We start from the raw sequence: 115343 nt of genomic DNA on the forward strand, positions 1-115343 counted from the left end.
TCAATTTAAAGTTTGTCGCTCGAAATAACTAGCAAATAAATTGTCAGTCACTCGTTTAACTAAGTATCTTTTGGATAGTCAGCGTCTTCAACGAGTGCCCACACAGATTGTCTGATTAATTTTTTAAAGAGCAGTGTCAGCGCCGTGGCGTTGACAGGGCGCGCATTATTTCGCATTTCCCTTTGGCTGTCAAGGTCTGTTTTTCACATCCCTTAAAAGCGTTTTATTCTTTACTGTTAGCATTCAGTGATTTGCATCACAGTTGCCGTGTCAGTGGGGTCGCATTATAGGGAGTTTTGGTTTTGGTGCAAGGGGAAATAACGAAATAAACGCCTAAAAACATAAAAAGATTCAAGTGACCTATTTACACCCAGATTATCAACAAGTAACTCACAATGAGGCTGCTTTTTCTGTGCATAAGTTGATATTCAGCCTATTCAGTATGCTAATGCTTTAGTTTTTCATCCCTCTATTAAGGTTCTAATTTTCTTTGTTAGTACGTGCTAGGCTCACGTTGCGTTGGGGTGTATATGAGATATTGGGTTACTTAGGTATATAGGTATATAGAAGAAGAGCTCTCTAGAAAAAGGCCTGTCTGAGCAAAAATATAAGACAGCGGGGATAACTCAGCCAATAGAAGCTGTGTAAAACAAGCTACATTGCGAGTAATGTTGTGTCTGATGTAAATGTGTGCGCAGTCTATGACTGTACGAAACGAGGGAAAATGAGAAGAGTGCTAAAGCGAGTGTGGATGTTGATGGTATCGACATAAATATAGAGGTATATATCTGTATGAGAAGTACTACAAAAGCGGAGGTTCGCAAAAAGAGATCTATCAATACAGAAAGGTGTTTTTATCCCTTTTATTGATCATGTGGGAAGTTGCTTAGGATAGGTATTCAGGAAATATACGTTCTATTATAAGATGCGGATTTATTATGCTTCAAAAATAAAAAACCTTCTTAAACATTGCTGCTTAAGAAGGTTTTTTGGTGCCAGTGGACGGACTCGAACCGTCACACCCGAAGGCGGTTGATTTTGAATCAACTGTGTCTACCGATTTCACCACACTGGCTTGTTGGTTGGCATTATACATAGTGATTTATGCTGTGCAATCATTTTATCTATTTTTGTGATTTAATCGATTGAAAAAAATACAATTCCTTTTGTGATACAGTAATTATCGCTACACTTTGGCTTTATTTGGTTATCTACAGGATGTTTATGGCGGTTATGTCTACTTCTGGCCATTCACGTGCAGGTTTTTTTCGGCGTGTAGGTGCATTTATCTATGATTTATTACTTTCTCTTGCTGTTGTAATGGTTGCTGGGGCAATTGCAGTTGGTTGTACTGCGCTGTTAGCTAAAATAGGTGCAATTCAGATCCCAGTGAATATGGATATAGCAGCATATTTAGATTCCCAACCGGTGTATTCATTCTATTTATTAGGTTGTTTTTGTTGGTTCTATGTGGGTTTTTGGCAACGCAGCGGTCAGACGTTGGGGATGCGCGCTTGGCGTTTACGAGTCCAACAATTAGATGGTCGTAACCTGACATTTACACAAGCTACTGTTCGCTTAGTAACCGCTACTGTTGGATTGGGAAATTTGGTGGTGTTGTTTGATCGCGGTAATTTACGCGCATTTCAAGATTATATGGCCGATTGTGAGGTTGTTGTGCTGGGTAAAGATGAGAATTTATCGTTGTTAGAAAAACGGAAGGCGCAATAATCGGATTGTTTTTTCTGGTAAGCATGACCGTAAGCCGGAATATGGCTTACGGTCATTTTATGATCTTTTAGCGGCGACGTGTTAATAGATACCAACTAAGTGCTAAGAACATAAGACTTGGGAATGCAGCACCGATGATCGCCGGAACATGGTATACCAAGCTTAATGGCCCAAAAATCTGGTCAGCAACATAAAAAACAAAGCCAAAACAGATACCGGTAAGAACTCGTGCTCCCATGGTTACGCTACGCAATGGCCCAAAGATAAATGAGAGTGCCAGTAACATCATAACGCCAACAATGACAGGTTGTAATATTTTTCGCCACAATGCAAGTTCATATCGCCCTGTTTCTTGCCCGGTTTGTTTTAAGTAGTGTAAATATTGCCAGAGCCCACTGATAGAGAGCGATTCTGGCTTGATGGTGACAACACTCAGTTTGTCGGGACTCAAGCTCGTTTTCCAATCAGTGGAGAATTGTTGAATACCTTTTACTGATTTTTCGCCAATGATTGATTTATCAATTTGATGTAGTACCCAATGTCCATTGCTATAATTAGCACTGTTTGCATACGTAACAGACTGTAATTGCTGTTGAGAGTTGAACTGATAAATATTGATTCCATTGAGCTCTTGTTGATTAACAATCCGCTCAATATAGATAAAATCATTGCCCTCTTTTGCCCATAATCCACCGGAGTTTGAGAGTAGTGATCCGCCATAAATGGCTTTTGCACGTAAATTACGGGCGAGCTGATCTCCCCATGGCGCTCCCCATTCTCCTAATGCCATAGTCAGTATCACAAGTGGGATTGCCGTTTTCATGACTGCCATTGCAATTTGTACACGGGTAAAGCCGGCAGCTTCCATAACAACTAATTCACTGCGACTAGCCAAAATACCCAATCCTAATAGTGCGCCAAGTAATGCGGCCATTGGAAAAAAGATATTGATATCAGAGGGAACTGTCAGCAATGTAAAAGTACCTGCGCTCCAAACGCTGTATGTACCCTCGCCCACTTTTTTTAATTGCTCAACAAATTTGATGATGCCAGATAACCCAACTAATGTGGCTAATGTCATCATAATGGTGCCAAAAATAGTACGGCCAATGTACCAATCAAAAATCCGCATCATGCTGATGCCCTCTGCCATTTAGCACGTAAACGTCGTATTGGTACGCTATCCCAAATATTCAATATAATGCCTAATGCGAAAAAACTTAAGTTAGTCAACCACATCCATGCGCTGGTATCAATTCGACCATTATCAAGTGCTGACTTTAGTGAGCTTTGCAATAGGAAATAAATTAAGTACAGCAATAACGCCGGAACAACATTGGCAAAACGCCCTTGTCGTGGGTTAACAGCGGAAAGAGGGATAACTAATAGTGCTAAAATAGGTACAGCAAGAATGAGCGTTAATCGCCAGTTCAGCTCTGACCGTGCTTTAATGTTGTCATTGTGCCACAGCTCTTGGGTTGACATCTGCTCCCAATCACTATTATCAACGGCGACATCTTGATGACCAATAACCGCATTATAAGTATCGAAATGTGTGATGCGAAAATCGCGTAAAAATGCAGTGCCTTCATAGCGGACACCGTTATCGAGTATCAGCATTTGATCGCCATTTTTTGCTTTTTCTACTTCGCCAGATTTAGAGACAATAATAGATGGTCTACTGCTCTCTCCACGCGGTCGAAGTTGTGCAACAAATACGTTATTGAGCTTGCTATTGTCAATATTGTTGACAAAGATAACTGAGCTGCCATCAGGTGAGCTTTGGAATTGGCCAGCCACTAGCGCCGCAAGCCCTGGATTGGCTTTTGCCTCTGAAATAACGTGCTCCTCTGTTTGTGCAGAGAGTGGGCTTAACCACAATACATTAGCTGCCGCCATAATAGAGGTAAAGAGTGCTAACCATGCTGCAGCACGGATCAGCATACGTTTGCCCATCCCGCAAGCAAACATCACTGAAATTTCACTTTCGGCGTAAAGTCGGCCATAGGTAAATAGCAAACCAACAAATAGGCTCAGTGGCAGCATCAGTTGCGCCATATAGGGTAAACCGAGGCCTAAGATAGACAGCACTAGATCTGCCGGTAGATCGCCTTCTACAGCAGAGGATAAAACTCGGACTAACTTCTGGCAGAAAAAGATCAGCATCAAGACGAACAAGATGGCGATCTGGCTCTTAAGCACTTCCCGTACCAGATATCTAATAATGATCACGCTATTTATGCCTGCGAAAACTTGTTTTTTTGAGTGAATATCTATAGTTTTTGGGTTAACTAGCCATTTTTCAATTCTTTGGCCTTCTAACAAACAAGAGAGTGTATCCCCTTATATTGTTCGTTAGATAGGTTAACGTATTAGTCTGGTGAATGCGATGAACTTAACCCGTTCGTCATTATCCCGAAAAGCACATCCTTTGTCTTTAGGAGACTGCATGGAGTTTAGTGTTAAAAGCGGCAGCCCAGAAAAGCAGCGTAGCGCCTGCATTGTTGTCGGTGTCTTTGAACCTCGCCGTCTATCACCGATTGCAGAGCAATTGGATAAGATCAGTGATGGTTATATTAGTTCATTATTGCGTCGTGGTGATCTTGAAGGTAAACCCGGACAAATGCTACTTTTGCATCAAGTTCCTAACACGCTTTCCGAGCGTGTATTACTGGTCGGCTGCGGTAAAGAGCGTGAACTTGATGAACGTCAGTATAAGCAAATTATCCAAAAAACCATTAATACGCTCAATGAAACAGGATCAATGGAAGCCGTTTGCTTTTTAACCGAGCTGCATGTACGTGGTCGCAATACCTATTGGAAAGTGCGCCAAGCTGTAGAGTCAGCAAAAGAAGCACTTTACACCTTTGATCAAATGAAGAGTATCAAAGTTGAACCGCGTCGCCCACTGCGAAAAATGGTCTTTAATGTGCCAACTCGTCGTGAGTTAACTGTCGGTGAAAAAGCCATTCAGCATGCACTCGCTGTAGCCTCTGGTCTTAAAATTGCCAAAGATTTAGGTAATATGCCACCTAATATCTGTAATCCAGCATATTTGGCCTCGCATGCTCGCCAATTGGCTGATGAGTTTGCCCCGGTAACCACCCGTGTAATTGGCGAACAGCAGATGAAAGAGTTAGGTATGAATGCCTATCTTGCTGTGGGTCAAGGCTCACAAAATGAGTCGTTAATGTCAATTATCGATTATAAAGGTGCAGCCAACCCTGAAGATAAGCCGATTGTGCTAATCGGCAAAGGGCTAACCTTTGATGCCGGTGGTATCTCAATCAAACCCGCTGAGGGGATGGATGAGATGAAATACGATATGTGCGGTGCGGCCACTGTGTTCGGTGTCATGCGCGCAATCGCCGAACTGCAACTGCCTCTAAATGTTGTTGGCATTTTGGCCGGTTGTGAAAATATGGCAGATGGTAAAGCGTATCGCCCAGGTGATATTCTTACCACGATGTCGGGCCAAACGGTTGAAGTGTTAAATACAGATGCCGAAGGCCGTTTGGTATTGTGTGATACACTTACCTATGCTGAACGATTTGAGCCAGAGTTGGTGATTGATGTTGCCACATTAACCGGCGCATGCGTGATCGCGTTGGGTCACCACATCAGCGGGTTGCTTTCCAACCATAATCCGCTGGCAAATGATCTGCTCAATGCCTCAGAACAGGCCGGTGACAAAGCGTGGCGTTTACCGCTGGGTGATGAGTATCACGAACAGCTAGAGTCTAACTTTGCGGATATGGCAAATATTGGTGGCCGCCCAGCAGGTGCAATTACTGCAGGTTGCTTCCTCTCTCGCTTTACCAAAAAGTACAACTGGGCACATCTTGATATTGCCGGTACAGCATGGCGATCAGGCAAGGCAAAAGGCGCAACCGGACGACCTGTTCCGATGTTAACGCAATTCTTGCTAAACCGCGCAGGCGTGAATATCGAAGAGTAATGCTGCGCAGTCATGCCATAATAGATGACATGTGTGGTGGCTGCTTCGGCTGTTTTCCACTGAATCTGAGTACTCTCGGGGGCGTTTGCCCCCGTTTATATTATGATAAAGCAAGCAACCTTCTACTTATTACATGCACCGGCTCCGGTAGATGCCCCATCTAACCTCGCAAGCCATGAGCTTCTTGCTTGTCAGTTGGCAGCAGATGCTTGGCGGAGTGGGTTGCGAGTACTGCTGGCCTGCGCCTCACAGCAAGATGCATTTCGCCTTGATGAAGCATTGTGGCAATTTGACCCACAGCAGTTTGTACCGCATAACCTTGCTGGAGAAGGGCCGCACTATGGTTCACCCGTAGAAATTGCATGGCCAGAAAAACGTAACGCATCACGGCGTGATTTACTGATATCCTTATTACCTCAAATTGCTGATTTTGCCTCTGCCTTTACTCAAGTGGTAGACTTCGTGCCATATGACGAAACGCTAAAGCAATTAGCGCGTGAGCGTTATAAAGCATACCGACAAGCCGGCTTCCAGCTTGCAACCCACGATTTTGGCGTAATGCCCTCAACGAACTAGCCTTAAGATGACCATGGAAAAGACCTATAACCCGAATGCCATCGAACAAGCCTTGTATCAAGCTTGGGAAGAGAATGGCTACTTTAAGCCACACGGTGATACCAGCAAAGACAGTTATTGCATCATGATCCCGCCGCCGAATGTCACCGGCAGCCTACACATGGGGCACGCTTTCCAGCAAACCATGATGGATGCTCTCACCCGCTATCAGCGGATGCAGGGTAAAAATACCTTATGGCAGGTGGGTACCGATCATGCAGGTATTGCAACCCAAATGGTCGTAGAGCGTAAAATTGCGGCGGAAGAGAATAAAACCCGCCAAGATTATGGCCGTGAAGCGTTTATCGACAAGATCTGGGAATGGAAAGCCGAGTCTGGCGGTACAATTTGCAAACAAATGCGCCGCCTAGGAGCATCCGTTGACTGGGAACGTGAGCGTTTCACCATGGATGACGGCTTGTCTAATGCCGTTAAAGAGGTCTTTGTTCGTCTGTATGAAGACGATCTGATCTACCGCGGTAAGCGTCTGGTGAACTGGGATCCAAAACTGCACACCGCGATCTCCGATCTGGAAGTGGAAAACAAAGAGAGCAAAGGCTCAATGTGGCATTTCCGCTATCCACTGGCCGATGGCGTGAAAACAGCAGACGGTAAAGACTACATCGTAGTCGCGACTACGCGTCCGGAAACCATGCTGGGTGATACCGGCGTAGCAGTAAACCCTGAAGATCCACGCTATAAAGACCTGATTGGCAAAGAGATCATTTTGCCAATTGTTGGCCGCCGCATTCCTATTTTGGGCGATGAACACGCCGATATAGAAAAAGGCACCGGTTGCGTGAAGATCACCCCGGCACACGATTTTAATGACTACGAAGTCGGTAAACGCCACAACCTGCCAATGATCAACATCTTGACCTTCAATGCGGATATCCGCGATGAAGCTGAAGTGTTCAATACCAATGGCGAACCAAGCACCGCTTACAGCACCGAGCTGCCAGCCAAGTATCGGGGCATGGAGCGTTTCGCTGCGCGTAAAGCCGTCGTTGCTGAATTTGACGCACTCGGCCTGCTCGAAGAGATCAAAGCACACGATCTGACCATTCCTTACGGGGATCGCGGTGGTGTGGTGATCGAGCCAATGCTGACAGATCAGTGGTATGTACGCGTCGCACCACTGGCCAAAACTGCCGTTGAAGCCGTTGAAAACGGGGATATCCAGTTCGTTCCAAAGCAATACGAAAACATGTATTTCTCTTGGATGCGCGATATTCAAGACTGGTGTATCTCACGCCAGCTCTGGTGGGGTCACCGCATTCCGGCTTGGTACGATAACAATGGCAACGTCTATGTTGGTCGTACCGAAGAAGAGGTGCGCGGCAAGTACAACTTAGACAACGTTATCGTACTGCGTCAAGATGATGATGTACTCGACACCTGGTTCTCCTCAGCACTATGGACTTTCTCCACCCTCGGCTGGCCAGAAAATACTGATGCGCTGAAAACCTTCCATCCGACCGATGTATTGATGACCGGTTTTGACATCATCTTCTTCTGGGTTGCCCGCATGATCATGATGACCATGCACTTCATCAAAGATGAAAACGGTAAACCGCAAGTTCCGTTTAAAACCGTGTATGTCACCGGCCTTATCCGTGATGAGCAGGGTCAGAAAATGTCAAAATCCAAGGGTAACGTTATTGACCCTCTGGATATGATTGACGGTATTTCACTGGAAAATCTGCTGGAAAAACGCACCGGTAACATGATGCAACCACAGCTGGCAGAGAAAATCGGCAAGAGTACACAAAAACAATTCCCAGAAGGCATTGAAGCACACGGCACTGATGCGCTGCGTTTCACACTGGCAGCACTTGCCTCTACCGGCCGAGATATCAACTGGGATATGAAACGTCTGGAAGGTTACCGTAATTTCTGTAATAAATTATGGAACGCCAGCCGCTTTGTACTCATGAATACCGAAGATCAAGATTGCGGCCAACACGGTGGCGAAATGGTACTGTCGCTGGCAGATCGCTGGATTTTAGGTGAATTCAACAACACCGTAAAAGCATTCCGTGAAGCACTCGACAACTACCGCTTTGATATTGCAGCCGGTATTTTGTATGAGTTCACGTGGAATCAGTTCTGTGACTGGTATCTGGAATTGACCAAACCGGTAATGAACAACGGTTCAGAGGCCGAACTGCGTGGCACACGTCATACCTTGATCCATGTGCTCGAAGGGCTGCTGCGTTTAGCTCACCCTATCATTCCATTTATTACCGAAGAAATTTGGCAGCGGGTTAAAGTACTGGCTAATGTTGATGCCGCAACCATCATGTTGCAACCATTCCCAGAATATCAGCCAGAAGCAACCGACGCCGCTGCAATGGAAGATCTGGAGTGGATCAAACAGCTGATCATTGCCGTACGTAATATCCGTGCAGAAATGAATATCGCACCAAGCAAACCGCTCGATATTCTGCTGCGTAACGCCAGTACCGAAGAACAGCGCCGCGTAAACGCCAACCAAACCTTCATTCAAAGTCTGGCTCGTTTAGAGAGCATCACATTGTTGGCTGAAGGGGAAAAAGGCCCGGTTTCCGTAACAAAACTGGTCGGAAACACCGAGGTACTGATCCCAATGGCAGGCCTTATCGATAAAGATGCAGAGCTCGCTCGTCTGCAAAAAGAGATCGAAAAGGTAAACGGTGAAGTTTCACGTATTGAAAACAAACTAGCCAACGAAGGTTTTGTTGCTCGCGCCCCAGAAGCTGTCATCGCCAAAGAGCGTGAAAAGCTCGTGGGTTACGCACAAGCAAAACAAAAACTTGAAGAGCAACACACAGTGATCGCCTCACTGTAACAGACTGATATTCCGTGCTGTATCACCGCGATACCGGTGGCAACTTACCGTTATCACGTTAAAAATCACACAGAAAATCACTGAACTCTTCTGATATACAAAGCCCTGTCATTTGATGGGGCTTTTTTTATACTTTACAGCGCATCTCCACTATAAAAAACAACGCATACGCTTAGGGATACACAGCCTCTTAAAAACAATTTTTTATTTGGGATATTTAGACATAGAGAAAAGAGAAAAGAGAAAAGAGAAAAAAATAAACGAGACAGAGGGAAGAAGACACAGCAAACAAAAAAATCCCATACAAAGGATAAAAAAATGCCGGTTTGCAATAAACAAACCGGCACTATGAATATGAATTATCGAGTATGCGTTGCCATTACCTATATCAATAACCTTGCACAGATAACAGCACTATCATGATGCGTAATATTCAACACACATCATGATCTTTTCGCTATTAATAATTACTCTTTTGGTGCTGCTGGACGCTCGCGACGCTCACCGTTGTGGCTACGCTCACCGCTACGACGTTCGCCGTTACCAAAACCACCACGACGCTCACCACCTTCACGACGAGGAGGACGATCACCACGTGGACGATCACCTTCGCGACGAGGAGGACGATCACCGCGCGGACGATCACCAGCCGGACGTGCAGTTGCTTCACCAACCAGTTGCATACGGATTGGTTTATTCAGAATGCGAGTACGGGTGAAATGATCCAGCAGATCAGTTGGCATACCACGTGGTAATTCAACCGTTGAATGCGAATCAAACAGCTTGATGTTACCGATATAACGGCTGCTCAAATCACCTTCGTTGGCAATTGCACCCACGATATGACGAACTTCAACACCATCTTCACGACCTACTTCGATGCGATAAATATCCATCGGGCCTGCATCACGACGCTCACGACGCTCTGGACGATCGCCATCACGAGCACCTTCACGACGAGGACGGTCATCACGGCGACCATCACGACGACCACGATCATCACGATCACGGAACTCGCGACGCGGACGGCGATCCATAGCAGGCTCAGGAGGCAGGATCAGTTTACGATCGCCTTGTGCCATCATCAGCAGAGCCGCTGACAAGTCAGCCATATCTTGATCTTCGCCCATCAAACCGGTCAACAGATCACGGTAAGCTGGCAAGTCATGATGCTCAAGCTGCAGAGCAATCTTCGCTTTAAACTGCTCAATACGGCGTTGAGCCAACAGAGCGTTAGTTGGAAGATCCACCTCTGGAATGCTGACATTCATTGTACGCTCAACGTTACGCAGCAGACGGCGCTCACGCGGTTCAACGAACAGCAGTGCACGACCGCTACGACCAGCACGACCAGTACGGCCGATACGGTGTACGTAAGACTCTGCATCCAATGGAATATCGTAGTTTACAACCAAGCTGATACGCTCAACGTCCAGACCACGTGCTGCAACATCAGTTGCAATCAGAATGTCTAAACGGCCATTACGCAAGCGATCAAGTGTCTGTTCACGCAGTGGCTGAGTCATATCTCCGTTCAGAGCAGCACAGCTGTAACCGTGGCGCTCAAGAACCTCAGCTACATCTAATGTTGCAGTTCGGGTACGCACAAAGATGATTGCTGCATCAAAATCTTCTGATTCCAAGAAGCGAACCAGTGCATCATTCTTACTCATGCCATACACAGTCCAGTAATTCTGGGCAATGTTTGGTGTAGTACGAACGGCCGCCTGAATCTTCACTTCTTGCGGGTTTTTCATGAAACGGCGCGTAATGCGACGGATCGGGTCTGGCATAGTTGCAGAGAACAGCGCCGTTTGGTGCTCTTCTGGCAGCTCCGCCATAATAGTTTCAACATCTTCGATGAAGCCCATACGCAGCATTTCATCGGCTTCATCTAGAACCAGCCCTTTCAAGCCAGATAAGTCGAGCGTTCCGCGCTTGATATGATCAAGCAAACGACCCGGTGTACCCACAACAACTTGCGGGCCTTGACGCAGCGCACGCAACTGAATGTCGTAACGCTGACCACCGTACAGGGCCAACACACGGACACCGCTCATGTTTTTGGAAAATTCACCAAAAGCCTCAGACACCTGTACAGCCAGCTCACGAGTCGGCGCAAGTACTAGTACCTGAGGACGAGCTACTTCAGGCTGAATACGGGATAATAACGGCAACGCAAACGCTGCTGTTTTACCACTACCGGTTTGAGCCATGCCCAGAACATCACGCCCTTCTAATAGGTGAGGAATACACGCCGCTTGAATCGGCGACGGCTTTTCATAGCCCATACTTCCAATGGCGGTCAGGATCGGGGTTGGCAAACCCAGTTCAGCAAAAGTAGTCTCTAATTCAGCCATGACGTAGTCTCAATATAAAAAACGGGCATCAGTCTACATGAATTGGCGAGAAAATGCGCAAAGCATTTCAAGCAAAACTGTGAACTGACGCAATCACAATGACAAGACGAGCGCAGTCATCACTGTAAAGTAATGACTGATACTCATAAAATTCAATTAATTGGCTTCTGACGTATCGCCCTGTCCTAATAACAAAGACAGTTCAAGCATGGCATAACGGTTCTCCACAAAATTGTGGACATTATTTGCCATTGTCAGTTTAAAAAGGGATACCGCACCATTGACATCCCCTTTGCTTAGATAGCGTTTGCCTAAGTAGAAGTAAGCTTCACTTAGGTGCTCTGCCAGAGACGTGTTATCGGTGGAGTTATCCTGTAATCGACGCATAAACTCAGCTTCGGAAATGTCACCTAAATACAGTGCCACAATATTCCAGCCAGAGTTATCTCGGTTTGCAGCATTATATCGTTGCCGCAATGCCTTCAACGCCTCATCCTTGCTCTGTTCTGATTCTACCAGATAAAGCCATAAAACCCTAAAGGGATCGTCAGGATCATCTTGATAAAAAGCAAGTAAGTCTTCTCGAGCAAGTTTGTAACGGCCACCGTAATACAACGCAATACCCCGATTGAGTAAAGCGTAACGGTACTCAGGATCCAATTCCAGTACAGAGTCAAATGCCTCATATGCTGCATCAAACTGGCCTGACTGGGTAAAATACACGCCTAAGTAGTTGAAAACCTCAGGCATATCTTGGCGTAATGCCAATGCCTGAGTAAAATCATTACGAGCTAACGCTTGTAATCCGAGACTGTCATACAACACGCCACGTTCATACAATAATTGTGCTCGCTCTCCATCACTCAATGCCCTGCTAGAGAGTATTTGCTCCATGCGAGCCAGCATGACTTCCTGTTGCAAGCTAGGTTGTAGTGGTATAGCGAGTACGGCACTTTGACGCCAGTCAAAGCCAGTGCTGCTACATCCAGTAAGCAACACTACCATTACACCGCATACCCAGCGCGAGAATGGGTTCATTTCCAACTCCTAACCGCAAAAATCGGGATGGCATCCCGCCTCCCGATATTTTTACGAGATTGGCTTATGCAATATTGGCCGTAACATGTAGTCAAACGGATTTATTCAGCCGTAGGTTGTTGCTCTTCTGTCTGCTCAGAAGCCATTGCTTCTTTAATGCTCAGACGAATACGACCTTGGCGATCAACTTCCAATACTTTAACGCGAACTTCCTGACCCATTTCTAGATAGTCAGAAACTTTTTCTACACGCTTATCGGTGATTTGAGAAATATGAACCAGGCCTTCTTTAGCGCCAACAACAGAAACAAAGGCACCAAAATCAACGATACGTGTCACTTTACCGGTATAAATGCGGTTAACTTCCACATCTGCAGTGATCTGCTCAATACGGGCAATAGCGCGCTTCGCTGCTTCGCCGTCAGCAGAAGCAATCTTCACGGTACCATCATCTTCAATTTCGATAGTTGTGCCGGTCTCTTCGGTCAGCGCACGGATTACCGCACCGCCTTTACCGATAACATCTTTGATCTTCTCAGGGCTGATCTTGATGGTATGGATGCGTGGTGCAAATTCAGAGATATCATTACGTGGAGTCAGAATGGCTTCTTCCATCACGTTCAGGATGTGCATACGAGCACCCTTAGCTTGATTCAATGCAATTTGCATGATCTCGCGGGTGATACCTTCAATTTTGATATCCATTTGCAGTGCAGTCACACCACCACGGGTACCGGCAACTTTAAAGTCCATGTCACCCAGATGATCTTCATCACCCAAAATGTCAGACAATACAACAAAACGCTCATCTTCTTTGACTAAGCCCATTGCAATACCTGCAACAGAGGCTTTAACTGGCACACCTGCATCCATCAGTGCTAAAGAAGCACCGCAAACTGATGCCATAGAAGAAGAACCGTTAGATTCAGTGATTTCAGACACAACACGCACGGTATACGGGAACTCAGCCGGTGACGGCATTACCGCAGCAACACCACGTTTTGCCAAACGGCCATGACCAATTTCACGACGCTTTGGTGAGCCCATCATGCCAGTTTCACCCACAGAGTACGGTGGGAAGTTATAGTGCAACATGAAACGATCGGTACGCTCACCGGTCAGCTCATCAATAGTTTGTGCATCACGCTCAGTACCCAGTGTTGCAGTCACCAGTGCCTGTGTTTCACCACGGGTAAACAAGGCTGAACCATGAGTACGTGGTAATACGCCAGTACGAACATCAAGTGCACGAACCATATCGGGTTCACGACCATCAATACGTGGTTCACCATTTAGAATGCTATCACGTACAACACGGTACTCAAGATCGCTCAATAATTCGCTGATTTCACCTGCATCACGTGTTTCATCTTCTGCAACCAGTACGGCGGTTACGTCAGCTTTAATTGCTGCAACGTGTTCATAACGAACTTGTTTTTCTTTGATGCGGTAAGCGTCATTGATACGGGCCGTTGCCAGCTCAGCAATACGTGCCTTCAGTGGTGCATTAACTGCCGGCGCATGCCATTCCCACGGTGTAACATTCGCTTCAGCAACAAATGCTTTAATGTTTTCAATCACAGTTTGCTGCTGGTCATGACCAAACACAACCGCGCCGAGCATTTGATCTTCGCTCAGAATATCGGCTTCTGATTCAACCATCAGTACTGCGTTATCTGTACCTGCAACAACCAGATCCAAACGGCTCACAGCCAGCTCATCCATTGTTGGGTTCAGTACATACTGATCATTGATATAACCTACGCGAGCTGCACCAATTGGGCCACTAAACGGAATACCTGACAGGGTCAGTGCAGCAGAAGCACCAATCATGGCAACGATATCTGGGCAGATTTGTGGGTTTACCGATACAACGGTTGCTACAACCTGAACTTCATTCAGGAAGCCTTCTGGGAACAGAGGGCGGATTGGGCGGTCAATCAGGCGAGAAGTTAATGTTTCGCCTTCTGATGGACGACCTTCACGCTTAAAGAAACCACCTGGAATACGGCCAGCTGCGTAAGTACGCTCTTGATAATTAACAGTCAGTGGGAAAAAACTTTGGCCTGATTTAGCCTCTTTTTTGCCAACAACTGTCACAAAAACACAAGTATCATCCATGCTGACCATCACGGCAGCCGTTGCTTGACGCGCCATAACACCGGTTTCAAGTGTAACGGTATGCTGGCCATACTTAAATTTGCGTACGATAGGATTCACGTGTTTTATCCTTAAATAGATGTCAACTCTCTAATGCGCTGTTCAGTATATCGAATATCTTCTGATCGCGCTTAGTCCTATCACCGCTATGGTCGAAAATAACTGCATTCTCGCGACTAACGGGAAGCGTTTTACTCCGTGTAAACGTTTCTCGTTAGCCGCGCGAACTCATGCAGAAGTCTTTCTTTTCGATTTCATTGCGGTGTATGAGTGTTCAACAACACTTTTATTGGTAATCGATACTCTTTGTTGTGTATTTAGCCATTGTTATGTAAATACGCACAGTATCGATTGTCTGTTGCAATATGCAGCGAGTTTAATAGAAGAAAGGGGCCGTAAGGCCCCTTTCCCGAATCTTTTCGCAATTAGCGACGCAGACCCAGACGTGCGATCAGCGCAGTGTAACGCTCAACGTCTTTACGCTTCAGGTAATCAAGCAATTTACGACGCTGAGAAACCATACGCAGCAAACCACGACGACCATGGTGATCTTTTTTGTGTGCTGCAAAGTGGCCTTGCAGGTGGTTAATCTGTGCAGTCAGCAGTGCAACTTGAACATCACTAGAACCGGTGTCTTTTTCATCACGACCAAATTCAGCAACAATTTTTGCAACAGCTTCAGTACTTAGAGACATTGTACGCTCCTAAAAGCTTAATAAAGTTTCAATCACATGGCGCCGATCTCTAATTCAGCACCACAATAAGACTCAATATTCTAGCCTGACCATTAAAACAACGCAAGCAACAAGCGTGTATAGCACGGTTAAATTATTATCACGTTAAGGCTTAACTTACGATTAAACGACGAGGCGCTACACGACCTTGATCGTCAATATCTGCCATACCAAAAAACAGGTGTTCATCACCTTCGGTCATCCGCACCAGACCCGATGTTGGTGCCCCAGCAACTTGTACCGGCTGCCCTTGTTTAGCATATGCTGCAACAATGGCTGGCATATTCACTTCAGGGAAGTCTTGCACTGCGGTATCCATCGGTAACAGTAGCGGATCAAGTGTGATGCTTGGTGATGTTTCGGTTTCTTGCGCTTGCAGCAGCAGAGCTTCAAGTTGCTCAAGTGTCACCATGCGATCTTGCGGATATTTAGAGACGGCAAGGCGGCGCAGATAAATCACATGCGCACCACAGCCTAGCATTTCACCTAAATCATCCACGATAGTACGGATATACGTGCCTTTTGAGCAGTGTACTTCCAGCTCAACCTCATCCCCCTCAAAACGCACTAATGTGCATTCATAGATAGTGATTGGGCGAGACTCTCGCGGAATATCAATGCCTTGGCGAGCATACTCGTACAGAGGCTTACCCTGATACTTGAGTGCCGAGAACATTGATGGCACTTGCTGGATCTCTCCATTAAAGTGCGTTAGTGCCTGTTGCAACTGAGTAAGCTCAACATTGACTGGGCGCTCACAAATCACTTCGCCATCAGCATCAGAGGTATTCGTGCGCTGTCCAAGCTTTGCTATCACACGGTATCGCTTATCGGAATCAAGCAGATACTGAGAGAATTTTGTCGCCTCACCAAAGCAAAGTGGCAACATCCCCGTCGCTAATGGATCGAGCGCACCGGTATGACCTGCTTTGTTAGCATTATAAAGACGTTTCACTTTCTGCAAGGCATCATTCGAGCTGATCCCTTGCGGCTTATCAAGCAACAAAATACCGTTAATATCGCGACCGCGACGACGTGGACGAGACATCAGATCTGCTCCCCATCCTGTGCTGCGGAGGCATCAGTATCACCGCTGGCTTCTGGCTCATCTTGACGACGACGGTTATCTTCTTTGATCACACTACTGACCAAATTTGACATCCGCATACCTTCAGTCAATGATTGATCGTACTCAAAACGCAGCTCTGGCACGATGCGCAGACGCATCGCTTTGCCCACTAAGGTACGAATATAGCCGGTTGAATCACGCAGTGATTTTAAACCACTCGCAATGGCTTCGTTATCATCAAACAAAAAAGTAACAAAAACTTTGGCATATGCCAGATCGCGTGAAACTTCAACGCTAGAGACAGTGACCATACCAATTTGCGGATTTTTAACTTCACGCTGCAAAATGATAGCCACTTCTTTTTGCAATTCTTGAGCAACACGCTTACTACGACCGAACTCTTTTGCCATGGTCTTTTCCCCAGACAGATTGGGGGGCGTAAGCCCCCCAATGGTATGTATCAATATAGCCTGTTAGTGGCTATACCGTGCAGAAGATCGTTGCAAAGTGCAACATCTACGCGGTGATTAATCGATAGTACGTTTTACTTCAATAGTTTCGTACACTTCGATCATATCGCCAACACGTACGTCATTATAGTTTTTAACGCCGATACCACACTCCATGCCATTACGCACTTCTGCTAAATCATCTTTAAAACGACGCAGAGATTCTAGCTCGCCTTCATAGATCACGACGTTATCGCGCAATACACGAATTGGATTATGACGTTTCACAATACCTTCAGTCACCATACAGCCAGCAATAGAGCCAATTTTCGGCGATTTAAAGACATCACGCACTTCTGCCAAGCCGATAATCTCTTGCTTGAACTCAGGTGCTAACATACCGCTCATGGCCTGCTTCACTTCATCAATCAGATGATAGATAACCGAGTAGTAACGCAGATCCAGATTTTCAACATCCACAACGCGGCGTGCAGTTGCATCAGCACGAACGTTAAAGCCAACTAGAATTGCGTTAGATGCCGCAGCCAAGGTCGCATCAGTTTCAGTGATACCACCCACGCCAGAACCGACAATCTTCACTTTAACTTCATCGGTAGACAGTTTAGTCAGTGAATCGCAGATAGCTTCCACAGAACCTTGTACGTCTGCTTTAAGTACGATATTCAGTTCAGAAACATCGCCTTCAGCCATGTTTGCAAACATGTTTTCCAGTTTTGCTTTTTGCTGACGAGCAAGTTTCACATCACGGAATTTACCTTGACGGTATAGGGCTACTTCACGGGCCTTTTTCTCGTCACGAACAACGGTAACTTCATCACCCGCGGCAGGAACACCTGACAAGCCTAAAATTTCAACCGGAATAGATGGGCCAGCTTCAACAGAGTCACGGCCTAGCTCATCACGCATAGCACGTACACGGCCATACTCAAAACCACACAGAACGATATCGCCTTTGTTCAGCGTACCCTCTTGCACCAGTACCGTTGCTACCGGGCCACGACCTTTATCCAGATAGGATTCGATCACCACACCACTTGCCATACCATCGCGTACCGCTTTCAGCTCAAGAACTTCAGATTGCAGCAAAATAGCTTCGAGCAATTCATCGATACCTTGACCACTTTTTGCGGAAACATGCACAAACTGGCAGTCGCCACCCCAATCTTCAGACATGACGTTGTATTGCGCCAACTCTTGCTTCACGCGATCTGGGTTTGCTGCATCTTTATCAATTTTGTTAACTGCAACAACAATCGGCACTCCAGCTGCTTTCGCATGCTGAATAGCTTCAATAGTTTGTGGCATCACGCCATCATCGGCTGCCACAACCAATACAACAATATCGGTAGCTTTTGCACCACGAGCACGCATAGACGTAAATGCGGCGTGACCTGGTGTATCTAAGAAGGTAATCATACCATTCTCAGTTTCCACGTGGTATGCACCGATGTGTTGGGTAATACCACCGGCTTCACCTGCAGCAACTTTTGCTGAGCGAATGTAGTCAAGCAGTGATGTTTTACCATGGTCAACGTGACCCATGATGGTTACAACTGGCGCACGTGGCATGCTAATAGCATCAGTATCACGATCACTCATGACTGACTCTTCCAGCTCGTTTTCACGACGCAGGATAACTTTATGGCCCATCTCTTCCGCAACCATTTGTGCGGTTTCTTGATCGATCACTTGGTTAATGGTTGCCATCGCACCCATTTTCATCATCGCTTTGATGACTTCAGAACCTTTAACGGCCATTTTTGCCGCTAACTCAGCCACAGTGATAGTTTCACCAATAATGACATCACGGTTGACAGGCTGTACAGGTTTGTTAAAGCCATGCTGTTGGAGTGTGCTCTTACGCTTTAGCTTACCGCCTTTACCACGGCGAGCCTCTTCACGTTCAGCTTTTGATTCGGAAACCTTTCCTTTTTTAGCTGTTTTTGCTTTACCGCTACGAGTACCACGACCACGTGACTCTTCACGGCGATCATCTTCGTCTTCTGCTTCACGAGCATAACGAGAGGTAGTGACATGATAATCAGTGCTGCTTTCATCTGTTGTTGATGAGTTAACAGGAGTCACTGTCGCTGTATTAATTTCTTCGTGTTGTTCTGCCATCTTACGAGCCTCTTCTGCCATACGCTTCGCGTTTTCTTCGGCTTTGCGTCGTGCAGCCTCTTCCGCTTTACATTTCAGTTCTGCGGTATCGGCTTCGCGCTTCGCCTTTTCTTCGGCAGCACGCTTAGCTTTCTCTTCCGCTTCACGTTGGGACGCAATCGTCGCCTCACGTTTCGCTTTTTCCTCTGCGTCTCGTTTAGCTTTTTCTTCCGCTTCGCGTTTAGCTTGTTCTTCCGCTGCACGTTTAGCTGCTTCTTCAGCTTCACGGCGAGCTAATTCTTCTGCCTCACGTTTAGCCAATTCCTCTTGTGCTAAACGGGCAGCCTCTTCGGCCGACATTGCTTCATCAGTATCAGTCTGAAGCACTGACGGATCGCGTTTTACATAAGTGCGCGTTTTACGTACTTCAACTTGTACTGACTTACTTTTCCCGCCAGTGCTTGGTACGCTAAGTGTACTTCGGGTTTTGCGTTGCAATGTCAGTTTGCTTGGCGTAGCACCACTACCACCGTGTTCACGGTTTAAATGGTTCAACAAGGTCTCTTTTTCCTGCTGACTTACGCTATCGGTGGCGCTTTTAGCGATACCCGCATTCGCAAACTGTTGCAGCAAACGATCAACCGGGGTCTGAATTTCTTCGGCCAGAGATTTTACGGTTACTTCAGTCATGCTGCTCCTTCCTGCTGCGGTTTAATTAGGCTTCGTTGCCAAACCAACAAATATTACGTGCGGCCATAATCAGCTCGCCCGCTTTGTTCCCATCAAGCCCTTCAATATCGGCTAAATCGTCAATACCTTGCTCGGCAAGATCCTCAAGATTAATGATCTTACGTGCCGCCAGCTTATAAGCAAGTTGGCGCTCTAATCCTGGTAGGTTTAACAAATCTTCAGCAGGCTCTGCGCCATCTAAAGATTCCTCTTTTGCCAATGCCAAAGTTGTCAGTGCTGCTTTTGCGCGCGAACGTAATGCATCAACGGTCTCTTCATCTAAACCATCAACACTTAATAGCTCATTAACAGGGACGTAAGCGAGCTGCTCTAGTGAAGAGAAACCTTCTTCAACTAATACTTGAGCAAAGTCTTCATCAATATCTAGGTGCTTAGTAAACAGATCAATAGCTTCTGATGCTTCAGCTTGATGTTTAGCCGTTAAATCAGCCACTGTCATGACATTCAGTGTCCAACCGGTCAGCTGAGAGGCTAAACGTACATTTTGACCGTTACGGCCGATAGCTTGTGCTAAATTTGAAGCTTCAACAGCGATATCCATACTGTGAGAATCTTCATCCATCACGATAGATGCAACATCAGCCGGTGCCATTGCATTGATAACAAACTGTGCCGGATTATCATCCCACAACACGATATCAACACGTTCGCCACCTAATTCCCCGGAAACCGCTTGTACACGTGCACCACGCATACCTACACATGCACCTACAGGGTCAATCCGCTTATCATTACTTTTTACCGCAATTTTAGCCCGTGAGCCAGGATCACGAGCAGCTGCTTTAATTTCAATCAGCTCTTCGCCAATTTCAGGCACTTCAATGCGGAACAGTTCAACGAGCATTTCAGATTTAGCACGTGTAACAAATAACTGAGCACCACGAGCTTCAGGACGCACAGCGTACAGTACACCACGAATGCGGTCACCTGGACGGAAGTTTTCACGTGGCAACATATCTTCACGAGCCAGCATTGCTTCAGCATTGTTACCTAAATCGAGAATAATGCTGTCACGGTTTACCTTTTTTGCAACACCGGTGATAATTTCACCTTCTTGCTCACGGAACTGGTCAACAACCATTGCGCGTTCAGCTTCACGTACTTTTTGTACGATCACTTGTTTGGCCGTTTGTGTTGTGATGCGGTCAAAGGTTACTGACTCAATATCATCTTCAACATAATCACCCAGTTGCAGATCGGGGTTCTCTTCGAGTAGACGAGAGGCTTCTAGTTCCATTTCGCGGGTTGGTTGCGTGACTTCCTCAACAACCATCCAACGGCGAAACGTATCAAAATCCCCTGTGCGGCGATCAATACTTACCCGAACTTCAACGTCATATTCATATTTTTTCTTGGTTGCTGTGGCAAGCGCAATTTCCAGTGCTTCGAAGATCTTCTCACGTGGAAGAGCTTTCTCGTTGGAAACGGCTTCAACTACCGCCAGAATCTCTTTGTTCATCTCAGATGCCTCATCCAGATTTTAAAACTTTGGTACCAGGTTCGCTTTCTGGATGTTGCTCAGTGCGAACACTTCATTTTTACCGTCAACCAAAATGGTGATCATTTCGCCTTCTGCGCCAACAATCGAGCCCTTCCAATTACGACGATTCTGCATTGCCATACGTAATGTTAACGTTACATTATGACCAATAAAACGTGCATAGTGTGCAGCAGTAAACAGTGGGCGATCTAATCCAGGAGAAGAAACCTCAAGGTTATACGCAACAGAGATAGGATCTTCAACATCCAGTACTGCACTAACCTGATGGCTCACTTCAGCGCAATTTTCAACATAGATACCATTTTCATGGTCAATATAGATACGAAGAGTGGAGTGTTGGCCAGCACGAATAAATTCGACACCGACTAACTCATAGCCTAGAGCTTGTACGGGTGCTTCTAGCATCTGGGTTAATTGCTGTTCTAACGTTGCCAAGATAACCCCCAAGAAATAAAAAAAGGGCCTAAAAGCCCAGTCACATCGTCTAAGACGCCGTATGCAGATAACAAAAAACCCCGAAAATCGGGGTTTTTAGCAACTGGACCCTGATTGTCGCAATTGCGACGTGAGAAGAAACAATATTCCTCTCTTCTCTGATTAAGTATAGGAGATAACTTAGTATCAGAGAATGGTTGCGGGGGCCGGACTTGAACCGACGACCTTCGGGTTATGAGCCCGACGAGCTACCAACTGCTCCACCCCGCGTCCGAAACGTGCAATATACTATCTTGCGACCATCTTTTTTTCAAGATTTATCAGGTCTACAAACTTGGTGCCGAGGGCGGGACTTGAACCCGCACACCACTAAATGGGCACTACCACCTCAAGGTAGCGTGTCTACCAATTCCACCACCACGGCAAATTCTTTACAGCTTTATATAGTTATTTTGTTGGGATATCGCTATTTTTATCCGCAACCTTAACTTCAGCAGCCTTTTGTTGTGCTGCTGGCTGACTCAAGTTTTCCCACTCACTACCTGGTTTAGTTTGATTATGTGTAATATTACCTAACACCAAACTGATCAGGAAAAATAGTGTAGCAAGAATTGCTGTTGTCCGAGTCATGAAGTTGCCTGAGCCACCTGATCCGAATACAGTGTTTGATGCACCTGCACCGAATGAAGCGCCCATGTCTGCGCCTTTGCCCTGCTGGATTAACACCAAGCCGATTAGCCCTAGCGCGACTAACAAATATACTACGAGTAAAATTTCGTACATGGCCTAATCCGTTTGTTAACACTTTGCAGTTTGCTTGATAGTAATACTCTCTTATTCCTATCAGCGCGACACGATGCTCTCAAATCTAGGAGCGAGACGAATACTAGCGAAAGTGCCTTATACACGCAAGGTAATTTTTTGTTTTCTCTATTAATTGCTGAAAAATACAGCACACTGCGAGTAAGGTTTACCATAAGCAAAAAAGCGGCATAAGAGCCGCTTGATTTTATAAAGCACATTATTCAGAACACTAACATCTCTTAGTTTTAAGAAATAAAAAGCGATACTGTATTGCTATTGATTGCACATTATTGCTGCGATGTTATCTAACCTTGCGCTTTAACTACTGCTGCAATATCAAGAGCATACTGGCGTACGTTATCAAGATTCTCACCTTCAACCATCACTCGGATTAAAGGTTCAGTACCTGATTTACGCAATAACACTCGTCCGCGCCCTTGCATTTTAGCTTCTACTGCAACAACGGCTGCCTTTACTGTATCAGCGTCTAACGGATTGCTCTCTCCTGCAAAACGCACATTTTCGAGAACTTGTGGGAACAGCGTCATACCACTACTCAAATCATTGAGACTCATTTTATTACCTACCATGGCAGCAAGAACCTGCAAACCCGCCACGATACCGTCACCTGTGGTTGTCATATCCAGAGCAATCACATGGCCTGAGTTTTCTGCACCTAAACGCCAGCCTTTTTCAAGCATCATTTCAAGCACGTAGCGATCACCGACCTTTGCCCGAGCAAACGGAATCCCTAATTGTTTCAGAGCAATTTCGAGCCCCATATTGCTCATCAGTGTGCCAACAGCCCCCCCTTTTAGCTTACCACTACGTAGTGCCTCACGGGCCATAATATAGAGAATTTGGTCACCATCAATCAGGTTTCCAAGGTGATCAATCATCATGATACGATCGCCATCACCGTCTAATGCAATTCCTACATCTGCCTTTTCAGCCAAAACCCGCTTTTTCAATGCCTGTGTGTCTGTTGCACCGCATTTTTCATTAATATTCATACCATCAGGCTCACAACCAATGGTAATAACCTCAGCGCCTAATTCACGCAATACATTTGGGGCGATGTGATACGTTGCACCATTAGCGCAATCGACCACAATTTTTAGATGGCTTAAGCTCAGTTCATTTGGGAAGCAGCTTTTACAAAATTCGATATAGCGGCCTGCAGCATCAGTAATACGGCTTGCACGCCCTAACTCTGCTGATGTTACGCAGGTCAGTGGTTTTTCCATTTCAGCTTCAATAGCTTCTTCAACATCATCGGGCAGTTTTGTGCCATCAATAGAGAAAAATTTAATACCGTTATCATCATACGGATTATGAGAAGCGGAGATCACAATACCGGCTTCAGCACGAAACGTGCGGGTGAGATAGGCTACTGCCGGGGTTGGCATTGGGCCGGTGAAAGCAGCAGAAAGGCCTGCTGCTGCTAGACCTGCCTCAAGTGCAGATTCAAGCATATAACCTGAGATTCGCGTATCTTTACCAATTAAGACCTTACGTGAACCATGACGCGCAAGAACTTTACCTGCTGCCCAGCCGAGTTTCAGTACAAAGTCGGGGGTGATCGGTGCTTGCCCTACAGTGCCGCGGATCCCGTCTGTGCCAAAATATTTACGCTTACTCATGGATACGATTCCTTAATTTGTCTTTAGTGCAGCTTGCATAACATGTAGCACATCGGCAGTTTCCTGCACGTCGTGTACACGAATGATCTGAGCGCCTTTTTGTGCCGCCAACAGGGCACACGCCAGACTTCCAGCCAAACGTTCTTCTAGTTTATTGTTGAGTAGTTTACCAATCATTGACTTCCTCGACATCCCCACAAGTAACGGATAGTGCAGTACATGCAGTTTTTCGAGCTGATTCAACAATTGATAGTTGTGTTCAAGCGTTTTTCCAAAGCCAAAACCAGGATCGAGCAAAATATTTTCACGCAAAATGCCCGCAGCAAGGCATGCTTCTGCGCGCTGCTGCAAAAAGGTACTGACTTCACTGATCACATCTTGGTACTGCGGCTGCTGCTGCATGGTATCGGGAGTGCCTTGCATGTGCATCAAGCAAACTGGCACTTGCTCTGCAGCGGCAACAGCTAGTGCACCTTCACTTTGTAGGGCGTTGATATCGTTTATCAGATGTGCACCTGCTCGGCAGGCTTCACGCATAACCACCGGTTTGTAGGTATCAATCGAGATCCAGACATCAAGCTCACGGCTTAACGCTTCAATAACCGGAATAACACGATCCAGCTCTTGTGCCTCACTGACGATATCTGCCCCCGGACGCGTTGACTCGCCCCCGATATCAATAATAGCAGCCCCCGCACGTTGCATAGCACGTGCATGGGCTATCGCATGAGTTTGCTGGTTAAATTGGCCACCGTCAGAGAATGAGTCGGGGGTGACATTAAGAATGCCCATGATTTGTGGCCGAGTCAGATCAAGGGTTCGGTTTTTACTGCGTAAAATCATCTGTGTTTGCACCTTTAAATAACCGCCACATTCATCCATCGGTTAAGTCTGTCGTGGCTATCACACCATCACGTAACGATATAGCGACATAAGATATAAATAGAAAAACCCCGAGCAAGCTCGGGGTTTTATTGATAATGCGCGTTAAACCGACGGTTTATCGTCTGATTTATTTTCGGGCTTATCGTTTTCTACAGCAGGTGCAACCTCAGCGGTTGGCTGCGTATGCGTTTCTGCTACCGGTACATCAGAAGATGTGACCGATGACACGCTTGGCTCTGCTACAACAGGTTCTGCTGCTGACGCTGTCTGTGGATGATCACTCCAGCCTGCTGGCGGGCGAACATCGGTCTTACGCTCCATCAGATCATTAATCTGCGGGGCATCAATGGTTTCATACTTCATCAGCGTGTCTTTCATGCTGTGTAGGATGTCCATATTTTCAGACAGAATCTTGCGCGTACGCTGATAGTTGCGGTCAATAATGGCACGCACTTCAACATCAATAGCACGGGCTGTTTCATCAGACATGTGCTTGGCTTTTGCCATTGAGCGGCCTAAGAACACTTCGCCATCTTCTTCTGCGTACAACAGCGGGCCGAGTTTCTCAGAGAAACCCCACTGGGTCACCATTTTACGGGCTATGTCGGTAGCGCGTTCAATATCATTAGACGCACCGGTAGACACTTTATCTGCACCGTAAATCAGCTCTTCAGCAACACGACCACCGTAAAGGCTAGAGATCATGCTTTCAAGATACTGACGGCTATGGCTCACCCGGTCCTGCTCAGGCAGGTACATAGTGACACCCAGTGCACGACCACGTGGAATGATGCTGACTTTATAGACAGGATCATGATCCGGCACGGTACGGCCAACAATGGCATGACCAGCTTCGTGGAAGGCAGTGGCTTCTTTCTGATCTTCAGTCATCACCATAGATCGGCGCTCTGCACCCATCATGATTTTGTCTTTCGCTTTTTCAAACTCGACCATCGAAACGACACGCTGATTACCACGTGCAGCAAACAGTGCTGCTTCGTTGACTAAATTAGCTAAGTCAGCACCGGAGAAGCCTGGTGTACCACGAGCAATCAGAGAGGCATTTACATCACTTCCCAAAGGAACACGACGCATATGAACTTTCAGAATTTGTTCACGGCCACGCACATCTGGCAAGCCAACCACAACCTGACGGTCGAAACGGCCCGGACGCAATAGTGCAGGGTCAAGAACATCAGGACGGTTAGTTGCTGCAATAACGATGATTCCTTCGTTACCTTCAAAACCATCCATTTCAACCAGCATTTGGTTCAGTGTTTGCTCACGCTCATCGTGGCCACCCCCTAAACCTGCACCACGCTGACGGCCTACTGCATCAATTTCATCGATAAAGATGATACATGGTGCCGCTTTTTTGGCTTGTTCAAACATGTCACGGACACGGGATGCACCCACACCGACAAACATTTCAACAAAGTCAGAACCAGAAATAGTAAAGAACGGAACTTTAGCTTCACCTGCAATGGCTTTTGCCAGCAAAGTTTTACCGGTACCCGGTGGGCCAACCATCAGCACACCTTTTGGGATCTTACCACCGAGTTTTTGGAAACGGCTTGGATCACGCAGGTACTCAACCAGTTCTGTTACTTCTTCTTTTGCTTCATCGCAACCGGCGACATCAGCAAACGTCGTTTTAACCTGATCTTCGGTCAGCATACGCGCACGGCTTTTACCAAAGGACATTGCACCTTTGCCGCCACCGCCTTGCATTTGGCGCATGAAGAAAATCCATACCCCGATCAGCAATAACATTGGGAACCACGAGATGAAGATAGAAGCCAGCAGGCTTGGCTCTTCAGGCGGCTCACCGTAAACTTTAATTTTTTTGTTAATCAGATCATCAAGCAGTTTAGGATCATTAAGTGGCATATATGTCACTGAACGAACACCATCGCTTTTGGTGAACTGAATTTCACGACCATCAATACGAACTTCGCGGATCTGGTTTTGGCCGACATCATTGACAAACGCGGTGTAATCCACCTGACGGTCATTGGATTTGCTCGGTCCAAAACTCTGAAACACCGACATAAGCACGACGGCAATGACGAGCCAAAGAATTAGATTTTTCGCCATATCACTCAAGGGATTAACCTCGCTTTACAACTGATTGTGAACTTTAGCTAGAGTACTACAGTTTGTACCCTGTAGCCACAATGTAAACTTCACGCGATCGTGCGCGCGAAGAGTCTGGCTTACGAATTTTTACAGTCGTAAACATTTTCCGTATTTCGTTGAGGTAATCGTCAAACCCATCTCCCTGAAAAACCTTGACCACAAAAGCACCTTTGGCAGCAAGTACCTGACGGCACATATCTAAAGCAAGCTCAACTAAATACATTGCTCGCGGCTGGTCGACTGACGAGTTACCACTCATGTTAGGTGCCATATCTGACATCACAACATCTACCATGTCATTCCCAACACGTTCAAGCAGTGCATTTAGTACGGCTTCTTCGCGAAAATCACCTTGCAAGAAATCAACCCCGACCATTGGATCCATCGGCAAAATATCGCAAGCAATAACGTGACCTTGATCACCTATTTTATCCACGACATATTGTGACCATCCACCAGGTGCTGCGCCAAGATCAACAATTGTCATGCCAGGCTTGAACAATTTGTCTGATTGCTGAATCTCTTCCAGTTTAAAATAAGCACGCGAACGTAGCCCCATTTTTTGAGCTTCTTGTACATACTTATCGTGAAAGTGTTCATCTAACCAGCGTGATGAACTGCCTGTGCGTTTTTTCTTAACCATATTTTATCCGATACGTAAACAAACTATGCGGAATTGTCTCTCATGCTTGGTGATAAACACTAGATGGCGGTAGAATGCCGCGTTTTCAACCTTTAGAGTGAAAAAAGCACCATGACTCTCTCCAACAAACAAAAGCAGCACCTAAAAGGTCTTGCTCACTCACTTAAGCCTGTGGTATTGCTTGGTAATAATGGCCTAACTGAGGGTGTGCTTGCTGAAATTGATAGTGCACTTAATCATCATGAACTGATTAAAGTGAAGGTTTCTGCTGAAGAGCGTGAAACCAAAGCACTGATCGTTGATGCTATTGTACGTGAAACTAACGCGCACAAAGTTCAGGTAATCGGTAACATTCTTGTGCTATATCGCCCAAGCGAAGATCGTAAAATCGCTCTGCCTCGCTAAGTATTAGCAAAAAATGAACGATTAACATCTATCAAAGGCCGCTTATGCGGCCTTTTTATTACAATATGTGTATTAATATCGTGTATTAAAGATATTTCACATCTAAGATTTCAAATTCAACTTCGCCACCTGGTGTACGAATGACGACAACATCATCTTGTTCTTTACCAATCAGGCCACGAGCAATCGGTGAGTTAACTGAAATCAGATTTTGTTTAAAATCAGCTTCATCATCCCCAACAATACGGTAATTTTGCTCTTCATCAGTTTCAATATTGAGTACCGTTACTGTTGCACCAAAAATCACACGGCCATTATTTGGCATTTTGGTAATATCAATAATTTGAGCATTTGACAGCTTTGCTTCAATTTCTTGAATCCGCCCTTCACAAAAACCTTGCTGTTCACGTGCAGCATGGTATTCAGCATTTTCTTTCAGATCACCGTGCTCACGCGCTTCTGCAATGGCATCAATGATCTCTGGGCGACGTACATTTTTTAGAAAATCAAGCTCTTCGCGTAGTTTCTCAGCACCGCGCACTGTCATTGGGATCTGGTTCATAAAGCGTATTACCCCTTGCAAACAAACTGTTCTTATCAAGCCAGTAAAAACAAAAAAGCAGCCTAGCTCATCCTATTGGATGAATCTAACGCTGATAAAGTCATATTTCTATTCTAACGTGGAGTTAAGCATGGGTCATCGTTTACTTTTTCCCTACTTTGCTCATAGTATGTGAATACATCCCCTTAATTTGTATTCTGTTATGCGTTTTTTTATCACTGCTGCGCTTACCGCGTGTATTTTTTCTGTGCCCACTTATGCCAGTGTTATACCGATTAATGATTACGAGCAAGCGTTACCCCCAGGTGCTCAAGCTACTGTATTGGTACAATCTACAACCAGTAATCAGCCTCTGTTGGCATATCAACCTGATAAAATGGTGTTACCTGCCAGCACCCAAAAAGTGTTTACTGCATTAGCCGCACTGTTAGAGCTTGGGCCTGATTTTCATTTTAATACAACAATTGGTACATCAGCGCCTGTTCAAGACGGTGTAGTAAAAGGCGACTTGATCGTTAAATTTACCGGCGATCCGCGTTTAACCCGTGATCAAGTTCGCAATTTAGCATTACAGCTATCAAAACAAAATATTCATTCTGTCAGCGGTAATTTAGTAGTAGATACTTCGGTATTTGGTAGCCATGATAAGGCACCTGGCTGGTCATGGAACGATTTAACGCAATGTTTTAATGCTCTTCCTGCTGCCGCATCTATCGATGGAAACTGTTTTTATGCCGCACTTAATAGTGCACCGACATTAGGTGATTTAGCTACAGTATCTGTTGCATCACGCTATCCGGTAACGGTTGAAAGTGAAGTAAGAACAGTTAGCCGCAAAATGCCTGAAGCCCGCTTTTGCGAGTTAGATGTTGAGCCTAAAGATAATAATCGTTATGTGTTAACTGGTTGCTTAGTGCAGCAAAAAGATCCCTTAGGTCTAAGTTTCTCTGTGCAAGATCCAGCAAATTATGCTGCAGGTATTGTGCGCCAAGAGTTAACTCGTGCAGGTGTTACTGTCAGTGGTCAAAATAAAATTAGCCGTATACCTGTAACAATGGACAATATTTTGGCTGAAAACACCTCAAAACCCGTATCTGCACTACTAAAAATAATGTTAAAAGAGTCTGATAATCAGATTGCTGATGTGATGTTTCGTACTATTGGGCAACATTACTATAATGTTCCTGGCACGTTTCGTTCTGGTTCAAGTGCTGTGCGTGCTATTTTGTCTAGCAAAGCGGGTGTACGTTTTGGTAATACCATGATGGCCGATGGCTCAGGTTTGTCTCGGCATAATCTAGTTTCAGCACAAACAATGATGGATGCACTCCAGTATATTGCTCGCCATGATGCAGAGTTAGGCATGATTGCAATGTTACCTATCTCAGGCACTGATGGTACATTGCGTTACCGTGCCAGTGTACGTGATGCACCACTTAAAGGTATTGTACACGCAAAAACAGGGGCACTACAGGGCGTGTATAATCTGGCAGGATTTATGCGTAATGCGCGTGGTGAGCAAATCGCCTTTGTGCAGTTTGTCTCAGGATATTCAGCAAAAGATCACCGCACTCGTCGCGTTGGTTTACACAAATTTGAATCACAACTCTATACCGCTATTTATAATAATTAATTCTATGCTATACAGATATACTGCTCTTTTGCTCATTTTACATACAAAATACAGAGCGTAAAATTGTAAATAAACATTGTTGTTAGTTTTTGTATATCACACAATCAGTCATAGCATTATGTATGCATAAAAAAAGCCGCATCAGATGATGCGGCTTTTATAAAAAACAAGGCATTAGCAACAGCTATATATTTAGTTGCCTATTTTTCGGTGCATCTCTTGAACCGAAATAACATTGGCAGCCGGATCAGCGGCCATTGCCATTGCGGTGGCAAATGCACCATTCAATGTAGTGTCGTAATGCACTTTATATTGCAGTGCACTGCGGCGCAGAAGTTTTGAATCTTCTATCGCCTGACGACCCTCAGCGGTGTTAATAATGTAGGTATATTCACCGTTTTTGATACGGTCTTGAATATGCGGACGACCTTCGTGCACTTTATTCACCAAGCGTGGGTTTATTCCTGCTTCGCCCAACACCACTGCTGTGCCGTGCGTCGCATCGAGCTCAAAACCGAGCTTGAGCAGTTTTGCTGCTAAATCAATCACCCGTTGTTTATCACCATGGCGCACAGAAAGCAGAGCTCGCCCTTGACGAGGTACTTTATAGTTTCCACCAAGCAACCCTTTTGAAAAGGCTTCGGCAAAGGTATTACCTACACCCATGACTTCGCCAGTAGAACGCATTTCTGGCCCTAACAGCGGGTCAACACCTGGGAATTTATTAAACGGTAAGACAACCTCTTTTACCGAGTAATACGGTGGAATAATCTCTTTCACTGCACCCTGCTGCGCCAATGTTTTCCCCACCATGACCCGAGCGGCGATTTTCGCCAGCGGCACGCCAATGGCTTTTGAGACAAACGGTACGGTTCGCGCGGCGCGTGGGTTCACTTCAATTAAATAAACATCGTTATCTTTAATTGCAAATTGTGCGTTCATCAGGCCACGCACACACAGCTCAAAGGCCAATTTTTCAATTTGCTGGCGAATCACATCTTGAATCTCTTGGCTCAAGGTGTAGGCTGGCAACGAGCATGCTGAGTCACCGGAGTGAACACCGGCCTGTTCGATATGCTCCATAATGCCGCCAATCAGTACACGCTCGCCATCACAGATAGCATCTACATCCACTTCGATAGCATTATCAAGGAAGCGATCGAGCAGTACCGGGGCATCGTTCGATACGCTGACGGCTGTTGTAAAGTAACGGCGTAAATCAATCTCATCCGACACAATTTCCATTGCGCGGCCGCCCAGCACATACGAAGGACGCACCACCAGCGGATAACCAATCTCTTTGGCTTTTTCGACGGCTTGCTCAAGGGTTGTGACGGTTGCGTTTTCTGGCTGCTTTAGACCCAAACGCTGCACCGCTTGCTGGAAACGTTCACGATCCTCTGCACGGTCAATCGCATCAGGGCTAGTACCAATGACAGGAACACCGGCCGCTTCAAGCGCACGTGCCAGTTTCAGTGGTGTCTGGCCACCGTACTGCACGATAACCCCTTTAGGCTGCTCAACACGGACAATTTCAAGTACATCTTCCAGTGTTACCGGCTCAAAGTAGAGGCGATCAGAGGTATCATAATCGGTCGATACCGTTTCAGGGTTACAGTTAACCATGATGGTTTCATAACCGTCTTCACGCAATGCCAGTGAAGCATGTACGCAGCAGTAATCAAATTCGATACCCTGACCGATTCGGTTTGGCCCGCCGCCCAGCACCATAATTTTGTCATTGCTGCTTGGGTTGGCCTCGCACTCTTCATCATAGGTAGAGAAAAGATACGCAGTATCAGTAGCAAACTCAGCCGCACAGGTATCAACACGCTTATAAACTGGGAAGATTTCAAAGCGGTAGCGTAACTTACGCAGTTCGGTTTCAGACACACCAATCAGTGTAGCCAAACGCGCATCAGAGAAACCTTTACGTTTTAGTTTTCTGAGTAAATCGGCATCTAAACCGGCAAAGCCAACTTCAGCCACATGCTCTTCTAAACGCACTAACTCTTCAATCTGGACCAAGAACCAGCGATCAATATTGGTCAGGTTGTGTACGCCATCAACCGATAAACCAGCACGGAAAGCATCAGCCAGATACCAGATGCGGTCAGAACCGGCCTCTTTAAGCTCATAGCGAATACGGGTCAGCGCATCAGGTGTATCCAGATCCACTTTCGGATCGAAACCGGTCGCGCCAACTTCCAGACCGCGCAACGCTTTTTGCAGTGACTCTTGCTGGTTACGGCCAATCGCCATCACCTCGCCCACTGACTTCATTTGAGTAGTCAGACGATCATTGGCACCGACAAATTTTTCGAAGTTAAAGCGAGGGATTTTAGTGACAACATAATCAATCGAAGGCTCAAAAGAGGCTGGTGTTCGGCCACCTGTGATGTCGTTCATCAGCTCATCGAGCGTGTAACCTACCGCCAATTTTGCGGCCACTTTTGCTATCGGGAAACCGGTCGCTTTTGATGCCAGCGCAGAAGAGCGCGACACACGCGGGTTCATTTCGATAACGATCATTCGGCCATCTTTCGGGTTTACCGAGAACTGTACGTTTGAACCGCCCGTCTCAACACCGATTTCACGCAGTACCGCCATCGAGGCGTTACGCATGATTTGGTACTCTTTATCAGTCAGTGTTTGTGCCGGTGCAACGGTAATCGAATCTCCGGTGTGAATACCCATCGGGTCAAGGTTTTCAATTGAGCAGACAATGATGCAGTTATCATTTTTATCGCGCACCACCTCCATCTCGTACTCTTTCCAGCCAATCAGAGACTCATCAATCAGCAGTTCATTGGTAGGAGAGAGATCCAGACCCCGAGTACAGATCTCATCGAACTCTTCACGGTTATAGGCAATACCCCCACCGGTTCCACCCATGGTAAATGAAGGGCGGATAATGCACGGAAAGCCCAACTCAGCTTGTACCGCGTATGCCTCTTCCATGGTATGTGCGATACCTGAACGTGCAGTATCTAAGCCTATTTTTTTCATTGCCTGATCAAAGCGGCGGCGATCTTCAGCTTTATCAATGGCATCAGCTGTTGCACCAATCATCTGTACGCCAAATTCAGCCAGTACGCCATGACGTTCTAGATCCAGCGCACAGTTCAGCGCGGTCTGGCCGCCCATGGTCGGTAAAACTGCATCCGGACGCTCTTTTTCAATAATTTTACGTACCACTTGCCACTGCACAGGCTCGATATAGGTCGCATCAGCCATTTCCGGATCAGTCATAATAGTGGCAGGGTTTGAGTTCACCAGAATAACGCGGTAACCCTCTTCGCGCAGAGCTTTACACGCTTGTGCACCAGAGTAGTCAAACTCACAGGCTTGGCCGATGACAATAGGGCCAGCACCCAGAATAAGAATACTTTGAATATCAGTACGTTTTGGCATTGTGTAGCAACTCCTGTCTGTTCTGGCTGCGTTATTTCAGGTTTAGCGTGCGGTTCTGGCGGTACACATTAATGAGATCAATAAAGTGATCAAATAACGGTGCGGCATCATGCGGGCCTGGGCTGGCCTCCGGATGACCTTGGAAACTAAATGCCGGTTTATCCGTGCGATGAATGCCTTGTAGTGAGCCATCAAACAGTGATTTATGGGTAGCACGCAAAGTGGCAGGCAGGCTACTCTCATCCACAGCAAAACCGTGGTTCTGTGCGGTAATCATCACCACATCACGGTCTAAATCTTTAACCGGATGATTACCCCCATGATGGCCAAATTTCATCTTTGTAGTTTTCGCACCCGATGCCAGTGCAAGCAGTTGATGACCTAGGCAGATCCCGAAAACAGGAATATCAGTGTGTAAAATTCGCTCAATCGCTTCAATAGCGTAATCGCACGGGGCAGGATCACCTGGGCCGTTGGAAAGAAACACGCCATCAGGGTTTAGTGCCAGCACATCAGCGGCAGGGGTTTTTGCTGGCACAACAGTCAGGTGGCAGCCGCGATCAACGAGCATGCGTAAAATATTGCGCTTTACACCATAATCGTACGCAACCACGTGCAACGGCAGTTCACCGTCTGATTTTGCTGCCGGTAGACCGCCTGTCAGCGTCCAACTGCTTTGTGTCCAACGGTAGGTTTCTGCAGTGGTGACCTCTTTGGCCAAATCCAGACCACTTAATCCGGCAAAAGCACGGGCTTTTTCTAGCGCAAACTGGGCATCAGGCTCTGCTCCGGCAATGATGCAGCCATTTTGAGCGCCTTTTTCACGCAGAATACGGGTCAGTTTACGGGTATCAATATCGGCGATGCCAACAACGTTGTGGTGTTTGAGATATTCAGAGAGGGTGGCGGTACTGCGGAAATTACTGGCAACTAACGGTAAATCTCGAATCACTAAGCCTTGAGCATGTACATTGGGTGACTCTTCATCTTCAGGGTTGGTGCCTACATTTCCAATATGGGGATAAGTGAGAGTAACAATTTGGCGGGAATAAGAGGGGTCAGTCAGTATTTCTTGATATCCGGTCATCGAGGTATTAAAAACAACTTCCCCAACGGCAGACCCTTCTGCGCCAATGGCGGTACCTGTGAAGACTGTACCGTCTTCGAGAACTAATAGTGCCGTCTTACTCAAAACAACCTCCATGAATATGTAATCTCTTTTGCCGCATCTCAATTCATTCACCACTACGGTTTTATCCTTCGTAGTAACTGTTATGGATTTTTGGCAAATTGCGCAAATTCTATAGATAGAGAGAAACCCTGTCTATAAAAATGATAAAAAAACACATAAAAATGAAGCGAAATAAGACAAAACACATCAGGATCAGCAAAATAATGACAAAAAATCAAAAAACAACCGTTTGCCAGTCAAGATAACATTTATGCCATGAAATAATAGTGCATTAAATATCGCACAAATTTAAATAGGTTTTAAAACATAAAAAATCCGCACAAAACCACAAAAAATAGGCGCTGCGCAGAGATATTTATTAAAAATGCTTATTTTATTAAGTATGCAATACGTAAAATACGCAATGAAGTGCTTAATATTGAGCGACACTCTACAGTGTATGAAGATCTAAAACATCTTTCATATCATACTGCGCAGGTGACTGATTATGCACCCACCGGGCGGCTTTTACTGCACCGTTAGCAAATGTCATGCGGCTAGAGGCTTTGTGGGAGATTTCAACCCGCTCACCAATATCAGCAAACATCACGGTATGATCACCGACAATATCACCAGCACGTACGGTCGAAAAACCGATAGTACCGGCTTCGCGCTCACCGGTAATCCCCTCACGGGCATACACGGCACACTGTTCAAGATCACGGCCCAATGTTTGTGCAATCACTTCGCCCATTGAGAGCGCAGTACCAGAAGGTGCATCTATTTTATGCCGATGATGAGCCTCAATAATCTCAATATCCGTATAATCGCCCATAATAGCAGCCGCTTTTTCTAGCAACTTGAAGACCACATTCACGCCTACACTGAAGTTCGAGGCAAACACAATACCAATTTGCTGGGTAGCATCGGCTATCTCCTGTTTACCTGCGGCATCAAATCCAGTCGTGCCAATAACCATTTTTTTCTGATGCACACGGCAAAAGGCCAAATGCGATAAGGTGGCAGCCGGTACAGTAAAATCAATTAACACATCAAAGTCACTGACAACTGTCGCCAATGAGTCGCTCACTTTCACATCTAATCGACCGATACCAGCCAATTCACCGGCATCTACACCGATCAAACTAGAACCCACACGTTCAATAGCTGCACCAAGTGTTACACCTTGTGCTGATTGTATCGCTTGAATCAGTTGGCGACCCATACGCCCCCCAGCCCCTGCTACAGCAATTTTGATCATGGTTATCCCTTTTAATATTGAGTGTGGCGATACCCATTTTTATGTTTTGGGTATGCAGTAAAACTACTATTACTGATTTGCAAAAAAAGAGGAAGTATTACACTTCCTCTTTTTTATATTTCAGTAGGATAAATACAGTTAATATTCAATCGATCTGCTGTATACGTAGCTCTTTAGGGACTTCAAAAATAATGTTCTCTTCGCGCCCTGGATTCTCGACTACGGCAAGGCCACCAAGTTGTTGCAAACGGTCAATCACCGCTTTAACTAAAATTTCAGGGGCTGAAGCGCCCGCAGTTAAACCCACCGTGTTCACGCCTTGCAACCACTGCTTGTTAATGTCTTCTGCACCATCAATCAAATAAGCTGCTTTGCCTGAACGATTAGCCAACTCAGCTAAACGGGTAGAGTTAGAGGAGTTTTTTGAACCTACCACTAGCACAATATCCGCGCGTGTTGCCAGATCGCGCACCGCTTCTTGACGATTAGTTGTGGCATAGCAGATATCATCTTTACGCGGCCCTTCAATCGTAGGAAAACGCTGGCGTAACGCATCAATGACTTCTGAAGTATCATCAATTGAGAGGGTTGTTTGTGTCATAAAACAGAGTTGCTGGGGATTTTTTACTACCAGCATTGCCACATCTGCAGGTGACTCCACCAGATACATACCGCCTTGAGCATTATTATACTGCCCCATCGTGCCTTCTACTTCGGGATGGCCAGCATGACCAATTAATATTGCTTCCACACCTTTGCGGCTGGCTCGTGCCACTTCCATATGCACTTTGGTAACCAGTGGACAGGTGGCATCAAATACCGTCAGTTCACGTGATTTTGCCTCAGCACGTACCGCTTGTGATACACCATGCGCTGAAAAAATCACAATACAGCCATCAGGAACTTCATGCAGCTCTTCCACAAATACCGCACCACGGTGACGTAGTTGTTCAACCACGTAACGGTTATGTACCACTTCATGCCGCACGTAAATGGGTGCACCGTATAGTTCAAGTGCACGATCAACAATACTGATAGCGCGGTCGACACCGGCACAAAAACCACGGGGGTTGGCTAATAGAATCTGCATGATGTTATCTCTTACTTATTTGCGGGATCTAATGCCATGATCTCAATATCAAAGGTCACAGCTTGCCCTGCCAGTGGGTGGTTAAAATCAATGGTGACTGAATCCCCTGTAATTGCCCGAATAATACCGGGGACCTCTTGGCCACTAGGTTGGGAAAACAGCATAATCATCCCTATTTTAAGTTCAGTCTCTGAAGTAAAGCGGCTACGTTCTACATACTGAATATTATTAGGGTTAGGTAAACCAAATGCTTGCTCTGGCATCAGCGTAAAGCGTTTTTTATCGCCAACCGATAAACCAAGTAATTCATTCTCAAGTGCAGGAGAGAGGCTTTGATCCCCAAAGCAAAATAGAGCAGGTTTATTTTCAACACGGGTTGAATCGGCAGCACTGCCATCACTGAGCAAAAGATCAAAGTGTACGAGAACACGGCTATTTGCCTGAATCTGCGAAGTCAGCATACATATCCTTTTTGTAAGCTTAAAAAACGGCAATCGTGATGTTTATTTAGTATTAACTCATACAAGAAAGGCGCAATAACACTATCAATATGACAGAAAAAATAGGCTGGTCACTGCCAGCCTATTGATTGTAACGCTGTTATGCTATGAATCTAATCTGACTTTTAAGATTTATGCACAGGTGTTTTTTCTGACGGTGCTAAAAAACCGTCTAACACCACCAGCCCAGCACCAAGACAGATAGCAATATCGGCAATGTTAAATGCTGGCCAATGTGATGTTCCGATATAAAAATCGAGGAAATCAATAACATAACCATGTACCAATCGGTCAAACAGATTTCCTAACGCACCACCAATAATCAATGCATACGAGAAATTAGGTAACCGATGAGTTACCGGTGTTTTGTACATCCACACCATTAGCGAAAGCGTAACTAATGAGGCGATCCCTGCAAAAAACCAACGTTGCCAACCACTGTGTTCTGCAAGAAAGCTAAACGCAGCGCCCGGATTATGCACATATGTTAAGTTGAAAAAAGGCAATATTTTAATGGATTCATACAGCGTAAAGCTGTTCATCACCCACAATTTAGTACCAATATCAACTGCAAAAATCAGGGCGGCCAGCCATAACCAGCGCAGCCCTGTAGACAATAGTGGTTTACTCATTAAGCAAACTTACGTGTTTCACCGTTTCCGGCGATATTGGTTACACAACGGCCACACAATGTCGGATGTTCAGCAACAGAACCAATATCAGCAGCATAGTGCCAACAACGTGGACATTTTGCATTTGCTGAACGGATCAATGTAATAGCCAACCCTTTGCTATCAGTTGCCACGGCATCAGCAGGTGCTGAAGTTAACGGTGCAACAACGGCGTTTGACGTTAAGAGAACAAAACGCAGCTCATCATTCAAAGCAAGCAGTTTAGTGCTCAGTGCATCATCGGCATACAGTGTAACTTCTGCTTCCAATGCACCACCAACTTTTTTGTCGTTACGTGCTTGCTCGATCACTTTATTCACGTCTCCGCGAACTTTCAGTAATTCAGCCCAGTAAGCATCGTTCATCTCTTCGCCTTCGGCTAGACCGAACAGCCCTTGATACCACTCTTCCGTGAACACAAATTCAGAACGCTCACCTGGTAAAAAGTTCCAGATCTCATCGGCTGTAAATGACATGATAGGTGCCATCCAGCGAACTAATGCTTCAGCAATGTGATACAGCGCAGTTTGACAGCTACGACGAGCGATACCATCCGTTTTAGCGGTATATTGACGATCTTTGATGATATCGAGATAGAACGAGCCCATCTCAACCGAGCAGAACTGCATGAGACGCTGAACCACCATGTGGAAATCATACGCTTCATACGCTTGCATAATCTCAGCTTGCGCCGCTTGTGCACGGCCAACTGCCCAACGGTCAAGTACGACCATCTCTTCTGGTTGCACGCTGTGCAGCTTAGGATCAAAGCCATTCAGGTTCGCCAGCAGGAAACGGGCTGTATTACGGATACGACGGTACGCATCCGCAGAACGCTTGAGGATCTCATCGGACACGGCCATTTCAGCGGTATAATCTGTAGAGGCTACCCACAGACGCAGAATATCACCACCGAGTTTGTTCATCACATCTTGTGGGCTAACCACGTTGCCGACGGATTTCGACATTTTGCGGCCCTGACCATCCACGGTAAAACCGTGGGTCAGCACTTCGCGGTATGGCGCTGTGCCTTTCATCGCAGTGGAGATCATCAATGATGACATGAACCAGCCACGGTGTTGATCCGATCCTTCCAGATACAGATCCGGTGTATGGCCGTTGAACTCAGGGCGAGCATCAACCACAGACGAGTGTGTTGAACCAGAGTCAAACCAGACATCAAGGGTATCTGGCACTTTGACGTAATCGGCAGCATCTGCACCCAGAATTTCACTTGGGTCAAGATCCCACCACGCCTGAATACCTTTCTCCGCGACGCGCTTGGCAACCTCTTCCATCAGCTCAACAGAGCGTGGATGCAGCACTTCGGTATCTTTGTGTACGAACAGTGCCAAAGGTACACCCCACGTACGCTGACGTGAAATACACCAATCTGGACGGTTGGCCACCATCGTTTCAATGCGCGCCTGACCCCAATCAGGGATCCACTTCACATCTTTAATTTCGCCCAGCGCCTTTTGACGCAGACCCGCTTGTTCCATGCTGATAAACCACTGTGGCGTTGCACGGAAAATGATCGGGGTTTTATGACGCCAGCAGTGTGGATAGCTGTGCAGAAACTTTTCAAAATGCAGTAATGCGCCACGCTCACGCAAAACATCAAGTACGGCATCATTAGCTTTAAAGACTGACTGACCGGCAAACAGCGGCGTTTCTGGCAGATAAGTACCATCAGGCGCAACCGGATTGGCCACTTCCAGATGGTATTTTTGCCCAACAACGAAGTCTTCCTGACCATGCCCAGGGGCAGTATGTACCGCACCAGTACCGGCATCAGTGGTAACGTGCTCACCGAGAATAATCGGCACATCAAAATCATAGAACGGGTGCTTAACGCGCAATAGCTCTAAATCTGCACCGACACAGGTTGCCAGAACAGTGAAGTCAGTGATACCTGCGCGCTGTAGAACACTTTCCGCCAATGCACTGGCCAAAATCAGCCGCTCATCACCCGCTTGAATCAGTTGATATTCAAGATCAGCATTGAGTGCAACAGCGCGGTTAGCGGGTAGTGTCCACGGGGTGGTTGTCCAGATAACCACAGAGATTTTACCGTTACCTGCCTGCGTGCCGAATTTTTCCAGTACCGCAGCCTCATCAACAGCATGAAAACGCACATCAATTGAGGGTGACGTTTTATCGTAATACTCAACTTCCGCTTCTGCCAGTGCCGAACGACACTCTGTACACCAGTGCACTGGCTTCGCACCTTTGTGCAGGTGGCCATTGCCGACAATTTTTGCCATTGAGCGGATGATATTCGCTTCAGTTGCAAAATCCATTGTCAGGTAAGGGTGATCCCAATCGCCCAATACACCTAAACGGATAAAGTCTTTTTTCTGGCCAGCCACTTGCTCAGCAGCATAATCACGGCATGCCTGACGAAACTCAGCGGCTGTCACCTTCTCACCTGGTTTACCAACAAGCTGCTCTACTTTTAGCTCGATGGGTAAGCCGTGGCAATCCCAACCGGGAATATACGGCGAGTCAAAACCTGACAGGCCTTTTGACTTAATTATAATGTCTTTGAGGATCTTGTTTACTGAGTGACCAATGTGAATGTTACCGTTCGCATATGGCGGGCCATCGTGCAGGATGAAGGTTTTCTTACCCTTCTTTGCCTGACGAATTGCGCCATACAGATTGTTGTCATACCAACGCTGTAACATACCAGGTTCGCGTTTAGCTAAATCGCCACGCATCGGAAACCCTGTATCCGGAAGGTTCAAAGGGTATTTATTGTCACTCATTGATTCTCGATTCCGTATTTTCGGCAAAAGAAAGTTAGATCCCGATCGGCAGATGGAAGTAGTGACGAGCTGTCTTTGCATCCTGTGCAATCTGCGTAGTCAATGCGTCAAATGAAGCAAAACGCATTTCAGGACGAATTTTATCTCGCAGCACAACTTCGAGCTGGCGACCGTAAAGGTTCAGATTAACATCAAATAGATGGACTTCAAGCTGTTGGCGCACGCCATCGACAGTTGGACGTGTGCCAATATTGGCTACTCCGGGCAAAGGTTTATCTCCTAGCCCAAGGACCTCAACGGCATAGACACCATTTACGGGTGCGACACGGCGTTTTAATGGAATATTTGCTGTAGGAAAACCAATGGTTCGCCCCAGTTTTTTTCCATGTGACACTCTGCCACTGATACTATAAGGTCGACCCAGTAAACGCTCTGCCTGTGCCAGATTATCATGATACAGTGCTTGGCGAATCGCAGTACTGCTGACTCGCTGCTCACCCACACAATAACTATGGCTATTAACTACTTCAAACCCATACTGGCTACCGGCTGCTTGTAGCATGGCATAATTCCCTTGACGCGCTGCACCAAAGTGAAAATCATCCCCTACGCCTAAAAAAGCCACACCCAATTTATCCACCAATAAATGCTGTATAAACATGTGGGCACTCATTTGAGCAAAGTGATGATTAAAGCTAACACAGAGCAATCTATCAACCCCGGCACGGGCAAGATACACATACTTATCACGTAAACGCATTAAGCGTGCAGGCGCAAGTTCGGGTGCAAATAGCTCTTGTGGCTGAGGCTCAAACACCATCACGGTTAAAGGTAACTGTAAGGCTTGTGCTTTCGCTTTCACTTGTTGCAAAACCGCTTGATGACCAAGATGTACGCCATCAAAGTTACCAATAGTTAACACACAGCCATAATGCTGAGGTTTAATATTCTGGATACCGCGTATCAGCTCCATGTATACATCACCTCGTCAGCGACAAGAGAGAAAATAGCTGCTGATTATACCGTATTCGAGACGTTTGTCTTAGCCAGCAATATCAGTATCGGCACGTAAATCGCGTGGACGCACACCAAGTAACAGTAACAACACTACGTAGACGACCGCGGCTAAACCTATCAGACCCGCTAACCACATCATGCGTAACATGTTGTGTTGAGTTTGCCAGACAGCAATATCGGGCATGATCCAAAATACAGTTGCAGCCATACCGAGCCCCGCAACGACGACTTTGGCTATCAGCAACCCACTTTGGCGGCTAAATTTATAGACATTGGCCGAAGATAAACCACGGTATAACAACCACGCATTCAACGTACCTGACATCGCTGATGCGATTGCTAACCCAACATAACTAAAAGGGATTGCCAGCAAATTAAAGCCCATATTACTGACCATCGAAATAATGCCGTAGCGCACCGGTGTTTTAGTATCTTGGCGGGCATAATAGCCTGGTGCTAACACTTTAATCAGCATGAAGCTAACTAAACCACAGTTAAATGCCAACAATGAAAGCGAGGCAGCATTAACATCAGCGAAGGTAAACTCGCCACGCATAAAGAGTACCATCATCATCGGTTTGGCCAATACTGCAATACCACACATAGCCGGCACGCCGAGCAAAAAGATCATGCGTACGCCCCAATCCATGGTTTTTGCAAAGTGCTCGCTTGAGCTTTCATTATGCCGACGCGACAACGCAGGCAAAATGACTGTCGCAATTGCAATACCAAAGAGCCCAAGCGGAAACTCAAGCAAACGATCTGAGTAGTAAAGATAACTGATAGAGCCTGTCATCAGGAAACTGGCAATAAAGGTATCGAGCAACAGATTAATTTGGCTCACGGATACACCAAACAGAGCGGGGATCATCAAGGTACGGATTTTTTTTACCCCCGGATCACTCCATGCCCACTTAGGCTTCACCAGCAAACCGGCCTTTTTCATATATGGGATTTGAAATAAGAACTGGAATAAACCGCCTAAAAAAATCCCTATCGCTAAACCAATTTCAGGGTATTGGGTATGCGGAGCAAGCCAAATTGCAGCACCAATCATGGCGATATTCAGTAACACAGGTGAAAAAGCCGCCACGCCGAACTGCCCAAGGGTGTTTAAAATTGCCCCTGAAAACGCAACAAGTGTAATAAACCAGAGGTAAGGAAAGGTTATTTTCAAAAGCAATGAGGCCAGTTCATATTTGCTGGCATCTGGCCCGTCGTGTAACCAATCAATAAACCAACCTGTACCAAATAAGGCTGCAACAATCGGTGAACCGACCATCGCCAGTACGGTGACTACGGTGATTAGCCCCCCCAGCGTACCAGAGACTTTAGCGACAAACTCTTGTGTTTTGGAAAGATCGCCCTCTTTTTGATACTCAGTGAGTACTGGAACAAACGCTTGCGAGAATGCCCCTTCAGCAAATAAACGGCGTAAAAAATTTGGAATACGGTTAGCAAACAGGAATACATCGGCAGCCGCACCGGCACCAATAAGGTTAGCAATAACCACATCGCGCACTAATCCTAACACGCGAGATAAGAGCGTCATTGAGCTGACAATCAGCCCGGATTTCAATAAACGTTTACTCAAGATGGATTCACTCGTTGAAATACGTCTCTGATGCTGTATTCCAGCATTAAAAGCTGTTAAAATTGCTCACCATAATAACCGTCATGCGCTGCTTGTACCAGCCTAGGGAAACCGGCGTTTATTTGCACAAATCCATTGACAAAAGAAGGTGAAAAAGGCATAGTCCTCGACCTTTGAAATGTCCAAAAAAAAGTTATATTTGGGAGTTGGACCTTGGCTAATATCAAGTCTGCTAAGAAGCGCGCTGTCCAAGCTGAGAAGCGTCGTCAGCATAACGCTAGCCGTCGCTCCATGATGCGTACTTTCGTTAAGAAAGTATACGCTGCGATCGCGACTGGCAACAAAGAAACTGCAATGACCGCATTTGCGACCATGCAACCTGTTCTGGACCGTATGGCAAGCAAAGGCCTGATCCACAAGAATAAGGCTGCTCGTCATAAAGCGAACCTGGTAGCTCAAATCAAAGCAATGTAATAATTGCCTAAATTAAGTTATCGAAAAAAAACCGGCATTTATGCCGGTTTTTTTTATTTTAATACGCAGAATGTTTTTCCTCTCTACGTACAGTTGCTATTTATTGATACTCATGCATACATAAACGTGCCATGCTCTAAGAGCGACAACGTTTTTTATAGACAACTTAGGCATCTATACATGCACTTGTCGTTCGCATATCTTCAGATTTTTCGATGCAATATAAACGGTACAATGTCCCGATAACCTCTTTTACTGCATGGCTACTGAGCGAATAAAATACTGTTTGTGCTTCTTTGCGTGTTTTCACTAATCCATCACGACGCAACCACGCTAAGTGTTGCGAAAGTGCCGATTGTGAAAGGTTTAAGCGTTCACTTAATACCCCAACAGATACCTCTTTATCTTGCAAGTGACAAAGAATAAAGAGCCTTTTTTCATTTGCCATGGCTTTTAACAGCATGACGGCTCTCTCTACGTTTTGTTCCATGCTCTCTATCTCTACTGTATTTTTCATCATTTTCTGATTTCTATTATTATGTTAGTTACATGTTATATGGATTGCTGCAAGCGCATATTATGCAACCTAGAGCATACAATTGACACGAGATGAAAACAAATTAGAAAAATCCTCACTACACACTTGTTGTACAGCCGGATGTTTAATCATACGATCTGCAAAAATAGCAAAGTACTCTTCTGATAATCCGGGAAGGCGGCCTAACTCAACCATGTTGTCATCACACACGAGCTCATTAACATATAAAGACGGTGCAACAAAAATGGCATTATGCGCATTACCGAATGCTTTCATCAGTGCTGCATCATCAAATTCACCTAAGATTTGTACATCTAAACCTTGTTGATCAATCCACGTCAGTATTTTTCTACCCAGAGCAGAACGACGGCCTGGCATAAGCAATTTACGCTCTTGTAAGCAAGCAGGGAATACGGTACTTGGAGCAGGTTTACTGCACACAAAACTGACGGCACACTCTCCAAGCTTGACAGAAAAGAGCCCCTCATTTTGTGATGAATCAACGGGACAATCAGATAAGATCATATCTAACTTATGCTGGCTTAATTGCTCTAATAGCAGCTCATGTGTTGATTCAAAACAGCGCAGGTGGATCTGCTCATTAGCCGGAATAGCAGCTTGTAATACACGGCTAACCAAACGTTTAGATAATGCATCAGCAACACCAACATCGAATAATATATTGGCCTCTTTGCGATAATTGACAATGTCGAGCATCTCTTGGCTTAGAGAGAACATTTTTTCAGCATAACGGAAAACCAACTGACCCAGTTCAGTTGGTTCTAATCCACGCCCATGGCGTTTAAATAATTTCCCGTTAAAACGCAGTTCAAGTGCCCGAATTTGGCCCGTTACTGTTTGAGGTGTAATAAACAGCGTTTCGGCCGCTTTCGCTACTGAGCCGTATTTACATACGGCCCAAAAATAATACAGATGATTAAAGTTTAAATGCGACATAGCCCCTCTCTATATTGGCTGATGCCGCATCAGTATGACGTTAGCTAACAGGAATGGCTACCTGCAAATAGCTGACATTTTCTGAGAATTTATTTTTTCACGGGTGGCAGAAATACCCGTAATAAAAGGTAACCAATCACCGCAGCAAGAGTTGAGCCAATTAAAATACCTAAGCGTGAATAAATACCGTATTCCATACCTGCTTGCTCAAATGCTAACGAGGCAATAAACATCGACATGGTAAAACCGATACCACACAATACTGATACTGCAAAAATCTGCCGAAAATTCACGCCATCAGGGAGTTTAGCCAACCCAAACTTCACCGATAAGACACTAAAGAGGAAAATACCCAACGGTTTCCCTAAAAACAGACCCGCAGCAATACCCAGTGGCAATGCAGAAGTGAGTGCATCAACCGATACGCCTTGTAACGAAACACCCGCATTAGCAAAAGCAAACAACGGCAATATCAGATAAGCCACCCATGGGTGTAAGCTGTGCTCAATATGTTCAAGCGGCCGCTTATTTTGAGCTTTCAAAGGAATACAAAAGCCCAACACTACGCCCGCTAATGTTGCATGTACGCCTGATTTTAAGAGACTAACCCACAGCACTAAGCCAACAATCATGTACCAGCTAATGTTAGCTACGCCACGCCGATTCATGACAATCAGTAGTACGGTTGAGGCAATAGCAACGGCCAATGCCGCCAGTGATAAGTTGCTCGTATAAAATAGCGCAATAATGACAATAACGCCCAGATCATCAATGATTGCTAACGCTAACAAGAAGATCTTCAAGCTGATAGGCACGCGTTTTCCCAGCAATGCCATGATCCCAAGTGCAAATGCAATATCTGTTGCCGCAGGAATAGCCCAGCCTGCACGTGCCACTTCATGATCACCATTAAACAGCAAATAAATCAGTGCAGGTGCAAGCATGCCCCCTAATGCTGCAATAGCAGGAAAAATGGCCTTCTCTTTACTGTTCAGTGCCCCAACGAGCATTTCACGTTTAACTTCCAAACCAACGAGTAGAAAGAAAATGGCCATGAGACCGTCGTTTATCCAGAGTAACAACGGTTTATTAATCAGTAAGCTGCCAAATTGTACCACGACAGGGATAGCCAAAAACTGCTCGTAGATCCCTTCCAGACGAGTGTTAGCCAGTACTAATGCTAACGCCGAGGCAATAATCAACAAGATGCCTCCGGCTGACTCCAGTCGTAAAAACTGACGAATCATATCGGTCATTGAGAACTCCAGAATTTCTCTTCTTATTACAGTTACACAGCATAAATTCGCTGATTGTCTTATTTTCAGTGTAAAACAGAATAGAAACTCGATAAAATCGTTTCTATTGATGATTTACATCGAAAAAACCGATGTTTTATTCTAAAAATTCCATAAGCTCATACATAACAGACAAAACGTTCGATAAAAGATTGGTTCTCTGTCACAAGTATGCGATTAATCTACTATTCACCCTGCTATTTTGAAGGTTTTTTCTGTTCTGAAATATATCTGTAATATTTCAACGTTAGGATTCTCTGTAATAAATATGACATCAGAGATTCATTCATGCGCAAGATGCCTACCGATCAACGCTCCACGACACCTTCGCCTCTGACGACACTATTGTCTTGGTCAGCCCTGTTTGTTGCTCTTTATTTCTTGCTACTTGCCGTCGCAATGGTAAGTGATGGTTTTAAATTAGCCGCAGGCGATCACGCTAAAGCTCTTTTTGAATTTGCAGAACACCCACTTGCTGCACTGATGGTTGGCTTGTTGGCTACAGCACTGATTCAATCTTCAAGTACGGTTACGTCTATTATCGTTGGACTCGTTGCCGGTGGTTTACCGATTACAACGGCTATTCCCATGATTATGGGAGCAAATATTGGAACAACATTAACCAATACCCTTGTCAGTTTAGGGCATTTACGTTGTAACAATGAGTTTCGCCGTGCTTTTGCCAGTGCCACTATTCACGATTTTTTCAACCTACTGGCCGTATTTATCTTCTTACCGCTTGAGATGGCCTTTGGTATTCTCGATAAGATCAGTGCTTGGTTAGTTGCACCGTTCTCTACAACCGGTAATTTAAATTTTGTTGGCTTTGATTTTATTAAGCCACTGACTAAACCGGTTGTTGCCGCAATCAAATCGATGCTGACCGATGTCTCGCCAACAGTGGCGGGTACGATTATGGCTTTACTGGGGATTGCTCTGATTTTCTGTGCTATCACTGGCATGGGAAAATTGCTCAAAGGGCTGATGGTTGGCCGAGCAAAAGATCTGTTAAAGCACGCAATTGGCCGTGGCCCACTGCACGGTATAGCCTCAGGAGCAACGGTCACAGTACTGGTACAATCTTCTTCAACCACCACTAGCCTCATGGTGCCATTTGTGGGTAATGGGTTGCTGACACTGCGTGAAGTGTATCCGTTTACCTTAGGTTCAAATATTGGAACCTGTATTACTGCGCTGTTAGCCGCAACGGCTGTATCAGGTAGCAATGCACTGTTTGCTCTGCAAATTGCACTGGTACACTTAACCTTTAATGTACTGGCTGTAAGCTTGATTTATGGTGTACCGTGGCTACGGAATTTACCGGTTAAAGCCGCTGAAGGGTTAGCAAATCTGGCTATCAAAAACCGTTTAGCCGTGCTTGGTTATCTTGGTGGTGTATTCTTTGTTTTACCTGGGATTTTGTTAGTCGCTACCCGTTAAGTTGCTCTACATATACTGAGAGACAACACAATACCCATTAAAAAGGCGCTCTAATGAGCGCCTTTTTTGATCTCTTTATTTTTAAATCTGTAATATTTAAATCGCGATAGGTGCTTTAATAGCTGGGTATGGGTCGTAACCGGTAATCTCAAAATCCTCAAATTGATAATCAAAAATAGAGGCCGGTTTTCGCTTTAGCTTCAGTGTCGGTAACGCTCGTGGCGTACGCGATAATTGCAACTGTGCTTGTTCAAGATGGTTTAGATAGAGATGTGTATCTCCCCCAGTCCAAATAAAGTCTCCAACCTCAAGATCGCACTGTTGTGCCAACATGTGCGTTAATAGCGCATAACTGGCAATATTAAACGGCAGACCTAAAAATACATCACAAGAGCGTTGATATAACTGGCACGAGAGTTTGCCATTTGCCACATAAAACTGGAACAGAGCATGACACGGCATCAAGGCCATTTGATCAAGCTCACCCACATTCCATGCAGACACAATAATCCGGCGTGAGTTAGGATCTTGCTTTAGCTGCTCAACCACTGTACTGAGTTGATCTAACGTTCGGCCATCAGCACTGCCCCATGCTCGCCACTGTTTTCCGTAAATCGGCCCTAAGTTGCCTTGCTCATCGGCCCACTCATCCCAAATTTTGACGTTATGTTCATGCAGATATGCCACGTTCGTATCCCCCTGCAAAAACCACAACAGTTCATGGATAATCGAGCGCAGATGGCAACGTTTTGTGGTTACTAATGGAAAACCTTTCGACAAATCAAAGCGCATCTGATGACCAAAAATGGATTGAGTTCCCGTTCCGGTACGATCGTCTTTTTCCGCCCCTTCAGTGAGCACTTGACGCATTAAATCGTGATACTGTTGCATATTATCCCCGCACACCTTGAACTGGATTACGACGGTAAGCCCAAATAATTAATCCTATACCGGCCAATACCATCGGTACCGACAACAGTTGCCCCATTGTTAACCAACCATCAAAGAAACCCAGTTGTGCATCAGGTTCGCGGAAAAACTCACAAAAAATTCGGAATAATCCGTAAAAAACCAAGAACATACCAGAAACACTGCCAGTAGGTCGTGGCTTATTCACAAACAAATTGAGGATAATAAATAAGACTAGCCCTTCAAGTAAGGCCTCATAAATCTGAGAAGGATGCCGTGGGAATGGGCCACCTTCAGGAAAAACCATCGCCCAAGGAACATGGGTGACACGCCCCCATAGTTCACCATTAATAAAATTACCAATACGGCCAACCCCTAAGCCAAAAGGAATTAAGGGCGCAACAAAATCAGCTACAGCAAACATCGGGCGGTGTGTGCGGTAAGCAAAAATGCACATTGCAGTGATAACACCAATCAAACCACCATGGAATGACATGCCACCTTCCCACACTTTAAACAGATACAGTGGGTTAGCTAAAAACAGATCAAAGTTATAAAACAGTACATAACCGATACGGCCACCAAGAAATACACCGAAAAAACCCGCATACAGTAGGTTTTCAACGTCGTCTTTTGTCCAGCCGCTATTAGGTTTAGCTGCTCGGCGCGACCCTAGCCACAAGGCAAAAACAAACCCGACTAAATACATCAGACCATACCAGCGCAATGCCAGTGGCCCTATCTGAAAAATAACAGGATCAATATGCGGAAAAGTCAGATAGCTACTGTTTATCATTGGTCAGTTACCACAACATGTTGAATGCAACGAGTATCAAAAGAACTGCGAACCCTTTTTTCAGGGTCGGCACGGGTAAACGGCTGACTAAATTAGCGCCAACCTTGGATGTTTGTATTGATGTTAGCGCAATACAAAATAGTGCAGGCAAATAAACATAACCTAAACTATACGCGGGTAAATTGGGTTCATGTAATCCGCTTAAAATCAGAGTCAATGAGCCCCCAACACCAAGCATCATACTGCACACCGCAGAGATACCAATTGCGGTGCGCATTGAAACTGAATGCCAGTTTAGATAAGGCACGGTTAAACTGCCACCGCCAATACCGGCAAGGCTTGAGAACACACCAATTAATGTCCCTGCAGTAAATAATCTCTTTTTCGATGGCAGTGAATGTACTGCTATGATCTTTACTGACCATGCCATTTGCAGAGCCAAAATTAAGACCAATACACCAAATACTTTGCTGATCATTGCTGAGGGAATCAAGGTAATGGCGTGTGCGCCAATAACTGCACCAATAATACCGCCAGGGATCATCGCTTTCACAATTTTCCAGTCAACATTTCCTAATTGGTGATGTCGCCACGAGGAGGATATTCCCGTTAGAACAATTGACGCTAATGATGTACCCAGTGCAATCGGCATTAAATGCTGAGGTAAAACGCCCGCTTTGGGCAGTAAGAACGCTAATGCCGGCACCACAATTAGCCCACCACCAATGCCCAGTAAACCTGCCAGTACACCTACAACTGCACCGAGTAACAGGCAAGCGAGAATAAATAGCAACATGGATAGCCTCAACTCACACAAAATGACAATGTGTGATATGCCTTAACGGTATACAAAGGTACTCCCTCTGTAAAAGGCCACACATTGCAATAAGAACAGAGCATATAGCATACCGAGAGATATCCTGTAGTCCTATTAATAATCTGTATAAGTCTCTTTATTTTCAGCAAACTACAACACTATACCGCGATCAAAATATGTTTTAATAAAATGAGTTACCACCACGAATAAAGCCACCAAATCCACGCCGCTCCATAAATGCAGCAGTAAGATGCCGAACTTCGGTGGTAACACGAGCACTGAGGGCTCGCTCTGCCAAAATATGCAGATCATCAAGAGTAACTGCACTTAGCAAGTATTTAATACGTGCGACATTACGCCCGTTCATACTTAAGTGCCGATATCCCATGCCAACAAGCAGCAGCGCACCAATGGGATCGCCCGCCAGCTCACCGCACAAACTGACTGGCAAATTCAATTGTTGCCCTTCTGTACTGATCTGTTTTAGTGCCCGCAATACTGCTGGATGCAGTGAGTCAAAAATATCGGCAACACGTGCATTATTACGATCAACGGCCAACAAATATTGGGTCAGGTCATTTGATCCTACGGAGATAAAATCAATTTTTCCGGGTAAAAATTGCAGTTGATACAGCATTGAGGGGACTTCAACCATAATACCCACTTTCGGCATTTTCAGTGTCAGCCCTTGGGTTTGAACTTGTTCAGCCACTTCACGAAAGGCGCGATCAATCAGTTGCCTTGCTTCATCCACCTCACCAATACCAGAGATCATCGGCAACATAATGGAAAGATTATCAAACCCAATACTCGCACGCAGCATCGCCCTGATTTGGGTAATAAAAATATCAGGATGATCCAAGGTCAGGCGAATACCACGCCAGCCTAAAAACGGGTTATCCTCATGAATCTGTAAGTAAGGCAACGGTTTATCGCCCCCGACATCTAAGGTACGCATCACAACCGGTTTGCTCGGATAGCGTTGTAAAATCAACTGATATAACGCTACTTGCTCATCTTCTGAGGGAAAACTGCCATGCAACAAAAAGGGTACTTCGGTACGGTATAATCCAACACCATCAACGCCTTGATTCACGGCAATGCGGCAGTCTGCACTTAAACCTGCATTGAGTAATATATTAATGTGCTGGCCACAAGCAGTTTGTGCTTGTTTATCTAGACTAACAGCAACTTTATCATCGAGTTCTTGCTCTTCGAGGATCAAACGCTGATATTCGGTACGAAGCGTATGCTCTGGATTGACAATCACATTACCGCGATAGCCATCAATAATCAGTTCACGTCCTTCAAGTAGATCTGGCTCAACATCAACCCCCATCACCGTCGGTACGCCAAGTGCACGCGCTAAAATAGCGGCATGTGAGTTAGCTGCGCCATCGCGTACGACAATACCAACCATTTTTTCGCGCGGTAACTCGGCAATCAATGTCGCGGTCAGCTCATCGGTGACTAAAATAAATTGTGCGGGTAAATTCCACTCACTTTCAGGAACATCCATCAAATGAAAAAGGAGACGATGTGCCAATGTACGCATATCATTGGCGCGTTCACGCAAATAGGGATCAGACAAATTGGCAAATTGTTCGGCAAAATGCTCAAATGTCTTACGCACTGCCCATTCAGCCACAACCCCTTGATCAAGTTGTTCTGCCATGGCTTTGCGTAGCGCAATATCTGAAAGCAAATGGATATAGAGATCAAAAATTGCTGCTGACTCAGAGCTAATATCGGCATTAAACCGCTTACTGTGGCGGCGGAACTCACTGGCGGCTGACTCTACAGCGCGTGATAAACGCTCACGTTCAGTATCGAGATCAAGTGTACTTGCTTGTGCAATATCCTCAAGTGACAAATATGTTCTATCTCGCCAGCCAATACCAATGGCAACACCGGAAGCTGCTGCTTGTGCGCGGATCCGGCGTTGTTGAGTACCATTGAGCAGCCCTAAAGATTGAGTATGGGATAAAATACTGGCCAGTTGAGTGGCTAAAGTGACTAAAAAAGACTCTTCACTCTCATCAAATTGACGCACTTCACGTTGTTGGACAACTAGCACGCCAAGCAGCTGACGACGATAGATAATCGGCGTGCCCAAAAATGAGCGATACGACTCTTCACAAATATCAGGTAAGAATTTAAAACGGGGGTGTTGACGTACATCAGCGAGATTAATGGGCTCTGCCCGTGACCCAACGAGCCCAACGACCCCCTCATCAAAGGCAAGGCTCACTAATTTCCCTGCCGGTTTTAACCCGCGAGTTGCCATTAATCGATAACAGCGGTGTGTGTGATCAGCTAAATACACCGAACACACTTCCGTTTTCATAATCTGACAGGTTTTGTTGACCAGCAGTTCCAATGCCTGTGGTAAATCGGTCGCCGCGGCGACCTGTTCGACAATTTCCCGCAATTTGGTCAACATAATCAGGTTATCCTTTCCTTCTTATTCTTGTACTTTTTAGTGATGATCTCTCTAGATCATCGGTTGGCATCACAACAGAAACAAACTCTTTCATGACTCGCCGATACACATCACGCTTAAATGACACCACCTGCCGTACCGGATACCAATAACTGACCCAGCGCCAGTCATCAAACTCAGGGTTTCCACTGGTTTGCATGTTTACCTTTGACTCATCACACATCAACTGTAATAAAAACCAGCGTTGTTTTTGCCCGATACACACCGGTTTGGTATCCCACCGCACCAGACGTTTTGGCAATTTATAGCGCAACCAATTCCGGGTTGAGGTCAGTAAACGGACATCTTTTTTTGTCAGCCCTACCTCTTCAAACAATTCGCGGTACATCGCCTGTTCAGCGGTTTCCCCCGAATTGATTCCCCCTTGTGGGAATTGCCATGAGTGCTGTCCATAACGGCGCGCCCACAGCACTTGCCCCTCTCGGTTACAAATGACAATGCCAACATTTGGACGGTAGCCATCACCATCAATCACAGGACTACCTCAATACTGAAAACGTCAGTTATGTTGTGATTGTTTCATACAACCTAGAGTCGGTAAACCAATGTACGCATTGAGGAGTAACGGGTGTGTTATACATCAACATTATTGAGCAACTTTGTTGGTTATTTAGACAACCTATGGATAACTTTTACGAGTGTAAACAGTTATAAACAGTTTTCACCATGACAACGGGAAATTATTCACTTTTTCTGTGGATATCACTGTGTAGAAAGAGATATCACCTTATAAAATGGGATTATTCAAAACAGAAGATCAATCAAAACAAAATAGATAAAAAACAGATAAAACAATTAATTAATCGCTTATCTAGTACTATTCTGTGTTCTTTATTCTATACGAGGATCAAAAAGATCATTGATTGAACAAAGATCAATCAGCGGCGGGTTTATCCACACTAATCGTTGATAAGATCAACAGTTTACTGTGCTGTTAAACCTATTTTCCGTTATTCAATGGTACTCTCTGATACAGCACACATCGGTTATCCACGATTATCCCAGTTTTCTGTGGATAACTAGGGGGAAGATCCTGTTTATTGTTGGTGATTTATACAATAATGATCTTACTATTATGGATGATCTTAAAATAATTACCTTATTATTTCTTTATAGATCATAGGATTAAATCAATACGATCGACTCTCTCTCATTGCATCTGCATAGCACGTCATTTGTTGTTCAAAAAACAACCGCTTTATCTTACCGCATGCAATCTGCATTACAGAGCAAAAAGCATTTAACCTGTGGCTTACACTCTACGGTTAGCTCTCTTTTCTCACATCAAAACCTGTATAAAAATGACATTAAAAATAGGGTAAAATGGTGTTATGAATGATTGTAATTTCTCTATCCCACACTCACGCCAAGCTTTATGGCAACGTGCGCTTCAATTAGCGGGTTATCGCTTAGGCGAGCTCGCGGCAGTTTGTGGCCAGCAGGTGCCGCCGAATTTAACACGCGATAAAGGTTGGGTTGGTATGCTAATTGAGCACTATTTAGGTGCGTGTGCAGGCAGTAAACCTGAACAAGATTTTCCTCATTTAGGCGTTGAATTAAAGACTATTCCTATCGATCGGCAGGGAAAACCCTTAGAAACAACCTTTGTGAGCGTCGCCCCACTCACCGGTACGTGCGGGGTGAGTTGGGAAACGAGCCATGTGAAGCATAAATTACAGTGTGTATTGTGGTTGCCGATTGAAGGTGAACGCATGATCCCATTGGCTGAACGGCGTATTGGTACGCCTCTATTATGGACTCCCTCAAAAGAGGAGGAGACGCAGCTACGCCGCGACTGGGAAGAGTTAATGGATTTAATTGTGCTTGGGGAAGTGGAAAATATTACTGCGCGCCACGGTGAAGTGTTACAACTACGCCCAAAAGCCAGCAATAGCCGCGCATTAACCGATGCCATTGGGCGTGATGGCCAGCTTATCAAAACACTACCACGCGGGTTTTATCTTAAAAAAGCCTTTACTGCCGCAATTTTAGCTAAACACTTCAATCTATAATACATTTTCGATTTGTAACACCTAATGAAAAATCGCTATCAACAGGTTATGATTTCAGGTTATTCCCGTACAGTTTAGGTGTTAGTTTTCATGGAACTACTTGTTGATCCAAATGCGTGGATTGCGCTGTTAACACTCACAGCACTCGAAATTGTGTTAGGCATTGATAACATTATCTTTTTGAGTATTTTAGTTGGCCGATTACCTGAGCATCAACGGCAAAAAGGGCGCATTTTGGGCTTAGGGCTTGCTATGGGCACCCGGATTTTGCTATTGATTTCATTAACGTGGCTGATGCGCCTAACCGAACCGATGTTTACAGTGGCTACACATGCTGTATCAGGTCGAGATTTGATTTTGTTCTTTGGTGGTCTGTTTTTAATCGCTAAAAGTACTCATGAGATCCACGAAAGTTTACAACAACATCACAATGATGATCAGGTTGTTAATGCCACCCGAACAAGTGGCCACTTTTTGCTGACTTTAGTGCAGATTGCTATTTTAGATATTGTATTTTCATTAGATTCTGTCATCACGGCAGTTGGGTTAGTCAGTGATCTGCCAATTATGATATTGGCCATTATCATTGCGGTGTTAATTATGATGTTAGCAGCCAAAAGCATTGGTGATTTTGTCGATAACAACCCGACAATCAAGATGTTAGCATTAGCTTTTCTGATTTTAGTCGGTTTTACCTTGTTAGGTGAGAGTGTTGATATACATATTCCGAAAGGCTATATCTATTTTGCGATGGGCTTTTCTTTTGGTGTCGAGATGCTCAATATTCGTTTACAACGGGGTAAATCGATAAAACTAAACAAAAATATTCCCGATTAATAAACCTAAACAACGCAGTAAATTTTGATGTTTGCTGCGTTTCCCTTTTATCGTTTCTTTTACAGTTTGCGCTGTACCCATACCTTTTTATTACATCGCTAAACAAACCTAACTGATATATGGGTTTTGAGTGTAACGAAGGAAGATTATAGGCAAAAAAAAACCTGCGACTCCGCGCAGGTTGGTGCAAATAGGGCTATCATAAGCCCTTAAAATGTTTCTTACAGTTAGAATAACGAATGCCTAAGGTTGACTCCAGCACTGATTGGCAACAAACCGGTTCAAAACGTAAAAAAGATTTTCAATTAGAATATACGCTAACATAGCGATAAATAGCCGCTTATTTTAGTACAACATCGTTTTGAGACAATATAGTTTTAAAACAACATAAGCGATATCGTGCAGTAATAAATAGAACCAACCCATAAAAAGTATGGCCGATAAATAATGCTAATAAAACCTGCAAAGGTATAAAAACGATATTAATGAGATATTCAACAATATTGCGTAAAAATACACATGTGTTTTTTATAACCTGTTATACCACACCGATAAATACGTTAAGTTATGTTTATGCTGTTCTATTTTAAAATAAGAACTCACGCTTTAAAATCAAGCGTGATCCCTAAGTGTTTACCAACATTAAATTAACACTGTAATTCAATACCACCACATGTAATGTTAATTGTATTTGATTATTTATTCAAAAAACCCCAACTTAAATTGTACGCGATCGGCTAATGATACTAATTTCGGGTTCTCAGGGTAAGCAGACAGGAGTGGGAAAAAGACTGTGCCTCCGACAATACTTCGGCTACTTGAATCACTTGGACGCAAGCCCCAAAGGTTCTGATATGTCATAGGGGTATCTTGCCCATGTATGACACTGTTTCCGATATATAGCATAATATGCCCAGGAATATAGATAAGGGTCGTAAACGGTTTACCATGCTCTTTGAGATAATCAATCCGCTCATCAATACTCTTTTGACTCAGATCAACCACTCTTGTTGCTGCCTGTATTTGATCACCGGAAAATCTTGGCAAGAAAATACCAAATGGCATAAATAAACTGCGCAGTTCAGCAGAGCAATCATTATAAAAGTTATAATTCCCCCAGCCATAGGTTCTGCCACTCATTGATTTCATCAGTATGGCAATGTTCCTCGGTGTCATCTCCCATGGCATTGCCGCAAATTCATCATCTTTAAGTGTTACCCAACGAATTTGTGCAGCACCATTCACATTGCGGACCGGTACAGCCACTAAAAAATGGTCTGATTGTTGCGTTTTAAAGGGAAGGATCGTACCGGGACGAGCGGTAAAATAGTATTGATCCCCCTCATAAACAGAGACCGGCTCTTTAATAAATGCGCCCATCTGTTTTTGTGCCAAAGAGACCCATTCATTGATAAATGCTTGCTCAACATACGCAAGATCTTCACTGTGTACCCACCCTGTGACCGACGGTGATATGACATATTTCCAGCGTTTATCATTGCTTTGAGCTAATACGTAGGCGGGTGCTCCCGCACGAATAGAGGACATCTGTAAAGTATCAAAAGGGTATCCTTGCCCAGCCTTACGCGGATCATCATATGCAGGATCATCGGTTGGCAATACTCTGACTAAGGTCTCTCTTATGGCTATTTCTCGTGCAGCAGGAAGATAATGAGCCTGCATTGTTGTTTGAGCATTATTCCTTACCTCCTCTTTCCAGCGATCTGGATTCATTTTAAAATTACTACCCCACGAGAGGCTTTGACGAGCAAGAAGTTGATTGATCGTTGCATCTCTTTTTTTCTCAGCTCCACCATGTAATACCGACGTAATATACGAGGCGTTCCAAGGTGATTGTTCATCTTTCCCTAGACCAAAATAGTGCGACTTTAACACCGCAAAATACCGTTGCTGAGTTGCAGCATCAAGAACAGGGGTTTGCACATCACTTGAATCAGGCGGTAGCCACTGCTCAACAGACTGTGGGTAGTTGGCCATAGGAAAGAGGTTTTTTGTCGGGTCAATATAGTCTGTAGCCGAATGCCCAGCACCAACCATATTATCAGCATCTACCCGCTGTTTTTCCAGATGACAAGCCGATAGCCACAGAGGAAAAAACAGACACAAAAGTTTTGTTATGGATAATTGTGTATTTGTTTTCATATTAACTCTCCGCTCTGACAGATCGAAGAACAACAATTCCGGGTTTTGCATGCATGTACGCCATGAAGGGTGAGTCAACCACTTTTCTATTCACTTCTAATGAAGAGGCATTTCTGAACCAAACCTCACCATCATGCCGAACAACAATCCCCACATGGGAAACATCTAACCCCTCAGCAGGAGAGTACACACCGACATAATCGCCGGTTTTCAGATTATTCAAGACCTGATCATCAATAGCTTTTGCAGGAATGTAGTTGATATTGCGTGCAGTAACACCTAAACCGGGTAGATACTCTGTGCCATCAGGTTTTCGATTTAACCACTTCTCTACGGTGATGTGTTTTTTGCTAATCTCTAACGTGACATCACGCGCATTGGGCTTTTGAGTTGCAAACCAATCAGAAAAAAAGTGCCGGCGCGTTGAATAACTAACTTCACCATTAACATAGCGCACATCAATAAGATGACGTAGAAAACTGCTCGCATCATGGCTTCGGCTCAACGACTCGACATTATCTATCAAAGTAAAACAGTCGACATGATCTATATCGGTGACAAAAATCTCTGGAGTATCAGGCCCGCCAATCATGGTATCAGGTACATAAGATGTACCGACAAAATCTGACGATACTTGCTCAACAACCTTACCATGCCCCTCGTGTATATACGGTTGAACATCAGATTGGATAATGTGGTCTATTTTCCTAAGAGTCGTCCTATCTATCGCATCCAGATATGCTGTTATATCAACCTGTTGTATGATATTTTCAGCCGGATGATGTGGCTGTAGAGATACGTGCTGCGCTATTTGATGGGTAACTGTTGTATAAGAAGAAACTGTCTGTATTTTCTGTTCCACTATATGATCCATAACCACTTCCTTGGGAATACACATCTCTGTCTCTTCCTACACTCACTGGAAATGATTTTTTTAGCGATCAAAAGCGGTTGATGGTTTACTGTTCGTTGAGGATAGTCAGACTGAAATGTTAAGAATCATGATACATATCACAATAATTTAACCTAGGTAAATATCCGCAACAAATAAACGAAATGTTTTGATTTAAACAGTCACGTTATGCCGTACAACAGATAATGTTCGATATGAAGCAAAGCGGCAGAAAATAAACAAAGATTGAATCATCCCTGTACGGTACAACCTGTTTATATAAGCAATGCCATGAACAGTTTATTCAATCAGCATAAAAACAATACGTCTTATTTTTTTCATTCAAGATAGACGCTTTACTCACGCGTAAACCTTTCAACATATCTGCATAATAATGAACAATATTAAGGCGATATCTCTATCAATACGTTTCGAAATACGACTATATACAACAGAGCGATTAAATTTATGCTCGTAACAATACCCATAAACGTGAGTACAGATAAAAATAGACAAACCGTAAAACGAAGAGATGTGCTGCTATTTTTTTATCGCAGCTTACTAAAAAGTAGCGACTATTTTAGCCATTTATTACGGTACTTTTTCAAAAAACAGGTTCAACCGGTGTGAAATAAAATCACCAAAACACAAGTATACCTATCAGCATAATCAATGGGTATGCATGGCCTTTTGCATAAGACAATATGAAGTATTTTTGTGCGTTTTTGCATACAAAAAATACGCCTGTAGTCCTATGACTCTGAAGCGTTTATTTTATCTACAGCAGTCATTCGTTACACTTTCTTAGCTTGTTTGCGTTATCGAGCACAATTTTGTTTATCAAAGACTTAGAGAGCTGTAACTTTATTATACAAATCAACTCACCCTGCCATTACAAATAACAAAACAATACTGCTAGACTGTAAATAATTTAAACGATACATAACGAATTAGACGCATTGCCACTTTAAAAGGCGATACATTCTAACGAGGTTATTATTGCATTCATTAATTTAATTACAAAATACACACTAATCGCTTAAATAAAATAATTTGTTGTAATTTTAAGATTGTTTGACGTTCTCTCAACGTGATAAATATCTGCGACCATTAGACTTTAAGAAGAGGTGTTTAAAATGCTAAGGAGTGTTAAATGCAATTGACACCAAGAGAGTTAGATAAGCTAACGATTTATATGATGGCAGAAGTTGCTGCCAAACGAAAAGCAAAAGGGTTGAAGCTCAATCACCCTGAAGCTGTTGCTCTGATCAGTGCTAGTGCACTTGAAGGTGCAAGAGAAGGCAAAACATTAGAAAAGGTCATGGAAGAGTCAAGACACGTTCTCACCATTAATGATGTGATGGATGGTGTGGCTGACATGATTAACTATGTTCAAGTTGAAGGCGTTTTCACTGATGGAAGTCGTCTGATCACGATTCATGATCCGATTCAGAGAAAGTGAGGGTAAATATGCCAACTAAAAACAACACTTCGGATGTTGAAGGTGTAGCAGTCGGTGGATTGATTCTTGCAAAAGATGACATCGAAATTAATAAAGGCTACCCCGTCACTAAGATCAAAATCAGAAATACTGGCGATCGACCAATCCAAGTTGGATCACACTTTCACTTCTTTGAAGTGAATAAGTGTCTCTCATTTGATCGTAAAGCCTCTTTCGGTAAGCGTTTAAATATTCCAGCAACAACCGCACTGCGTTTTGAAGCGGGCGATGAGCGTGAAGTAGAGCTCGTGCCATTTCAAGGTAAGCAACGAGTGATTGGCTTTAACAATCTCGTTGATGGCTGGGTAGGTAATGAGAGTGACCACACCTACCAACCACGCCTGAAAGAAGCGATGGAAAATATCGCTCGTTTTGAATACGGGAATAAATAATTCAGCCCTTAGCGATCCCGATACGACTCTAAGTGTGAAGGTACAAGACATGTCAAAAATTTCACGGCGAGAGAATGCCGACCTATTTGGCCCAACAAAGGGCGATAAAATCCGACTTGGAGATACTTGTCTATTAATTGAGATAGAAAAAGATCTGCGTGTCTATGGCGAAGAAGCGGTCTATGGCGGTGGTAAAACACTGCGTGACGGTATGGGTTATGACTGTGAGCTGACCAGTGCAGCCGGTGCACCTGACTTAATTATTACTAACGTCACTATCGTTGATGCTATACAAGGTATTGTAAAAGCTGACGTTGGGATCAAAGACGGCTATATCTGCGGCATCGGTAAAGCGGGTAACCCGTCTACCATGAATGATGTTACACCAGGATTAGCATTAGGCCCTGCGACTGAGGCCATTTCCGGTGAACATCTGCTGCTGACTGCAGGCGGTATTGATTCACACGTACACTTTGTTGCACCACAACAAGCTGAACATGCATTGAGTAACGGTATTACCACTGTATTTGGTGGTGGCCTTGGCCCAACAGATGGCTCAAACGGTACAACCATTACATCAGGCGTATGGAACATCGAAATGATGATGCGTGCGTTTGATGAGTGGCCTGTCAATGCCGGTCTGTTAGGTAAAGGAAATAGTTCGGCATTGCCAGCGATTTATGAACAAATCGAAGCAGGTGCAGCAGGATTGAAGATTCACGAAGACTGGGGTTGTACTCCAGGAACTATTCGTGCCTCACTAACGGCTGCTGATGAAGAAGATGTTCAGGTCTGTATTCATACCGATACACTAAACGAAGCAGGTTTTGTTGAAAATACTATTGCTGCGTTTGAAGGCCGTACTATTCATGCTTACCACACTGAAGGGGCTGGCGGTGGTCATGCGCCTGACATTATCCGTGTGGCAAGTTTGAACAACGTGATCCCAAGCTCAACGAACCCAACGATCCCTTATGGCATCAATTCGCAAGCCGAACTGTTCGACATGACGATGATCTGCCATAACTTGAGCCCAAAAATTCCAACTGACGTTGCATTTGCTGAGAGCCGTATTCGCTCTGAAACTATTGCGGCTGAAAACGTTCTCCATGATTTGGGTGCGATTTCAATCCTCTCTAGTGACTCACAAGCAATGGGCCGTATCGGTGAAACTTGGCTTCGTACGCTGCAAGCAGCCGATGTCATGAAGAAACTTCGTGGTAAATTGCCAGAAGACGATGCAGGCAACGATAACTTCCGTGTGTTGCGTTATGTTGCGAAAGTAACCATCAACCCTGCACTGGCACAAGGTATTAACCACATCGTGGGCAGTGTTGAAGTGGGCAAATTTGCTGACTTAGTTCTGTGGGAGCCTGCATTCTTTGGTGCAAAACCAAAGATGGTGATCAAAGGTGGTTTGATCTCTTGGGCATTAATGGGTGATCCAAATGCTTCATTAATTACCCCTCAGCCTATGAACTATCGCCCAATGTTTGGTGCGATGGGTGCAGCTAAACACAAAACACGTATTACATTTACATCAAACGTTGCGTATAAAAATGGTATACAAGAGCGATATGATCTGAAATCGATCGTAAAACCAGTGTACTCAACGCGTACTGTGACGAAAAAACATATGATTCGTAACAGTGAAACACCGGTTATTGAAGTTAACCCAGAAACATTTGCAGTTACCGTCAATGGTGAGCACGCAACAGTAGAGCCTGTTGATACCATTGCACTCAATCAGTTGTACTTCTTTAGCTGATTGAGTCTCAAACGTAGAAATTAAGTGATAACAACCTGAAATGTTATCTTGGTAGAGGTTTGCAGCAGAGTAGAAATAACGCTCTGTTGCAAACAAGGGAATGGATAGAAATACACACCGTTTCTGCACTCTACCTTCTTAATCGATATCTTTCGTGTTTTTTTGTGATGACTTATCTATAGGTTCTGTTCACTAATACAGAACAGAACCTATTAGGTTGTGATGCTCTATTTAGTTTAATCGCAGCTCAATACGGGCAAGAATAGGTTACACATCGTTTACTTTTTTCTGCATTTTCACGCGTTGCATATAGAACAACTTGTTAAACCAACAACCCCAATTGCGTAATTATTATGGTTACGTTTTTGCTTATGAGTATTGCCGTTGGTTTTTTACAATCTATATAGAAATACGATCCACGCTGGCCAATTAAAAAACCGCATAAAGAGAGTGGGAGATAGAAAATGATAATGATCGAAAAAATTATTGGTAATGCAAAAGATCCACATTGGGTGACGACATTACACGGATATACTGTTGACCATTTGCATTTAGAACAATGGGAAGCACCTAAAAATAGAATCCGTAAAAAATCACACAACGGTTATGAAATTGCTATTTCACTGCCACGCGATCAACAACTTAAAAATAACGATATTTTATATATCGACGAAGCAAATCGCGTTGTGGTTATTACTGAAATCCGTTTAAAAGATGTCATGGTGATCCGTCTAGATCAACTTGATAATAAAGACAATTGGCAAAAGCTGATTTTCCAACTTGGCCATGCATTGGGTAATCAACACTGGCCTGCCATCTTTAAAGATAACATTGTTTACGTTCCATTCTATGTTGATAGAAAAATCATGAGCTCTGTGATTCGTACACACGCTTTTGAAGGCATTAGCTTTGAGTTTGCTTCAGGTGATGAAGTTGCACCGCTGCTTGCACCAAGTGAAATGAGACTTCTTTTTGCTGGTGCAGATGCGTCAACACATAATCATAGCAATGATCACCGCCACGATAATCATAGTGATCATAACCACGATCACGATCATGGCCACGATCATCATCATGATTAAAAACTGATTAATCGTTTTTGAATTAAATAGAGTTAATTGATATGCAATCATCATTAACACAGTTGGTCAGAATGGTTCAGCTTACTGATTCAGCATTACCGATTGGTAACTTTGCTTTTTCAAATGGCTTGGAATCTGCGCTTCAACTGGGGGTGGTTTATGATGCAAAGACGCTAAAATCATTCACACAAACTGTACTAAAACAGAGTGGCCGGCTAGATGGTGTGGCTTTACTGCATGCACATAGAGCGGCTCAAAAACAAGACTTTGAAAAAATTCTTGAGATTGATCAAGAGCTTTGGTGTCGCCGAGTGGGTGAAGAGCCACAAATGATGATCAGCCGGATTGGTCGAAAGTTTGCCGAACTTGTTGAAAAAACAGCACCATCACCACTGGTTTCGTCTTGGTTAGATGCTATTCGTGCAGAGAAAACACCCGGCTGTTTTGGCACCTCTCATGCCATTATATTTTCTGAAATGGGTATTGATGAGCGCCAAACATTTGCACTTCATCAATACGGTGTCGCCTCTATGATATTAAGTGCGGCTATTCGATTAATGAAAATATCCCACTACGATACACAGAAAATATTGTTCGAAATCAACGAAAGCTTAGACAGTGAATATGATGCTATCGCGCAAAAAACGCTCGATGATATGCACGCATTCTCACCGGTATTAGATTGTCTTATTGGCCACCACACTCAGGCACATGTAAGAATGTTCATGAGCTAAATAATTAAATTATCTAAATTTAAAAGGAACTCAACATGAAAAAAATTACTCGTATTGGTATTGGTGGCCCTGTTGGTTCAGGCAAAACAGCAATTATTGAAGCAATTACCCCACGCTTAATTGCATTAGGAATTAAACCACTCATTATCACTAATGATGTTGTTACCACTGAAGATGCCAAACAAGTTCAACGTACATTAAAAGGTGTATTGGTTGAAGAGAAAATTCTTGGTGTAGAAACCGGTGCATGTCCACATACTGCAGTGCGTGAAGACCCATCAATGAATATTGCCGCTGTTGAAGAGATGGAACAAAAATATCCAGACAGCGATGTGATTTTTATTGAGTCAGGCGGTGATAACCTCACTTTGACATTTAGCCCTGCACTGGCTGACTTTTATATTTACGTTATTGATGTTGCTGCTGGTGACAAAATTCCACGTAAAAATGGCGCAGGCGTTTGCCAGTCAGATATTTTGGTCATTAACAAAAAAGATTTAGCACCTTATGTTGGCGCAGATCTTTCTGTCATGGTTCGAGACTCTAAACTGATGCGCGGAGAGAAGCCCTTCCTATTTACCAACTGTAAAACCGGTGAGAACATTGATAATCTGATCGAATTGATCATGACAATGGCACTGTTCGATATCGAATACGATCAAAGCCTGCTGAAGTTGGATAACAACAATGCATGATAAATTACAACGCCTCTCTAACTCGTATGAATTAGATAAGTATCGTGATGAACCCAAGCAGATGCGATCAGCAGCACCTGGTAAAGTTGGTGAGCTTAAGCTCACCTTCACCAAAAGTGGTGATCGCTCTGTATTAAGCCATCTCTACCGTGCAGTTCCTTTGCTTGTTCAACGTGCACTGTATTGGGATAACGAAATGCCAGAGCTGCCAATCTGCTCAATGATTGCAGTAGGCGGTGGCGTTTTACAAGGCGATAGATACTACATTGATGTCAATGTTGAAGAAGATGCTTGTGCCCATGTAACCTCACAAGGTGCTAACCGTATTCATCAGATGGATGCTAACTATGCATCGCAATATCAGAGCATTACCGTTGCGCCAAACGGTTATCTGGAGTTCATCCCAGATGTGACCATTCTCTACAAAAAGTCACGTTACATTTCCCAAACAGATATCGTTATCTCTCCTGGGGCAAGCATGTTGTATGCAGAAACGATCATGTTAGGTCGCCTTCATTACCAACAAGAGCGTATGGAGTTTGACTTACTCTCTTTGCTTACTCGTGTAAAAACCCCTGATGGAAAAACACTCTTTACTGAAAAGATATTGGTAGAGCCAGCGGCCGATGCACCTGAAAAATTAGGTGAAATGACCGGCTTTAACGTGTTTTCCAATGTTATCTGCTTAACACCAAAAGAACATGCCGATGAGATTCAGCGGGAATACAACGCCTTCTTTGCCGAAGATAAATCAGTTTATGCCTCTATTTCTAAACTGCCTAATTCCGCCGGTCTCATGCTGCGGGTTGTGGGCACAGAAAGTTATTTAGTGCGTGAGCAAGTAACCCGTTTTTGGCAAGTATGCAGAAAAGTGATCAAACAACGCGATCTTCCTAGAAAATTCATCTGGATCTAATAGGAAATACAGCAAAAAGCACATGTATTACCCATTGTTTTCACTGAATCTGTTAGGTGTGTATCCATGTTAATTGCTTTAAACGTAACACCCATTATCTTCTGTGCAACCATAACTTCTGTTATGTTGTAGGCATCGTTTGATATGTTAAATGCAGCTTAGTGTGACAGCAATTGCCATTACAGTGAGCTGCTATAACACACTGACAAATTTTCGATATATTTCAAGCACATCATCAAGATAGCCCTTATCTTTGCTCATGTTAGCGCATCAAAGGTAAATTTTACTGCTTTTGAAACTAAAACATATCTGCCTTTGAGTCACTCATGTCGCCTCTCTTTTGCCCACGAACTAATGCAACGGTATCTGCTGACCTGTACTTCCATAGCACAGCCACAACACGGCGACTATCCTGCTCATACCCCGTCAATATCCCGCCTTTCTAGCACAAACCACCATGACAGATTATCTACAAAAGACAAAAGTCTGCCAAGTTCCATGGCTATAGAAATACCCTCTGCCTGTTTTGACTCTCAGTGAACTGACTGGCTGTCTTACTCTTATTGTCAGGAATAGACCGCTACAAATCATAAAATCTTTTACATATAGCCAACTCATTGCAACACAAGATCTGGGTATGGTACTGAAGGTTAATGATCATCTCGTAGTAGTAAATGAGTAAAAATCTTTTGATATCAAATACATACGCAATTATTTGCCAATGAAAAAAGTTGCAAAAGTGCAGTTTGATACCTCTTTTACTGATAGAAAAATCAAAAAACCAGGCCAGCGCCCCATTGTTTAGCCACTATTGATAGCGTGGGTGATGCGCTCTTTGTAAAAATTTATATGCGATGAAAAGGAAAGCATATGGATATTTTGAACACTGGTGATACAGCGTTTGTGCTGTTATGTACCGCATTGGTCTTATTGATGACTCCGGGTTTGGCGCTGTTTTACGGTGGTTTAGTGCGCGAGCGTGACTCTTTGACCATCATGCTCCAAAACTTTATCTGTATGGGTGTTGTTTCAATTATTTGGGTGTTTGGGGGGTTCAGCCTTGCTTTTGGGCATGATGTTGCTGGCGTAATTGGTTCATTTACCCAGTTTATGGGCATGAATCACATTGGTGCTGTTCCTAATGATACATACGCACCGAGTGTGCCATTTATTCTGTTTTTTGCCTATCAGATGATGTTTGCCATTATCGCACCTGCGCTGATTACCGGTGCATTTGCAGGCCGTTTCAGATTTGGGCCATACTTAAAATTCGTCATTTTGTGGACACTGCTTATTTATATTCCTGTTGCCCACTGGATCTGGGGTGGCGGCTTTTTATCCTCTCTGGGCGTAGTTGATTTCGCTGGGGGCATTGTTATTCATGCCACTGCGGGCATGTCAGCACTGGCCACTGCCGTGTATGTGGGTAAACGTGTTAGCGTGCGTAAAGGTGAAAAAGAGCTGCCTGCAAACTTACCGCTCGTTGCTGTAGGTGCAGGGTTGCTGTGGTTTGGTTGGTTTGGGTTTAACTCAGGTGGCGCATATGCTGCCAACCAACTTGCTGCTTATGCTTTCACTAACACTACGCTATCAGGCTCAACAGCAATGCTTGTTTGGATGTTCTGGGAGTGGCGTGAACGAGGCCGCCCATCATTCTCTGGTGTATTAGTCGGCGCTGTTTCAGGGTTAGCCACCATCACACCTGCGGCTGGCTATGTAGAGCCTAGTTCAGCTATCTTAATTGGTTTGATAGGCGCAACTGCCTGTTATTTTGCTAAACACATCCAAGAGCATCTAGGCATTGATGATGCATTAGAAGTGTTCCGTGCGCACGGTGTTGGCGGGATAGTCGGCTCTATTTTACTGGGTGTTTTAGCCAGTAAAACCATTGATAAAGTCAATGCCAGTGCATATCAAGTCTTTATTCAGATAGTGGGTGTTGTTATTGTCTGCGTATACTCTTGGTTTGTGACGAAGTTTATTCTCAAAATTGTCGATCGCAATGGTGAGCTAAGAACACCTGATGATGTACAAGAAGAAGGGCTCGATTTTGATGGGCTGGGCGAACATGCCTATCATTATGAAAGACATTTTAGTGCAACAAAAACACAAGAAACAGAAGGTGGGCATTCAGCCTCAGAGATTATCTCTGAAGTCGCCACTGATACCGCCACCAAAACCATTACTGAAGAGAATATAGCAGATACGGCAAACCGATAATTAACCGGTTATTACACACGCGGTAATCATAGAAAAAGCCCCAACTTTTGGGGCTTTTTTTTGTCTGTAAGGTTCTATTTCTTTTTTATTATCCCACTGCTTACAATTTCTCGACAACCATATGCCATCTTGCGTGATCTTTTTGCGCGCGCTAAAACGAAAACACGCTTTTCTTTAAAAACCCAAACTTAACAAGAGGAGTAAACAAAGTAATGAAGTAATGAAGTAATGAAGTAATGAAGTAATGAATAAATTAAAACATCAAAAATATCAGGAACAACAAAGAGTTATTTTGCAGATATACGGCTCTAGCACAACGCAGAACCAGATTTTCCTACAACATACATGACAAAAGAGAAGGAAATAATCAGAGAAAAGAGAGTTAAAACAGAAAAATAGATATTGGAGCGGGTGAAGGGAATCGAACCCTCGTATGCAGCTTGGGAAGCTACCGTTCTACCATTGAACTACACCCGCATCACTAAAGTCTGACTTGCAAAAGCAAAAGCCGCTACGCGTAATACCCGTAACGTAGGTTTGATTATAACCTTCTTAGCGATGACTGCAAGCAATCAAAAGCTTAACTGATTGAGAATTAAGCAAGAAACAGTATAGAAATGTGTTTCCGTGCACTGTATCTCAGCCAATAACACGGCAGACTCAAATACTAAGTACAGTACCACTGAATCACAGCATAAAAAAAACGGAGTCAACCGACTCCGTTTTCTGATATGGCTAACATACCGATACTCTCAGATACCGGATGATAGTCACTTATTTTTGTGGACGCATTGCCGGGAACAGGATCACATCACGGATACTCGGTGCGTTAGCAAAAATCATTGCCAAACGGTCGATACCGATACCTTCACCTGCTGTTGGTGGTAGGCCGTATTCCATTGCCATGATGTATTCCGCATCATAATGCATAGCTTCAGCATCACCTGAATCACGCTCTACCAGTTGCTGGCGGAAACGGCGATCTTGGTCTTCTGGGTCATTCAACTCAGAGTAAGCATTGGCAATTTCACGTGCACCGATGAACAGCTCAAAACGGTCAGTTACACTTGCATCTTCATCGTTAGCACGTGCCAGCGGAGAAGTCTCTGCCGGATGCTTAGTGATAAAGGTTGGTTGGATCAGGCAGTGTTCAGCCAGCTCTTCGAAGATCTCAACTTGCAGACGGCCTACGCCCCACTGCGGCTGGTACTTGATCTTGTGCGCATCACACGTTGCACGTGCCGCTTCCAGCGTATCAAGCTTATCGATAGTCAGGTCAGTATACTTAATTGTTGCTTCAGCAGGCGTTAAACGGTCAAATGGCTTGCTAAAATCATACACATGATCACCGTAATGAACGGTGGTTGAACCCAGAATGTTCATCGCCAGAGTACGGAACATATCTTCGGTTTTATCCATCAGATCGTTGTAGTCTGCGTATGCCTGATAAAACTCAAGCATGGTGAACTCAGGGTTGTGGCGTGCTGATAAGCCTTCGTTACGGAAGTTACGGTTAACTTCGAATACACGCTCCATCCCACCCACAACCAGACGCTTCAAATACAACTCAGGTGCGATACGCAAGAACATCTCTTGATCCAGCGCATTATGGTGGGTAGAAAACGGCAGTGCTGTTGTTCCACCTGGAATCGGGTGCAGCATTGGTGTTTCGACTTCAACGAAGTTTTGATCTTCTAAATAACGGCGAATACCGCTGATCACTTTTGAGCGGATCTCAAACGTACGACGAGATTCTGGGCTAGTAATCAAATCTAAATAACGCTGACGATAGCGCATTTCAGTATCTGATAGGCCGTGGAACTTGTCTGGCAGAGGGCGCAGTGCTTTAGTCAGCAAACGCACTTCTGTACAGTGAATCGTCAGTTCGCCAGTTTGTGTCTTAAACAACTTACCGCGTGCACCAACGATATCGCCCATGTCCCATTTCTTGAACTTCTCGTTGTAAACGCCTTCTGGCAGATCATCACGAGATACATACAGCTGGATCTGACCACCCATATCCTGCAAAGTGACGAAAGCAGCTTTACCCATGATACGACGGGTCATGATACGGCCAGCCACTACCACTTCTTTGTTCAGTGCTTCTAACTCTTCCTTAGACTTATCATCAAACGCGGCATGCACCTCGTTAGAAATGCTGTCACGACGGAAATCATTTGGAAAAGCAATCCCCTCTTCGCGCAGAGCTGCCAACTTTGCACGGCGGGTTGCCATTTCACTGTTCAGATCTAATGTACTTTCTTGCTCAAGATTTTGTTGTTCAGACATGGGAGTTCCTTACAATCCGGCTTTTAAACTTGCCTCAATAAAGCGATCTAAATCACCATCCAATACAGCTTGTGTATTGCGATTTTCGATTCCTGTACGTAAATCTTTAATGCGGGAGTCATCCAAAACATAAGAGCGAATCTGACTACCCCAGCCGATGTCAGACTTAGTGTCTTCCATCGCTTGTTTTTCAGCATTTTGTTTTTGCAGTTCCAACTCATAAAGTTTGGCTTTCAACTGCTTCATACACTGATCTTTGTTCTTATGTTGCGAACGGTCATTTTGACACTGCACGACAGTGTTAGTCGGTATATGTGTAATCCGCACCGCAGATTCAGTTCGGTTTACGTGTTGCCCACCTGCACCTGAGGCGCGATAAACATCAATACGTAAGTCGGCAGGATTAATATCAATATCAATATTGTCATCAATTTCTGGATAGACAAACGCAGAGCTAAATGAGGTATGGCGGCGGCCACCTGAATCAAATGGGCTTTTGCGCACTAAACGGTGAACGCCGGTCTCGGTACGTAACCAGCCGTAAGCATATTCACCGCTAATCTTAATGGTTGCGCCTTTAATGCCAGCAACATCACCATCAGACTCGTCCATCACTTCAGTCTTAAAGCCTTTGCTCTCTGCCCAGCGCAGATACATACGCAGCAGCATGCTGGCCCAATCTTGTGCTTCTGTACCACCGGAGCCGGCTTGCAGATCAAGGTAGCAATCTGAACTGTCATTCGGGCCTGAGAACATCCGGCGAAATTCCAGTTTGGCCAGTTTTTTTTCTAACTCTGCTAACTCAGCCACCGCTTCATTGAAGGTCTCTTCATCTTCCGCTTCAACGGCCAGCTCTAGCAGCCCTTCGACATCTTCTAAGCCCTGATCCAGATCATCAATAGTATTGACAACAGCTTCTAAACTCGCACGCTCTTTACCCAACGCTTGAGCTCGATCAGGTTCATTCCAGACATCAGGTTGCTCTAATTCCGCATTAACTTCTTCTAGACGCTCTTTTTTAGCATCGTAGTCAAAGATACCCCCGAAGGGTATTGGTGCGTTCGCTCAGGTCTTGAATACCGTTTTTTACAGGATTAATTTCAAACATAGTAATTTGCGTCTTTACTCATTATTTTGGCCAAAACACTTGGAGTCTAGCGGATTAACGCCCGAAGTTACAAGGTCAGTTCATACTCATTGCATCGTGAGTATCATCATAACGCGTCGATATGCTCAACTAACAGTTGTACATTCCGATTACCACGAAATTCATTAATCTCTAAGCGGTATGCAAGCCGTACTTGTCGTACTGTTGGGTCTGGCCATAATGTGGTGTCTACATTAAATGCTATCGCATCAAGCATCGGGCCACCTGCAATAGGTTCAAGCAACATTTTCAGATGCTTATCACCGACTTTGCGCTGCTGCAACAAGGTAAACTCGCCATCAAACAGTGGTTCGTTAAACCCTTGCCCCCATGGGCCAGCTTGACGTAGCATCTCTGCTGTTTCTATCGTCATTAACGCTGTGGGTAACTCCCCATCACTCCAAATTTTGCCTTGCAGTGCTGACTCATCTAACCACTCGGTAACAATATTGGCAAAACAGTGCTGAAAACGGGAAAATTGCGCCTCATCTATCGATAATCCAGCAGCCATGGCATGCCCACCAAAACGCTGAATTAACCCTGGATTTTGTGAATCTAACCGCTCCAGTGCATCACGCATATGTAAGCCAACAATTGAGCGTCCTGAACCTTTTAAAATCCCATCACCTGCAGGTGCAAACGCAATCACAGGCCGATGAAAACGCTCTTTAATACGAGAAGCTAAAATACCTACCACTCCTTGATGCCACTCTGGATGAAACAGTGCAAGCCCGCATGGTAGTAAATTATGATCTTGATCTAATTTTTGACAAAGATTCAGTGCCTCTTGCTGCATACCCTGCTCAATTTCTCGCCGAGTTTGGTTTAACACATCAAGATCACAAGCTATCTCACGGGCCACGCTCATCTCTTCACATAAGAGCAATGTCACGCCAATTGACATATTATCCAAACGCCCTGCAGCGTTCAGACGCGGGCCAAGAGCAAAGCCTAAATCACTGGCCACTAATTGACGCGGATCTCTATTTGCTACTTCCAGCAAAGCTAAAATACCGGGTCGACAACGCCCTGCACGAATACGGTTTAGCCCTTGCCAGATCAGTAGGCGGTTATTAGCATCAAGTGGTACAACATCAGCAACACTGCCTAATGCGACTAAGTCTAGCAGTTCTGCTAAATTAGGTTCATTAATCTCCTGACGAGAGAACCAATTATCAGTGCGTAACGCTGCCCGTAAAGCCAGCATCAGGTAAAAAGCCACACCCACACCAGCCAGTGCTTTAGAAGGAAAGTGGCAACTATGCAAGTTCGGGTTGACGATGGCATCAGCATCGGGCAGCGTAGTGCCTTGCAGATGGTGATCGGTGATTAATACCTGTATGCCGCGCGCATGCGCTTCCTGCACGCCGCTGTGCGATGAAATGCCGTTATCTACCGTCATAATCAACTCTGCACCTAACGCTTGAGCTTGGATCACCACCTCTGGGCTGAGACCGTAGCCATCTTCAAAGCGGTTTGGAACCAAAAAGTTAACCCGCCTTGCGCCTAATGATCGTAGTGCTAAAACACTCAGTGCGGTACTCGTTGCACCATCAGCATCAAAATCACCCACAATAGTAATTTGACGATCAGCATAAATAGCCTGTTGCAAAAGCTGAGTCGCCTGCTCAATTCCTTGCAGTTGACGATAATCGAGCAGATGTTTAATTGAGCGATCTAACTGCTGCAAAGCACTTACACCACGTCGGGCATAAATCTGACGTAAAAACGGTGGAAATACCTCCGCAAGATGCGAATCATCGACCTGCGGACGACGGCAAATTTCAGTATTCATGGTGTTCCTAACAGCATAACAAGATAAAAAACAGCGCAGAAAAAGCACAGATGTGGTAGACAAAAGCGGTTAATTAACGGGAATAAATACCGATTCTGATGGCTAAACAGTGTTTATTACAGATATACAGAAGAACGCAGCATTTTATCTTAAACCCATATATTTACCCGTATGATGTAATAATATCTTATTTATCAACATCATACGGGATCAGGTTATTACGAGAACAACACACATTGCAGATTATTTGCTGGCAGCCTTAAGTACTTCAAGCAGTGCTTTAGGATCTCGATATCCAGGTAGCATATCGCCATTTGGCAATAACATTGCTGGCGTACCTTGAATGCCAAACTGATGACCCAATGTAAACTGTTTAGCAATAATAGAGTCTTTACTGTCTTTCGCTGGAACTGTTTTTCCTGCAAATGCATCTGTAAACGCTTGTTTTGGATCAGCCGATGCCCAAATTCCAGCCATTTCATTCGCCGCATTCGAACCTACGCCATAACGTGGGAAGGCCATATAACGAATAGTAATGCCCAGATCATTATACTCTTTTATTTCATCGTGCAATTTACGGCAATATCCACACGTAATGTCAGTAAACACAGTGACTACATATTTTTGATCTTTGGCTTTGTAGACAATCATCTCTTTATCAAACTTGGCCAGCTCTTGCATCAGCAGTTGATTGGTTACATTTACCGGCTGCTTGGCGCTGAGTTGAAACATCGGGCCTTGCAGAACAAATTCGCCATTGTCACTAACATATAACACACCATTTTCAGTCAGCACTGTTTTCATGCCGGCAAGTGGCGAAGGTTGAATCACCGGATTTTCAATACCTAACCCTATCAATTTCGTTTTAATGGTTTGATCATCAGCGTGTGCAGCACTAAAAGCAAAGGTAGTCAGCAATGCGGCTAACGTTAACGTCTTTTTCATAAGTTATCCTGCTTAATGATATATAACATTTTATTATACGTAATATGTATGTCTTTATTATACGCATTGTGTGATTGAATACCCGCAACTTGGCTATCACTTAAAAGAGCCCGTTATGCCCTAGGGTGGTGTTGCTCATGCAACTGCTTTAGGCGTTCGGTAGCCACATGAGTATAAATTTGTGTGGTGGATAAATCACTGTGCCCCAGTAACATTTGTACGACACGCAAATCGGCGCCATGATTGAGCAGGTGTGTTGCAAAAGCGTGGCGCAATACGTGTGGTGATAACTTTTCAGCATCAATTCCGGCAATCACCGCGTAGTGCTTGATACGATACCAAAACGTTTGCCGTGTCATCTGTGTACCACGTAGACTTGGAAATACCACATCCGAAGATCGATCATGTAATAGCGCAGCTCTCCCATAGGTTAAAAATCGCTCAACCCAATAGAGTGACTCTTCGCCCATCGGCACTAACCGCTCTTTATTTCCTTTCCCCACAACACGAATAACCCCTTGCCGTAAGCTTAGGCAATCCATCGTCAACCCGACTAATTCAGAGACCCGCAGCCCAGCAGCATACAGCAGCTCTAACATGGCTTTATCGCGCAGTTCAAGAGGGTGTTCTGGATTAGGTGCAGCCATCAGCCGTTCCACTTGCAGTTCACTTAAATCTTTTGGCAAACGGGCAGGTAATTGCGGTGATGACAGTGCCACACTCGGATCATCGCCACGCAGTTTCTCACGGTACAAATACTGAAATAACCGGCGCATTGCACTGAGCATACGAGCAGAGCTACTGGCTTTATAACCTTTATCTAACCGTTCAGCCATAAAGGCTTGCAGTTCATTGATTGAAGCACTTAACAATGTGCTTTGTTCGCGTTGTAACATCTCAACAAGTTGTGCGAGATCATGTCGATAAGATGCTAATGTATTTTCTGAAAGATTTCGTTCTACCCACATCGCATCTAAAAACTGCTCAACTACATGCTGATCTTGCTGCACACCAACCCCTTAACATTCTGGTGGAAATAGACCCAAGATAATGACCAATACAGCCTGATATTTACTCGCCTTTATCAAGAAAACAGTACAGATCAGATACGCTGGTAATTTCTGGTACACTGAGAAAAGATTACATTATCACAGGGTATCTGGCATGAAATTTGGCTTATTTTATGGCTCAACAACCTGCTACACCGAAATGGCCGCAGAGAAAATCCGCGATGCAATAGGTGCTGATTTAGTCACGTTGCACAATGTAAAAGAGACCCCACTGACACAAATGTGTGATTATGATGTATTAATTTTAGGGATCTCTACTTGGGATTTTGGCGAACGACAAGAAGATTGGGATGCCATTTGGCATACACTCGATGATCTTGATCTCTCAACAAAAATCATTGCACTATATGGCTTAGGTGATCAAGTAGGATATGGCGAATGGTTTCTGGATGCAATGGGGTTATTGCACGATAAGTTGCTCACCTGTGGTGCGCAGTGTATTGGTTATTGGCCCGTTGATGGTTATACGTTTGTCGCATCAAAAGCACTGACTGCAGATAACCAAACCTTTGTTGGGTTGGCGCTTGATGAAGAGAATCAATACACACTCAGTGATCAACGCATTGCACAGTGGAGTGAGCAAATTTTGTTAGAAATTGAGGCGTTGCTCTAACATCTCCCATCATGCGTTTTTTATGGATATTCATTGATACTCATTATAGCAGCGAAAAATAGCCACTATAATGGGTGCTCATCACCAACAAAAAGCCATCTCACTGTGTTCTATGGATAACGCACGATAAGATGGCTTTTTTGATCAGCAGATTATGTTTTTATCATCACACTGTTTGTATTTTACTTTCACTTTCACGGCTTGGCAGCATCAGCGCAACGGCCAGTGCAACCACGGTTGGTAATACCCATGCCATACTCTTATTAAACAGCGGTAAAAAATTCATCACTGACAAATTTGCACCTGCAGCAACAGCCGCATCCATCAGACTAAAGACCAAGGCAACACTGAGTACTAAGCGATAACCTAAAGCCGGATTTTTCAACCATGGGCGAGCAAATGTCAGCATCACTAAGCCAACGGCCAATGGGTATAGAGCATATAATACGGGTACTGATAGGCTAATTAGAGTACTCAAGCCAACATTGGCCACAACCGCACAAATAACCCCCAATACCACTACCCACTGGCGATACGAAAACGGTGTCAAACTTGAGAAGTAATCAGAGCAGGCACAAAGTAACCCTACGGCAGTAGTCATACAGGCTAAAATCACCACGGCAGATAAAATCCACTGACCTGGTTGACCAAACAACGCTTGAACATAAACAGCAAATATTGCGCCGCCATTATCCAAACCGCCTGCAATGGTGGCCGATGTTGCCCCTAATCGAAACAGCGAAATATAGACAAATGCCAAACCCGCTGCCGCAATCAGACCGGCAATAATCAAATATTTACAGGTAACCTTGTTATCTGTAATCCCTTTACTGCGGATCACATCTACAATCAGCATACCGAACATTAGCGCAGCAAAGGTATCCATGGTGTTATAACCATCCAAGAAACCTTTGGTAAACGGTGAATGAATATAATCACCCTGTGCAGCTTGTACCGCACCTTGCGGGGCAACCACAACGGCGATCGCTAACACAGCCAGCAACAAGAACAAAATCGGGGTCATCACTTTACCGATACTGTCAATTAACGCCCCCCGACTCCATGACAACATCACTGCCAGCGCAAAAAATCCGGCCGTTATCAGCATTTGTGTTGTGCCATCAGGCGCACTGAAATAGGGCTTCATAGCCATTTCATATGCCACTAAACCGGTACGCGGTGCAGCAAACGCAGGGCCAATCACAATAAACAAAAGCACAGATGCAAATGTACCAAACCCTGCAGGAAGGTCACGGGTCATATTAGGTAAACCACCACCGGAACGTGCCACGGCAATAATGGAAATGAGAGGTAAACCAACAGCCGTGGTAAGAAAGCCCAGAGTAGCAAGTACAGAGTGATCACCCGCTAGTTGGCCAGCTAACGGAGGAAAAATAATATTTCCAGCGCCTAAAAAGAAGGCAAAGGTCATCATGCCCAACCCCATTATATCCTGCCATCTCAATGTCTGTTTCACGGCTACACCTCTTTACTTAGCAATATCTATCAGTACATAACCGGTATAAAAGCAACAAATAAGGCTGAATAAATCACACCTTCAGGCGCACGATATCTGATGAAACCCGGTTAATGCGAAAATGGTAGGGCAACAACAAAGGCGATATTCTGCGCAACAGTCGGTGCTTTTATCCTTACTATTGCGGTGAAATAGTTGTTAATCAGAATAACCCTCTGGCAACTTTGCACTAAAAAGCATCATCTATGATCGATACTGGCAGCGCAATGCACTCAGAAAAAAAGGTAAAAATCTTTTGTTAGATCACGATAATCGCAGTGATAAACTCCATGCATTGCATTAATAACTAGTTTTTTATCCTGCCTATCTTGTCTGACAAATCCAAATTCCAGCAGAATACGTTGTGCTTTTTTCCCTTCACGGCTAAAAACAGCTATAGCTTGATAACAAAACAGACCAAAATCTTGCGCTAATGCACATATAGGCTCAGCAACATCAAACGGCAAAACCAGACACACGCGGCCGGTGGGCGCTAATACTCGACACGCACTCTGCAACAGCACTTCATGGCTGAGTGTATCGGTATAACGTGCTGCATCTCTGGCAGTATCACGACAGGCTACGCCAGATTCAAAATAGGGGGGATTAGAGACAACGAGATCAAACTTCAACAGATTATGCTGCGAAAATTGCTGAATAGACTGGTTAGATAACCTGATTTTATGCTGCCAAGGTGAAGCAGCAATATTTTCTTTTGCTTGCTCTGCAGCTATATTGTCTAATTCAACTGCCGTAATCTGTGTATTAGCAGGGGTGCGTTGTGCTAACATCAGAGCTATCAGGCCGGTTCCCGATCCGATATCCAGAATCTTTGCCGCGCCGTTTATTGGCGACCACGCTCCGAGCAAGATCCCATCTGTTCCGACCTTCATGGCACAACGATCGTGCGCGACAAAAAACTGCTTGAAGGTAAACCCATTACGCGCCAGATTACGGGGTGTTTTTTGGGGGATTTCTTCACTGTTATTGTTGAGTAAGAAGGGGTTATCAGACATGGTATCTCTCCGCAAAAAGGTTGCCAAGCATAGGCGAAATGCAATTAAGCGTGAAGAGGCGTGAAGCAAAACGCCGGCAAGGTTATAATTTCCCCCTCGTATAAGAGGTGAACCATGGTAGCGACACAATTTACAGAATTAGATCTCGACAAACGTCTTCTGGCCGCACTGAAAGATAAGGGTTACGAACGCCCAACAGTGATTCAAAGTGAGACCATTCCAGCCGCCATGGAAGGGCGCGATGTCATGGGGTCAGCCCCGACAGGTACGGGTAAAACCGCTGCGTTCTTGTTGCCTGCAATTCAGCATTTGCTGGATTACCCGCGTAGAAAACCGGGTACACCGCGCGTACTGGTACTTGCTCCAACACGTGAGCTGGCAATGCAAGTGGCTGATCAAGCGCGTGAGCTGGCAGCACACACCAACTTAGCCATTGCAACCATTACTGGTGGCGTTGCCTATTTGAACCATGCTGAAGTGTTCAGCCAAAATCAGGACATCGTGGTTGCCACCCCAGGGCGTCTGTTGCAGTACATCAAAGAAGAGAACTTTGATTGCCGCGCTGTTGAAATTCTGATCTTTGACGAAGCCGACCGCCTGCTGCAAATGGGCTTTGGTCAGGATGCTGAGAAAATCGCAGCAGAAACCCGCTGGCGTAAGCAGACCTTCTTGTTCTCTGCGACGCTTGAAGGTGATTTGCTGACCGACTTTGCTGACCGTCTGCTCAATGATCCAATTAAGATTGAAGCCGAACCGAGCCGTCGTGAGCGCAAGAAGATCCTGCAGTGGTACTACCGTTCTGATGATGTAGAACACAAAACTGCGCAACTGGCACACTTGCTCAAGCAAGAAGATGTCACCCGTACCATTGTATTTGTGCGTAAGCGTGAACGTGTTCGTGAGCTGGTTGATGCTCTGCATAAGCACGGTATTGTGGCCGGTTTCCTTGAAGGTGAAATGGCGCAAACTCAGCGTACCCGTGCAATTGATAAGCTAAAAAATGGCGAAATCAGCGTACTGGTTGCAACCGATGTCGCTTCACGTGGTATCGACATTGATGATGTCAGCCATGTGTTCAACTTTGACATGCCGCGTACTGCTGATGCCTATTTACACCGTATTGGCCGTACCGGTCGTATGGGCCGTAAAGGTACTGCCATCTCACTGGTTGAAGCGCATGATTTTGATCTGCTGGGTAAAATTACCCGTTATATCGATGATCCGCTTAAATACCGAGTGATTGATGAGCTACGCCCGAGCACCAAAGCGCCGAAGCATGAAGGTCGCCGTGGTCCATCGAAAAAGCAAAAAGAGCGTATCAAAAAGAAACGTGCTGACAAGTTGGAACAAAAAGACACCGAGAAAACTAAAATCCGTCATCGGGATAAAAAGAATATCGGTAAGCGTCGTGCAGCCAGCAATGAAGCAAACGTAGAAGCCAAGCATAAGCAGGAAGCGGCGGCTAAGGCTGCGCACAAACGCGAGCAAGCGGCTAAACGTGCTGCAGATGACGATTACGACGATTAATCGTCACAGTGCCTAAACTGTCATAAAAAAAGCCCAATATGGGCTTTTTTTATTTTGGTCGTTTACTTCTGCATTAAGTTTATATGGGAAGACCAATAAGCGTAAAACAAACGTGAGAAAAACACCGGGATAAAAATAACAAAAAAAACACCTCCCTTTCTTATCGCTCACTCCACTATAAATAATGCTTTATCCTTATTAATCTACTCTTACCAAAAATACATTACTGCCATTCAAACATTATGTTGTTCTGATATATTGATGAAAAATCATTAAAAACAGTGACGACAAAGGAAGAGATAATGAATAAGGAAAAAGAGGCTTACGGTGAAACTCATTTAGCTATTTTACTTAAAAATATGCAACCAGCACTCAACACCGGTGACTATGTCTTTGTTACTGTTGTAAAATCAGCTTTGCCAGATATATTGGCATATCAGCCACAAGGCCTATTTACTGAGCAAGAGGGAATAACGGCAATATTATTGCAACAACATGCCGACACATTAGCACTCTCTTATTCATCTGTATTTAATATGATTACGTTAACCATACACTCAAGCCTCGATGCAGTAGGTTTAACAGCAGCCGTTGCCGGAAAACTCGCTGATTATAATATCAGTGCGAATGTTGTTGCCGCCTATTACCATGACCATATTTTTGTGCCAATATCACAGGCACAACAAGCTATGCAAGCATTAAATGAGTTTAGTAAATTATAATTATTACTACTTTGATGATAACTTGTTTGATGATGAATAAATTAATTGTTAGTAATATAAATAACGATATCTTAATAATATATTTTAGCATTTTCTGGCGGAATACCCCGCCAGAAAATTAAATCATTAACCACAATACTATTTTGAGGATAACCACGCAGAGATAAGTGTGCCCAGTTCGGAAACATCGGAATACAAGTGATCATCACCCTGCACCTCGATACAATGGCAACGCTGGCTGTTTACCGCCTGTTGAACCACCGAGAAGTGTCCGAACGGATCACTATCCTGCTGAATAATCAATAAATTAACCTGATCATTTTCTGAAAGTTCACGTAGCGTTGCTTTATCCGCATCAGAGTATAAAGAGAGTGCAATACCAATAAAAATGATATTTTTCACTTTCAGTTTATCCAGTGCTTGCAATGTCATTAATGTACCAATTGATTTAGCAACCACGGTATCAAACTTACCTTCAGGTATATGCTCAACTTCTTCAGCAAGATTAAATTCTGCAGCCGGATGTTGCCACGCTTGTAACGAATGCGTTGTTAAGTTTAAATCAGGTAAGCCTATAGTATTTACAACCTGATTAATCCATGTTTTAGTTGCAGGCATTTTTCCTGGAATAGCAATAATATTCATCGTGTACTCAACTTATCTTCAATATTAATTTGCTGGGTATTTTATATCACTGTTTTTAATATTAACGCCACTGCTAGTGTTACCTTGTAATAAAGCATGTTTAAGTGTGTCACTCCTTGTTTACTCACTATCACGCTTCATGCTCGCGCTTAAATACCGGTATCGTTAGTGTAGAGTCAGCCTCTGAGTAATAATATCCTTCAAGTGTAAAATCAAGCAGTTGCTCAGGCTGTGTTAATTGATGCTGAATAATATAACGGCTCATTAACCCACGGGCTTTTTTTGCATAAAAACTAATGACTTTGTATTGCCCATTTTTTTGATCCAAAAATACTGGTTTAATCACAGTTGCATTCAACTCGCGTAACTTTACCGCTTTAAAATACTCATCAGATGCTAAGTTGATCAAAATATTATCACCTTGATCAATTAATGCTTGATTGAGTGTCTGAGTAATACGATTACCCCAAAACTGATATAGATCTTTACCTGCCGGATTAGCCAGTTTCGTGCCCATCTCTAACCGATAAGGTTGCATCAAATCCAGTGGACGCAATACGCCGTATAACCCTGACAAAATACGCAAATGTTGCTGCGCAGTATCAAAATCAACCTCTGAAAAACTCTCAGCCTGTAAACCGGTGTAGACATCGCCCTTAAATGCCAACAGTGCTGGGCGAGCATTTTCTGGCGTAAAATCAGGCTGCCATTCAGCAAAACGTGCTGTGTTAAGACCTGCCAGCGTATCACTGATCTTCATCAGTGAACCAATCTGTGCAGGTGTAAGGTCACGGCACAAGCTAATCAGCGCGCTAGAGTCTTGCAATAATTGTGGCTGGCTGTAACGTTCAGTGGCAAGTTCAGATGTATAATCAAGCGTTTTTGCCGGAGAAATAACTGTCAGCATAACTGCCGTATCCTTATGGTTGTTGTCGGCCAAACATTAAAAACAGATATGAAAAAAACAGATGCCCACAGTAAACACCGAAGGTAACGTATTCACAGAGTCTGCAGTTTATCGCGTTCAGACAGCAAAAAGCCACGCTCAGGTTGCAGGCAACACTGGCGTGGCTTTTCAGTGGTAGAGTGGCCAATCAGGGTGCTTTTCTGCAACCCCTGATGTTGACCAAAACATTAACCGATAATTACTCGGCCATTTTTTTCAGGGCTTCAGGATCATCCCAAATTCCCGGCTCTAACTGGCTGTGCAGCTCAGGATACTTGCGGACATCAAAGACCGGCAACTTTCCTGAGTCAAGTTGCTCATTATAATCTTTTGCCAGCTTAATCGCAGTGCCTGAAAGCAGTAGGATAGCAATCAGGTTGGTCAACGCCATCATTCCCATTGAGATATCAGCCATTGCCCAGACCATTGGTAAATCAGCCAGCGTACCAAAAGCAACCATACCCAATACTAAACAGCGGAACAGTGCTAAACCGGTCGTGCTTTTATGCTCAAGGAAAACTAAGTTGGTTTCTGCATACGCATAGTTAGCAATGATTGAGGTAAAGGCAAAAAAGAACACCGCAACAGCGATGAAAATTGCCCCCCAATCACCAACAGCGGTAGAGAGCGCGCGTTGGGTCAGATCAATACCGCTCATGCCCTGCGCCGTTTCCAGCGTGCCAGAAGTTAGGATGATCGCTGCAGTTGCCGTACAGATAACGATAGTATCCATAAAGACACCCAGCATCTGTACATAGCCTTGTGAGGCCGGATGTGGTGGGTATGGCGATGCCGCTGCTGCCGCATTAGGTGCAGAACCCATACCCGCTTCGTTCGAGAACAGGCCACGTTTTACGCCGTTAATCATAGCCTGACTGATGGTATAAGCCAATGCACCCGCCGCCGCTTCTTCCCAGCCAAACGCACTGCGGATAATCAGCATGATAACATCCGGCAGTTTCTCAATATTAATCCCGACCACATACAGAGCCAGCAGCAGGTAAACCAGCGCCATCACCGGTACAACCAACTCAGCCACTCGGGCGATAGTGCGAATACCACCAAAAATGATAATGGCGGTGAGTACCACTAATCCAGCACCCACAGCAATTTGTGGAATACCAAACGCTACGTGCATAGCTTGTGCAATGGAATTTGACTGTACCGCGTTGAAAACCAGACCAAAAGCAATGATTAAAAAGACTGAAAACAGCATACCCATGCGGCGCATGCCTAAGCCTTTTTCCATGTAATAAGCTGGGCCTCCACGGTAGTTACCTTGCTCATCTTTGGTTTTATATAGCTGTGCCAGTGTACTTTCAACAAAAGCGGTAGCCATACCAATAAAAGCCACCAGCCACATCCAGAAAATTGCACCCGGCCCACCAAGGGTGAGTGCAACGGCAACACCGGCCAGATTACCGGTACCAACGCGGGCAGCCAAACTGGTACACAACGCTTGAAAAGAGGAGATCCCTGAGGAGTCAGAACGGCGGCTTCGGCGTAAAATCGAGAACATGTGGCCAAAATGACGCACCTGTAAAAAGCCTAATCGCAAGGTAAAGTAAATACCTGCACCCAATAGAAAATAGATCAGTACCGATCCCCATAAGAGATCGTTAATAAATGAGATTAAGGCATTCACAGCAAATCCTCAGCAAAAAAAAGTTAACCACGAATTAAAAATTATGAATATTATTATGTATGCTCTGATAAGAGCTTATGCCGTACCGCGTTAAATTCTCGGCGAAAGTTAAGCGTACGATATTATTTTGCCGTTGAACGCAAACAGGGTAACGGTGTACCGATAAAAAGGTCAATTTGCAATTAATAACCAAACGTTTGCGCTAAACAAACATATCATACACTGCAAATTGTTACAAAGATCACATCAAATAGCTCGCTCAGTCAAAAATCTTATCCTTACTCAAGATCCTACTGCGTGCTATTATCAGATGCCAACAAGGAAGAGTCTGCACTCAATATAAACACTGAATTTCATATTTACACCAAAATATCGCACTGTTTTATCATCACTTTCTGGATTGATGAGTACGATTGCTTATTGTTATGTGATGATATTTAGTGTCACGGGTATGCGGATAACAATACATCAGATATATAGATTTGGTGTGATGAGCAGCAGACGTGTTCTGAAATGGCCCGGAGATCGACACTTCCGGTATATTTAAACACTCTAACGTCGAGAAAATACTCATGGCTGATAAACTCTCTGCTCTGCGCAAACTCACTACTGTAGTTGCTGATACTGGTGATATTGAAGCGATTAAACGCTACCAACCAGAAGATGCAACAACCAATCCATCATTAATTCTCAATGCTGCTCAAATCCCTGATTATGCACCGTTAATTGATGATGCTATCGCTTATGCAAAAGCACAGAGTAATGATAAAAATCAGCAAGTTGTTGATGCTGCTGATAAATTAGCTGTTAATATCGGTTTAGAAATCTTAAAAATTGTGCCCGGCCGTATTTCAACAGAGGTCGACGCTCGTCTCTCTTATGATACTGAAGCTAGCTTAGTTAAAGCCCGTAAGCTGATGCGTTTATATAATGAAGCAGGTATCAGTAATGATCGTATTTTGATCAAATTGGCCTCTACATGGCAGGGTATTAAAGCAGCGGAAGTGCTGGAAAAAGAGGGGATCAACTGTAATCTGACACTACTGTTCTCTTTTGCGCAAGCCCGTGCCTGTGCAGAAGTTGGCGCATTTTTGATCTCCCCATTTGTTGGCCGGATCATGGATTGGTATAAAGCCAATACCGAAACAAAAACCTTTGCACCACATGATGATCCTGGTGTGATTTCAGTTACCCATATTTATAACTACTATAAACAGCATGGTTATAATACGGTGGTTATGGGCGCAAGTTTCCGCAATATCGGTGAAATCACTGAACTGGCCGGTTGTGACCGTTTGACCATAGGCCCGAACCTGCTGCAAGAGCTGGCAGAAGCTAAGGGTGAGTTGCCATGTAAATTGGCTTATCAGGGGGAAATTTTACCACGCCCAGTCGCCATGACCGAATCAGAGTTCTACTGGCAACACAACCAAGATGCAATGGCAGTAGAAAAACTTGCTGATGGGATCCGTAAATTTGCCGTCGATCAGGGTAAACTCGAAACCATGATTAGTGCGCGTCTGTAATTTTTCTGCTTCGTGTAAATACCCCGTTACAATCACCAAAAAATATACAAAAAGGTGCGTATTACGCGCCTTTTTTAGTACTAACAAGGGTACTGATCACACCCTTAAAAATATTTCATCTCCGCTCAACAAAACCGTCATTAACTTATTCTATTTTTCATAGTGCTGTGCTATTACCAATACAGATTAACCACGTAACGAGGTGACCATGGAAGGGTATTTCTTCGACGAAACTGAAATCAGTGATAAGGCTTCACGTGGAGGAAAACAACAGCAAAAAAAACGGAAATGGCGTGAAATTGAAGCGTTAAAAGATAAATATCGCCTACAACGCGAGCTAAAAAGTATCGATATTCTCAATGACTATGCACTGGAAGAGTTGTGTTTGTAGCCTCACTATAAACATCGCAGAACAATAAGGGCCTTGCTGTATAAACAGCAAAGCCCTTATCTTTATCGAGTCTGTATTTGGTGGCCCCACCCCGGTTTGAACGGGGGACCAAGCGATTATGAGTCGCCTGCTCTAACCACTGAGCTATGGGGCCGAATGTAAGTGATTATAGGGAATCACAATCACTGCGTCTACTACTCATCGTGCTAGTTGCTGATTTTTAATACAACAAAATCAAAAAACTGCATGTATAAGCAAATGTTATTTATACAAATCCTACTCAATCAATTCTGAATGTAGGTAATTTCAATTTCCAACGGATTGCCGCTAAACGAATACCTAATGTTGCAAATAACCCTAATAACATTGCCGTTTGGGGAGCCACACCATACTGCAATGCGCTGGTATGCAAGATCCCCCCCACAATACAGGCGGTTGCATAAATTTCAGTACGTAATACCATCGGAATTTCACGTGCTAATACATCACGAATAATACCGCCGCCCACTCCGGTAATGACTCCCATGACTACCGCTACCATTGGCCCTGCGCCATTGGCCAGTGCTTTATTCACACCAATTCCTAAAAATACCGCCAAGCCAATCGCATCAAGTACTGGCAAAATCCACCAAGCAATCTGCCTTGGTCGTCGTACTAATAACATCGTCAATGCACAGGTCACAAAAATAACAACCAAGTAAAGTGGATCGGTGATCCAAAAGACTGGCCCAGCATCTAATGCCATATCACGAATTGTACCACCACCAATGGCCGTTACTGCCGCTAACACGACGACACCAAAAGGATCCATCCGCAAACGGCCAGCTAACAGTACACCCGAAATTGCAAATACGGCTGTACCTAACATGTCGAAAAAATAGAGCATGTGCTTGTTGACTCTCGCTATGCCAATTAAATATTAGGAGCGGCGATTTTAGCGTTTGCATACCTACTAGCAATCGGATTATTAAAAAATCATGATATGGGTGATATTTTTGCTAATGCCTGACAAACTTGCTGTGCACCTTGCACCATTCGTGGTCCGTTCCGACTAAGCAAAGCTTCATCAACTGAAATTACAGGAATGTTAAGCATATTTCCCCAGTACTTCCGCACCTCTTCAGCACTCTTTGCTGAACCTGGCAATAAGATTACCTCAGGCTTGCGCAACAATACCTGCTCTCGGCTGATTTTCGGCCAACTAATACTGCTGTCGGAAAAAATATTTTTACCACCGCACAACGCCACAATTTCTGACTGTAGCGTGCCCTTGGCTGGAGTAAACATCGCCTGCGTGCCGTATTGGATAAAAACATTCAACGGTTTTTCCCGCGCATAGTGTCGACGCAAATCGGCCAACTGCGCACGGATCTGCGCCGCACTTTCACGGGCAACAGCCGGTTGTGGGCTCTCTTTGGCCAGCACATCTAGCTCACTGGCCAAATCATCAAGCGTCAGTGGATTAATATACAAAACCCGAATGCCCAACTGCTCTAATTGGTGCAGTGGTCGCGCCGGATTACCGCCCTTCCACGCCAGCACCAAATCGGGTTTTAACAGCAAAATCCGCTCAATATTGATACCCCGGTGATCGGCAACCCGTTCAAGTTGTTGTGCCGCAGGTGGGTAATCAGAGTAGCTGCTGGCAGCAATTAATGCATTACCCATCCCCGCCGCATAAGCAAACTCGGTACTTGAGGGGGATAACGAAATAATTCGTTGCGCACTGTAAGCTGGCAGTACAGATAATAGCGCGCAAAATACAAGGCTACCGCACACGATACGGGCCATTAGTGCTGTGCCTTTATACGCCATGAAATGTGCTTGTATCTTAGAATAAAATTGCGGTTGCATTATAGTAGCATCCATACCGAAGTGAAGAGCAACACAATCAGCGCACGCCACTGGAGTTGCCGCATCAGCGCCAACAACTGCGCCGCTTGTATGCTATGCAGCCCTCCCAGTGTTGGGCGGCTAACACGAACGCCTTGATAACGAACAGGCCCCCCCATCGCAATATTCAGTATTAACCCTACCTGTGTGTAAAGCGCACCTATCGGGTAATAGGCCCACCCCTTGGCCTGTATATGCATGCGCCGCAAGCGTAAAAGCATCTTTTTTCCAGGGATGAAAAGCAGCACAAACAACAAAGTACCTGGCAACTCAGCCAGCAAAACCAATATCGTGACAAAGCGGCCAAAATAATAACATTGCGGTTGTAACGGTGACCAAGCCCGTGCTAATAACTGGCATACGCGATACAATAAAGCAGCAATACCGCCCCCTAACATAAACCAAATCAGCACATGAATTAGGCCTCGTAAATACCCCTGCAACAGCGTTTCAGCGCCAGCTTTACCTAACCCGAGCAGTGAAAGTGTATCAGTATCACGTTGCACCTTTTCGGCCAATAGTGTTCTTGCTGTATGTTTTTGATCTCGATGCAACGCTTGTCTTAGGCGCTGATTCTCTGGCCATATGCAAGCAAAATCAAATGCTAACCACAGTAACAGAACATGAAACAGCGCCTCTGACCACACTAATATAGAGAGTGAAAATAGCATCAGTGCTATAGGGATTAACAACAGTATCGTACTTAACAAACCGGCCAGTTGTTGCTGAGAAGGGGGAGTATTAGTATGTAAAACTCGCTGTTGTAAACGCAAAGCAATGAGAGTCATGCCCTGCCGTAGTCCCTGTGCGGGCTGCGCTAGTACAAGATGCAATGCAATTCCCCCCCACAAAATAAATAGTGGTAGGTATAGCGTAAACCACTGCATTGCATCTGTCGGTAACACATTTACCAAGTTAATCCCTACCTATCGCTGTGTAACCGACATAATGCACCAAACTTAGTGGGTAGACACTAATTCAGTTAGCATTGCGGCTACAATTTTAGAAGATTGTTCTGCGGCAATCGGTAAAAACGTATCAAAACTCATGCTAGCTTCTTTATCAGCCACATCAGAAATTGCCCGCACTACGACAAATGGCAGTTGATACTGATGACACACATGCGCTACACCCGCCGCTTCCATCTCAACGGCCGTCACGGTTGGGAAGTTTTGTTTAATACGGGCCAGATTATCTGCACCATGAATGAAGGCATCACCACTGCACACCAATCCTTTAACGGCATGCAACCCGTTGGCTTGAATACTGTTTTGTGCAGCATTAATCAGCGTTTGATCAGCCGTAAATGCAGCCGGACAATTTGGCAACTGACCCATGGCATAGCCAAATGCGGTGACATCAGCATCATGGTAACGAACTTCTGTTGAAACAACGATATCACCCACATTTAGGCTGCTGTCTAATCCACCGGCTGATCCGGTATTGATGATGACATCGGGCTGAAAATGTTCAATCAACAAAGTTGTTCCGAGTGCCACGGCAACTTTACCGATCCCCGATTTCAGCAGAGCTACCTCAACGCCGTTAAGCTGGCCGCTGTAAATTTCACAGCCTGCACGCTCAAAGGTCTGTAGATTGCTAATCTGACCACGTAAAATGGCTACTTCCTGCTCCATCGCACCAATAATGCCAACTTTCATGCTGTTTGCTTTCATGTTATCCACGCTAAATTTTTCCTGTACCCCGTATTGCCCTAACAGTATATTGCCCCGCATATTGCGTACCGGATATTCACCAGTGGTACACGAGTCAACAGTGGCCGACAGACTCAACGGTAGGCGGTAAAAGTGAGGCCAACAGTATACCCGCTTTCAAACCGACAGAGTAAATCCCCCCATATTGCCGATAAAAAAAAGGGAAAACAGTACGAATAACCGCACCATTTTCCCTGTATTTTTTTATAACAATAACCATGCTATAACGATCACTACACTAATAATTGTGCCGATAACCATATCAATATAATCACAATATTATCTGCCAGTTGAATGATCAGTGAGCTGATTTATACACTCAGATAATCCATGATCCCTTCAGCAGCTTTACGCCCTTCTGCAATTGCAGTGACCACCAGATCTGAGCCACGCACCGCATCACCACCGGCAAAAATTTTAGGGTGGCTGGTTTGGTGAGCAAATTCACGATCAACGGGTGCAACAATTCGCCCTTTTTTATCTAACTCAACATCGTGCGCTGCCAGCCAGTTCATGCTGTGTGGCTGGAAACCAAACGCCATGATCACCGCATCAGCCGGTATAATATGCTCAGATCCGGCCACCACTTGTGGATGGCGACGACCGGCTGAATCAGCGGAACCCAGCTCAGTACGCACGACCTTCACACCCGATGCTTTTCCATTGGCATCAAGTGCAATGCCTAATGGTTGCAGGTTGAACATAAACTCAACCCCCTCTTCACGCGCATTTTTTACCTCGCGTTTTGAACCGGGCATGTTTTGTTCATCACGACGATAAGCGCACACCACGTGTGCTGCTGACTGACGAATTGCAGTTCGCACGCAATCCATCGCGGTATCGCCCCCGCCCAGAACCACAACGCGCTTACCCGCCATATCAATATAATCGGCAGGGTTGGCCTCAAAGCCCATTAAGCGATGTGTATTGGCCACCAGATAAGGCAACGCATCATACACCCCAGCGGACTCTTCGTTTTCCAGCCCGCCACGCATGTTCTGATACGTGCCCACGCCAAGAAATACCGCATCAAATTCAGCCAGCAGAGTATCAAACGGCAGATCTTTACCTATCTCGGTATTTAAGCGAAATTCGACACCCATTCCAGTGAACACTTCACGGCGACGGATCATCACCTCTTTTTCCAGCTTAAAGGCCGGAATACCAAAGGTCAGTAACCCGCCAATTTCAGGGTAACGATCAAATACCACCGGTTTCACGCCATTACGCACCAACACATCAGCACACGCTAACCCTGCTGGGCCTGCGCCAATAATGGCTACCTTTTTATCGGTATGCACGACGTGCGACATATCTGGTTTCCAGCCCATTTCAAAGGCTTTCTCGGTAATGTATTTTTCGATATTACCGATGGTCACCGCACCAAACTCATCGTTTAGGGTACAAGCCCCTTCACATAGGCGATCTTGCGGGCACACTCGCCCACACACTTCTGGCAAACTGTTGGTTTGATGTGCCAGCTCAACGGCTTCGAGTATCCGCCCTTCGTGAGCCAATTTGAGCCAGTTTGGGATGTAGTTATGTACCGGACACTTCCATTCGCAATACGGGTTTCCGCACCCTAAACAGCGGTCAGCTTGTGCATTGACCTGTGTGTCGGAAAAATTCTCATAGATCTCAACGAACTCAATCTTACGAATTTTCAGCGGTTTTTTCGGCGGATCGACCCGCTGTAAGTCAATAAACTGATAGACATTCTGGCTCATGGCATGATCTCCCTTTACTGCGCCTGAACCCGGAGTTCCGCCGAAGAGCGGCTACGGTGACCAAGTAGTGCTTTAACATCGCTGGATTTCGGTTTTACCAGCACAAATTTATCCGCCCAACTTTCCCAGTTAGCGAGGATCTCTTCACCACGGCCAGAGCCGGTAGACTGTACATGTTCGGTAATTAAACCGCGCAGATGCTCTTGGTGAATAGCCAGATCAGTGACATCAAGCACCTCGACCAATTCGGCATTCACTCGCTTACGGAACTCACCGCTTTCATCGAGCACATAAGCAAACCCGCCGGTCATTCCTGCGCCAAAGTTCACACCGGTACGCCCCAATACGCAGATAATGCCGCCGGTCATGTATTCACAACCGTTATCACCAATGCCTTCTACAACCGCAATAGCGCCTGAGTTACGTACAGCAAAACGCTCCCCGCCACGGCCTGCGGCAAATAATTTACCGCCCGTTGCACCGTACAAACAGGTATTGCCGATAATCGTGGCTTGATGCGCTTTAAATGCCGAACCAATTGGGGGGCGAATGGCAATTTTACCGCCCGCCATGCCTTTACCCACATAATCGTTCGCATCACCGGTCAGTGAGAGCTCAACGCCACCTGCGTTCCAAACACCAAAGCTTTGTCCGGCGGTACCGCTAAACTGCACTTTAATCGGATCGCCTGCCATCCCCTGATTGCCCAAACGGGAGGCAATATCGCCCGACAGACGCGCGCCAACCGAACGGTCAGTGTTGCGAATATCAAAGAACAGACGCTTGGTTTTGCGCTCTTCTAGGCACTGCTGTGCTTGTTGCAACAACTGAGTATTCAGCTCACCTTTATCAAACGGCGGATTGCCCTCGGTACAGTACATTGTCTTGCCGGGATGTGGCTTGGCTGTCACCAAAAGTGCTGATAAATCGAGTTTATTTTGTTTCGCACTGATACCGTCAATTTCGGTCAGTAAATCAGTACGGCCAATTAAATCAACCAGTTGTGTGACACCAAGCTGCGCCATCAGTTGACGAGTCTCTTCTGCGATAAACTGGAAGTAGTTAATCACCCGCTCAGGTAGGCCGTGGTAATGATCACGGCGCAGTTTTTCATCTTGTGTTGCAACACCCGTTGCACAGTTGTTTAAGTGACAAATACGCAGGTATTTACAGCCCAACGCCACCATCGGACCCGTACCAAAACCAAAGCTTTCCGCACCTAAAATCGCCGCTTTGATAATATCAAGACCGGTTTTTAAACCGCCATCGACTTGCAGTCTAATTTTATGCCGCAAACCATTGGCAACCAGTGCCTGCTGGGTTTCAACCAAGCCAAGTTCCCACGGACAGCCCGCATATTTTACCGAGGCTAACGGGCTTGCACCGGTACCGCCATCATAACCGGCAATTGTGATCAAATCGGCATAGGCTTTTGCAACACCCGTGGCAATCGTGCCGACACCGGGTTCAGAAACTAACTTGACCGAAATCAGTGCCTTTGGGTTAACCTGCTTTAAGTCAAAAATTAGCTGTGCCAGATCTTCAATCGAATAGATATCGTGATGTGGCGGTGGAGAGATCAGGGTCACACCCGGCACCGAGTAACGCAGTTTTGCAATGTACGGCGTCACTTTATCGCCCGGCAACTGGCCCCCTTCCCCCGGTTTCGCCCCTTGCGCGACTTTAATCTGAATCACATCAGCATTCATCAGATAGTGCGGCGTAACCCCAAAACGGCCTGAGGCCACTTGCTTGATTCGTGAGACTTTATTGGTGCCAAAGCGCACCGGATCTTCACCACCTTCACCCGAGTTAGAAAAACCACCGAGTGTGTTCATCGCAACCGCCAGTGATTCATGCGCTTCGGGGCTTAATGCACCAATTGACATTGCAGCAGTATCAAAGCGTTTAAATAGCTCGGTAGCCGGTTCAACCTGCTCAAGTGCTACGGTTTCACCCTTTGGTGTGACTTGCAGCAGATCACGCAGTGTGGCAACCGGACGCTGGTTCACCAAATCAGCATAACGCTGATAATCGCTAAACTTGCCTGAGTGCACAGCCTGTTGCAGTGTTTGCACCACATCAGGGTTGTAGGCGTGATATTCGCTGTTGTGTACATACTTTAGCTGGCCCCCTTGTTCAAGCGGCTTGCGTTTTAGCCACGCGCGGCGGGCTAAATTGCTCAGGTCTTGCTGGAAATCACTAAAATCAGCGCCTTCAATACGGCTCGGTACACCGTGGAAACAGAGATCAACAACCTCAGAGGCGATCCCGACCGCTTCAAACAGCTTCGAGCAGCGGTAAGAAGCAATGGTTGAGATCCCCATTTTTGACATGATCTTATACAGACCTTTGTTGATGCCGTTACGGTAGTTCAGCATCAGTGTGCGGTAAGGTTTATCAATTGCACCGTCATCGGCCAGTTTTGCCAGTGATTCATAAGCCAGATACGGGTAAACAGCCGTAGCACCAAACCCAAGCAGCACGGCAAAATGGTGCGGATCACGCGCACTGGCAGTTTCAACAATGATGTTGGCATCGCAGCGCAAATTGTTGTCAACCAAACGGGTTTGTAGCGCACCAACGGCCATCGCCGCAGGAATTGGTAAACGATCTTGTGTAATGGCCCGATCAGAGAGCATCAGCAGCACAGAACCGCTACGCACATGCTGTTCGGCCTGATCACACAGATCACACACCGCTTGCTTAAGATCTTTTTCGCGCGGATCAAAGGTGATATCCATCGGCGTATGCCGGTAGAATTTATCATCCAACGAAAGCAATTGGTGGTAGTCAGAGTAAAGCAGGATCGGGGATTTAAAATTGACCCGATGCGCCTGACCTTCTGCCTCACAAAACACGTTCATCTCTTGGCCAATTGAGGTCGCCAGTGACATAACATGTGCTTCACGCAGCGGATCAATCGGTGGGTTCGTTACTTGCGCAAATTGCTGGCGGAAGTAGTCATAAATACCGCGAGATTGAGTCGACAACACGGCAAACGGGGTATCATCCCCCATTGAGCCAACTGCTTCTTGCGCATTTTCGCCCAGTACGCGCAGGATATTATCCAGCTCTTCATTGTTGTAGTTGAACTGCTTTTGATAGGTGGCAAGCTGATCATCATTCAGATCACGGCAGCCGACTTGATCATCTGGCAACTGTTCGAACGGGATCAAACGCTTAACGTTTTTCTCCATCCACTCTTTATACGGATGACGCTGTTTTAGATCGTTATCGATCTCCAGCGAATGCAGGATCTTCCCGTAACGGGTATCGATCACCAACAGTTCACCGGGGCCAACTCGCCCTTTTTCAACCACTTCATCGGGCTGGTAATCCCAGATCCCCACCTCTGATGCACAGGTGATCAATTTATCGGTGGTGATCACATAACGCGCAGGACGCAAACCGTTGCGATCAAGATTACACGCAGCGTAGCGGCCATCTGACATCACCACACCGGCCGGGCCATCCCACGGTTCCATGTGCATTGAGTTAAAATCATAGAAAGCGCGCAGATCGTCATCCATATCCGGATTATTCTGCCATGCCGGTGGGATCAACAAACGCATTGCGCGGAAAGGATCCATCCCGCCGCTTAAGAATAGCTCTAACATGTTGTCGAGTGAGCTAGAGTCTGAGCCAGTTTCATTGACAAAAGGGGCTGCAGTTTGCAGATCAGGGATCAGCGGGGTATTGAATTTATAAGCCCGCGCGCGCGCCCATTGGCGGTTACCCGTAATGGTATTAATTTCACCGTTATGTGCCAGATAGCGGAACGGCTGGGCCAGCGGCCAACGCGGTACGGTATTGGTTGAAAAACGTTGATGGAATAAGCAAATAGCCGACTCCATTCGCAAATCGGCCAGATCTAAATAAAAACGCGGCAAATCCGAGGGCATACACAGCCCTTTATAGATATTGACCAGATTTGATAAGCTGCAGACGTAAAAATCTTTGTCATCTTGAATGCGCTTTTCAATTCGGCGGCGCACTACAAACAGGCGGCGCTCAACATCACGCGGTCGCCAGCCTGCCGGTGCGTTAACAAACAGTTGTTCAATCACCGGCAGTGAAGCCAGTGCAATTTCACCGAGTACATCAGGGTTTGTCGGCACGACACGCCAGCCAACCACAGAGAGGGTTTCTCGTTGTAATTCTTCCTCTGTAATTTGACGCGCGATTGCAGCTTTAACAGGGTCTGTACTTAAAAAGAACATGCCAACGGCATAATTCTTTGCCAAGTGCCAGCCACGTTCTTCAGCAACCATACGGAAAAAACGTTCCGGTTTTTGCATTAATAAGCCACAGCCGTCACCGGTTTTACCATCGGCTAAAATCGCCCCTCGGTGCTGCATTCTGGCTAATGCGTGAATCGCGGTACGCACTACCTTGTGGCTGGGCTCACCTTCTATGTGGGCAATAAGCCCAAAGCCACAGTTATCCCGTTCCTGGGATGAATCGTACAGCATGATTGCCTTCCTCCCTTGCCTTAACCCAACGACAAAATACTCTGCATAAATATGGCGATGTCGCTTTTTGCCGAATCGCTTCCAATCGACTTCTCAAATTAACGATAAATGTTACATAGGTCAAACATTGTGTAATCGATTCGCAACATGCTCGACAAGGTTAATTTCTCTTTATTTATCTTATTACTCATATAGTTGCATGAGTCGAATTAACTTTCGTTCTCCAGTAACACGTAATCTGCACAGCCACAACACTTAGCAGAGGATCGTTTTTTTTTACTTACGGCTATAATATCCTGCTGTAAAATGGCTTATTTTTAATGCTTATTTCTTATTTATTGTCTATTTAAAATATAAAAATAAGATTAAAACCTGTTAAAAAATAACCTGCTCAGGCTATTTTAAACACCCCTCCAACATGAATACATAAATATTTAATTTGATTTTTTATTCGACCGGGATACTGCTTTTGATTTGACAGAGACCATTAAAAAATAGGGTACGCAGGTGCCTTTGGGTTGATCCGTATCATGACAACAAACCTTAACACCCTGTAATCTGATTGGTTTTATATTGAGTGGAACAGAGCAATGCAGCTGCATGAATGGGTGAATATGTTTGGTGGTGATCTGCACCAACGCTATGGTGAAAAGATCCACAAACTCACTTTGCACGGCGGCTTTAGTTGCCCTAATCGCGATGGCTCGCTCGGTCGTGGTGGCTGTACATTTTGTAATGTGGCCTCTTTTTCTGATGAGAATGCGCAATACCAGTCTATTGCTGATCAAGTCGCCGCACAGGCAAAAAAAATTCATCGAGCACAACGCTATCTGGCCTATTTCCAAGCCTATACCAGCACTTATTCAGAGCTGTGTTTGTTAAAGCGCATGTATGAAGAGGCATTAAAACAAGCTGATATTGTAGGGCTTTGTGTTGGAACTCGACCTGATTGTGTTTCCGATGCGGTGCTGGATCTGCTGGCTGATTATCAGCAACAAGGGTATGAAATCTGGCTGGAGCTCGGTTTGCAATCGGCGCAGGATCGGACATTAAAGCGTATCAACCGTGGCCATAATTTTGCCAGCTATGTGCATACCGCTCAAGCAGCACGCGCCCGTGGCCTGAAAGTGTGTACTCACTTAATTGTTGGGTTGCCACACGAAACAAAAGCTGATTGTCTGAATACGCTGGCACAGGTAATTAACGCGGGTACTGACGGCATCAAACTACACCCGCTGCATATTGTTAGCGGCAGTACCATGGCTAAAGCATGGGCGGCTGGCCGCCAACAAGCCATTGAGCTGGCTGAATATGCAGATATTGCTGCTGAAATGATCCGCCATACTCCACACGATATTATCTATCATCGCGTATCAGCCAGTGCTCGCCGCCCTACATTACTTGCTCCATTATGGTGTGAAAATCGCTGGGCAGGAATGGTTGCAATTCACCAGTTGCTGTATGAGCGTGGTGCTCAAGGTTCTGCTTTAGGCCAACCGTTTCAACGTCAAAAATAAAAGTGAGTGCTTACACTTCTAGTAATGTTAACTCATTTTATTCTTCGTGATGGATTCATGTTCACCACGTTAATCTAAAGAGCATATACAAGAGGAACACAGAGAGCAGATCAAGATGGAGTGTCAAATCAACTCGCAGTAAGATAAGACTTCACACTTTTTTTCTACGGATGGTGTATGAATCGGATAAAAATCCTAGCGCAATATTATGTCGATTTGATGGTCAAACTGGGAATTGTCCGGTTTTCAATTTTGTTAGCAACCGTATTAGTTGCTCTCGCACTCGTAGTACAGATCGGTGTAACCCTTTTTTTACAAGGTGCCATACAGGGTATTGATGTTGTGCGCTCAGTATTTTTTGGGTTATTGATCACACCGTGGGCTGTCTATTTTCTTTCTATTGTTGTTGAACAACAAGAGGAGTCGCGACAGCGGTTAGCTAATGTGGTCCATAAATTAGAAGAGATGCGTGAGCGTGATTTGCTGCTTAACGCGCAATTACAGGAAAAAATCCAACAATTAAGCCTTGAAAATGAAGAGCGTTGTAAAGCAGAAAATGCCCGCCAAATTGCGATAGAAGATCTGGAAAATGAGGTTTACGAGCGTGAACAAGCACAAATTCAGTTAGCTCAACAAAGTGCTCTTTTACGCTCATTTTTAGATGCTTCACCCGATTTAGTCTACTACCGTAACGAGCAAGGCCAATTTTCTGGCTGTAATCGTGCAATGGAGCTGTTAGCTGGTAAAGTGGAAAAGCAGCTCATTGGCCTTACACCGTGGGATGTCTACAGCAAAGATGTCGCAAATAAAGTTGTTGAAACTGATGTGGATGTTTTTCAGCATAATATGCCATTAACATATGAACAGTGGCTTGATTATCCTGATGGCCGTAAGGCCTGTTTTGAACTGCGTAAAGTGCCCTTTTATGACAGACAAGGTGTGCGCCGAGGCCTAATGGGTTTTGGCCGCGATATTACTGAACGTAAGCGATACCAAGAAGCACAAGAAAAAGCCAGCCGTGATAAAACAACTTTCATTTCAACAGTTAGCCATGAGTTGCGTACCCCCCTCAATGGTATTGTCGGTTTAAGCCGCATATTATTGGATACTGAACTCACCACAGAGCAGCATAAATACCTGAAAACTATCCACCTGAGTGCGATCACCCTCGGTCATATTTTCAATGATATTATTGATATGGACAAACTTGACCGTCGCCGATTAGAGGTATTTAAAAAACCAACTGATTTCATTGGGTTAATGAGTGACTTGGAGAATATTGCTGGTTTACTTGCCGAGCAAAAAAACCTCAAATTTCAACTTATTCGCCATGCGCCATTACCCGATTGGATTGAAGCAGATGGTACACGATTGCGCCAAATTCTGTGGAATTTAATTGGCAATGCGATGAAGTTTACCCAAGAAGGTAGCGTCACACTGACTCTCAGTGCCGAACAGCAAGATCAGTGCACTTTACTGCGTTTTGCAGTGCAAGATACAGGCGTTGGCATTCCGCTTGCAGAAATTGATAAGATTTTTGCTATGTACTATCAGGTAAAAGGGCAAGATAGCCGCTTAAATCCAACAGGTACAGGTATTGGATTAGCGGTCTCTCGCCGCCTTGCTCAGATGATGGGAGGGGATATTCATGTGACGAGCGAACTTAACAGAGGCTCATGTTTTACACTGGAAATTAGCTGTAAAGAGCTACAAACACCTGCCACAGAAACTCAAAATTCACCCGCACCAATTTCCCCTCTCCATATTCTATTGGTTGAGGATATTGAGCTAAACGTAGTGGTGGCCCGTTCTGTACTGGAAAAATTGGGCCATTCGCTGGAGGTAGCCATGACCGGTGAACAAGCATTACAGCTCTATCAAGCAGATAAATTCAATCTTGTGTTACTTGATATTCAGTTACCCGATATGACAGGTTTTGACATAGCTTGTCGTCTGCGTGAGCGTTATCGCACCTTACCCCCGCTTGTTGCATTAACGGCAAATGTATTGAAAGATAAAAGCGAATACTTGGCCAGAGGCATGGATGATGCACTGAGTAAACCACTTTCAGTACAAGCATTACAAGCAATGTTAGCTCGTCAGTTACCTCAAGCTGTGCCACCAGCCCACCCCGTATTAGCTAACGTGCCACTCGAACAAATACCTGTTGAACAAGACCAACATTTAAATACTGAGATGCTTGAGCAATACATTGAACTTGTTGGCCCTAAATTAATGCTCAACAACGTAGATTTGTTTGAAAAAATGTTACCCGAATATTTGGCTATTTTAGATTCAAATATGACCGCCCATGATCAAACAGGAATTGTTTCAGAAGCCCATAAAATTAAGGGTGCAGCCGGATCGGTAGGTTTACACTATATTCAACAACTGGCGCAGCAAGTACAGTCACCGGATCTTCCTGCATGGTGGGATAACGTGGATGATTGGGTAGATGAAATTCACCGCCGTTGGCAAGCTGATATTATGCTATTACGCCAATGGATTAACACACATAAATCTAAATAAGCCGTGAAAATGCCCCCTTAAATCAACGTGTAAATTCATAGATATGGATATACCATACTGATTTACCGTATAAAAAAGGCGCATTTAGCGCCTTTTTTATCTGACTAATCACAAACTCTGATTGCCATTACTCTTCGAGTTCACCACAAAAACGGTAACCTTCACCGTGAATGGTCGCAATAATTTCTGGTGTATCTGCCACTGACTCAAAATGCTTACGAATACGACGAATGGTAACATCAACCGTACGATCATGAGGTTTTAGCTCACGACCTGTCATTTTTTTCAGCAATTCAGCACGTGACTGAATTTTGCCTGGGTTTTCGCAAAAATGCAGCATGGCACGAAACTCACTGCGCGGTAACTTAAACTGCTCACCAGCAGGGCTAACCAGTGAACGGCTGTTAATGTCGAGTGTCCAGCCATTAAAGCAGTACTCTTCGACCAAACGGCGCTCTTCTGTGCTACTGCCGATATTCATTGTACGAGACAACAAATTACGTGCACGAATAGTCAGCTCACGTGGATTAAATGGCTTAGTAATATAGTCATCTGCACCAATTTCTAGGCCCAGAATTTTATCCACTTCATTATCACGGCCAGTTAAAAACATCAGTGCAATATTTGCTTGCTCGCGCAACTCACGTGCCAGCAACAGGCCATTTTTGCCTGGCAAATTAATATCCATGATAACTAAGCTGATATCATGATCAGATAACATCTGGTGCATTTCGGTACCATCATTGGCTTCATGAACCATATAGCCTTCAGCTTCGAAAATGCTTTTCAGTGTATTACGTGTAACCAGTTCGTCTTCGACGATCAAAATGTGCGGGGTTTGCATGTATGTTACCTAAGACAATGACAAAAATATGAATCTTGTTGTGTAAGATTATGCACTAAACATTACATTTGCTAATGCTCAACGCTTATGCATAGTGCAAAGAAATTAACATATAATTCAACTGCTTGTGCTTTCCTTAGGCTCGATGTTGGCACATTTGCCTATGCAGAACACCGCAAATGTCGTCAATGACTAGTGGCAGGAAATATTTTATATATAACATTCTATCTGTGTAACAGCATTATAACAATGCAGTATACTCTACGAGTCAAAATAATATAAGCTTGCTTGATATATATCAACGTTTACTAACTTCGCCAATATTAGCCTAAAACGCATATAAAATATCACTATTTATCAATAATTTGTTTATCAGTGTGTGCGCAGTTTATGCTAACTATTAACAATAGACACACTCAATACGAATTAATTCCCTTTTAAAATTGTAACGTTTTTATCATCCATCTATCGTTAACATTTTATTATCATGTGCAATAATGTCGTAACCATTTGAATTTAATAAAAGGATTATGCGATGTTAGATTTACTGCCTGATTTGTGTGATTGCTATGCTGAATCGTTGACTGTATTACCACCGTTATTTCGTAATTTTGGAGGGAAACCTATTTTTTATGGCCCAATTGTGACGGTTCGTTGTCCAGAAGATAATTCACTGGTAAGAGACATTGTTTCTCAACCAGGTAACGGGCACATTTTAGTGATTGATGGTGCAGGATCGCTACGACGTGCACTACTTGGCGATCAACTCGCGCACAAAGCGTTGCATCATGGTTGGGTTGGGATTGTCGTTTTTGGCGCGGTACGCGATGTTGGTGAACTCGCAAAAATGCCACTCGGTATCCATGCACTTGGTGCTTGCCCAATGAAAACCGATAAACGCGGATTAGGTGAATACGGGATCAACGTCGATATTCAAGGGATAAAAATTCATCCTGGAGATTGGCTATACGCAGATCTTAACGGTATTGCTATTTCAAAAACTGAATTAAACTTAATACGGCAACAATCAATATAATAGCTCACCACATAAAGTCGGTTTCGTTTGACTCCGTGTTACGAATATCACCCAAGCACACGGAGTATATTTTAGTCATTATTTAAGATCGATAACCTACCAAACGAAGCCACTACACGGCCACTGACACAGTATTTAAATTAAAAATCAACACCCACACCTAATCCCAGTTGAATATCTGACACGTTTTCTGATTTTTGCATGTTCATACCTGCCTTTACATCCATAACGGGGCTTAATTGCATTGCACTACCAAAACCAATGGCTGCTTGATATGTATTGCGATTAAGCCCAGTACGCATTGTCGATAAGTTTTGCCAACTAACTGCACTTTCTAACCGCAATGACGGTGTCAGTTGATAACGAATACCACTGAGAACACCTTGATGTTGCATCCCTGTATTCACTGAGGGTAGTGAAAGCTGGTTGGCAACAAACACCTGCCAGTGTGCATTCATTTCAACTTCAACACCGCTTGAGATATGCCACTCATCAAACGAAGTCAGCTCATTTCCAGCATCAAAATAGGGGCGCGTTTTAAACTCACTCAGTGACAATGCAAAAGCAGGGAAACTCATAACAATACTGATTAACAGTATAGATAATAATGGTGTAACAATGATATTGATCTGCTGATAACTGATTGCGTAACCTTTAAGAGAATCCGCATCTATTCCAAATATTGAAACTGAAGGCATCATTCAAATCCTTCTGAAGATTATTTACCACGACCATTTTATGTGCATAACATAAGTGGTTTGAGTATGTGTGATAACCATCATTTTTGCCTAATCTCACCCCTATTTTTTTATTACCCCCATGCTATTGTGTGATTTCACCCCATTTTTTACTTAACTTCGTGAAAATCGTAACTTACGGTGATATGGAAAAACATCTTCAATATATCCTTGCTCTATTTTTTGCTGTAAATGCTGCCAATAACTGGCTTCAAATAGATCACCATGTAACGCTTCAAATATGCGCTTTACCCGTGGGTTAATACAGAGAAAAGTTCGGAACTCTTCGGGGAAAACATCTAAAGCACCCACGCTATACCAAGGTTCAGAAGCCATTTCATCGTCTAAATTCCGCGGGGCAGGAATATCACGGAAATTCATCTCAGTCATGTAGTTGATCTCATCATAATCATAAAATACAACTCGGCCATGACGCGTTACCCCAAAGTTTTTAAATAACATATCGCCAGGAAAAATATTGGCAGCAGCAAGCTGCTTAATGGCGCTGCCATACTCATCAAGCGCCTGACACAATTGTGTTTCATCGGCCTGTTCAAGATAAATATTGAGCGGTGTCATTCGCCGTTCCATATACAGATGGTGGATTATTAGCTCATCACCGCACTCTTCTAGCATAGAAGGTGCTTCACGGCGCAGTTCATCAAGCAATTCGGCACACACTCGTTGCCGTGGCAGCACAAAATTTTCGTACTCTTGGGTATCGGCCATACGCCCGACTCTATCGTGCTCTTTTACCAACCGATACTTACTTTTTACTGTTTCACGGGTCATCTCTTTTTGTGGCGCAAAACGGTCTTTAATCACTTTAAAAACCGTATCATAAGAGGGAAGAGTGAAAACTAACATGACCATCCCTTTAATGCCTGGTGCAATAATAAAGGGATCGTCAGAGTTCTCTAAATGGCATAAATACTCACGATAAAACTCCGTTTTGCCATGCTTTTGACAGCCAATCGCCGTATATAACTCAGCTTGCGTTTTTGCCGGTAAAATAGTTTGTAGCCAGCGCACAACTGCTGAAGGCACAGGGGCATGCACCATAAAATAAGAGCGGGCAAAACCAAATACGATACTAATATCATCAAATTCAGTTAAGCAAGTATCGACGAAGATCCCGCCCTGCTGATTATGGTGAATAGGCAACACAAAAGGTATATAACATGAGTTCGGTAAATTAATACGCCCAATAAGATAGGCCGCTTTATTACGGAAAAAAGGCTCACGTAGTGTCGTTATCGACAGGTGCTCTAGTGTTGTTACATCAAAACGAGCACTTAAACTGCGGCTAATATGCTCAATATCACGCGTTAACGCTTCCCACGGTAACGTAAAAGAGATGTCATCTAAAATCTGCGCTAATACTGTAGAAATACCACGTTGCAACGTATAGGTCTTATCCAGCGGCCGCTGAGGTAAATCTGCACGCCCTTTTTGTGAGCTAAAGACAAATAACTTGTGCGGATTTAAATTTCGGTGTGAAAAAATACGGCAATAAACAGAGTTAAAAAAACTCTCGGCAATTTCATAACGGGGGTAATCATGCAGTAGAGTTTCAAATGCATTTTTTACCTGCATCACAAAATGTGGATCACTGTACCTATCACCACTCATTGTTTTAAGTTGAGCAACGGCTTGTGTGACATGGTGATCATATAAATTGATCCGCTGTTTCATCGCATCTTGCACAGCATGCCAGTGCGCCTGTTCAAAACGCTGTTGCGCACCTGCCGTAATATCCAGAAAACGCCCGTATTGCGCATCAAACCCTTGCAATAGGGTATGGGCAATTAAATATTCCAGTGCCGAAGTCAATTCTCATATCCTTATGCTTATGCTTATGCTTATATTTTCACCACACCTTGTTACTATGGCTGCTATTTTCTCAGTGCGCAACTGCCTAAAATTGCATTTCTCAGGGAAGTCGTTAGAGTTTGCGGCAGTGGAATATTGAGGGAAGTGATGATGCAGTTTCATATTATTTTAGTTGAACCGGCTCGGCCAGAAAATGTTGGGGCCGCTGCACGTGCAATGAAAACCATGGGCTTTACTTCACTGCGTATTGTCAACAGTGATGCCCACCTGCAAGACCCTGCCCGCTGGGTTGCACACGGCTCACAAGAGATATTAGCATCGGCACAGGTTTTCCCAACCTTGGCGGAAGCCGTTGCTGACACCGAATGGGTGATTGCCAGTACAGCGCGTGAACGAGCACGCTTCAACTATTATGCAACGCCACGTGAAGTATTGACCCAAGCGCATGAAAAACAGAGTTGGATGCACTCTGCCGCACTGGTATTTGGTCGTGAAGAGTCTGGATTAACCAACGAAGAGTTGGCACTTGCTGATTTGCTCACTTGTGTGCCGATGCAGGCTGACTACCCTTCACTCAATTTGGGTCAGGCTGTCATGGTGTATTGCTATCAACTCGCTGAAGTAAATGGAGTTATACCGGAAACCGAATGCCCGCCACAAGCAGGCCAACTGCAGGCATTACGCCGTCGTATGCAAAATTTACTGGTGCAAATGGCGGTGGATAATGATCAAAAGCTGACCGACTGGCTGGATCAACGAATGGGGGTACTCGCTCAACGTGATACGGCAATGTTACATACTTTGCTTAATGATATTGAAAAATATTGTGCAGCAAAAAAAGTATTATGAGCTCATCCGTACATGTATTGATTACTACTAATAAACTATTTTCCAGTGATAAATATCATTAAATGATTACACAATTAGCCATTAATTCTACACTTAGGTTTGGCAAAATTAGAGTGCAATACAATCTGTTCATTGACATTAACGTAAGTTTGCTTTAACCAATAGAGTAATTTATACGGTATTAGCCGTAGGTGAGTGATCACTACGTTGTAAATGACGTTGTCATTACGCAATATTAAGATTGCACTGAGAAGAGACACAATAATGCCAAGCACCGCCCGAATGATCATGATTATTACTACCACCACGACAATGACCATACTAGGTCATCGCGCGGGCTGACGCATACATCAACAAAAGACTTCCGGCCCGTACCTTCCAAGGAACGGGCCTTTTTTTTGACACGTGTTATGTCTCTATTTGCACAGTAAATACAGTGCAATAGAAGCAACAATATAGAACACAGTTTTTGCGCGAGATTCTACTAACTAGTTGATTCGCTCAGAAAACGGATATTCACTCAGCGAAGGGAGAGTTGTGATGCGAGTGCTAAAATTTGGTGGAACTTCACTGGCGAATGCCGAGCGGTTTGCACGAGCAGCCGATATTATTGAGAGTAATGCCCAGCAAGGGCACGTTGCAGCAGTACTCTCAGCACCGGCTAAAATAACCAATCATTTAGTGGCGATGATTGAAAAAACCGTCGCCGGACAGGATATCCAGCCCAATTTGCATGATGCAGAACGTATTTTTGCTGATCTACTGCAAGGGCTGCATGCGGAATTAGCTACTTTTGACGTTGCCAAAGTACAGGCTTTTATCGCGCGGGAATTTGCCGATTTACGCCAATTACTGCACGGTATTAGCTTATTACGCCAGTGCCCTGATAGCATTAACGCCAGTATCATTAGCCGTGGCGAAAAGCTCTCTATTGCAGTGATGGAGGCGCTATTTATTGCGCGGGGTTATCCGGTAAAAGTGATCGATCCTGTCGCAAACTTGCTTGCACGCGGAAACTACCTTGAATCAACAGTAGACATTGAGATCTCAACTGCGCGCTGTCAGGCCGATCCGATTCCACAAGGTGCAGTCGCACTGATGGCCGGTTTTACTGCCAGCAATGAAAAAGGTGAATTAGTGGTACTGGGCCGTAATGGTTCTGATTATTCGGCAGCGGTATTAGCCGCCTGCTTGCGTGCAGAGTGTTGTGAGATCTGGACGGATGTTGATGGTGTTTATACCTGTGATCCGCGTTTAGTGCCTGATGCACGTCTGCTTAAATCGATGTCATACCAAGAAGCGATGGAGCTATCATACTTCGGTGCGAAAGTTTTACACCCGCGTACTATTTTACCTATTGCACAGTTCCAGATCCCTTGTCTAATCAAAAATACCGCCAACCCACAAGCCGAAGGCACACTGATTGGTGCTGACAGTGGCGCTGACAAGCTTGATGTAAAAGGCATCACCAATTTATCAAATGTGGCGATGCTCAATATCTCTGGGCCGGGCATGAAAGGAATGGTCGGCATGGCTGCCCGTGTCTTTTCGGTGATGTCGCGTACAGGCATTTCTGTGGTTTTAATTACCCAATCGTCTTCTGAATACAGTATCAGTTTTTGTGTGCCGCAATCAGAGTTGGCAAAAGCGCAGCGGGCACTGACCGATGAGTTTTATTTAGAACTGAAAAATGGCCTGCTCGAACCACTCGATGTGCAAGAGAAGCTGGCTGTTGTTTCAGTGGTTGGTGATGGTATGCGCACGGCACGCGGGATCTCGGCACGCTTTTTCACGGCACTTGCCCAAGCCAATATCAATATTGTCGCTATTGCTCAGGGCTCGTCTGAGCGTTCCATTTCAGCGGTAATTGCTGATGAGAAAGTGACCGAAGCGGTTCGCAGTTGCCATGAAGCCCTGTTTAGCTCGCGCCAAGTTATTGATGTATTTGTGATTGGTGTTGGCGGCGTTGGTGGTGCATTGGTTGAGCAAATTCGCCGCCAACAGCCGCGTCTGCTGGCACAAAATAACACTCAACTGCGTGTGTGCGGGCTCTCTAACTCACGGGCTATGCTGCTAGATGTCAACGGGATCGCACTCGATCACTGGCAAGATCAAATTCGTGCTGCCAAAGAGCCATTCTCATTTGCACGATTGATCCGAGCTGTAAATCAACACCATCTGCTAAATCCGGTGATCGTAGATTGTACCTCGGATCAACACATTGCTGATCAATATGCCGAGTTTCTAGCTGCCGGATTCCACGTTATCACGCCAAATAAAAAGGCCAACACCTCTTCAATGGCGTACTACCATTTGCTGCGTCGTACAGCACAAAATAGCCGCCGTAAATTCCTGTACGATACCAACGTAGGTGCAGGATTGCCTGTTATTGAAAATTTGCAAAACTTGCTCAACGCCGGTGATGAACTGACCCGCTTTAGCGGTGTACTTTCCGGCTCATTATCCTTTATGTTCGGTAAACTCGAAGAGGGTATGAGTCTATCTGCCGCAACAACATTGGCACGCAGTAAAGGCTTTACAGAGCCTGATCCGCGTGATGATCTCTCTGGTATGGATGTTGCCCGTAAGTTGCTTATTTTGGCACGAGAAGTAGGGTATACACTGGAACTGAGCGATGTTGAAGTCGAGGGCGTATTGCCGTCTGACTTTGATGCTTCAGGTGATGTTGAGAGTTTTATGGCCCGTTTGCCAGAGCTTGATCACGCCTTTGCCAAGCGTGTAGCCGACGCTGAACATGAAGGTAAAGTACTGCGTTATGTCGGCCAAATTGAAGAGAGCCACTGTAAAGTATCTATTGTCGCCGTTGATGGCAATGATCCACTCTACAAAGTCAAAGAGGGAGAAAATGCGCTGGCCTTTTATAGCCGTTATTATCAACCAATACCTCTCGTACTGCGCGGTTATGGCGCAGGTAACGATGTCACTGCCGCCGGTATTTTCGCTGATGTATTACGAACCCTACCGTGGAAGCGTGGAGTGTAACAATGGTCATTAAAGTCTATGCACCGGCCTCTATCGGTAATGTGAGTGTCGGGTTTGATGTTCTGGGCGCGGCAGTAACACCGGTTGATGGCTCACTGCTTGGCGATGTCGTTAGCGCAGAGGCCTGTCATGAGGCATTTGAACTCTCATGCCGTGGCCGTTTTGTGGATAAATTGCCCATCAATCCACACGAAAATATTGTGTACCAATGCTGGGTTCTGTTTAGTGAACGTTTACACTCACAAGGGCGCAAAACCAAACCAGTGCACCTCGTTCTCGAAAAAAATATGCCTATCGGATCGGGGCTGGGATCAAGTGCATGCTCGATTGTCGCAGCACTGGTTGCGCTAAATGAATGGAATGATTGCCCGTTTGATGAGCACGCCATGTTAAGCATGATGGGTGAGCTCGAAGGGCGGATCTCTGGCAGCATTCATTACGATAATGTCGCCCCCTGCTACCTTGGCGGTTTACAGTTGATGGTGGAAGAACTTGGCATTATCAGCCAATCAGTACCCTGTTTTGATGAGTGGTATTGGGTTATGGCCTACCCTGGCATTAAAGTTTCTACGGCTGAAGCCAGAGCTATTTTACCCGCACAATATCGCCGTCAAGACTGCATCACCCACGGTCGTCATCTAGCCGGATTTATCCATGCCTGTTATAGCCGTCAACCACGTTTAGCGGCACAGATGATTAATGATGTCATCGCTGAACCTTATCGTGAACGTTTGCTTCCCGGTTTTGCTGATGCACGTCGCCATACTACCGATATCGGTGCACTAACAACGGGGATCTCCGGTTCTGGCCCTACACTGTTTTCTGTTTGTGCTGACTATGCCGTCGCAACGCGGGTTGCACGCTGGCTAACAGAGCACTATTTGCAAAATGACGAAGGATTTGTCCACATCTGCCGTATGGATCTGGCAGGGGCGCGCATACTGGAGTAATTCATGAAGCTGTACAACATCAAAGATCATAATGAACAAGTAAATTTTGCTCAGGCTGTACGTCAGGGGTTAGGCAGCCAGCAAGGGCTATTTTTCCCATTTGATTTGCCCACACTGAGCAATATTGATCGGCTACTAGATTTACCATTTGTCGAGCGCAGCAGCGAAATTCTCAGCGCCTTAATTGGTGATGAAATGCCGTCTGAACAAGTGCATGCCTTAGTGGATCGCGCCTTTAATTTCCCACTGACTTTACAGCCGGTGACTGATGGCATTTATGCATTAGAGCTATTCCATGGCCCTACTCTTGCCTTTAAAGACTTCGGCGGCCGCTTTATGGCACAGGTGCTTGAGCATGTTAGGGGCAAAGAGAAAATCACTATTCTAACGGCCACATCCGGTGACACAGGAGCTGCCGTTGCACAAGCCTTTTACGGGATAGAGCAAATTCAAGTGGTGATCCTCTATCCAAAAGGGAAGATCAGCCCACTACAAGAAAAACTGTTTTGTACCTTAGGTGGGAATATCCACACACTGGCGGTAGAGGGTGATTTTGACACCTGTCAGGCATTGGTAAAACAGGCATTTGATGATGAACCGCTGCGCCAAGCTATTGGTTTGAACTCGGCAAACTCAATTAATATCAGCCGGTTACTGGCGCAAATTTGCTACTACTTTGAAGCTGTAGCACAGTTGCCGATAGAAAAACGTAACCACTTGGTGGTTTCTGTACCAAGCGGCAATTTTGGCAACCTCACTGCTGGGCTATTAGCACAAAGTTTAGGCCTACCCATTAAACGCTTTATTGCTGCGACTAATGCAAATGATACTGTGCCACGTTATCTGGCCAGTAAACAGTGGCAACCCAATGCCACGGTGGCTACCCTCTCTAACTCAATGGATGTCAGCCGCCCTAACAACTGGCCGCGCATTGAAGAGTTGTATCGCCGTAAAGAGTGCCGCACTCCAGCCTTAGCTTCTGACGCGGTGAGTGATGAACAGATGAAAGAGACCTTGCTACAGCTCGATCAACAAGGTTATCTGTGTGAGCCACACGGTGCTACCGCATACCGGCTACTGGCCGAACAACTGCAAGAGGGCGAAACGGGGGTCTTTTTATGTACTGCGCATCCGGCAAAATTCAAAGAGAGTGTTGAGCACATCCTCAATAAAGAGATAGAACTGCCACCGGCGTTAGCCGCACGCGCTAATCTTCCGTTGCTATCAGAACCAATGTCTGCTGATTTTTCTCGGCTAAAACAGTGGCTAACGCATAAATTACAGTGAGCAATGTAAACTGATCCCCAAAAGCACAAAATAGCGTACGAAATAATGCATTGAGTTACTCAAAAAAAGCCACTTTCGAAAAGAAAGTCGGCTTTTTTACTGTCCTATTTATTGCTAATAAACTTTGTTTTATATTGCAGGTGAAAGCTCATCAAGTTCTTGGTGAACTTTGTGCAAACGTTTGATCCACGCATCTTGATAATAGGGTCTAACATGCTGTTGTGCAGCTTGCCGAGCCTCTTGTAGTGAGGCATATTCACCTTGCACAACTAAATACCACACTTGCTTATTGCGTTGTGTTTTGTACAGATAACGAGGTGCTGTTGGGCTTGTTGATGGAATATTACCCTCTTGTTCTACAGCCTTAGCAAGCGGGTAATTAGGGGTAGCAATCAACTGAATTGTATAAGTACTCGCGGGGAGTGACCGCAGTTTTTGTACCACTGCAGACATCTCTGTGGCCACCAGTGTTGATGATGAGCTGCCCTGTTCAGGTGTGGAGCGCACGTTATTATCTCGCGGTCTTATCACTTTTGTTGCAACAAACGGTTGAGTCACCGATGCTTTGATAGCTTGAGTCTCTGTCGTGTGTGATACGAGCATCTGAGTATGATCTGATGAAGGAGGTTCTTGCTCTTTTTTTTGCTCAAGCACATTTTTATCGACAAGAAACAACGGCATTCCTGCTTGGAAAATTACCGGAGAGACAGTACTGATAGCCTGTTGATAACGGCCAATATTGCTTTGTACCCGCATTGAATACACCAGTGACTTCGCCACAACCTCATCTGCGATACCGTCAACCAGTAACGATCTACCATCAATTGGCATCTGGATAATAGGCATCGAAAGCAATTGGCCATCAACCAGTACAGCCAAATTTCCCTGCACATGCTCGCGTGTTTGTGTCGATAAAATAACCTGCCCCTGTGCCGAAAGATCAAGACGAATCGTTGGCCCACTGCCATCCATCGAATAGAGATAAAAAACATCATCAATATGTTGGCATTGTAATAATGGTGCCGATAAATACAGATGCTCATCTTCGCTGTTTTGGTATTCAATCGCCTCAGGATTGGGTGCTTCGTACAATAAATGTAGCGATAATCGTGGTGTGCACACTTCAGGAGTACGTAACTTTGCTGTTGAGGATGCGCAACCACTCAGCACGCTTGCAAGTAGAAAGCATAAGAACGTGTAAAGAAGGCGCTCCCCTCTGATAGGGAAACACCGTCTGTTTTGCCAAAGAGTCATGGAGTGTCGACTCAACATGAACACATGCCATTCAATCGAAAAATATTACGCAACTTATACTTGCGTAGTCTTAATCGGTTGCGTCTTTTCATGCGGTAAACCGTTATCAACAAGCACACTAATTGCACCATCGCCAGTAACATTACACGCTGTTCCAAAACTATCTTGTGCTAAATATAGCGCAATCATCAGAGCCAGTTGCGCTTCATTAAACCCAAGCATTGAACTCAATAGCCCTAATGCTGACATCACTGCCCCACCCGGTGCACCCGGTGCAGCAATCATCGTCACACCCAGCATCAAGATAAATGGCAACATAGTGAGCAGGCTTGGAATCGCCATGTATTGTGCTAAATACATAACAGCAGTGGCACATGTCACTAGAGTAATCGTCGAGCCAGAAAGGTGGATAGTGGCACACAGAGGAATGGTAAAATTAGCCACACCGCTGCTTACGCCCATCGCTTTACTCTGACGCAGAGTGACAGGAATAGTAGCCGCAGACGACATTGTCCCGACCGCCGTAAAATAAGCGGGTAACATTGTACGCAATAAAAACAGCGGCGAGCGGCCAGATGTCAAACCTGCGGCAACATACAAAACAGTTAGCCATAACCAGTGCATACAGATTGCTAAAACCAGCACAATACCGAATGTTTTCAGGGTACTAAAAACTGTACCATCAAGGGTCATTTCAGCAAAAACGCCGGCAATATACAAAGGCAACAATGGAATTAAGATATTTGCTAACAAACCATCAATAATATCGCGACCACCATCACTGACCGCTTTTAACGTCATATTCTGTGTTTTACTGATCCCGATACCAAATAAAAATGCGGTTGCCAATGCAGTCATAACCCCAAACAGCGGTGGAATTGATATCTGCATAAAAGGCTCTAGTTTTACCGCATGGTGGGCAACAGATTCACTCACGGGTGTTAATCGTGGGATCACTTGGCTGGCAATCAAAAAAGCCAATATCCCTGCAACAATGGTTGAAGCATAAGCTAACCCCACGGTTTTACCCAACAGTTTGCCTGAATTTTGCGGTAAACTTGCAATACCACTGGCAATAAAAAAAAGAATAATCAGAGGGATAGTGAAATTAATCATCTCACCAATAAGCACTTTCACCGTTAATAACGCACGTAAAAACCATTCGGGAGCAAACAGGCCAAATACCAGCCCTGCTAATATTCCAGCAATCAGCTTTGCTATTAATTTCATATCACAATTCCTGTACTTTATCGTTTTTATCACTTTTATTATTGCTAGTCATAACGAACCGCTAGCATTATTGAATAAATTACCATAAAAATTGCGAAACATCTGTGACTAGAATGCAGGGAAAGCACGAAGGGGATGTAACAAAACCAAAACAAAAAGGAGACATAAAGTCTCCTTTTTATAATATTACAATTTATGGGAAGCTACACGTACTTATAAACTTTGTGTAAACGTACGTGTGATAACATCACGTTGTTGCTCTGGAGTCAGTGAGTTAAAACGCACAGCATAACCAGAAACTCGAATTGTCAGTTGCGGGTACTTTTCTGGGTGATTTACAGCATCTTCCAGTGTTTCACGCTTAAGTACGTTAACATTCAGGTGTTGACCGCCTTCTACGCGTACTGTCGGAGCGACATCTAACGCCACTTCACGGTACTCAATCTCACCGAGTTCATTCACCGGTACGATCTGATCTTCAGCAAACTCACTTTTAGCACAAACACAACGCGCTTCATTCGTTGTGCTATCAAGTAGCCAAAAAGAGTTCAATAGTGCGTCATTTGCTGCTTTAGTGATCTGAATTCCAGTAATCATGGCGATCTCCCGCAAGGTAATTATAGAAAGAGTTGATAGTTTACAACCTTTGTTGATGGTTATTGTGTGACCTTGCTTGATTTATGTCAATATCCAGATCAAAAGTAAGGATTAATTGTGCCGCTAAAAATGATCTAGCGCACATTTATCTATAGGGTTAAAAAAAGAGAAAATGGCAAAATTGACCTGCATTCAAGTTAATATTTTTCTAATTTATCAAACTGTAATACATTGATAAAATCATGCTGGTATTGCTCTTCTAATGCATGCCGCCAATATTGCTGGGCTAAAGGCTGTAAGAAAAAATATTCGCGGGTTGTATCCGTCGCAAATGCCATACCTAATGGCATTAATTCATGGTGAATATCGTGTACAAAATCGAGCGAAAATGCAGTGCGTCCTGTCAGTAAACTGATGTCTTTACGGGTTAAGTAAACACCTTGCTGATTATTTTTAAAACGTTCAAACAACCACTGAGCAAACTCTTTTGCGCTGACCATTGACATAAACACCTCAACAACCAATACCGTTTAATAACATAATAGCAACAATATTATGATGCAGCCAAAATGCACACAGAGCGATAGTAAGATAAACGGAGTGCTTTCTACCTGTTAGCAAAAGATAAGTAGTGTTATTGTTTTGCTCATTTTGCAAAACGACAATGAGGTTCAATATGCCAGAACAAACCTGGAGTTCGGTTATTGGGGCTGAAAAACAACAACCCTATTTTATGAATATCATGCAACATGTTGCTGCGGAGCGGGCTGCAGGAAAAGAGATTTATCCCCCAGAAAAAGATGTTTTTAGTGCTTTTCGCTACACTCCTTTTGATCAGGTCAATGTGGTTATTTTGGGGCAAGACCCATATCACGGTCCAAATCAAGCACATGGGTTATGTTTTTCTGTACAACCGGGCATTGCCACACCGCCTTCACTGCTCAATATGTATAAAGAGCTGAAAACAGATATTCCTGGTTTTGAAATGCCTAATCATGGTTGCTTAAGTAGTTGGGCGACACAGGGAGTTTTACTGCTCAACACGGTATTAACCGTAGAGCGCAGTAAAGCACATTCACATGCTAAATTGGGTTGGGAAACGTTTACGGATGCTGTTATTGCTGCCATTAATACGCATCGCGAAGGGGTTATTTTTCTGCTCTGGGGCGCACATGCGCAG

At 44.7% G+C, this 115343-nt stretch carries 90 protein-coding genes and 5 tRNA genes (1 of these 95 running past the window's edge); 31 read left to right on the top strand and 64 right to left on the bottom strand.

Annotated features, from left to right (window positions below; all coding sequences use genetic code 11):
• Positions 1 to 990 precede the first annotated feature (990 nt).
• Positions 991 to 1075, bottom strand: a tRNA-Leu gene (locus ACRC53_RS08505).
• A 149-nt stretch (positions 1076 to 1224) separates the two neighbouring features.
• Here ACRC53_RS08505 and ACRC53_RS08510 point away from each other — a divergent pair.
• A complete protein-coding gene (locus ACRC53_RS08510; protein WP_438643034.1) occupies positions 1225 to 1731 on the top strand; it encodes an RDD family protein in 507 nt (168 codons plus the stop codon).
• Between the two features lie 67 nt (positions 1732 to 1798).
• Here the strand turns inward: ACRC53_RS08510 and lptG are convergent, their stop codons facing one another.
• Both lptG and lptF read right to left on the bottom strand, forming a co-directional pair.
• Positions 1799 to 2866: an LPS export ABC transporter permease LptG gene (lptG, locus tag ACRC53_RS08515; RefSeq protein ID WP_438643035.1), complete on the bottom strand. Its 1068-nt coding sequence runs from the start codon at positions 2864 to 2866 to the stop codon at positions 1799 to 1801.
• The gene (gene lptF, locus ACRC53_RS08520; protein ID WP_438643036.1) at positions 2863 to 3963 is read right to left on the bottom strand and encodes an LPS export ABC transporter permease LptF; all 1101 of its coding nucleotides are present in this window, start codon (positions 3961 to 3963) and stop codon (positions 2863 to 2865) included. The genes lptG and lptF overlap by 4 nt, the downstream gene beginning before the upstream one ends.
• A 217-nt stretch (positions 3964 to 4180) precedes the next feature.
• On the opposite strand from lptF, the gene pepA reads away from it, so the two are divergent.
• From pepA to ACRC53_RS08535, 3 genes are all read left to right on the top strand, one after another.
• A complete protein-coding gene (gene pepA, locus ACRC53_RS08525; protein WP_438643037.1) occupies positions 4181 to 5689 on the top strand; it encodes a leucyl aminopeptidase in 1509 nt (502 codons plus the stop codon).
• A gap of 105 nt (positions 5690 to 5794) precedes the next feature.
• Positions 5795 to 6265: a DNA polymerase III subunit chi gene (locus ACRC53_RS08530; protein WP_438643219.1), complete on the top strand. Its 471-nt coding sequence runs from the start codon at positions 5795 to 5797 to the stop codon at positions 6263 to 6265.
• A 13-nt stretch (positions 6266 to 6278) separates the two neighbouring features.
• Positions 6279 to 9134: a valine--tRNA ligase gene (locus ACRC53_RS08535; protein WP_438643038.1), complete on the top strand. Its 2856-nt coding sequence runs from the start codon at positions 6279 to 6281 to the stop codon at positions 9132 to 9134.
• Positions 9135 to 9601: 467 nt separating this feature from the next.
• Here the strand turns inward: ACRC53_RS08535 and ACRC53_RS08540 are convergent, their stop codons facing one another.
• The 16 genes from ACRC53_RS08540 to rlmE form a co-directional block, all read right to left on the bottom strand.
• Positions 9602 to 11494: a DEAD/DEAH family ATP-dependent RNA helicase gene (locus ACRC53_RS08540; RefSeq protein WP_438643039.1), complete on the bottom strand. Its 1893-nt coding sequence runs from the start codon at positions 11492 to 11494 to the stop codon at positions 9602 to 9604.
• A gap of 156 nt (positions 11495 to 11650) precedes the next feature.
• Complete coding sequence (nlpI, locus tag ACRC53_RS08545; protein WP_438643040.1) at positions 11651 to 12532, bottom strand: lipoprotein NlpI; 882 nt, start codon at positions 12530 to 12532, stop codon at positions 11651 to 11653.
• A 101-nt stretch (positions 12533 to 12633) separates the two neighbouring features.
• Complete coding sequence (pnp, locus tag ACRC53_RS08550) at positions 12634 to 14751, bottom strand: polyribonucleotide nucleotidyltransferase (protein WP_438643041.1); 2118 nt, start codon at positions 14749 to 14751, stop codon at positions 12634 to 12636.
• 365 nt (positions 14752 to 15116) lie between these two features.
• Positions 15117 to 15386, bottom strand: coding sequence for a 30S ribosomal protein S15 (rpsO, locus tag ACRC53_RS08555; protein WP_438623567.1), 270 nt, complete (start codon positions 15384 to 15386; stop codon positions 15117 to 15119).
• Between the two features lie 151 nt (positions 15387 to 15537).
• Complete coding sequence (gene truB / locus ACRC53_RS08560; RefSeq protein ID WP_438643042.1) at positions 15538 to 16473, bottom strand: tRNA pseudouridine(55) synthase TruB; 936 nt, start codon at positions 16471 to 16473, stop codon at positions 15538 to 15540.
• Entirely contained in the window at positions 16473 to 16904 is a 432-nt protein-coding gene (gene rbfA, locus ACRC53_RS08565; protein ID WP_438643043.1) for a 30S ribosome-binding factor RbfA, read from the bottom strand. Before rbfA ends, truB begins: the two co-directional genes overlap by 1 nt.
• Before the next feature lie 117 nt (positions 16905 to 17021).
• On the bottom strand, positions 17022 to 19754 hold the full coding sequence (gene infB, locus ACRC53_RS08570; RefSeq protein WP_438643044.1) for a translation initiation factor IF-2: 2733 nt from the start codon (positions 19752 to 19754) through the stop codon (positions 17022 to 17024).
• A gap of 25 nt (positions 19755 to 19779) precedes the next feature.
• Complete coding sequence (gene nusA, locus ACRC53_RS08575) at positions 19780 to 21273, bottom strand: transcription termination factor NusA (protein WP_438643045.1); 1494 nt, start codon at positions 21271 to 21273, stop codon at positions 19780 to 19782.
• A 21-nt stretch (positions 21274 to 21294) separates the two neighbouring features.
• Entirely contained in the window at positions 21295 to 21750 is a 456-nt protein-coding gene (rimP, locus tag ACRC53_RS08580; RefSeq protein ID WP_438643046.1) for a ribosome maturation factor RimP, read from the bottom strand.
• 194 nt (positions 21751 to 21944) lie between these two features.
• Positions 21945 to 22020, bottom strand: a tRNA-Met gene (locus tag ACRC53_RS08585).
• Between the two features lie 65 nt (positions 22021 to 22085).
• Positions 22086 to 22174 (bottom strand) — tRNA-Leu (locus tag ACRC53_RS08590).
• A 23-nt stretch (positions 22175 to 22197) separates the two neighbouring features.
• Positions 22198 to 22533: a preprotein translocase subunit SecG gene (gene secG / locus ACRC53_RS08595; RefSeq protein ID WP_438643047.1), complete on the bottom strand. Its 336-nt coding sequence runs from the start codon at positions 22531 to 22533 to the stop codon at positions 22198 to 22200.
• 326 nt (positions 22534 to 22859) lie between these two features.
• Positions 22860 to 24197, bottom strand: coding sequence for a phosphoglucosamine mutase (gene glmM / locus ACRC53_RS08600; RefSeq protein WP_438643048.1), 1338 nt, complete (start codon positions 24195 to 24197; stop codon positions 22860 to 22862).
• 12 nt (positions 24198 to 24209) lie between these two features.
• Complete coding sequence (folP, locus tag ACRC53_RS08605) at positions 24210 to 25040, bottom strand: dihydropteroate synthase (RefSeq protein ID WP_438643049.1); 831 nt, start codon at positions 25038 to 25040, stop codon at positions 24210 to 24212.
• A 144-nt stretch (positions 25041 to 25184) separates the two neighbouring features.
• The gene (ftsH, locus tag ACRC53_RS08610) at positions 25185 to 27188 is read right to left on the bottom strand and encodes an ATP-dependent zinc metalloprotease FtsH (RefSeq protein ID WP_438643050.1); all 2004 of its coding nucleotides are present in this window, start codon (positions 27186 to 27188) and stop codon (positions 25185 to 25187) included.
• Positions 27189 to 27234: 46 nt separating this feature from the next.
• Positions 27235 to 27864: a 23S rRNA (uridine(2552)-2'-O)-methyltransferase RlmE gene (gene rlmE, locus ACRC53_RS08615; protein ID WP_438623557.1), complete on the bottom strand. Its 630-nt coding sequence runs from the start codon at positions 27862 to 27864 to the stop codon at positions 27235 to 27237.
• A gap of 111 nt (positions 27865 to 27975) precedes the next feature.
• Here rlmE and yhbY point away from each other — a divergent pair, with 111 nt between their 5' ends.
• Positions 27976 to 28269 (top strand): ribosome assembly RNA-binding protein YhbY, encoded by a 294-nt coding sequence (gene yhbY / locus ACRC53_RS08620; protein ID WP_438643051.1) that lies wholly within the window; start codon positions 27976 to 27978, stop codon positions 28267 to 28269.
• An 85-nt stretch (positions 28270 to 28354) separates the two neighbouring features.
• Here yhbY and greA read toward each other — a convergent pair whose 3' ends face one another.
• Positions 28355 to 28831: a transcription elongation factor GreA gene (gene greA, locus ACRC53_RS08625; RefSeq protein ID WP_438643052.1), complete on the bottom strand. Its 477-nt coding sequence runs from the start codon at positions 28829 to 28831 to the stop codon at positions 28355 to 28357.
• A 202-nt stretch (positions 28832 to 29033) separates the two neighbouring features.
• Between greA and dacB the strand changes: the two genes are divergently transcribed.
• Complete coding sequence (gene dacB / locus ACRC53_RS08630; RefSeq protein ID WP_438643053.1) at positions 29034 to 30464, top strand: serine-type D-Ala-D-Ala carboxypeptidase; 1431 nt, start codon at positions 29034 to 29036, stop codon at positions 30462 to 30464.
• Between the two features lie 192 nt (positions 30465 to 30656).
• On the opposite strand, the gene carB is transcribed toward dacB, so the two are convergent.
• The 9 genes from carB to murJ all read right to left on the bottom strand — a co-directional run bounded on the left by carB (position 30657) and on the right by murJ (position 43953).
• Positions 30657 to 33878 carry a carbamoyl-phosphate synthase large subunit gene (carB, locus tag ACRC53_RS08635; protein WP_438643054.1) on the bottom strand — a complete coding sequence of 1074 codons (3222 nt, stop codon included), beginning with the start codon at positions 33876 to 33878 and terminating at the stop codon, positions 30657 to 30659.
• 31 nt (positions 33879 to 33909) lie between these two features.
• Entirely contained in the window at positions 33910 to 35070 is a 1161-nt protein-coding gene (carA, locus tag ACRC53_RS08640; RefSeq protein WP_438643055.1) for a glutamine-hydrolyzing carbamoyl-phosphate synthase small subunit, read from the bottom strand.
• 430 nt (positions 35071 to 35500) lie between these two features.
• Positions 35501 to 36310 (bottom strand): 4-hydroxy-tetrahydrodipicolinate reductase, encoded by an 810-nt coding sequence (gene dapB / locus ACRC53_RS08645; RefSeq protein WP_438643056.1) that lies wholly within the window; start codon positions 36308 to 36310, stop codon positions 35501 to 35503.
• A 145-nt stretch (positions 36311 to 36455) separates the two neighbouring features.
• Positions 36456 to 37400: a 4-hydroxy-3-methylbut-2-enyl diphosphate reductase gene (gene ispH / locus ACRC53_RS08650; RefSeq protein WP_438643057.1), complete on the bottom strand. Its 945-nt coding sequence runs from the start codon at positions 37398 to 37400 to the stop codon at positions 36456 to 36458.
• Positions 37401 to 37411: 11 nt separating this feature from the next.
• Positions 37412 to 37858, bottom strand: coding sequence for an FKBP-type peptidyl-prolyl cis-trans isomerase (gene fkpB, locus ACRC53_RS08655; RefSeq protein WP_438643220.1), 447 nt, complete (start codon positions 37856 to 37858; stop codon positions 37412 to 37414).
• Positions 37859 to 38025: 167 nt separating this feature from the next.
• Positions 38026 to 38532 (bottom strand): signal peptidase II, encoded by a 507-nt coding sequence (lspA, locus tag ACRC53_RS08660; protein WP_438643058.1) that lies wholly within the window; start codon positions 38530 to 38532, stop codon positions 38026 to 38028.
• A complete protein-coding gene (ileS, locus tag ACRC53_RS08665; protein ID WP_438643059.1) occupies positions 38532 to 41342 on the bottom strand; it encodes an isoleucine--tRNA ligase in 2811 nt (936 codons plus the stop codon). The genes lspA and ileS overlap by 1 nt, the downstream gene beginning before the upstream one ends.
• A gap of 34 nt (positions 41343 to 41376) precedes the next feature.
• Positions 41377 to 42315: a bifunctional riboflavin kinase/FAD synthetase gene (ribF, locus tag ACRC53_RS08670; RefSeq protein WP_438643060.1), complete on the bottom strand. Its 939-nt coding sequence runs from the start codon at positions 42313 to 42315 to the stop codon at positions 41377 to 41379.
• Positions 42316 to 42384: 69 nt separating this feature from the next.
• A complete protein-coding gene (gene murJ / locus ACRC53_RS08675) occupies positions 42385 to 43953 on the bottom strand; it encodes a murein biosynthesis integral membrane protein MurJ (RefSeq protein ID WP_438643061.1) in 1569 nt (522 codons plus the stop codon).
• Between the two features lie 213 nt (positions 43954 to 44166).
• Here murJ and rpsT point away from each other — a divergent pair, with 213 nt between their 5' ends.
• Positions 44167 to 44427: a 30S ribosomal protein S20 gene (gene rpsT / locus ACRC53_RS08680; RefSeq protein ID WP_010864619.1), complete on the top strand. Its 261-nt coding sequence runs from the start codon at positions 44167 to 44169 to the stop codon at positions 44425 to 44427.
• A gap of 166 nt (positions 44428 to 44593) precedes the next feature.
• Here rpsT and ACRC53_RS08685 read toward each other — a convergent pair whose 3' ends face one another.
• The 3 genes from ACRC53_RS08685 to nhaA all read right to left on the bottom strand — a co-directional run bounded on the left by ACRC53_RS08685 (position 44594) and on the right by nhaA (position 47178).
• On the bottom strand, positions 44594 to 44947 hold the full coding sequence (locus tag ACRC53_RS08685; protein ID WP_438643062.1) for an ArsR/SmtB family transcription factor: 354 nt from the start codon (positions 44945 to 44947) through the stop codon (positions 44594 to 44596).
• Positions 44948 to 45013: 66 nt separating this feature from the next.
• Positions 45014 to 45922: a transcriptional activator NhaR gene (gene nhaR, locus ACRC53_RS08690; RefSeq protein ID WP_438643063.1), complete on the bottom strand. Its 909-nt coding sequence runs from the start codon at positions 45920 to 45922 to the stop codon at positions 45014 to 45016.
• Between the two features lie 89 nt (positions 45923 to 46011).
• Positions 46012 to 47178, bottom strand: coding sequence for a Na+/H+ antiporter NhaA (gene nhaA, locus ACRC53_RS08695; protein WP_438643064.1), 1167 nt, complete (start codon positions 47176 to 47178; stop codon positions 46012 to 46014).
• A gap of 327 nt (positions 47179 to 47505) precedes the next feature.
• On the opposite strand from nhaA, the gene ACRC53_RS08700 reads away from it, so the two are divergent.
• Positions 47506 to 48657 (top strand): Na/Pi symporter, encoded by a 1152-nt coding sequence (locus ACRC53_RS08700; RefSeq protein WP_438643065.1) that lies wholly within the window; start codon positions 47506 to 47508, stop codon positions 48655 to 48657.
• A 96-nt stretch (positions 48658 to 48753) separates the two neighbouring features.
• On the opposite strand, the gene thyA is transcribed toward ACRC53_RS08700, so the two are convergent.
• From thyA to rppH, 5 genes are all read right to left on the bottom strand, one after another.
• A complete protein-coding gene (thyA, locus tag ACRC53_RS08705) occupies positions 48754 to 49548 on the bottom strand; it encodes a thymidylate synthase (protein WP_438643066.1) in 795 nt (264 codons plus the stop codon).
• Position 49549: 1 nt separating this feature from the next.
• Entirely contained in the window at positions 49550 to 50359 is an 810-nt protein-coding gene (lgt, locus tag ACRC53_RS08710; RefSeq protein WP_438643221.1) for a prolipoprotein diacylglyceryl transferase, read from the bottom strand.
• A 10-nt stretch (positions 50360 to 50369) separates the two neighbouring features.
• Entirely contained in the window at positions 50370 to 51158 is a 789-nt protein-coding gene (locus ACRC53_RS08715; protein ID WP_438643067.1) for a sulfite exporter TauE/SafE family protein, read from the bottom strand.
• 202 nt (positions 51159 to 51360) lie between these two features.
• Positions 51361 to 53622 (bottom strand): phosphoenolpyruvate--protein phosphotransferase, encoded by a 2262-nt coding sequence (gene ptsP / locus ACRC53_RS08720; protein WP_438643068.1) that lies wholly within the window; start codon positions 53620 to 53622, stop codon positions 51361 to 51363.
• A 7-nt stretch (positions 53623 to 53629) separates the two neighbouring features.
• A complete protein-coding gene (gene rppH, locus ACRC53_RS08725) occupies positions 53630 to 54157 on the bottom strand; it encodes an RNA pyrophosphohydrolase (protein ID WP_438643069.1) in 528 nt (175 codons plus the stop codon).
• An 856-nt stretch (positions 54158 to 55013) separates the two neighbouring features.
• On the opposite strand from rppH, the gene mutH reads away from it, so the two are divergent.
• Positions 55014 to 55694 carry a DNA mismatch repair endonuclease MutH gene (gene mutH, locus ACRC53_RS08730; protein WP_438643070.1) on the top strand — a complete coding sequence of 227 codons (681 nt, stop codon included), beginning with the start codon at positions 55014 to 55016 and terminating at the stop codon, positions 55692 to 55694.
• A gap of 90 nt (positions 55695 to 55784) precedes the next feature.
• Complete coding sequence (locus ACRC53_RS08735) at positions 55785 to 56531, top strand: TerC family protein (protein WP_438643071.1); 747 nt, start codon at positions 55785 to 55787, stop codon at positions 56529 to 56531.
• 699 nt (positions 56532 to 57230) lie between these two features.
• Here ACRC53_RS08735 and ACRC53_RS08740 read toward each other — a convergent pair.
• Together ACRC53_RS08740 and ACRC53_RS08745 are read right to left on the bottom strand one after the other, a co-directional pair.
• Entirely contained in the window at positions 57231 to 58694 is a 1464-nt protein-coding gene (locus ACRC53_RS08740) for an SH3 domain-containing protein (RefSeq protein ID WP_438643072.1), read from the bottom strand.
• Position 58695: 1 nt separating this feature from the next.
• On the bottom strand, positions 58696 to 59568 hold the full coding sequence (locus ACRC53_RS08745; protein ID WP_438643073.1) for an N-acetylmuramoyl-L-alanine amidase-like domain-containing protein: 873 nt from the start codon (positions 59566 to 59568) through the stop codon (positions 58696 to 58698).
• 1171 nt (positions 59569 to 60739) lie between these two features.
• Between ACRC53_RS08745 and ACRC53_RS08750 the strand changes: the two genes are divergently transcribed.
• From ACRC53_RS08750 to ACRC53_RS08785, 8 genes are all read left to right on the top strand, one after another.
• Positions 60740 to 61048: an urease subunit gamma gene (locus tag ACRC53_RS08750; RefSeq protein ID WP_438643074.1), complete on the top strand. Its 309-nt coding sequence runs from the start codon at positions 60740 to 60742 to the stop codon at positions 61046 to 61048.
• Between the two features lie 8 nt (positions 61049 to 61056).
• Entirely contained in the window at positions 61057 to 61479 is a 423-nt protein-coding gene (gene ureB / locus ACRC53_RS08755) for an urease subunit beta (RefSeq protein WP_438643075.1), read from the top strand.
• A 49-nt stretch (positions 61480 to 61528) separates the two neighbouring features.
• Complete coding sequence (locus ACRC53_RS08760) at positions 61529 to 63247, top strand: urease subunit alpha (RefSeq protein ID WP_438643076.1); 1719 nt, start codon at positions 61529 to 61531, stop codon at positions 63245 to 63247.
• Positions 63248 to 63711: 464 nt separating this feature from the next.
• Positions 63712 to 64329: an urease accessory protein UreE gene (gene ureE, locus ACRC53_RS08765; protein ID WP_438643077.1), complete on the top strand. Its 618-nt coding sequence runs from the start codon at positions 63712 to 63714 to the stop codon at positions 64327 to 64329.
• A gap of 41 nt (positions 64330 to 64370) precedes the next feature.
• Positions 64371 to 65063 (top strand): urease accessory protein UreF, encoded by a 693-nt coding sequence (locus ACRC53_RS08770; protein ID WP_438643078.1) that lies wholly within the window; start codon positions 64371 to 64373, stop codon positions 65061 to 65063.
• Between the two features lie 35 nt (positions 65064 to 65098).
• Positions 65099 to 65758: an urease accessory protein UreG gene (gene ureG / locus ACRC53_RS08775; protein ID WP_438643079.1), complete on the top strand. Its 660-nt coding sequence runs from the start codon at positions 65099 to 65101 to the stop codon at positions 65756 to 65758.
• Positions 65751 to 66674 carry an urease accessory protein UreD gene (locus ACRC53_RS08780; RefSeq protein ID WP_438643080.1) on the top strand — a complete coding sequence of 308 codons (924 nt, stop codon included), beginning with the start codon at positions 65751 to 65753 and terminating at the stop codon, positions 66672 to 66674. The genes ureG and ACRC53_RS08780 overlap by 8 nt, the downstream gene beginning before the upstream one ends.
• A gap of 870 nt (positions 66675 to 67544) precedes the next feature.
• Positions 67545 to 68894, top strand: a complete 1350-nt coding sequence (locus ACRC53_RS08785) for an ammonium transporter (protein WP_438643081.1) — start codon at positions 67545 to 67547, stop codon at positions 68892 to 68894.
• 403 nt (positions 68895 to 69297) lie between these two features.
• Here the strand turns inward: ACRC53_RS08785 and ACRC53_RS08790 are convergent.
• From ACRC53_RS08790 to xerD, 6 genes are all read right to left on the bottom strand, one after another.
• Positions 69298 to 69371 (bottom strand) — tRNA-Gly (locus ACRC53_RS08790).
• Positions 69372 to 69668: 297 nt separating this feature from the next.
• Positions 69669 to 71183, bottom strand: a complete 1515-nt coding sequence (lysS, locus tag ACRC53_RS08795; RefSeq protein ID WP_438643082.1) for a lysine--tRNA ligase — start codon at positions 71181 to 71183, stop codon at positions 69669 to 69671.
• Between the two features lie 9 nt (positions 71184 to 71192).
• A protein-coding gene (gene prfB / locus ACRC53_RS08800; protein ID WP_438643083.1) for a peptide chain release factor 2 occupies positions 71193 to 72291 on the bottom strand; the annotation gives its coding sequence in 2 pieces (ribosomal slippage) (positions 71193 to 72215 and positions 72217 to 72291; 1098 coding nt in all).
• A gap of 106 nt (positions 72292 to 72397) precedes the next feature.
• Positions 72398 to 74125: a single-stranded-DNA-specific exonuclease RecJ gene (gene recJ, locus ACRC53_RS08805; RefSeq protein WP_438643084.1), complete on the bottom strand. Its 1728-nt coding sequence runs from the start codon at positions 74123 to 74125 to the stop codon at positions 72398 to 72400.
• A 243-nt stretch (positions 74126 to 74368) separates the two neighbouring features.
• Positions 74369 to 75070 (bottom strand): bifunctional protein-disulfide isomerase/oxidoreductase DsbC, encoded by a 702-nt coding sequence (gene dsbC / locus ACRC53_RS08810; RefSeq protein ID WP_438643085.1) that lies wholly within the window; start codon positions 75068 to 75070, stop codon positions 74369 to 74371.
• Positions 75071 to 75183: 113 nt separating this feature from the next.
• The gene (xerD, locus tag ACRC53_RS08815) at positions 75184 to 76080 is read right to left on the bottom strand and encodes a site-specific tyrosine recombinase XerD (RefSeq protein ID WP_438643086.1); all 897 of its coding nucleotides are present in this window, start codon (positions 76078 to 76080) and stop codon (positions 75184 to 75186) included.
• Between the two features lie 154 nt (positions 76081 to 76234).
• Here xerD and fldB point away from each other — a divergent pair, with 154 nt between their 5' ends.
• On the top strand, positions 76235 to 76753 hold the full coding sequence (gene fldB, locus ACRC53_RS08820) for a flavodoxin FldB (RefSeq protein ID WP_438643087.1): 519 nt from the start codon (positions 76235 to 76237) through the stop codon (positions 76751 to 76753).
• 166 nt (positions 76754 to 76919) lie between these two features.
• Here fldB and brnQ read toward each other — a convergent pair whose 3' ends face one another.
• Together brnQ and ACRC53_RS08830 are read right to left on the bottom strand one after the other, a co-directional pair.
• Positions 76920 to 78230: a branched-chain amino acid transport system II carrier protein gene (gene brnQ / locus ACRC53_RS08825; RefSeq protein WP_438643088.1), complete on the bottom strand. Its 1311-nt coding sequence runs from the start codon at positions 78228 to 78230 to the stop codon at positions 76920 to 76922.
• Positions 78231 to 78502: 272 nt separating this feature from the next.
• On the bottom strand, positions 78503 to 79285 hold the full coding sequence (locus ACRC53_RS08830; protein ID WP_438643089.1) for a tRNA1(Val) (adenine(37)-N6)-methyltransferase: 783 nt from the start codon (positions 79283 to 79285) through the stop codon (positions 78503 to 78505).
• Between the two features lie 114 nt (positions 79286 to 79399).
• On the opposite strand from ACRC53_RS08830, the gene srmB reads away from it, so the two are divergent.
• Entirely contained in the window at positions 79400 to 80812 is a 1413-nt protein-coding gene (srmB, locus tag ACRC53_RS08835; protein ID WP_438640432.1) for an ATP-dependent RNA helicase SrmB, read from the top strand.
• 302 nt (positions 80813 to 81114) lie between these two features.
• A complete protein-coding gene (locus ACRC53_RS08840; protein ID WP_438643090.1) occupies positions 81115 to 81534 on the top strand; it encodes an ACT domain-containing protein in 420 nt (139 codons plus the stop codon).
• Between the two features lie 138 nt (positions 81535 to 81672).
• On the opposite strand, the gene ACRC53_RS08845 is transcribed toward ACRC53_RS08840, so the two are convergent.
• The 3 genes from ACRC53_RS08845 to ACRC53_RS08855 all read right to left on the bottom strand — a co-directional run bounded on the left by ACRC53_RS08845 (position 81673) and on the right by ACRC53_RS08855 (position 84770).
• Entirely contained in the window at positions 81673 to 82179 is a 507-nt protein-coding gene (locus tag ACRC53_RS08845) for an alpha/beta family hydrolase (RefSeq protein ID WP_438643091.1), read from the bottom strand.
• Positions 82180 to 82309: 130 nt separating this feature from the next.
• The gene (gene yaaA, locus ACRC53_RS08850) at positions 82310 to 83086 is read right to left on the bottom strand and encodes a peroxide stress protein YaaA (protein ID WP_438643092.1); all 777 of its coding nucleotides are present in this window, start codon (positions 83084 to 83086) and stop codon (positions 82310 to 82312) included.
• Positions 83087 to 83324: 238 nt separating this feature from the next.
• Positions 83325 to 84770, bottom strand: coding sequence for an alanine/glycine:cation symporter family protein (locus ACRC53_RS08855; protein ID WP_438623522.1), 1446 nt, complete (start codon positions 84768 to 84770; stop codon positions 83325 to 83327).
• 572 nt (positions 84771 to 85342) lie between these two features.
• On the opposite strand from ACRC53_RS08855, the gene tal reads away from it, so the two are divergent.
• A complete protein-coding gene (tal, locus tag ACRC53_RS08860) occupies positions 85343 to 86296 on the top strand; it encodes a transaldolase (protein WP_438643093.1) in 954 nt (317 codons plus the stop codon).
• Positions 86297 to 86504: 208 nt separating this feature from the next.
• A complete protein-coding gene (locus tag ACRC53_RS08865) occupies positions 86505 to 86687 on the top strand; it encodes a DUF3545 family protein (protein WP_438643094.1) in 183 nt (60 codons plus the stop codon).
• Between the two features lie 78 nt (positions 86688 to 86765).
• On the opposite strand, the gene ACRC53_RS08870 is transcribed toward ACRC53_RS08865, so the two are convergent.
• The 7 genes from ACRC53_RS08870 to gltB all read right to left on the bottom strand — a co-directional run bounded on the left by ACRC53_RS08870 (position 86766) and on the right by gltB (position 96497).
• A tRNA-Ile gene (locus ACRC53_RS08870) sits at positions 86766 to 86841 on the bottom strand.
• Between the two features lie 126 nt (positions 86842 to 86967).
• Positions 86968 to 87573 carry a TRIC cation channel family protein gene (locus ACRC53_RS08875; RefSeq protein ID WP_438643095.1) on the bottom strand — a complete coding sequence of 202 codons (606 nt, stop codon included), beginning with the start codon at positions 87571 to 87573 and terminating at the stop codon, positions 86968 to 86970.
• 89 nt (positions 87574 to 87662) lie between these two features.
• Positions 87663 to 88478, bottom strand: a complete 816-nt coding sequence (gene btuF / locus ACRC53_RS08880; RefSeq protein ID WP_438643222.1) for a vitamin B12 ABC transporter substrate-binding protein BtuF — start codon at positions 88476 to 88478, stop codon at positions 87663 to 87665.
• Between the two features lie 62 nt (positions 88479 to 88540).
• The gene (locus ACRC53_RS08885) at positions 88541 to 89485 is read right to left on the bottom strand and encodes a cobalamin biosynthesis protein (protein WP_438643223.1); all 945 of its coding nucleotides are present in this window, start codon (positions 89483 to 89485) and stop codon (positions 88541 to 88543) included.
• A 54-nt stretch (positions 89486 to 89539) separates the two neighbouring features.
• Entirely contained in the window at positions 89540 to 90241 is a 702-nt protein-coding gene (gene mtnN / locus ACRC53_RS08890; protein ID WP_438643224.1) for a 5'-methylthioadenosine/S-adenosylhomocysteine nucleosidase, read from the bottom strand.
• Between the two features lie 365 nt (positions 90242 to 90606).
• Positions 90607 to 92022: an FAD-dependent oxidoreductase gene (locus ACRC53_RS08895; RefSeq protein WP_438640427.1), complete on the bottom strand. Its 1416-nt coding sequence runs from the start codon at positions 92020 to 92022 to the stop codon at positions 90607 to 90609.
• A 14-nt stretch (positions 92023 to 92036) separates the two neighbouring features.
• Complete coding sequence (gene gltB / locus ACRC53_RS08900) at positions 92037 to 96497, bottom strand: glutamate synthase large subunit (protein ID WP_438643096.1); 4461 nt, start codon at positions 96495 to 96497, stop codon at positions 92037 to 92039.
• A gap of 590 nt (positions 96498 to 97087) precedes the next feature.
• On the opposite strand from gltB, the gene ACRC53_RS08905 reads away from it, so the two are divergent.
• On the top strand, positions 97088 to 98014 hold the full coding sequence (locus tag ACRC53_RS08905; protein ID WP_438643097.1) for a TIGR01212 family radical SAM protein: 927 nt from the start codon (positions 97088 to 97090) through the stop codon (positions 98012 to 98014).
• Positions 98015 to 98191: 177 nt separating this feature from the next.
• Positions 98192 to 100543: an aerobic respiration two-component sensor histidine kinase ArcB gene (arcB, locus tag ACRC53_RS08910; protein ID WP_438643098.1), complete on the top strand. Its 2352-nt coding sequence runs from the start codon at positions 98192 to 98194 to the stop codon at positions 100541 to 100543.
• 127 nt (positions 100544 to 100670) lie between these two features.
• On the opposite strand, the gene arcA is transcribed toward arcB, so the two are convergent.
• Positions 100671 to 101387 carry a two-component system response regulator ArcA gene (arcA, locus tag ACRC53_RS08915; RefSeq protein WP_438643099.1) on the bottom strand — a complete coding sequence of 239 codons (717 nt, stop codon included), beginning with the start codon at positions 101385 to 101387 and terminating at the stop codon, positions 100671 to 100673.
• Positions 101388 to 101922: 535 nt separating this feature from the next.
• Here arcA and ACRC53_RS08920 point away from each other — a divergent pair.
• Positions 101923 to 102423, top strand: a complete 501-nt coding sequence (locus ACRC53_RS08920; RefSeq protein ID WP_438643100.1) for a putative 4-hydroxy-4-methyl-2-oxoglutarate aldolase — start codon at positions 101923 to 101925, stop codon at positions 102421 to 102423.
• A 140-nt stretch (positions 102424 to 102563) separates the two neighbouring features.
• Here the strand turns inward: ACRC53_RS08920 and ACRC53_RS08925 are convergent, their stop codons facing one another.
• Both ACRC53_RS08925 and aceK read right to left on the bottom strand, forming a co-directional pair.
• Entirely contained in the window at positions 102564 to 103124 is a 561-nt protein-coding gene (locus ACRC53_RS08925; protein WP_438643101.1) for a hypothetical protein, read from the bottom strand.
• Positions 103125 to 103274: 150 nt separating this feature from the next.
• Positions 103275 to 104993 (bottom strand): bifunctional isocitrate dehydrogenase kinase/phosphatase, encoded by a 1719-nt coding sequence (aceK, locus tag ACRC53_RS08930; protein WP_438643102.1) that lies wholly within the window; start codon positions 104991 to 104993, stop codon positions 103275 to 103277.
• A gap of 150 nt (positions 104994 to 105143) precedes the next feature.
• On the opposite strand from aceK, the gene ACRC53_RS08935 reads away from it, so the two are divergent.
• The 4 genes from ACRC53_RS08935 (at position 105144) to thrC (ending at position 111082) form a co-directional block, all read left to right on the top strand.
• Positions 105144 to 105842, top strand: coding sequence for a tRNA/rRNA methyltransferase (locus ACRC53_RS08935; protein WP_438643103.1), 699 nt, complete (start codon positions 105144 to 105146; stop codon positions 105840 to 105842).
• A gap of 540 nt (positions 105843 to 106382) precedes the next feature.
• The gene (gene thrA / locus ACRC53_RS08940) at positions 106383 to 108845 is read left to right on the top strand and encodes a bifunctional aspartate kinase/homoserine dehydrogenase I (RefSeq protein WP_438643104.1); all 2463 of its coding nucleotides are present in this window, start codon (positions 106383 to 106385) and stop codon (positions 108843 to 108845) included.
• A 2-nt stretch (positions 108846 to 108847) separates the two neighbouring features.
• Positions 108848 to 109795 carry a homoserine kinase gene (thrB, locus tag ACRC53_RS08945; RefSeq protein WP_438643105.1) on the top strand — a complete coding sequence of 316 codons (948 nt, stop codon included), beginning with the start codon at positions 108848 to 108850 and terminating at the stop codon, positions 109793 to 109795.
• Positions 109796 to 109798: 3 nt separating this feature from the next.
• On the top strand, positions 109799 to 111082 hold the full coding sequence (thrC, locus tag ACRC53_RS08950; protein ID WP_438643106.1) for a threonine synthase: 1284 nt from the start codon (positions 109799 to 109801) through the stop codon (positions 111080 to 111082).
• 129 nt (positions 111083 to 111211) lie between these two features.
• On the opposite strand, the gene ACRC53_RS08955 is transcribed toward thrC, so the two are convergent.
• From ACRC53_RS08955 to ACRC53_RS08970, 4 genes are all read right to left on the bottom strand, one after another.
• The gene (locus ACRC53_RS08955) at positions 111212 to 112252 is read right to left on the bottom strand and encodes an SPOR domain-containing protein (protein ID WP_438643107.1); all 1041 of its coding nucleotides are present in this window, start codon (positions 112250 to 112252) and stop codon (positions 111212 to 111214) included.
• A 138-nt stretch (positions 112253 to 112390) separates the two neighbouring features.
• On the bottom strand, positions 112391 to 113566 hold the full coding sequence (locus tag ACRC53_RS08960) for a dicarboxylate/amino acid:cation symporter (RefSeq protein ID WP_438643108.1): 1176 nt from the start codon (positions 113564 to 113566) through the stop codon (positions 112391 to 112393).
• 213 nt (positions 113567 to 113779) lie between these two features.
• A complete protein-coding gene (gene grcA, locus ACRC53_RS08965; protein ID WP_438643109.1) occupies positions 113780 to 114163 on the bottom strand; it encodes an autonomous glycyl radical cofactor GrcA in 384 nt (127 codons plus the stop codon).
• Between the two features lie 197 nt (positions 114164 to 114360).
• Positions 114361 to 114669: a hypothetical protein gene (locus ACRC53_RS08970; RefSeq protein ID WP_438643110.1), complete on the bottom strand. Its 309-nt coding sequence runs from the start codon at positions 114667 to 114669 to the stop codon at positions 114361 to 114363.
• A gap of 170 nt (positions 114670 to 114839) precedes the next feature.
• Between ACRC53_RS08970 and ung the strand changes: the two genes are divergently transcribed.
• A protein-coding gene (gene ung, locus ACRC53_RS08975; RefSeq protein ID WP_438643111.1) for a uracil-DNA glycosylase crosses the window boundary here: on the top strand, positions 114840 to 115343 show its 5' portion. The gene runs 168 nt beyond the window's last position; the window shows 504 of its 672 coding nt (coding positions 1–504); it begins with the start codon at positions 114840 to 114842; its stop codon lies off the right edge, out of view.

Origin of the sequence: Plesiomonas sp. (assembly GCF_051652165.1) — a bacterium.
Lineage (GTDB): Bacteria > Pseudomonadota > Gammaproteobacteria > Enterobacterales > CAMTGL01 > Plesiomonas.

Bases quoted from the DNA above. Each gene is read 5' to 3' on its own strand.
- ACRC53_RS08700 (WP_438643065.1), top strand. From the start codon at position 47,506: ATGCGCAAGATGCCTACCGATCAACGCTCCACGACACCTTCGCCTCTG.
- srmB (WP_438640432.1), top strand. From the start codon at position 79,400: ATGGTAGCGACACAATTTACAGAATTAGATCTCGACAAACGTCTTCTG.
- ureB (WP_438643075.1), top strand. From the start codon at position 61,057: ATGCCAACTAAAAACAACACTTCGGATGTTGAAGGTGTAGCAGTCGGT.
- ACRC53_RS08540 (WP_438643039.1), bottom strand. From the start codon at position 11,494: ATGGCTGAATTAGAGACTACTTTTGCTGAACTGGGTTTGCCAACCCCG.
- ribF (WP_438643060.1), bottom strand. From the start codon at position 42,315: ATGGAGCTGATACGCGGTATCCAGAATATTAAACCTCAGCATTATGGC.
- ACRC53_RS08770 (WP_438643078.1), top strand. From the start codon at position 64,371: ATGCAATCATCATTAACACAGTTGGTCAGAATGGTTCAGCTTACTGAT.
- ileS (WP_438643059.1), bottom strand. From the start codon at position 41,342: ATGAGTGACAATAAATACCCTTTGAACCTTCCGGATACAGGGTTTCCG.
- ACRC53_RS08895 (WP_438640427.1), bottom strand. From the start codon at position 92,022: ATGAGCCAGAATGTCTATCAGTTTATTGACTTACAGCGGGTCGATCCG.
- rbfA (WP_438643043.1), bottom strand. From the start codon at position 16,904: ATGGCAAAAGAGTTCGGTCGTAGTAAGCGTGTTGCTCAAGAATTGCAA.
- ACRC53_RS08960 (WP_438643108.1), bottom strand. From the start codon at position 113,566: ATGAAATTAATAGCAAAGCTGATTGCTGGAATATTAGCAGGGCTGGTA.
- ACRC53_RS08745 (WP_438643073.1), bottom strand. From the start codon at position 59,568: ATGGATCATATAGTGGAACAGAAAATACAGACAGTTTCTTCTTATACA.
- ACRC53_RS08935 (WP_438643103.1), top strand. From the start codon at position 105,144: ATGCAGTTTCATATTATTTTAGTTGAACCGGCTCGGCCAGAAAATGTT.
- mtnN (WP_438643224.1), bottom strand. From the start codon at position 90,241: ATGAAAGTTGGCATTATTGGTGCGATGGAGCAGGAAGTAGCCATTTTA.
- lptG (WP_438643035.1), bottom strand. From the start codon at position 2,866: ATGATGCGGATTTTTGATTGGTACATTGGCCGTACTATTTTTGGCACC.
- ACRC53_RS08510 (WP_438643034.1), top strand. From the start codon at position 1,225: ATGGCGGTTATGTCTACTTCTGGCCATTCACGTGCAGGTTTTTTTCGG.
- ACRC53_RS08760 (WP_438643076.1), top strand. From the start codon at position 61,529: ATGTCAAAAATTTCACGGCGAGAGAATGCCGACCTATTTGGCCCAACA.
- ACRC53_RS08715 (WP_438643067.1), bottom strand. From the start codon at position 51,158: ATGTTGCTATTTATTCTCGCTTGCCTGTTACTCGGTGCAGTTGTAGGT.
- ACRC53_RS08685 (WP_438643062.1), bottom strand. From the start codon at position 44,947: ATGATGAAAAATACAGTAGAGATAGAGAGCATGGAACAAAACGTAGAG.
- ACRC53_RS08865 (WP_438643094.1), top strand. From the start codon at position 86,505: ATGGAAGGGTATTTCTTCGACGAAACTGAAATCAGTGATAAGGCTTCA.
- secG (WP_438643047.1), bottom strand. From the start codon at position 22,533: ATGTACGAAATTTTACTCGTAGTATATTTGTTAGTCGCGCTAGGGCTA.
- carB (WP_438643054.1), bottom strand. From the start codon at position 33,878: ATGCCAAAACGTACTGATATTCAAAGTATTCTTATTCTGGGTGCTGGC.
- arcA (WP_438643099.1), bottom strand. From the start codon at position 101,387: ATGCAAACCCCGCACATTTTGATCGTCGAAGACGAACTGGTTACACGT.
- nhaA (WP_438643064.1), bottom strand. From the start codon at position 47,178: ATGACCGATATGATTCGTCAGTTTTTACGACTGGAGTCAGCCGGAGGC.
- ptsP (WP_438643068.1), bottom strand. From the start codon at position 53,622: ATGTTGACCAAATTGCGGGAAATTGTCGAACAGGTCGCCGCGGCGACC.
- recJ (WP_438643084.1), bottom strand. From the start codon at position 74,125: ATGAATACTGAAATTTGCCGTCGTCCGCAGGTCGATGATTCGCATCTT.
- lysS (WP_438643082.1), bottom strand. From the start codon at position 71,183: ATGTCTGAACAACAAAATCTTGAGCAAGAAAGTACATTAGATCTGAAC.
- ACRC53_RS08875 (WP_438643095.1), bottom strand. From the start codon at position 87,573: ATGCTCTATTTTTTCGACATGTTAGGTACAGCCGTATTTGCAATTTCG.
- greA (WP_438643052.1), bottom strand. From the start codon at position 28,831: ATGAACCAGATCCCAATGACAGTGCGCGGTGCTGAGAAACTACGCGAA.
- dacB (WP_438643053.1), top strand. From the start codon at position 29,034: ATGCGTTTTTTTATCACTGCTGCGCTTACCGCGTGTATTTTTTCTGTG.
- nhaR (WP_438643063.1), bottom strand. From the start codon at position 45,922: ATGTCGCATTTAAACTTTAATCATCTGTATTATTTTTGGGCCGTATGT.
- thyA (WP_438643066.1), bottom strand. From the start codon at position 49,548: ATGCAACAGTATCACGATTTAATGCGTCAAGTGCTCACTGAAGGGGCG.
- ACRC53_RS08535 (WP_438643038.1), top strand. From the start codon at position 6,279: ATGGAAAAGACCTATAACCCGAATGCCATCGAACAAGCCTTGTATCAA.
- truB (WP_438643042.1), bottom strand. From the start codon at position 16,473: ATGTCTCGTCCACGTCGTCGCGGTCGCGATATTAACGGTATTTTGTTG.
- tal (WP_438643093.1), top strand. From the start codon at position 85,343: ATGGCTGATAAACTCTCTGCTCTGCGCAAACTCACTACTGTAGTTGCT.
- ACRC53_RS08735 (WP_438643071.1), top strand. From the start codon at position 55,785: ATGGAACTACTTGTTGATCCAAATGCGTGGATTGCGCTGTTAACACTC.
- ACRC53_RS08750 (WP_438643074.1), top strand. From the start codon at position 60,740: ATGCAATTGACACCAAGAGAGTTAGATAAGCTAACGATTTATATGATG.
- ACRC53_RS08845 (WP_438643091.1), bottom strand. From the start codon at position 82,179: ATGAATATTATTGCTATTCCAGGAAAAATGCCTGCAACTAAAACATGG.
- ACRC53_RS08905 (WP_438643097.1), top strand. From the start codon at position 97,088: ATGCAGCTGCATGAATGGGTGAATATGTTTGGTGGTGATCTGCACCAA.
- ispH (WP_438643057.1), bottom strand. From the start codon at position 37,400: ATGCAGATTCTATTAGCCAACCCCCGTGGTTTTTGTGCCGGTGTCGAC.
- arcB (WP_438643098.1), top strand. From the start codon at position 98,192: ATGAATCGGATAAAAATCCTAGCGCAATATTATGTCGATTTGATGGTC.
- ACRC53_RS08740 (WP_438643072.1), bottom strand. From the start codon at position 58,694: ATGAAAACAAATACACAATTATCCATAACAAAACTTTTGTGTCTGTTT.
- glmM (WP_438643048.1), bottom strand. From the start codon at position 24,197: ATGAGTAAGCGTAAATATTTTGGCACAGACGGGATCCGCGGCACTGTA.
- yaaA (WP_438643092.1), bottom strand. From the start codon at position 83,086: ATGCTGACAGTTATTTCTCCGGCAAAAACGCTTGATTATACATCTGAA.
- pepA (WP_438643037.1), top strand. From the start codon at position 4,181: ATGGAGTTTAGTGTTAAAAGCGGCAGCCCAGAAAAGCAGCGTAGCGCC.
- yhbY (WP_438643051.1), top strand. From the start codon at position 27,976: ATGACTCTCTCCAACAAACAAAAGCAGCACCTAAAAGGTCTTGCTCAC.
- infB (WP_438643044.1), bottom strand. From the start codon at position 19,754: ATGACTGAAGTAACCGTAAAATCTCTGGCCGAAGAAATTCAGACCCCG.
- rlmE (WP_438623557.1), bottom strand. From the start codon at position 27,864: ATGGTTAAGAAAAAACGCACAGGCAGTTCATCACGCTGGTTAGATGAA.
- nlpI (WP_438643040.1), bottom strand. From the start codon at position 12,532: ATGAACCCATTCTCGCGCTGGGTATGCGGTGTAATGGTAGTGTTGCTT.
- dsbC (WP_438643085.1), bottom strand. From the start codon at position 75,070: ATGAAAAAGACGTTAACGTTAGCCGCATTGCTGACTACCTTTGCTTTT.
- ACRC53_RS08925 (WP_438643101.1), bottom strand. From the start codon at position 103,124: ATGATGCCTTCAGTTTCAATATTTGGAATAGATGCGGATTCTCTTAAA.
- ACRC53_RS08785 (WP_438643081.1), top strand. From the start codon at position 67,545: ATGGATATTTTGAACACTGGTGATACAGCGTTTGTGCTGTTATGTACC.
- nusA (WP_438643045.1), bottom strand. From the start codon at position 21,273: ATGAACAAAGAGATTCTGGCGGTAGTTGAAGCCGTTTCCAACGAGAAA.
- thrA (WP_438643104.1), top strand. From the start codon at position 106,383: ATGCGAGTGCTAAAATTTGGTGGAACTTCACTGGCGAATGCCGAGCGG.
- dapB (WP_438643056.1), bottom strand. From the start codon at position 36,310: ATGATCAAAATTGCTGTAGCAGGGGCTGGGGGGCGTATGGGTCGCCAA.
- ACRC53_RS08830 (WP_438643089.1), bottom strand. From the start codon at position 79,285: ATGTCTGATAACCCCTTCTTACTCAACAATAACAGTGAAGAAATCCCC.
- lspA (WP_438643058.1), bottom strand. From the start codon at position 38,532: ATGAGTAAACCACTATTGTCTACAGGGCTGCGCTGGTTATGGCTGGCC.
- grcA (WP_438643109.1), bottom strand. From the start codon at position 114,163: ATGATTACTGGAATTCAGATCACTAAAGCAGCAAATGACGCACTATTG.
- mutH (WP_438643070.1), top strand. From the start codon at position 55,014: ATGAATGATTGTAATTTCTCTATCCCACACTCACGCCAAGCTTTATGG.
- folP (WP_438643049.1), bottom strand. From the start codon at position 25,040: ATGATTTTACGCAGTAAAAACCGAACCCTTGATCTGACTCGGCCACAA.
- fldB (WP_438643087.1), top strand. From the start codon at position 76,235: ATGAAATTTGGCTTATTTTATGGCTCAACAACCTGCTACACCGAAATG.
- rpsO (WP_438623567.1), bottom strand. From the start codon at position 15,386: ATGTCTCTAAGTACTGAAGCTGTTGCAAAAATTGTTGCTGAATTTGGT.
- ACRC53_RS08840 (WP_438643090.1), top strand. From the start codon at position 81,115: ATGAATAAGGAAAAAGAGGCTTACGGTGAAACTCATTTAGCTATTTTA.
- ACRC53_RS08920 (WP_438643100.1), top strand. From the start codon at position 101,923: ATGTTAGATTTACTGCCTGATTTGTGTGATTGCTATGCTGAATCGTTG.
- btuF (WP_438643222.1), bottom strand. From the start codon at position 88,478: ATGGCCCGTATCGTGTGCGGTAGCCTTGTATTTTGCGCGCTATTATCT.
- ACRC53_RS08970 (WP_438643110.1), bottom strand. From the start codon at position 114,669: ATGTCAATGGTCAGCGCAAAAGAGTTTGCTCAGTGGTTGTTTGAACGT.
- gltB (WP_438643096.1), bottom strand. From the start codon at position 96,497: ATGCTGTACGATTCATCCCAGGAACGGGATAACTGTGGCTTTGGGCTT.
- ureG (WP_438643079.1), top strand. From the start codon at position 65,099: ATGAAAAAAATTACTCGTATTGGTATTGGTGGCCCTGTTGGTTCAGGC.
- ACRC53_RS08780 (WP_438643080.1), top strand. From the start codon at position 65,751: ATGCATGATAAATTACAACGCCTCTCTAACTCGTATGAATTAGATAAG.
- thrC (WP_438643106.1), top strand. From the start codon at position 109,799: ATGAAGCTGTACAACATCAAAGATCATAATGAACAAGTAAATTTTGCT.
- ureE (WP_438643077.1), top strand. From the start codon at position 63,712: ATGATAATGATCGAAAAAATTATTGGTAATGCAAAAGATCCACATTGG.
- thrB (WP_438643105.1), top strand. From the start codon at position 108,848: ATGGTCATTAAAGTCTATGCACCGGCCTCTATCGGTAATGTGAGTGTC.